The organism is Streptomonospora arabica, assembly GCF_039531585.1.
Taxonomy (GTDB): Bacteria; Actinomycetota; Actinomycetes; order Streptosporangiales; family Streptosporangiaceae; genus Streptomonospora; species Streptomonospora halophila.
Map to the genome: position 1 here is coordinate 114142 of NZ_BAAAQI010000007.1, position 114201 is coordinate 228342.

At 72.5% G+C, this 114201-nt stretch carries 95 protein-coding genes, 2 tRNA genes and 3 pseudogenes (2 of these 100 cut by a window edge); 48 read left to right on the forward strand and 52 right to left on the reverse strand.

The genetic code is table 11. The annotated features are described in order from the left end of the window. The 5 genes from ABD284_RS13930 to ABD284_RS13950 all read right to left on the reverse strand — a co-directional run. Positions 1-694, reverse strand: the 5' portion of a protein-coding gene (locus ABD284_RS13930; RefSeq protein WP_344143377.1) for a MalY/PatB family protein. Its footprint begins 491 nt before the window's first position; 694 of the gene's 1185 nt are visible here — the first part of the coding sequence; the start codon lies at positions 692-694; its stop codon lies beyond the left edge, outside the window. A gap of 204 nt (positions 695-898) precedes the next feature. Next, positions 899-2101 (reverse strand): glycosyltransferase family 4 protein, encoded by a 1203-nt coding sequence (locus ABD284_RS13935; protein ID WP_344143378.1) that lies wholly within the window; start codon positions 2099-2101, stop codon positions 899-901. Then, complete coding sequence (locus ABD284_RS13940; protein ID WP_344143380.1) at positions 2098-2580, reverse strand: hypothetical protein; 483 nt, start codon at positions 2578-2580, stop codon at positions 2098-2100. Before ABD284_RS13940 ends, ABD284_RS13935 begins: the two co-directional genes overlap by 4 nt. Continuing rightward, on the reverse strand, positions 2577-3533 hold the full coding sequence (locus tag ABD284_RS13945; protein ID WP_344143382.1) for a sulfotransferase family protein: 957 nt from the start codon (positions 3531-3533) through the stop codon (positions 2577-2579). The genes ABD284_RS13940 and ABD284_RS13945 overlap by 4 nt, the downstream gene beginning before the upstream one ends. 724 nt (positions 3534-4257) lie before the next feature. Further along, on the reverse strand, positions 4258-5184 hold the full coding sequence (locus tag ABD284_RS13950; protein WP_344143383.1) for a LysR family transcriptional regulator: 927 nt from the start codon (positions 5182-5184) through the stop codon (positions 4258-4260). 126 nt (positions 5185-5310) lie between these two features. Here ABD284_RS13950 and ABD284_RS13955 point away from each other — a divergent pair, with 126 nt between their 5' ends. From ABD284_RS13955 to ABD284_RS13970, 4 genes are all read left to right on the forward strand, one after another. Continuing rightward, complete coding sequence (locus ABD284_RS13955) at positions 5311-6693, forward strand: CitMHS family transporter (protein WP_344143384.1); 1383 nt, start codon at positions 5311-5313, stop codon at positions 6691-6693. Positions 6694-6739: 46 nt separating this feature from the next. Beyond that, positions 6740-8071, forward strand: coding sequence for an acyclic terpene utilization AtuA family protein (locus ABD284_RS13960; RefSeq protein WP_344143386.1), 1332 nt, complete (start codon positions 6740-6742; stop codon positions 8069-8071). Then, the gene (locus ABD284_RS13965) at positions 8068-8388 is read left to right on the forward strand and encodes an AtuA-related protein (RefSeq protein WP_344143387.1); all 321 of its coding nucleotides are present in this window, start codon (positions 8068-8070) and stop codon (positions 8386-8388) included. The genes ABD284_RS13960 and ABD284_RS13965 overlap by 4 nt, the downstream gene beginning before the upstream one ends. A gap of 133 nt (positions 8389-8521) precedes the next feature. After that, positions 8522-9361, forward strand: coding sequence for an oxygenase MpaB family protein (locus ABD284_RS13970; protein ID WP_344143388.1), 840 nt, complete (start codon positions 8522-8524; stop codon positions 9359-9361). A gap of 64 nt (positions 9362-9425) precedes the next feature. On the opposite strand, the gene ABD284_RS13975 is transcribed toward ABD284_RS13970, so the two are convergent. Further along, positions 9426-10358, reverse strand: coding sequence for an oxygenase MpaB family protein (locus ABD284_RS13975; RefSeq protein ID WP_344143389.1), 933 nt, complete (start codon positions 10356-10358; stop codon positions 9426-9428). A gap of 620 nt (positions 10359-10978) precedes the next feature. Between ABD284_RS13975 and ABD284_RS13980 the strand changes: the two genes are divergently transcribed. Beyond that, a complete protein-coding gene (locus ABD284_RS13980; RefSeq protein WP_344143391.1) occupies positions 10979-12223 on the forward strand; it encodes a cytochrome P450 in 1245 nt (414 codons plus the stop codon). Positions 12224-12376: 153 nt separating this feature from the next. Here the strand turns inward: ABD284_RS13980 and ABD284_RS13985 are convergent, their stop codons facing one another. The 8 genes from ABD284_RS13985 to ABD284_RS14020 all read right to left on the reverse strand — a co-directional run bounded on the left by ABD284_RS13985 (position 12377) and on the right by ABD284_RS14020 (position 20268). Next, positions 12377-13663 carry a cytochrome P450 gene (locus tag ABD284_RS13985; protein WP_386699271.1) on the reverse strand — a complete coding sequence of 429 codons (1287 nt, stop codon included), beginning with the start codon at positions 13661-13663 and terminating at the stop codon, positions 12377-12379. Further along, the gene (locus ABD284_RS13990; RefSeq protein ID WP_344143392.1) at positions 13660-14283 is read right to left on the reverse strand and encodes a GTP-binding protein; all 624 of its coding nucleotides are present in this window, start codon (positions 14281-14283) and stop codon (positions 13660-13662) included. The genes ABD284_RS13985 and ABD284_RS13990 overlap by 4 nt, the downstream gene beginning before the upstream one ends. Then, positions 14264-14629: a DUF742 domain-containing protein gene (locus ABD284_RS13995; RefSeq protein ID WP_344143393.1), complete on the reverse strand. Its 366-nt coding sequence runs from the start codon at positions 14627-14629 to the stop codon at positions 14264-14266. The genes ABD284_RS13990 and ABD284_RS13995 overlap by 20 nt, the downstream gene beginning before the upstream one ends. Next, the gene (locus tag ABD284_RS14000) at positions 14626-15048 is read right to left on the reverse strand and encodes a roadblock/LC7 domain-containing protein (protein WP_344143394.1); all 423 of its coding nucleotides are present in this window, start codon (positions 15046-15048) and stop codon (positions 14626-14628) included. Before ABD284_RS14000 ends, ABD284_RS13995 begins: the two co-directional genes overlap by 4 nt. A 118-nt stretch (positions 15049-15166) precedes the next feature. Further along, positions 15167-16603 (reverse strand): sensor histidine kinase, encoded by a 1437-nt coding sequence (locus ABD284_RS14005; protein ID WP_344143395.1) that lies wholly within the window; start codon positions 16601-16603, stop codon positions 15167-15169. Between the two features lie 1961 nt (positions 16604-18564). Next, positions 18565-18954 carry a VOC family protein gene (locus ABD284_RS14010; protein ID WP_344143555.1) on the reverse strand — a complete coding sequence of 130 codons (390 nt, stop codon included), beginning with the start codon at positions 18952-18954 and terminating at the stop codon, positions 18565-18567. A 131-nt stretch (positions 18955-19085) separates the two neighbouring features. Then, a complete protein-coding gene (locus tag ABD284_RS14015; protein ID WP_344143396.1) occupies positions 19086-20015 on the reverse strand; it encodes an NAD(P)H-binding protein in 930 nt (309 codons plus the stop codon). An 82-nt stretch (positions 20016-20097) separates the two neighbouring features. Next, positions 20098-20268, reverse strand: a complete 171-nt coding sequence (locus ABD284_RS14020) for a hypothetical protein (protein WP_344143398.1) — start codon at positions 20266-20268, stop codon at positions 20098-20100. A gap of 325 nt (positions 20269-20593) precedes the next feature. Here ABD284_RS14020 and ABD284_RS14025 point away from each other — a divergent pair, with 325 nt between their 5' ends. Further along, positions 20594-21487, forward strand: a complete 894-nt coding sequence (locus ABD284_RS14025) for a LysR family transcriptional regulator (RefSeq protein ID WP_344143400.1) — start codon at positions 20594-20596, stop codon at positions 21485-21487. Between the two features lie 228 nt (positions 21488-21715). On the opposite strand, the gene ABD284_RS14030 is transcribed toward ABD284_RS14025, so the two are convergent. Beyond that, positions 21716-21967: a hypothetical protein gene (locus tag ABD284_RS14030; protein ID WP_344143402.1), complete on the reverse strand. Its 252-nt coding sequence runs from the start codon at positions 21965-21967 to the stop codon at positions 21716-21718. Positions 21968-22508: 541 nt separating this feature from the next. Here ABD284_RS14030 and ABD284_RS14035 point away from each other — a divergent pair. The 10 genes from ABD284_RS14035 (at position 22509) to ABD284_RS14080 (ending at position 35084) form a co-directional block, all read left to right on the forward strand. Then, positions 22509-23579, forward strand: a complete 1071-nt coding sequence (locus ABD284_RS14035; protein ID WP_344143403.1) for a tartrate dehydrogenase — start codon at positions 22509-22511, stop codon at positions 23577-23579. Positions 23580-23759: 180 nt separating this feature from the next. Next, the gene (locus tag ABD284_RS14040; RefSeq protein WP_344143556.1) at positions 23760-24845 is read left to right on the forward strand and encodes a tartrate dehydrogenase; all 1086 of its coding nucleotides are present in this window, start codon (positions 23760-23762) and stop codon (positions 24843-24845) included. A gap of 34 nt (positions 24846-24879) precedes the next feature. Further along, positions 24880-26046 (forward strand): enolase C-terminal domain-like protein, encoded by a 1167-nt coding sequence (locus ABD284_RS14045; protein ID WP_344143404.1) that lies wholly within the window; start codon positions 24880-24882, stop codon positions 26044-26046. Positions 26047-26197: 151 nt separating this feature from the next. Then, positions 26198-27199, forward strand: coding sequence for a Bug family tripartite tricarboxylate transporter substrate binding protein (locus tag ABD284_RS14050; protein ID WP_344143405.1), 1002 nt, complete (start codon positions 26198-26200; stop codon positions 27197-27199). A gap of 137 nt (positions 27200-27336) precedes the next feature. Continuing rightward, the gene (locus tag ABD284_RS14055; protein WP_344143406.1) at positions 27337-28920 is read left to right on the forward strand and encodes a tripartite tricarboxylate transporter permease; all 1584 of its coding nucleotides are present in this window, start codon (positions 27337-27339) and stop codon (positions 28918-28920) included. Further along, positions 28917-29606 (forward strand): tripartite tricarboxylate transporter TctB family protein, encoded by a 690-nt coding sequence (locus ABD284_RS14060; protein WP_344143407.1) that lies wholly within the window; start codon positions 28917-28919, stop codon positions 29604-29606. The genes ABD284_RS14055 and ABD284_RS14060 overlap by 4 nt, the downstream gene beginning before the upstream one ends. A gap of 1236 nt (positions 29607-30842) precedes the next feature. Continuing rightward, a complete protein-coding gene (locus ABD284_RS14065; protein ID WP_344143408.1) occupies positions 30843-32174 on the forward strand; it encodes a cytochrome P450 family protein in 1332 nt (443 codons plus the stop codon). Continuing rightward, positions 32147-33286 (forward strand): cytochrome P450, encoded by a 1140-nt coding sequence (locus ABD284_RS14070; RefSeq protein ID WP_344143409.1) that lies wholly within the window; start codon positions 32147-32149, stop codon positions 33284-33286. Before ABD284_RS14065 ends, ABD284_RS14070 begins: the two co-directional genes overlap by 28 nt. Before the next feature lie 153 nt (positions 33287-33439). Further along, positions 33440-33973 (forward strand): sugar O-acetyltransferase, encoded by a 534-nt coding sequence (locus ABD284_RS14075; protein WP_344143558.1) that lies wholly within the window; start codon positions 33440-33442, stop codon positions 33971-33973. 400 nt (positions 33974-34373) lie between these two features. Then, on the forward strand, positions 34374-35084 hold the full coding sequence (locus ABD284_RS14080) for a hypothetical protein (protein ID WP_344143410.1): 711 nt from the start codon (positions 34374-34376) through the stop codon (positions 35082-35084). A 30-nt stretch (positions 35085-35114) separates the two neighbouring features. Here the strand turns inward: ABD284_RS14080 and ABD284_RS25795 are convergent. The 3 genes and pseudogenes from ABD284_RS25795 to ABD284_RS14090 form a co-directional block, all read right to left on the reverse strand. Continuing rightward, positions 35115-35307, reverse strand: a pseudogene (locus tag ABD284_RS25795) (IS982 family transposase); the annotation flags it as partial. A 172-nt stretch (positions 35308-35479) separates the two neighbouring features. Then, entirely contained in the window at positions 35480-35932 is a 453-nt protein-coding gene (locus ABD284_RS14085; RefSeq protein WP_344143411.1) for a hypothetical protein, read from the reverse strand. A gap of 161 nt (positions 35933-36093) precedes the next feature. Then, entirely contained in the window at positions 36094-37239 is a 1146-nt protein-coding gene (locus tag ABD284_RS14090) for a UDP-N-acetylglucosamine--N-acetylmuramyl-(pentapeptide) pyrophosphoryl-undecaprenol N-acetylglucosamine transferase (protein WP_344143559.1), read from the reverse strand. Between the two features lie 443 nt (positions 37240-37682). Between ABD284_RS14090 and ABD284_RS14095 the strand changes: the two genes are divergently transcribed. The 3 genes from ABD284_RS14095 to ABD284_RS14105 all read left to right on the forward strand — a co-directional run bounded on the left by ABD284_RS14095 (position 37683) and on the right by ABD284_RS14105 (position 39314). Next, positions 37683-38321: a DUF6879 family protein gene (locus ABD284_RS14095; protein ID WP_344143412.1), complete on the forward strand. Its 639-nt coding sequence runs from the start codon at positions 37683-37685 to the stop codon at positions 38319-38321. 70 nt (positions 38322-38391) lie between these two features. After that, entirely contained in the window at positions 38392-38661 is a 270-nt protein-coding gene (locus tag ABD284_RS14100; RefSeq protein WP_386699278.1) for a hypothetical protein, read from the forward strand. Positions 38662-38849: 188 nt separating this feature from the next. After that, positions 38850-39314 carry a hypothetical protein gene (locus ABD284_RS14105; protein WP_344143415.1) on the forward strand — a complete coding sequence of 155 codons (465 nt, stop codon included), beginning with the start codon at positions 38850-38852 and terminating at the stop codon, positions 39312-39314. Positions 39315-39523: 209 nt separating this feature from the next. Here the strand turns inward: ABD284_RS14105 and ABD284_RS14110 are convergent. Beyond that, positions 39524-39669 (reverse strand): annotated as a pseudogene (locus ABD284_RS14110) (ABC transporter ATP-binding protein); the annotation flags it as partial. Positions 39670-40759: 1090 nt separating this feature from the next. Between ABD284_RS14110 and ABD284_RS14115 the strand changes: the two are divergent. Further along, a complete protein-coding gene (locus tag ABD284_RS14115; protein ID WP_344143416.1) occupies positions 40760-41344 on the forward strand; it encodes a GNAT family N-acetyltransferase in 585 nt (194 codons plus the stop codon). A gap of 872 nt (positions 41345-42216) precedes the next feature. On the opposite strand, the gene ABD284_RS14120 is transcribed toward ABD284_RS14115, so the two are convergent. Next, positions 42217-42579, reverse strand: coding sequence for a hypothetical protein (locus tag ABD284_RS14120; protein ID WP_344143418.1), 363 nt, complete (start codon positions 42577-42579; stop codon positions 42217-42219). A gap of 471 nt (positions 42580-43050) precedes the next feature. On the opposite strand from ABD284_RS14120, the gene ABD284_RS14125 reads away from it, so the two are divergent. The 9 genes from ABD284_RS14125 (at position 43051) to ABD284_RS14165 (ending at position 52715) form a co-directional block, all read left to right on the forward strand. Next, the gene (locus tag ABD284_RS14125; RefSeq protein ID WP_344143419.1) at positions 43051-44298 is read left to right on the forward strand and encodes an Nramp family divalent metal transporter; all 1248 of its coding nucleotides are present in this window, start codon (positions 43051-43053) and stop codon (positions 44296-44298) included. 334 nt (positions 44299-44632) lie between these two features. Continuing rightward, positions 44633-44857, forward strand: a complete 225-nt coding sequence (locus ABD284_RS14130) for a hypothetical protein (protein WP_344143420.1) — start codon at positions 44633-44635, stop codon at positions 44855-44857. 192 nt (positions 44858-45049) lie between these two features. Next, a complete protein-coding gene (locus tag ABD284_RS14135; protein WP_344143422.1) occupies positions 45050-45610 on the forward strand; it encodes a MauE/DoxX family redox-associated membrane protein in 561 nt (186 codons plus the stop codon). Between the two features lie 25 nt (positions 45611-45635). Continuing rightward, the gene (locus ABD284_RS14140; protein WP_344143423.1) at positions 45636-46178 is read left to right on the forward strand and encodes a TlpA family protein disulfide reductase; all 543 of its coding nucleotides are present in this window, start codon (positions 45636-45638) and stop codon (positions 46176-46178) included. Next, a complete protein-coding gene (locus ABD284_RS14145) occupies positions 46178-48088 on the forward strand; it encodes an ABC transporter ATP-binding protein (protein WP_344143424.1) in 1911 nt (636 codons plus the stop codon). Before ABD284_RS14140 ends, ABD284_RS14145 begins: the two co-directional genes overlap by 1 nt. 14 nt (positions 48089-48102) lie before the next feature. Beyond that, a complete protein-coding gene (locus tag ABD284_RS14150; RefSeq protein ID WP_344143425.1) occupies positions 48103-48648 on the forward strand; it encodes a S26 family signal peptidase in 546 nt (181 codons plus the stop codon). Positions 48649-48658: 10 nt separating this feature from the next. Continuing rightward, entirely contained in the window at positions 48659-50227 is a 1569-nt protein-coding gene (locus tag ABD284_RS14155; protein ID WP_344143426.1) for a helix-turn-helix domain-containing protein, read from the forward strand. Positions 50228-50750: 523 nt separating this feature from the next. Next, complete coding sequence (locus ABD284_RS14160) at positions 50751-51773, forward strand: GlxA family transcriptional regulator (protein WP_344143427.1); 1023 nt, start codon at positions 50751-50753, stop codon at positions 51771-51773. Between the two features lie 63 nt (positions 51774-51836). Then, complete coding sequence (locus ABD284_RS14165; RefSeq protein WP_344143429.1) at positions 51837-52715, forward strand: aldo/keto reductase; 879 nt, start codon at positions 51837-51839, stop codon at positions 52713-52715. 56 nt (positions 52716-52771) lie between these two features. Here the strand turns inward: ABD284_RS14165 and ABD284_RS14170 are convergent, their stop codons facing one another. The 3 genes from ABD284_RS14170 to ABD284_RS14180 all read right to left on the reverse strand — a co-directional run bounded on the left by ABD284_RS14170 (position 52772) and on the right by ABD284_RS14180 (position 54869). Next, a complete protein-coding gene (locus tag ABD284_RS14170; protein ID WP_344143430.1) occupies positions 52772-53149 on the reverse strand; it encodes a DUF2255 family protein in 378 nt (125 codons plus the stop codon). Positions 53150-53627: 478 nt separating this feature from the next. Continuing rightward, positions 53628-54458, reverse strand: coding sequence for a helix-turn-helix transcriptional regulator (locus ABD284_RS14175; protein ID WP_344143431.1), 831 nt, complete (start codon positions 54456-54458; stop codon positions 53628-53630). Between the two features lie 234 nt (positions 54459-54692). Beyond that, the gene (locus tag ABD284_RS14180; protein ID WP_344143432.1) at positions 54693-54869 is read right to left on the reverse strand and encodes a hypothetical protein; all 177 of its coding nucleotides are present in this window, start codon (positions 54867-54869) and stop codon (positions 54693-54695) included. Positions 54870-54929: 60 nt separating this feature from the next. Here ABD284_RS14180 and ABD284_RS14185 point away from each other — a divergent pair, with 60 nt between their 5' ends. After that, entirely contained in the window at positions 54930-55709 is a 780-nt protein-coding gene (locus ABD284_RS14185; RefSeq protein ID WP_344143433.1) for an SDR family NAD(P)-dependent oxidoreductase, read from the forward strand. 184 nt (positions 55710-55893) lie between these two features. Here the strand turns inward: ABD284_RS14185 and ABD284_RS14190 are convergent, their stop codons facing one another. After that, complete coding sequence (locus tag ABD284_RS14190) at positions 55894-56067, reverse strand: hypothetical protein (RefSeq protein WP_344143434.1); 174 nt, start codon at positions 56065-56067, stop codon at positions 55894-55896. A gap of 116 nt (positions 56068-56183) precedes the next feature. Here ABD284_RS14190 and ABD284_RS14195 point away from each other — a divergent pair, with 116 nt between their 5' ends. After that, positions 56184-56402 carry a hypothetical protein gene (locus ABD284_RS14195; RefSeq protein ID WP_344143435.1) on the forward strand — a complete coding sequence of 73 codons (219 nt, stop codon included), beginning with the start codon at positions 56184-56186 and terminating at the stop codon, positions 56400-56402. Continuing rightward, a complete protein-coding gene (locus tag ABD284_RS14200) occupies positions 56402-56626 on the forward strand; it encodes a hypothetical protein (RefSeq protein ID WP_344143436.1) in 225 nt (74 codons plus the stop codon). Before ABD284_RS14195 ends, ABD284_RS14200 begins: the two co-directional genes overlap by 1 nt. A 556-nt stretch (positions 56627-57182) precedes the next feature. Here the strand turns inward: ABD284_RS14200 and ABD284_RS14205 are convergent. Further along, positions 57183-58166 carry a LysR family transcriptional regulator gene (locus tag ABD284_RS14205; RefSeq protein WP_344143437.1) on the reverse strand — a complete coding sequence of 328 codons (984 nt, stop codon included), beginning with the start codon at positions 58164-58166 and terminating at the stop codon, positions 57183-57185. A gap of 100 nt (positions 58167-58266) precedes the next feature. On the opposite strand from ABD284_RS14205, the gene ABD284_RS14210 reads away from it, so the two are divergent. Then, positions 58267-59130 (forward strand): alpha/beta hydrolase, encoded by an 864-nt coding sequence (locus tag ABD284_RS14210; RefSeq protein ID WP_344143438.1) that lies wholly within the window; start codon positions 58267-58269, stop codon positions 59128-59130. Further along, on the forward strand, positions 59127-60572 hold the full coding sequence (locus ABD284_RS14215) for an MFS transporter (protein ID WP_344143440.1): 1446 nt from the start codon (positions 59127-59129) through the stop codon (positions 60570-60572). The genes ABD284_RS14210 and ABD284_RS14215 overlap by 4 nt, the downstream gene beginning before the upstream one ends. Before the next feature lie 440 nt (positions 60573-61012). Here the strand turns inward: ABD284_RS14215 and ABD284_RS14220 are convergent, their stop codons facing one another. Beyond that, positions 61013-62437: a non-reducing end alpha-L-arabinofuranosidase family hydrolase gene (locus tag ABD284_RS14220; protein WP_344143560.1), complete on the reverse strand. Its 1425-nt coding sequence runs from the start codon at positions 62435-62437 to the stop codon at positions 61013-61015. 1206 nt (positions 62438-63643) lie between these two features. On the opposite strand from ABD284_RS14220, the gene ABD284_RS14225 reads away from it, so the two are divergent. Continuing rightward, entirely contained in the window at positions 63644-64003 is a 360-nt protein-coding gene (locus tag ABD284_RS14225) for a hypothetical protein (RefSeq protein ID WP_344143441.1), read from the forward strand. Here ABD284_RS14225 and ABD284_RS14230 read toward each other — a convergent pair. The 10 genes from ABD284_RS14230 to ABD284_RS14275 all read right to left on the reverse strand — a co-directional run bounded on the left by ABD284_RS14230 (position 63978) and on the right by ABD284_RS14275 (position 78465). Next, positions 63978-64050: transfer RNA gene (locus ABD284_RS14230), tRNA-Lys, on the reverse strand. The genes ABD284_RS14225 and ABD284_RS14230 overlap by 26 nt on opposite strands. A 304-nt stretch (positions 64051-64354) precedes the next feature. Next, positions 64355-67534, reverse strand: coding sequence for an AfsR/SARP family transcriptional regulator (locus tag ABD284_RS14235; RefSeq protein ID WP_344143443.1), 3180 nt, complete (start codon positions 67532-67534; stop codon positions 64355-64357). Between the two features lie 1221 nt (positions 67535-68755). Further along, positions 68756-69553 (reverse strand): cupin domain-containing protein, encoded by a 798-nt coding sequence (locus ABD284_RS14240; protein ID WP_344143444.1) that lies wholly within the window; start codon positions 69551-69553, stop codon positions 68756-68758. Beyond that, positions 69550-70629, reverse strand: coding sequence for a DUF6807 domain-containing protein (locus ABD284_RS14245; protein ID WP_344143445.1), 1080 nt, complete (start codon positions 70627-70629; stop codon positions 69550-69552). The genes ABD284_RS14240 and ABD284_RS14245 overlap by 4 nt, the downstream gene beginning before the upstream one ends. Positions 70630-70778: 149 nt before the next feature. Next, positions 70779-72749, reverse strand: a complete 1971-nt coding sequence (locus ABD284_RS14250) for an ABC transporter substrate-binding protein (RefSeq protein WP_344143446.1) — start codon at positions 72747-72749, stop codon at positions 70779-70781. Positions 72750-72801: 52 nt separating this feature from the next. Continuing rightward, positions 72802-73881 (reverse strand): ABC transporter ATP-binding protein, encoded by a 1080-nt coding sequence (locus ABD284_RS14255; protein WP_344143447.1) that lies wholly within the window; start codon positions 73879-73881, stop codon positions 72802-72804. Next, on the reverse strand, positions 73865-74998 hold the full coding sequence (locus ABD284_RS14260; RefSeq protein WP_344143448.1) for an ABC transporter ATP-binding protein: 1134 nt from the start codon (positions 74996-74998) through the stop codon (positions 73865-73867). The genes ABD284_RS14255 and ABD284_RS14260 overlap by 17 nt, the downstream gene beginning before the upstream one ends. A 13-nt stretch (positions 74999-75011) precedes the next feature. After that, a complete protein-coding gene (locus tag ABD284_RS14265; protein WP_344143449.1) occupies positions 75012-76172 on the reverse strand; it encodes an ABC transporter permease in 1161 nt (386 codons plus the stop codon). Between the two features lie 3 nt (positions 76173-76175). Next, complete coding sequence (locus ABD284_RS14270) at positions 76176-77177, reverse strand: ABC transporter permease (protein WP_344143450.1); 1002 nt, start codon at positions 77175-77177, stop codon at positions 76176-76178. A gap of 169 nt (positions 77178-77346) precedes the next feature. Beyond that, the gene (locus tag ABD284_RS14275; RefSeq protein ID WP_344143452.1) at positions 77347-78465 is read right to left on the reverse strand and encodes a Gfo/Idh/MocA family protein; all 1119 of its coding nucleotides are present in this window, start codon (positions 78463-78465) and stop codon (positions 77347-77349) included. Between the two features lie 929 nt (positions 78466-79394). On the opposite strand from ABD284_RS14275, the pseudogene ABD284_RS14280 reads away from it, so the two are divergent. The 5 genes and pseudogenes from ABD284_RS14280 to ABD284_RS14300 all read left to right on the forward strand — a co-directional run. Further along, positions 79395-79706 (forward strand): annotated as a pseudogene (locus tag ABD284_RS14280) (transposase family protein); the annotation flags it as partial. Positions 79707-79975: 269 nt separating this feature from the next. Next, on the forward strand, positions 79976-80893 hold the full coding sequence (locus ABD284_RS14285) for an ABC transporter ATP-binding protein (RefSeq protein WP_344143453.1): 918 nt from the start codon (positions 79976-79978) through the stop codon (positions 80891-80893). A 55-nt stretch (positions 80894-80948) separates the two neighbouring features. Next, positions 80949-81650: an ABC transporter permease gene (locus ABD284_RS14290; RefSeq protein ID WP_344143454.1), complete on the forward strand. Its 702-nt coding sequence runs from the start codon at positions 80949-80951 to the stop codon at positions 81648-81650. Positions 81651-81652: 2 nt separating this feature from the next. After that, on the forward strand, positions 81653-83011 hold the full coding sequence (locus ABD284_RS14295; protein ID WP_344143455.1) for a sensor histidine kinase: 1359 nt from the start codon (positions 81653-81655) through the stop codon (positions 83009-83011). Beyond that, positions 83004-83645: a response regulator gene (locus tag ABD284_RS14300; protein WP_344143457.1), complete on the forward strand. Its 642-nt coding sequence runs from the start codon at positions 83004-83006 to the stop codon at positions 83643-83645. The genes ABD284_RS14295 and ABD284_RS14300 overlap by 8 nt, the downstream gene beginning before the upstream one ends. A 627-nt stretch (positions 83646-84272) precedes the next feature. On the opposite strand, the gene ABD284_RS14305 is transcribed toward ABD284_RS14300, so the two are convergent. From ABD284_RS14305 to ABD284_RS14315, 3 genes are all read right to left on the reverse strand, one after another. Then, positions 84273-84348: transfer RNA gene (locus ABD284_RS14305), tRNA-Lys, on the reverse strand. A 173-nt stretch (positions 84349-84521) separates the two neighbouring features. Next, positions 84522-84710, reverse strand: a complete 189-nt coding sequence (locus tag ABD284_RS14310; RefSeq protein ID WP_344143458.1) for a hypothetical protein — start codon at positions 84708-84710, stop codon at positions 84522-84524. Positions 84711-84848: 138 nt separating this feature from the next. Next, entirely contained in the window at positions 84849-85796 is a 948-nt protein-coding gene (locus tag ABD284_RS14315; RefSeq protein WP_344143459.1) for a BadF/BadG/BcrA/BcrD ATPase family protein, read from the reverse strand. Positions 85797-86593: 797 nt separating this feature from the next. Between ABD284_RS14315 and ABD284_RS14320 the strand changes: the two genes are divergently transcribed. From ABD284_RS14320 to ABD284_RS14330, 3 genes are all read left to right on the forward strand, one after another. Further along, the gene (locus tag ABD284_RS14320) at positions 86594-87652 is read left to right on the forward strand and encodes a MurR/RpiR family transcriptional regulator (protein WP_344143460.1); all 1059 of its coding nucleotides are present in this window, start codon (positions 86594-86596) and stop codon (positions 87650-87652) included. Further along, a complete protein-coding gene (locus ABD284_RS14325) occupies positions 87649-88617 on the forward strand; it encodes an N-acetylmuramic acid 6-phosphate etherase (protein WP_344143461.1) in 969 nt (322 codons plus the stop codon). Before ABD284_RS14320 ends, ABD284_RS14325 begins: the two co-directional genes overlap by 4 nt. A 173-nt stretch (positions 88618-88790) precedes the next feature. Further along, positions 88791-89624, forward strand: coding sequence for a SanA/YdcF family protein (locus tag ABD284_RS14330; protein WP_344143462.1), 834 nt, complete (start codon positions 88791-88793; stop codon positions 89622-89624). Between the two features lie 278 nt (positions 89625-89902). On the opposite strand, the gene ABD284_RS14335 is transcribed toward ABD284_RS14330, so the two are convergent. The 3 genes from ABD284_RS14335 to ABD284_RS14345 form a co-directional block, all read right to left on the reverse strand. Further along, positions 89903-91354, reverse strand: coding sequence for a hypothetical protein (locus tag ABD284_RS14335; RefSeq protein ID WP_344143463.1), 1452 nt, complete (start codon positions 91352-91354; stop codon positions 89903-89905). 78 nt (positions 91355-91432) lie between these two features. After that, a complete protein-coding gene (locus ABD284_RS14340) occupies positions 91433-92071 on the reverse strand; it encodes a SanA/YdcF family protein (protein WP_344143464.1) in 639 nt (212 codons plus the stop codon). 221 nt (positions 92072-92292) lie between these two features. Continuing rightward, positions 92293-96012, reverse strand: a complete 3720-nt coding sequence (locus ABD284_RS14345) for an NB-ARC domain-containing protein (RefSeq protein ID WP_344143465.1) — start codon at positions 96010-96012, stop codon at positions 92293-92295. Positions 96013-96431: 419 nt separating this feature from the next. On the opposite strand from ABD284_RS14345, the gene ABD284_RS14350 reads away from it, so the two are divergent. Continuing rightward, complete coding sequence (locus tag ABD284_RS14350; RefSeq protein WP_344143467.1) at positions 96432-98693, forward strand: UvrD-helicase domain-containing protein; 2262 nt, start codon at positions 96432-96434, stop codon at positions 98691-98693. Between the two features lie 128 nt (positions 98694-98821). Here ABD284_RS14350 and ABD284_RS14355 read toward each other — a convergent pair whose 3' ends face one another. Together ABD284_RS14355 and ABD284_RS14360 are read right to left on the reverse strand one after the other, a co-directional pair. Then, positions 98822-99778 (reverse strand): type IV toxin-antitoxin system AbiEi family antitoxin domain-containing protein, encoded by a 957-nt coding sequence (locus ABD284_RS14355; protein WP_344143468.1) that lies wholly within the window; start codon positions 99776-99778, stop codon positions 98822-98824. A gap of 424 nt (positions 99779-100202) precedes the next feature. Beyond that, entirely contained in the window at positions 100203-100799 is a 597-nt protein-coding gene (locus tag ABD284_RS14360; RefSeq protein ID WP_344143470.1) for a YdeI/OmpD-associated family protein, read from the reverse strand. 367 nt (positions 100800-101166) lie between these two features. Between ABD284_RS14360 and ABD284_RS14365 the strand changes: the two genes are divergently transcribed. The 3 genes from ABD284_RS14365 to ABD284_RS14375 all read left to right on the forward strand — a co-directional run bounded on the left by ABD284_RS14365 (position 101167) and on the right by ABD284_RS14375 (position 106176). After that, positions 101167-102933 carry a hypothetical protein gene (locus ABD284_RS14365; protein WP_344143471.1) on the forward strand — a complete coding sequence of 589 codons (1767 nt, stop codon included), beginning with the start codon at positions 101167-101169 and terminating at the stop codon, positions 102931-102933. Positions 102934-103554: 621 nt separating this feature from the next. After that, the gene (locus ABD284_RS14370; RefSeq protein WP_344143472.1) at positions 103555-104445 is read left to right on the forward strand and encodes an EI24 domain-containing protein; all 891 of its coding nucleotides are present in this window, start codon (positions 103555-103557) and stop codon (positions 104443-104445) included. Positions 104446-104862: 417 nt separating this feature from the next. Then, positions 104863-106176: a lytic polysaccharide monooxygenase gene (locus ABD284_RS14375; protein WP_344143473.1), complete on the forward strand. Its 1314-nt coding sequence runs from the start codon at positions 104863-104865 to the stop codon at positions 106174-106176. Between the two features lie 205 nt (positions 106177-106381). On the opposite strand, the gene ABD284_RS14380 is transcribed toward ABD284_RS14375, so the two are convergent. The 4 genes from ABD284_RS14380 to ABD284_RS14395 form a co-directional block, all read right to left on the reverse strand. Beyond that, entirely contained in the window at positions 106382-107494 is a 1113-nt protein-coding gene (locus tag ABD284_RS14380) for a D-alanine--D-alanine ligase family protein (protein ID WP_344143474.1), read from the reverse strand. A gap of 126 nt (positions 107495-107620) precedes the next feature. Beyond that, complete coding sequence (locus ABD284_RS14385) at positions 107621-108829, reverse strand: trans-sulfuration enzyme family protein (RefSeq protein WP_344143475.1); 1209 nt, start codon at positions 108827-108829, stop codon at positions 107621-107623. A 111-nt stretch (positions 108830-108940) separates the two neighbouring features. Continuing rightward, positions 108941-109951, reverse strand: coding sequence for an NAD(P)H-dependent glycerol-3-phosphate dehydrogenase (locus ABD284_RS14390; RefSeq protein WP_344143476.1), 1011 nt, complete (start codon positions 109949-109951; stop codon positions 108941-108943). A 31-nt stretch (positions 109952-109982) separates the two neighbouring features. Next, positions 109983-110882, reverse strand: coding sequence for a lysophospholipid acyltransferase family protein (locus tag ABD284_RS14395; protein WP_344143477.1), 900 nt, complete (start codon positions 110880-110882; stop codon positions 109983-109985). 294 nt (positions 110883-111176) lie between these two features. Between ABD284_RS14395 and cofC the strand changes: the two genes are divergently transcribed. Next, positions 111177-111824: a 2-phospho-L-lactate guanylyltransferase gene (gene cofC / locus ABD284_RS14400; protein ID WP_344143478.1), complete on the forward strand. Its 648-nt coding sequence runs from the start codon at positions 111177-111179 to the stop codon at positions 111822-111824. Positions 111825-111949: 125 nt separating this feature from the next. Here the strand turns inward: cofC and ABD284_RS14405 are convergent, their stop codons facing one another. From ABD284_RS14405 to leuC, 4 genes are all read right to left on the reverse strand, one after another. Continuing rightward, positions 111950-112228 carry an HU family DNA-binding protein gene (locus ABD284_RS14405; RefSeq protein ID WP_311544908.1) on the reverse strand — a complete coding sequence of 93 codons (279 nt, stop codon included), beginning with the start codon at positions 112226-112228 and terminating at the stop codon, positions 111950-111952. Positions 112229-112306: 78 nt separating this feature from the next. Then, complete coding sequence (locus tag ABD284_RS25870; RefSeq protein ID WP_465269421.1) at positions 112307-112546, reverse strand: SCO5555 family protein; 240 nt, start codon at positions 112544-112546, stop codon at positions 112307-112309. Continuing rightward, the gene (gene leuD, locus ABD284_RS14410; RefSeq protein ID WP_344143479.1) at positions 112525-113115 is read right to left on the reverse strand and encodes a 3-isopropylmalate dehydratase small subunit; all 591 of its coding nucleotides are present in this window, start codon (positions 113113-113115) and stop codon (positions 112525-112527) included. Before leuD ends, ABD284_RS25870 begins: the two co-directional genes overlap by 22 nt. Before the next feature lie 39 nt (positions 113116-113154). Continuing rightward, positions 113155-114201, reverse strand: the 3' portion of a protein-coding gene (gene leuC / locus ABD284_RS14415) for a 3-isopropylmalate dehydratase large subunit (RefSeq protein WP_344143480.1). It continues 351 nt past the right edge of the window; 1047 of the gene's 1398 nt are visible here — the last part of the coding sequence; its start codon lies off the right edge, out of view — the gene reads right to left on this strand; the stop codon is at positions 113155-113157.

Sequence of the window (114201 nt, forward strand, 5' to 3'; positions counted from 1 at the left end):
TCGCGGTCAGCGCGTGCCGGGCGGCCGCCGGCGAGACCGACGCGTAGGGCACGTGGCGGTGCCCGGGGTAGGTCAGCGGCGCGTGGATCTCGTCGGCGAAGACGCGGCCGCCGTGCCGTTCGACGACCTCGGCCACCTCCGCGAGCTCTTCGGCGGTGAAGACCCGGCCGAGGGGGTTGTAGGGGTTGCACAGGGTGAGCAGGTGGCCGCCCGCGCGGAAGGCGCGGTCGATCGCGTCGAGGTCGAAGACGTGGCGGCGGCCGTCATGGGCCATGGGGACCTCGATGATCTCGCGGCCCAGGCTCTGCGGAACGGTGAGGAACGGCATGTAGGCCGGGGTGGGCAGGATAACGGGGCTGCCCGGGCGGGAGAACCGCTCGACGGCGGTCTCGAAGCCCTTGACCACGTCGGCGGTCGGGTGCACGTCGGCGGGGTCGACGCTCCAGCCGTAGCGGTCGTGCTGCCAGTCGGCGCAGGCGGCGCGCATGGCCGCCACGGCGCGCGGCGGCAGGTAGCCGAACTCCATGCGCTCGACCGCGGCGTGCAGCGCCTCGGTGATCGGCGGCGCGGTGCCGAAGTCCATCTCGGCGATGAACGCGCCGAGCGTGTCCTCGCCGTACAGCGTCCACTTGATGCCGCCGCGGGAGCGGAGGCCGTCGACCGTCACCGCGTCGAACTCGCTCGCCAGGCTCACAAGGCGTCCTTTCCGGCCGGGGGCTGCCCGCGGACGCCGGGGGGCGGACCCGCGAGGAGGCGGACACGGCAGAGGGCGGCCCTCAACGAGTGCCGCCCGTCGCCTCGGCCCACTGTAGGCCGCCCCAACCGAGCCGTCGCGGGCCGGTCCCGTGCCGTCTGCGCCATCCCGGTTCAGCGCAGGCGGAGCGGAGCCGCTCCGCGGTCACGCCGCGGGTGTGGCGCCCTTCCCGGAGGTGCGCACCAGGTCGGTGAACAGCTCCTCCCACATCGTGTGCACCGACTCCGGCGCGTAGTTCTGCGCCGTCTTGAGCGCCTCGGCGCCCATGCTCGCCCGCAGGTCCCGGTCGTCCATCATCTTCGAGATCGCATCGGCCAGCGCGTCGACGTCCTTGGGCGGCACGAGGATGCCGTCCTTGCCGTCGGTGATGACGTCGGCGGGGCCGGTGGGGCAGTCGAAGCTGACGACCGGCAGCGCGTGGGTCATCGCCTCGATGACCACCATCGGCAGGCCCTCGAACCGCGAACTGAGGATGTAGAACGCCGACTTGGTGAGCTCGCCCTCCATGTCGTCGGTGTGCCCCATCAGCAGGACGTGGTTGTACAGGTGGTGCTCGTCGATGAGCTCCCGCAGCTCGGCCTTCTTCTTGCCCGTGCCGAAGATCCGCAGCTGCCAGTCGGGGTGGCGTTCGGTGACCTTCTTGAACGCCGGGATCAGCATGTCGAAGCCCTTCTGCGGCGCCAGGCGGCCCGCGGCGAGGGCGATCTTGTTGCTGTGGTCGGAGAGCTCCTGGTCCATCGAGTGCACCGCGTTGGGTATCCGCACGAGCCGGGTGCCCGGCATGAGCTTCTCGTAGTCCTCGCGGTCGCGGTGGGTGAGCACCGCGACGGCGTCGAAGCGCGGATAGTACTTCTTGATGGCCCGCTGCACGTCCTTGCGGTGCGTGGCCAGGTTCATGTGCTCCTGGGCGACGCGGATCAGGTTCGGGTCGGCGAACTGCGCGGAGAGAATGTTCAGCGCGGGCCGGGTGGTCACCAGAATGCCGTCGTGCACGCCCTTGATGTAGCGGACGATCTCGCGCTCGACGTAGCGGGTGAACGTGTCGGCGGCGAACTCGCCCGCGGGGACGTGCACCGCGCGGAGCCGCTTCAGGCGTTCGCGCTCCCATGCGCGAAAGCGCGCGACGGGGCCCGGCTTGGGCTCGTCCTCCTTCGCGGGGCGCTGGTCGATGATGGCGCTCAGCTTCACCCGCTCGTCGAGGTCGAAGTGCGGGTCGTCCCGGTGCCGGATGACACTGACGATCTCGACAGTGTGGCCCAGCCCGGCCATCGTCTTGGCCTGCGTGAACACGGTGCGGATGGTTCCGCCGGTGCCGTACGCGTTGAGCAGGAGGTACCGGATCCTCATGGGTTTTCCTTGTCGGAAGGGCCGGGCAGGCATTCGACCGAGAGATTGTTGTAGAGCGTGTAGAAGGGCCGCACCGACACCCCGGTCCCGCTTTCGGCGGACGTCTGGGCGGGAAAGACCATCACCTTCTTCTTGTCGGCGATGTCGTCGAGGTGGCGGCCGAGGCGCAGCCACTTCTCGGCCGCCTCCTCCAACCGGTCCTCGGGTGCGCAGTAGAGGTCCCACTTCACCCCTTCTTGGGGCAGACCGTCGCCGGCGTTACCGAACTCCTCCACGGGAACCGAGACGTCGAAGCGCCCGTCCTCCACGCGGAGCTCATAGGACCTGCGGGTGTCGGTGTCGCGCAGCACGGCCTGCAGGAACCAGCGTCCGGAACCGGGGGCGGCGCCTCCGAGGAGGTCGCCGACGATGCGGACGGCTCCGTCACGCGGCCAGATCTCGGCGACCTCCGCCTGGGGGGTCTCGGTCTTGGCGTTCACGAGGCGGCTACCCCTTCGCGCTCGTCGGTGCCCGACTCGTCGGCGCCGCCGGACTCGTCGAGGTATCCCCACTTCCGGGTGATCCCGAGCAGCGCCTCGGGGACCTCCGAGGCCTTGGGCAGCTCGCGGCCGCGCTGGACGCTGCCGGAGCGGACCTTGTCCTTCCAGTCGCCCAGGCCCTTGGTGAAGTCGCCCTGGACGCTGTCGCCGTACTCCAGCATCGCGGGCTCGTAGTCGATGCCCAGGTACTCGCAGATGCGGCCCAGCTCGCCGGCCGGGTCGGCGGTCAGCTCCTCGTAGCGCACGGTGTGGGTGTCGGACAGGCCCTCACGCGCCCGCTGGACCGCGTTCATGTAGCGCAGCGCGTCCTCGGCCGCCTCGTCGTAGGTGCGCTTGACCGGGTCGGCCTCGTGCCACGACTTGGCGATGGAGACGGGGTGGCGCAGCAGGCAGATGAATCGGGCGTCGGGCCAGCAGGCCGCGATGCGGTCCCACACGAAGGCGTTGCTCGGGGTCTTCTCGACGACGAAGTCCTTGCCGGAGCGGGCCAGCTCCCGATGGAGCACGCGGTCCCACAGCAGGTGCTCGATGTCGCCGCGCTCCAGGCCGCAGGCCTCCATCGCCCGCTCGGAGAGCTTGGTGCGGAAGTGCACCTCCAGGCGGCGGATGTGCAGCTCGTGGGGGGCGTGCAGGCGCGAGTGCGCGTTCAGCAGCAGGCGCAGCAGCGTCGATCCCGACCGCACCGGCGAGATGACGAACACCGGGCGGTCGAGCAGGCGGTCCAGCTCGGGGTTCTCCGGCGGCCGGAAGGGGACCTTCTCCTTGGGCTTCTTCGCGGCGGCGGGCTTGGGCGCGGGCTTGGCCGCCGCCGGCGCCTGCTTCTTGCGGGCCCTCCGGAGCTCGACACCCAGGGTCGCGCTGAGCGCCGAGTTGATTTTGCGTGGAAGATCCATGCTCATGGAACTTATGGCTCTTTTCGACTGGGAGCAAAGGAAACGGATAGTTGTCGTTCACACCGCGGCCGACCGCCGTCCACCGCGAAGCCGCCCGGTACCAGGAGGCTTCCCGGAGCGGTGCGCTCCGCGCCGACGACGCGGCGGCGAGGCCGCACACCCGAGGGGGACGCGCACGCCGATACCGCCCGGCGTCCGATCGCACGGCGACCGAAGCCGAGGAAGGACGCGTGTACCGGACCGGCGGGAAAGCGGGGCCGCGCCGTGTCCGGCCGTATCGGCGCCCGTCGGAATCCGCCGGGCCGTGAGGCCGATGACGCGGCCAATGCCACGATAACCGCCCCCGCATAGCCGTTCGCGCATGCGCGGGCTCCCGGGCCACCGGCGGATCGGCCGATGAAGAGCTTCGATCATGCACTCATATCAGACTCACATAGAACTCACAGGTTCGCACGCCTCATGCCCGGCGAGTCGCGCACTCGGGCACGGGCTACCGGCCGCGGAACGGGCCGATGCCGGTCATCAGGACAACCGAACCGGAGGACAAACGTCGCAATCAGCTCGTTCTCTGCCATACAGCCACCTGAATCCCCCCTGCCGAAGGGTGCGCCCCCGGCGCCCCTCGCGGCACGTGGGGCCGGAACGCACACCGCCGACGGGCGTGCCGCCATGAACGCATCGGCGCTCCGCCCCGCGGTCGACGACACGCCGGCGCCGCGCGGGCTCAGTCCACCCAGCGCACGTCCGCCGGAAGCGGATGACCCTCCTCGCGCAGGCCGCGCAGGCAGTCCAGGAAGCTGCGGGCCGGCGGGGGCACCCGGCGGTCGCGCGGCAGGACCACGCTCAGGCGCCGGTCCAGCGCCGGGCGCACCAGGGGCACGCGGGCGTAGTCGGCGAAGCTCATCAGCACCTCGACCAGCGCCGGCATCGCTGAGACGCCCAGCCCCGCGGCCAGCAGGCCGCCCACCGTGGACACGTTTCCCGCCTCCGTGACGCCCGCCGGGCGCACGGCCGCCTCGGCGAAGGCGCGGTCGGTGCCGGCCCGCACGCTGGAGTCGGCGCCGACGGCGATGAACTGCTCGCCGCTGAAGTCGCCCCAGCCCAGCGCGGCGGCCCCCGCCAGCGGATGGGCGGGCGGCAGCACCGCGAAGAAGCGGTCCTCGGCCAGCGGGTGGGCCCGCAGGCCGTCGGGCAGTCCATCGGCGGAGGTGATGGCCAGGTCGGCCGCGCCCGAGGCGAGCCGCTCCAGCGCGGCCTCGGACATCCCGTCGAGGATGCGCACCGCGGTCTGCGGCCGCTGCTCGCGGAAGCGCGCGATGACCGGCGGCAGCAGCGCCGCGGCCACCGAGGGCAGCGTCGCGATGGTCACCACGCCGCGCTCGCCCGCGAGGTAGCGCTGCAGACCGGCCATCTCCGCGCGGTGGGCGGCCAGGACGCGTTCAGCCGCCTCCAGCAGCTCCCGGCCCTCCGGTGTCCGGCGGATCCGCCGCGTGGTGCGGTCGAACAGGCGCACGCCCAGCTGCCGCTCCAGCTCCAGGACGGTGCGGCTGAGCGACGACTGCGCCACGTGCAGCTCCGCGGCGGCGGCGGTGAAGCTCTCCGCGCGGGCCACGGCCGCGTAGACGCGGAGCTGGCGCAAAGACAAGTCCATGCAATCGGAGCATAGATCCTTGCCCGATTGATGTTGGACGCGCAACCGCCCACCTTGCAAGCATGAGTGGCCAGCCCCACGTGAGGCACATCACTCCCCCGGTCGCCTTCGCAAAGGATCGTCGACATGCTCACAGCAATGGGTTTCGCGGCCATCGCGACCGTTCTGGCACTCCTGCTGTCCAACCGGGTCTCGGCCGTCGTCGCGCTCGTCGGTGCGCCGGTGGCGGCCGCCCTGATAGCCGGGTTCTCCCCCGCCGAGATCGGCGAGTTCGCCGGGACCGGGATCTCCGACGTGGCCGGCACCACGGCGATGTTCGTCTTCGCCATCCTCTACTTCGGCGTGATGCGCGACGCGGGGCTCTTCGACCCCGTCGTCCGGCGCGTGCTGGGATTCGCGGGCCGCAACCCGGTGACCATTGCGCTGGCCACCGTGGTGCTGGCCATGCTCACCCACCTCGACGGCGCCGGAGCGACCACCTTCCTGATCACGATCCCCGCGATGCTTCCCCTCTACGACGCCCTGGGGATGCGCCGACTGGTGCTGGCCGCCCTGACCGGGCTGGGCGCGGGGATCATGAACATGGTCCCCTGGGGCGGGCCCACCGCCCGCGCGGCATCGGCGACCGGGATCGACGCCAACGCCCTGTGGGCTCCGCTGATCCCGGCCCAGCTCGTGGGGATCGCCGCCTGCCTGGCCATCGCCTACCTGCTGGGGCGCCGCGAGAGGGTCCGCCTTGCCGCCGCCGCGCCCGCCGCCCGGACCGCGAAGGCGCCCGCCGGCGGCCCGGCCGGGGAGGCCGCCGAGGACCCCCGGGGCGCCGAGGGGCCGGCGCCCGCCGGCGACGGGGAACTCTCCGCCGAGGAGGCGGCTCTGCGGCGCCCGCGGCTGTTCTGGCTCAACGCCGCCCTCACCGCGGCCACGGTCGCCGTGCTGATCTCCGGCGTGCTCTCGCCCGAGCTCGTATTCATGGTCGCCCTGGTCGTCGCGCTGCCGCTGAACTACACGGGCCTCAAGGCCCAGACCGACCGCATCAACGCCCACGCGCAGGGCGCCGTGCTGATGGCCAGCACCTTGCTCGCCGCAGGGGTCTTCCTCGGCGTCATGAGCGAGAGCGGGATGATCGACGCCATGGCCGAGGCGCTCACCGGCGCCATGCCCGGCGCCGTCGGTCCGGCCCTGCCGCTGCTGGTGGGTGTGCTCGCCGTCCCGCTCAGCCTGCTGTTCGGCCCCGACGCCTATTACTTCGCGGTGATGCCGGTGCTCACGGCCGTCGGCGACACGTTCGGCGTGCCCGCGAGCGCCATCGCCCAGGCCTCGATCACGGGCGAGGAGACGGTCGGCTTCCCGATCAGCCCGCTCACCGGCTCCTTCTATCTCCTCACCGGCCTGGCGGGAGTCTCGATCGGCCGCCACATCCGCTTCCTGCTGCCCTGGGCGTGGCTGGTCGGCCTCGTCGTGCTGGCCGCCGCCGCTCTCACCGGCGCGATCCCGCTGTGGACGGGGTGACGCCGGCACCCGACCACCATTACGACCGACGGGGGATCAGAGACACGTGAGCAGCAACCACGCCCGGATCGGCTGCGGCGCGGGCTTCGCCGCCGACCGGATCGAACCGGCCGTCGACCTGGTCGAGAAGGGGGGACTGGACGTCGTGGCCCTGGAGTGCCTGGGCGAGCGCACCGTCTCGCTGGCCGCGCTGCGCAGGCTCGCGGACCCGCGGGCCGGCTACGACCCGATGCTGCGCAAGCGCATGGCCGCACTGCTGGGACCGCTCGCCCGGACGGGAACCCGGCTGGTGACCAACGCCGGCGCCGCGGACCCGGTCGGGGCCGCGCGCATGGTGCGGGACCTGGGCGCGGAATTGGGCGCGCCGACGACGGTGGCGGCGGTCACCGGCGACGACGTACTGGACCGCATCGACCTCTCGGCTCCGGCCTGGGAGGACGGCGCGCCGCTGGAGTCGCACGGGGAGATCGTCTCGGCCAACGCCTACATCGGCGCCGACGCACTGCTTCCGGCGCTGCGGGGGCCGGCGCCGGTGGTGATCGCCGGGCGGGCGGCGGACCCCTCCCTGTTCCTCGCGCCCCTGGCCCACCTGCTGGGCTGGGAGGCGGGGGACTGGGCGCGCATGGCCGCGGGCACGCTGGTCGGCCACCTGCTGGAGTGCGCCGGGCAGGTGACCGGCGGCTACTTCGCCGACCCGGCGCGCAAGCCGGTACCCGGCCTGGCCCGGCTGGGCTACCCGATCGCCGAGGTCGGCGCCGACGGCGACGCGGTGATCACCAAGCCGCCCGGCACCGGCGGCCGGGTCGACCGGCTGACCGTGGTCGAACAGCTCACCTACGAGGTCACCGACCCCCGCGCCTATCGGACGCCCGACGTCTCACTGGACATGTCCGGGGTGGACGTACGCGACCGCGGCGGCGACCGGGTGGCCGTGCGCGGCGCGCGCGGGCGCGCCCGCCCCGAGGAGCTGAAGGTCAGCGTCGGCTACCGGGCGGGGTTCCGCGGCGAAGGCGAGATCTCCTACGCCGGGCGCGGCGCGCTCGACCGGGCGCGGCTCGCCGCCGAGGTCGTGCGCGAGCGGCTCGCGGGCGCGCTGCCGCGGCTGCGGGCCGACGTCGTCGGGCACAGCGCGCTGCACGGCGAGGCGCTGGCCGCGGGGGCCGAGCCCTACGAGTGCCGGCTGCGGGTGGCTGGACTGGCCGGGACCCGGGAGGCGGCCGAGGCGGTGGGCGAGGAGGTCAGCGCCCTGTACACGTCCGGCCCGGCGGGGGGCGGGGGCCTGCGGGTGGGCACCTCCGAGGTCGTGGGCGTCCTGTCCACGACCGTCCCCCGCGAGCGGGTCGCGACCGAGGTCGTCGTCTTCGAGGGGGCCGAATGAGCATCCTGCTGTACGACATCGCCCACGCGCGCGCCGGGGACAAGGGCAACCTGATCACCGTCTCGGTGATCCCCTACGACCCCGCCCGGTACCCGCTGCTGTGCGCGGCGCTGACCCCGGAGCGGGTCGCCGAGCACCTGGCCGAGCGGGTCTCGGGCGACGTGGTGCGCCACCGCTTGGACAACCTGCCCGCGCTGATCTTCGTGTGCCCGCGTGCGGCCGACGACACGGTCACCACGTCGCTGTTCCTGGACTCCCACGGCAAGAGCCTGAGCTCGGCGCTGTTGGAGCTGGAGCTGGACGCGCCGGGCTCGTGAAGGCGACGCGTCGTCGCAGTCGCTCCGGCACCCGACGCTCCCTCTCGCGCTGCGCGAGGGAGCCCGCGAAGCACCGGCCGTGTCCCGGCTCGCCGCGGCGGGATCGGCCGCGAATCCGTCTAGCATGGTGACCGTGGGGGACAAGCGGCGCGCGCGGGCGGGGGCTCCGGCACAGCGGGTCTACCGCGAGGCCGTCGTGCTGGGCGCGGCCGCCTACGCGATCCTGCTGCAGATCGCCCATCCGGGAGTCGGGCAGGGCGTCGCCGACCACAGCGACTTCGCCCAGCGGCCGGTGGACCGGCTGCGCGGCACGCTCGTCTTCGTCTACGGGCTGGTGTACGGCACCGAGGAGGAGGCCGACCGCGTCGCGCGGATCGTGCGTGCGATCCACAAGCGCGTCACGGGGCCCGGCTACAGCGCCCGGGACCCGGAGCTGCAGGTGTGGGTCGCGGCCACGCTCTACGCCTGCAACATGCACGTCTACGAGCTGGTCTTCGGCCCGTTGGCGCCGGAGGACAAGGACGAGGTCTACCGGCACTCCGCGGTGTTCGCCACCTCGCTGGGCTGTCCGCCCGACCGCTGGCCCGCCACCCGCGCCGACTTCGACCGCTACTGGGCCGACATGATCGGTGCCATCGAGGTGAACGACACCGCGCGCGCCATCGCGCGCGACCTGTTCCACCCGGCCAACCCGGTGGTGCGGGCACTGGTGCGGGTGCAGCGCTTCCTGGCCTCCGGGCTGCTGCCCGAACACGTCCGCGCGGGTTTCGGTCTGGAATGGGGGCCGATCCACCAGCGCCGGTTCGACCGGCTCGTCGCCGCCGTGCGCACGGTCTACCCGCGTCTACCGCTGACCGTGCGCACCCTGCCGCGCGACTACTACCTGCACGACATGCGCAGGCGGGCCGCGCGCGGCGGCCGGGACCGCACCGAACGGCGCGGCCCCGGCCGGGTTCTGCCCGGACGCCGGTAGCGGGCGGACGACCCCGCTGACGGGCCTCCGCGGGCCCGCGACCCGGCGGGCCCGCGGAGGGCGGTCAGGCCGAACTCGTCGGCGCTCGCAGCCACGCCGGGTCGATTCCGGTCGGCTCCGGCGCACCCATATCCTCGACCGCATAGCCGTCGGGGTATCCGGGGTAGGTCCGGTTCCGCCGGTCCGCGGACAGCCGCGAGACGCGCCGCGGCGGCAGCTGGGTGACCACGCGCGCCCGCACCCGCAGCGCCGTACGCACGACCTTCCCCAGCCACCGCGGGGCGGGCGCGAAGCCGAACGCCTCCAGCATCGGATCGTCGAGCAGCGCCCGCACGCCCGCGTCGGCGGCGGGGCGCAGCGGGGCCGGGAACCATGCGCGGAAGATGTCCAGCGTGGCGCGGCCGACGCGGGCATTGGTGTCGGTGTAGCGGAAGTGCTCGCGCTCGTAGCCGGTCTTGAACTCGCGGAAGGAGTCGAGGTCGGCGGGGATGTCGCGGATGTTCATGCGCCGGCCCACCTCGGTGTAGTGGCGCAGCGCCGCCTCGCGCTCGGCGGCGGTCAGCGGCCGCCACCCGTAGCGGGCGATCCAGTCGATGGGCTCGAAGACGAAGGTCGACAGCACGTAGAGCATGTCGCCGTTGGAGATCGCGTACCGGTTGTGCATCCGGTTCACCGTGCGCAGACTCGCGCGGCCGCGGTCGGAGTCGACGCCGTGCTCGACCATCTCGCCCATCAGCAGCGACGTGTCGTCGTAGCGCTTCTGGCCGCGGCGGCCGAACTCGCCGGTGGCGTCCAGCAATGCCGAGATCGAGGGCACGCAGTAGGTGCGGTACAGCGCCAGCTCCAGCGCACGGGTGTAGTCCCACGGGAACTCGTAGCCCGCGGAGATGCGGTAGATCTCGTGGAAGTCGGTCTCGGGGTCCAGCTGCGCGATGCGGCGCAGCCAGTGGAGGCGGTCGCGGCGGGGTCCGGGCGGTGCCAAGGGCGGGCGGGGCATGGTGCTGCTCCTTCGCAGGGGGGACCGGTGGGCGGCCGGGAGGCCGCCGGGACGGCGCTTTCGCGGATCGGCGGCGGCCCGGCGGCCGCCTCGGTCGCGGTCGCGCCCGACTGTAGAACGGCGCCCGCCGAGCCGCCTATCCGCAGCCCGGCGATTCCGTCCGTTCGGCACGACCGAATATAGCGGAGCCGGCCGGCGTCCGAATTACACCAGCAGCGTGTCCGGAATTCGAGACGCACCTCGCGGCGCGCCCCCATTCGGCCCTGCCGCCGCGGGTCCGGAAAAACCCGCGTACCTGCGGTTCTGCCCGCCCGACCGGACGCTTTCGCCCCCGGACCCGCCGCGCTCCCGTGCGGGATGCGGGCGCCCGCATCGCCCACTGCGTCGGGGATCCGGCGCGCCGCACCGCCCGGGAGCATTCGGGATCCCGAGGTGCCCGAGCGCGCAGGCACCCAAACGCCGATTCATCGGATTCTACGCAGGATAAACCAGTGACGGATGTGAAGCCGATCCGTCCGGGTTTCCGACACTTCAGGGACGTTGCGCCTGGCCCGTCGCGAATGACTTCCCTAGTCTGGGACGAGTCGATCTTCGTCCCCCCTCATTAGTGAGGCGCAGACATGACCAAAGTCCCGGACACTCCCGGTATCCCCGATATCCTCTCCGCGGAGTTCAACGCCGATCCGTATTCCGCCTACCGGATCATGCGCAGCGAGGCGCCCCTCATCTGGCACGAGCCGATGCAGAGCTACATCGTCTCCCGCTACGAGGACGTCCAGCGGGCGTTCAAGGACGAAGTGTTCACCACCGCCAACTACGACTGGCAGCTGGAACCGGTGCACGGGCGCACGATCCTCCAGCTCAGCGGGCGGGAACACGCTGTTCGCCGCGCCCTGGTGGCACCCGCCTTCCGCGGCAGCGAGCTGCGCGACAAGTTCCGCCCCGTGATCGAGCGCAACGCGCGCGAGCTGATCGACGAGTTCCGCGGCGCCGGCTCGGTCGACCTGGTCTCGCAGTTCGCCACGCACTTCCCCATCAACGTCATCGTGGACATGCTGGGCCTGGACAAGGGCGACCACGACCGGTTCCACAAGTGGTACACGAGCATCATCGCGTTCCTGGGCAACCTCTCCCAGGACCCCGACATCGCCGCCGACGGCCTGCGCACCCGCGAGGAGTTCGCGGAGTACATGATCCCGATCATCCGCGAGCGCCGCGACAACCAGGGCGACGACCTGCTGTCGGTGCTGTGCCGGGCCGAGATCGACGGCACCTCGATGAGCGACGAGGACATCAAGGCCTTCTGCAGCCTGCTGCTGGCCGCGGGCGGGGAGACCACGGACAAGGCGATCGCCGCGATGTTCGCCAACCTGCTGGCCCACCCCGACCAGATGGAGGCGGTGCGCGAGGACCGCTCGATGATCCCCAAGGCCTTCGCCGAGACGCTGCGCTACACCCCGCCGGTGCACATGATCATGCGCCAGCCCGCCGAGGACGTCGTCTTCAGCGGCGGCGAGGTTCCGGCGGGCAGCACGGTGACCTGCCTGATCGGTGCCGCCAACCGCGACCCCGAGCGCTACGCCGACCCCGACTCGTTCAACGTCTTCCGCGACGAGCTGGACGCCTCCACGGCGTTCACCGCCGCCGCGGGCCACCTCGCGTTCGCGCTGGGTCGGCACTTCTGCGTCGGCGCGCTGCTGGCCGAGAACGAGGTGGAGATCGCCGCCAACATGCTGCTCGACGCGATGCCCGACGCCCGGCTGGCCGACGACTACGTGGCCGAGGACAAGGGCGTGTTCACCCGCGGCCCGGCCCGGGTACCGGTGGTGTTCACGCCGCGCACCACGGTCTCCGCCGGGGCCTGAGCGCGCCCCTCCCCCGCGGCCCCGGCCGCGCGTGCGGCCGGGACCGCGCGGGGTGCGGGACCGCGCGGGGTGCGGGACCGCGCGGGGTGCGGGACCGCGCGGGGTGCGGCCCGGCGGCAGGCGAAGGTCCTGCCACCGGGACCGGAAGGGCTCCTACAGGGCCCGCTCGTCGGTGGGGATCGCCGGTGTGAACTCCACCGGCAGCGCGTACAGTCCGCGCATCCACACCGACGGCCGCCACTCCAGCTTCTCGGCCGGCAGGCTCAGCTCGACGTCGGGCAGCCGGTCCAGCAGCACCTCGACGGCGTTGCGGGCGATGACCTCGGCCAGTTCCGGCGCGGGGAACGGGCATCCGTGCTCGCCGTGGCCGAAGGACATGTGCGCGCGGTTGGCGCCGGAGTCCAGCTGCTCCTCGGGCTGCACCCGCGGGTCGGCGTTGGCCGCCGCCAACCCCAGCACCAGCATGTCGCCGCGCTGGATGCGCCGACCGCCCAGCTCGCAGGCCTGCACGGCGAAGCGGCCGATGAAGTTCTGCGTCGGGGTGTCGCGCCACAGCACCTCGTTGAGCGCCTGCGCCGCACTGCTGCGCCCGCCCTGGAGGCTGACGGAGAAGCGGTCGTCGACGAACATGTGCCGCAGCGTGTTGGCGATCCAGTTGCCGGTCGGCGCCTGCGCGGCCGCCATGACGACGAGGAGGTCGATGACGATCTCGTCGTCGGTGAGCTTGGCGGGGTGCTCCAGCAGCCGCGTGGGCACGTCCTGGCCGGGGCGCGCGTGGGCGTCGGCGACCACCTGCTGCATGCGCTCCTGCACCCGCTGGTGGGCTTCGACGGCGTTGCCCTTGACGTCCAGGGAGTCGAGGATGTCGCGCACCAGCACGGGCACGTCGGCCGGCGGCAGCCCGAACAGCTCGGCGATGACCCGGGCCGGAATCTGGTGGGCGTACTGGGCCACGAGGTCGGCCTCGCCGTCGCCGCTGAACCCGTCGATCAGCTCGTCGGCGACGCGCTGGCAGATCAGCGCGAGCTCGGTGCGGTCCACGGCGTCGAGCGCGTCGCCCAGGGCGCCGGCGCGGCGCTGGTGCTCGTTCGCCTCGGCGAACATCACCGAAGGCGTCCAGCCCACGTAGGGCATCAGCGGCCAGTCCCCCGGGACGTGGTCCCACACGTTCCACCGGCGGCAGTCGCGCGCGAACCACTGCGGGTTGCTGGTGACGTAGTGGACCTCGCGGTATCCCATGACGAACCAGGCCGGGATGTCGCCGTCCAGCAGGATCGGTGCGACGGGGCCGTAGCGCCACCGCATGTCGCGGTAGAGGGTGCCGGGGTCCACGGCGATCTGCGGACCGTAGAAGCGCACCGCCTGGTCGTGGTCGGGGTAGCCGGCCAGCGGGGAGTCCGCCGCCGGCGCGAACCCTGCGGAGTGGTGGTCGTCGGTCACGGCGTGCCCTCCCGGGCGGGCGAGAGTGCGTACAGGTCGTTGAGGTGGCGGACGAGGGAGATCAGCACCGTCTTGCAGTCGTCCCTGCTCCGCGCGTCGCATTCGACGAGCGGTACCTCGTCGGGCAGCGAGAGCGCGTCGCGCAGGGCGGCGAGGCCCGGGCCCGGCTCGAACCGGTTGATCGCCACGACGAACGGCATGCCGTGGGCCTCCAGCCGGTCGACGGCGTACCAGGAGTCCTCCAGGCGCCGGGGGTCGACGAGCACGACGGCGCCCAGGCTGCCGGCGAAGAGCTGGTCCCACAGGAACCAGAACCGCTCCTGGCCGGGCGCGCCGAACAGGTAGAGGATCTTGTCGTCGGTGACGGTGATGCGGCCGAAGTCGAAGGCCGCGGTGGTCGTGGTCTTGCTGCGTACGGTCGACGGGTCGTCGATGCCGACCCCGGCTTCGGTCATGACCTCTTCGGTGCTGAGCGGCCGGATCTCGCTGACCGCTCCCACCATGGTCGTCTTGCCCACGCCGAACCCGCCGACGACGACGATCTTCAGCGCGTCCTGCGCGTCTGCGGACAGCGGGGCCGGGGTCTGGTACGCGGGGGCTTCAGAGGCGTTGGAGTGCATCGAGCACCTGCTTCAGGGTCTCGGAGGAGGGGGAGTGCGCGTTGGCGGCCGTGGACGCCGAGGACGGGTGGCGGACGGTGATCTGGCCGGTGTCCATCAGGTCGCGCAGCAGGATCTTCACCACGCTCACCGGCATCCCCAGGGCGGCCGAGAGCTCCACGACCGCCGTCGGCCGCTCGCACGTCCGCAGGATCCGCACGTGCTCGGACTGCATCCCCGCCTTGGGCTCGCACTCGGCGACGACGAGCGTGACGCTGTCGAAGGTGCTCTCCTCGGCGCGGCTGCGACCGCCGGTGACGGTGTAGAGGCGGTCCGGGTCCTCGCGGTCGATCCGCTTGGGGTTCATGGCGTCGGGTCACCGCTGTATTGGGGTGTCCTGGGGTCGGCGGTGAGGTAGGAGCCGAGCTGCTCGACGAGCTCGTTCATGTTGTGGCCCACGATGCCGACGTCGGTGTCCTCCTCGGCGAGCACAGCCAGGTGGGCGCCCGCACCGGCGGGCACGATCAGCAGAATCCCGCCGGCGAACTCCACCATCGCCTGGCCCGAGGTGATGCTGCCGTCGCCGAACTCGGCGGAGGCGCTCAGCGACAGGCTCTGGATGCCGGCGGCGATGGCGGCGAGCTGGTCGGCGCGGTCGCCGTCGAGCTGGGCGGAGAAGACCATCTTGAGCCCGTCCCTGGACAGGACCAGCGCGTGCTGGGCTCCGGGGGTCTTCGCGAGCAGGTTCTCAAGCAACCAGTCAAGGCCGCGGTCTGCGGTGCTCATGGGATCTGTGCCACTCCTCGTTCGAGTCATGCGGGCGGTGCGGTGCCCGGAGTATGCGCTGGGTGCCCGGCGACCGCCCGGGGCCCTGCAACGGGCAGGCGTCGACCGGCACCGGATCTCACCGGGTGGTGTCGTCCGAAGCGCCGTCGCGCCCGCGGGCGGTCTTGCGGAAGGCGGCGAAGCGGGTGCCCGGGTCGCCGAATTCGCGCTTGCGCTCGGTGCGCGGCTGGGAATGCTGGCTCTCGGCCTCGGCCAGGGTCTGGCCGCGGCGCCGCTTGGGCAGAGCGTGCTCGCCGGTCTCGCCTGCGCCGCCCCCGCCGATGGCCGGAGCGGGCGCCGAGGACGCGGCGACGGGGGCGGGCTCGGCGGTGCGCGGCGGCGGGGGCGGGGCGGCGGGCGCGTCGAGCGCCTGGCGCGGGCGGGTGATGAGGTGCTGCGGTACGAGGACGACGGCGCCGGTGCCGCCGCGCGAGGACGGCCGGAAGTTGACCGTCAGCCCGTACTTGGCGGCGACGCGGCCGACGACGGCCAGGCCCATGCGGCTGCCGGGCAGGTTCGTCAGGTCGTGGGGCTGGGACACCAGCTGGTCGGCGCGGCGCCGCTCGCGCGGGCGCATGCCCAGGCCGCTGTCCTCGATCGTGACCATGACGCCGGTGTCCTCCTCCTCCACGTAGACGTGCACCTCGGTGTTGTGCGCGGAGAAGTTGGCGGCGTTGTCCATCAGCTCGGCCAGGGCCTGCATCACGCCCTCGGCGGCGTAGCCGACGACGGCCGCGCTGCTGGTGGAGTGGATGCGCACGCGGCGGAAGGCGTAGATGCGCCCCATCGCGCCGCGGAGGATGCTCTCCATGACGATGGGCTTGGTCCAGCGGCGCCCGGAGCGGCCGCCGCTGAGCAGCGCGAAGCTGTCGGCGAGCCGGCCCATCTGCGAGACCTGGTGGTCGAGCTCCAGCAGGTCGCCGAACACGCCGTCCTGGTCGCCGTAGCGGTCCTCCAGCTCGCGCAGCTGGGCGAGGAGGTTGGTGACCTGCGCCTGCACACGCGCGGCGGCGCCGGCGCAGGCCGCCATGGCCGCGGCGCCGCGCCGCTCGGCCTGCCCGAGGGTCTGGCCCAGCTGGACGAGCAGCGTGCGCAGCGCCTCCTGGTTGGGCTGGGCGGACTCGGCGATGGCGGCGTCGGTGGTGGCCCCTTGACGGATGCGGCGGCGCAGGTCGGGGACCCCGTCGTGGGCGAACTGGCGCAGCTCCTGCTCCAGCCCGGCGGTCTTGTGCTCGGCTTGGGCGACGCGCTCCTCCGCCCGAGCGGCCCGCTCGCGGCTCATGGCGGCGGCGGCAGCGTGGTAGGTGGCGACGGCGATGGCGCCGGCCAGCAGCACACCCATGACCGAGCCGACCGTGATCATAAGCACACGCACGTCGCCGGGCACGGCCGAGACCACCCAGTACCAGGCCGCGGCCAGAACGACGCCCGCGGCGCAGAATGCGAGTACGGCTTGCAGGCCCGGCGAGTTCGGCGAGCGCTGCGACTGATTTCTTTCGGATACACGTGCTGACATCGATCAGGTCCTCGTCGGCGATTGGAAGCAGGCGGAACCCGGCCCGCGTCGGACCCTGATCCGTTGCACGGCTGCACGGCAGGACGATCGGGCCCGGAGACAGCCTGTGCGACGGCCAGTGGGGGTGATCCGGAACTTACCGTAGCCCACTCCAGACATGCGGGGTCAATCGAGCCTCAAATCCTCAATCGGCGCTGATTCCTTCGTTTTAAATCCGACAATCCTCGCCTTTGAGACATTGGATGCGGACATTCAGCACATCCGGGAGGTGTTGCGCTGGGCAAGGTTGCGGATCGAAAACCGGCCGAGCGGAATGCGGGTACGGGTGCCCGCGATCGCCCACGCGAGGCGCAGGACGGGGCAGCGCGGGGCAGTAAGGGGAGGGGCAGGACGGGGCAGCGCGGGGAGGGGCAGGACGGGGCAGCGCGGGGCAGTAAGGGGAGGGGCAGCAAGGGCGGCGAAGGCGACGAAGGTGGTGGGCGGTTGAGCCTACGGTGATCGGCCGAGGACCCTCTCGGTTGCGCATGCGGCGAAGCAGCAAGGGCACCGGGCGGTCGAGCCCGCGACCATCGGTCGAGGCGCCCGCCGGTTCCCCACGCAACGAAGCAGCGAAGGCGGCGGATGGTCGAGCCCGCGACCATCGGTCGAGGACCCTCTCGGTTGCGCATGCGGCGAAGCAGCAAGGGCACCGGGCGGTCGAGCCCGCGACCATCGGTCGAGGCGCCCGCCGGTTCCCCACGCAACGAAGCAGCAAGGACGGCGGGCGGTCAAGCCCACGACCAACGGTCCGGGCGCCCGCCGGCTGCCCACGCGACGAGGGCAGCGACGACCGCGGGCAGTCAAGACCGCGAACATCGGTCCGGGCGCCCGCCGGTTCCCCACGCGACCCAACCAAAGAGCACAGGAGCACGATTCGCACAAACCGGTCATATGAGACCTGGTCGTGGCCGAGAAGGGCGACGAATCCGCCGCGAGCCGCACCGCAGCATCCCGGCGATCCGCAGTGGCCCTCGATGCAAGGCGATTGATGCACGAATGCCCGTATTGCACCCCAATAAAGCAGACCTTCCAGGCGCCAGCGGCGACGAACCACTCCTAATGCACCTCTCAGGGGCCATTGAGCGCCGGTTTGGGCACTCTCGTCGCCACACGGCACCTCACAGCACCTTAGAAACACGGCAAATCGGTCAAATCACTTCGATAACCTCCGCATCGCGGAATTTTGAGGTGCCGTGGATGCCGCACCACTGGTTGAGCGCCACTCGTGGCCTTACCAACTCGATGGGCACGCCCAAATGCCCGAAATGTCGCCAGCGATGTGAGGCACGGCGCCGTCCTGAACCATGACACCGGCGCGCACCCGAACCGATCCGCGCAGGCTCAACCACCCGCCGCCCTCGCCGCCCCGCCGCGACAGCCACCGGCGAGCACCCGAACCGATGGGCTCGGGCCCGACCACCCACCGCCCTCGCCGCCCCGCCGCGACAGCCACCGGCGAACACCCGAACCGATCCGCGCGGGCTCAACCACCCACCGCCCTCGCCGCCCCACCGCAACGGCCACCGGCGCGCACCCGAACCGATGGGCTCGGGCCCGACCACCCGCCGCCCTCGCCGCCCCACCGCGACAGCCACCGGCGAGCACCCGAACCGATGGGCTCGGGCTCCGCCATCCCTCACTGCCCCCTGAGGCGCGACCAGCGACTACCCGAACCGGTGGGCCGGGGGCGACCGGGCGGCCGCATCCTCAATCCAGCCAACCCGGCCGCATCCTTCCGCCGACCGACCGGCCGACCGGCCCGACGCAGCCGGCCGACGGGGCGGCCGCATTCATATGAAGCGGTCGGACCCGTCAACCAGCTGGCCGATCAACCGGCCTCACCCTTCCTACGAGCCGGCCCCGTCAAGCGCCCCGTCCACCCGCCATCCCTCAATCCGTCCACCCGTCCACCCGTCCACCCGTCAACCCATGGCTTCGATGTCCATATACACGACCTCCCACAAATGCCCGTCGGGGTCCTGGAAACTCCGCCCGTACATTCCAGGCCCTTCCATGGGTTCGTTGGAGGCGCTCCCACCCGAGGCCAGGGCCTTGTCCACCAGGTCGTCGACATCCTCCCGGCTGTCGGCGGAGACGGCGATGATCGCCTCCGTGGACGCCCGGGCGTCGGTGATCTCCTTCTTGGTGAAACCCTGGAAGAATCCCTTGACCAGCAGCATCACGACGGCGTTCTCTCCGACGGTAATGGCGGTGGCGTTCTCGTCGGTGAACTTCGGGTCGAACTCGAAACCGAGTGCGGTGAAGAAGTCGACGGAGGTCTTCAGGTCGGCTACCGGCAGATTCACGAACATCATTCTCGACATGCTGTGAAGCTAGCAACGCCCGACGACAATTCGGCTCTAGCCGCGCCCGGGGCGCCTTCTTCCCCCTTTATCTCACCTTCCATACCGCTTGCCCGTGTTTCAGGCCCGTTTCCCGGTTTTCAACCCCGAGTCCGTGTATCCCGCCCCGGCGCCACCGCCCGCTCACCGGCCACCCGCTCGGCAACCGCCCGCTCAGCGGCCACCCGGTCGGCGGCCCATTGGCGGAAGGTGCGCGGGGGCGCGCCCGTCACGCGCTCCAGGGTGTCGGTCGCGGGCTCCGGATGCGCCACCATCCGGGCGTGCGCCTCCAGGATCTGCCGGGCCATCTCCTCCGGCAGCCCGCTCTCGGTCAGCTCGCGCACGGCCTCGTCGTCGGTCATGGCCTCGACCCGGACCGGCACCCCCAGCTCCTCGCCGATGATCCGTGCCTGCTCGGCCTGGGTGATGCCCGCGGGCCCGGTGATCTCGTAGGCCGCGCCGGCGTGCCCGCTCTCCGTCAGGGCGCGCACCGCGACCTCGGCGATGTCGGCCTCGTGGATCAGCGGGCGCGCGAGGTCCGGGTACGCCATGCGGATCACTCCCGTCTCGCGGATGCGCGGGATCCAGTCGCGCAGGTTCGCCGCGAACCCGCCGGCGCGCACGAAGGTCCAGCTCATCCCGGACTCCTTGATCAACCGCTCCAGCATCGCGTGCGAACCGAGAATCCCGCCCTCCCGCTCCGAGCGCTCGGGGTCGATGCCCATCGTCGACAGGTACGCGATCCGCTCGACGCCGGCGGCCATGGCCTGGACGGTCTCGGCCGCCGCCGCGTCGGCCTGGACGCTCGGCCACACGAGGAACGCGGTGTCGACGCCCTCCAGGGCAGGCCCCAGGCTCCCGGGATCGGCGAGGTCGCCCTGGACCGCCTCGACGCCGGCGGGCAGATCGGCCTTCGCCGGGTCGCGCGTCAGCGCGCGGACGGCACGCCCCTCGTCCGACAGTCGGCGCACCACGTGTCGACCGACGTTTCCGGTCGCTCCGGTGACCAGGATCGGGCTCTGCGCTGCCATAGGACGCCTCCGTAGTCGTCTCGCCTGCGGCGGGCACCGGCCGGCGCCCGTTCCGCACCCTCACGTCCACGACTCTGCAGCCTCAACCAAAGTTGAGGTCAACCGGCCCGGCAGGCGGTCTCGGCACGGCACCGAGGACGACACCGAGGTAGGGCTCCCGTCCGCCGGACGTGCGCACCCCGGTGACGACCAGGTCGGAGAAGCCGTCGCCGTCGCCGTCGAGCGGGGGTTCGGTTCCGGTGCCCGGCCGCATCGCCGGCGTCCAATGCCGCGGAGCAGGCGCCGCTCCGCCGCAGGCGCTGAGCCCAGCCGGTACGAGGGCCGCTGCTGCGGCGGCGGAGCGGCGGTAGGAGCCGGATCGGCGGTCGATGAGGGCCTCCTCCGTCGGTGGGACCCCGGAGCGACGTTCCCGGCTTCTCGTCGGCACGGACGTGCCGGAGCCGCCGACGACCTCCGCTCGGCTCGGCGGAGTTCGCCGCTCCGGCCGCCGCGACGGGGTGGGCCACCTCCGATAGGTTGAGGCTATCGACCGGCGGCTCCCACCGGCTCTGCTTGGAATACCGAACACGGGATGTCGTATGGACACGCGCCAACTCGAGTACTTCGTCGCCATCGTCGACCACAACGGGTTCAGCAAGGCGGCGGCGCGCATGCACGTCGCTCAGCCGTCGCTCTCCCAGGCGATCCAGCGCCTGGAGCGCGAGCTGGGCACGGCGCTGTTCCACCGCGTGGGGCGGCGCGTGCAGCTCACCGCGGCGGGCCGGGCGATGGTCGAGCCCGCGCGCCAGGTGCTGCGCGGCCTCGACACCACGCGGGCCAGCGTGGAGTCGATCAAGGGCATGCTCTCCGGCCGGGTCGACATCGCGGTGATGCCCTCCCAGGCCGTCGAGCCGCTGACCACGATCGTCACGCGGTTCGCCGAGCGCTTCCCCGGCGTCACGGTGAACGTGGCGGCGGTGTTCACGCCTCCCGAGGCGATCGAGAAGGTGCGGGAGGGCGCCTGCGAACTGGCCCTGGTGGGCTCGGGCGAGCCGCTGCGGCCGGTGGGCGTGCAGGAGCACCCGGTCGAAATGCAGAAGTTCATCCTGGTGGCACCGCCGGACCACCCCTTCGGCGACGCCACGCGCGCACACTGGTCCGACCTCGCCGGTCACCGGGTGATCACCTACCCGGCGGGCAGCCGCGGCCGCCACCTCGTCGACCGCATCCGCGCCGAGGGCGTGGACCTGCATATCGCCGTCGAAGCCGGCCACCGCGAGGCGATCCTGCCGCTGGTGCTCAACGGCGCCGGCGTCGCGGTCCTGACGGAGTCCTGGACCCGCACCGCCCGCAGCGGCGGCGCCCAGGTACTCGACCTGGACCCGCCCACCTGGATCCGGATCTCGCTGCTCAACCGCGACGCCCCGCTGACGCCCGCCGCGGGCGCGTTCCGCGAGATCGCCCTCTCCTCCGCGCACAACACCCACCGCTGACGGCACCCGGGCGGCTCCGGGCAGCCCGTCCCCGAACTGCGGCCCGTAAAGTTCTCGACCAGCGGTGCGGGGGCGCCGTGACCGGCGCGCCCGCACCGTTCACGACCGGCCCGGCAGGGTGCGGGCGCCGCGGCCCTCCCCCGCTCCGCCGCCCGCCGATGCCCCGGTAGAGCGCGGAGGCCGAGTGCTCCCTCGCCCGGTCCGCGCCGCCCGCGGAGCGGTCGATCCTCAGCGGGGCGGCGGCGCCGTCGCCGTCCTCGCCGCGCACGGCCCCGGTGAAGACGCGCCGTCCTCGCCCGCGCCCGGTACGGGCGGCTCCAGGTCGACCGTGGTCGTGCCGGCGGCGCACGCCGCCGAGTCCGAAGCGACCGTCACGCGCCACTCGTCCTCTCGCAGCTTGGGGCCGACGACCGCGTCGGCGTAGCCGTCGCCCTGTACATCGGCGGCCGCGACGAGGTCCCCGAAGCCGTCGTCGGCCATCGGCTCCGGCGAGCCCGGCCCGATTCGGGATGGGCGTTGACCTGCGCGGCCGGCGGGCTTGGCAGGCCCGGCACGCCGGCGGTCTACCGCCCGAGCGGTCCGCTGCGCCGCCTCCGGCCCGGTCCCGCCCGCGGCCCCTTCCTGCCCCGCCCTTTCCCCCGCACCCTTTTCCGCCCCTGCTGACCGGCCACGGCCCTGGCACCGGCCCCGCACCCGCACCCCCACCCGCATCGCCGAAGAATCCGCATCGCGGAATTGAATCCGCCGTATTCATCCCCGGGCATTCGGAAGGAGATTCCCCACCCGGTTTCACCTCGGAAGCACAACCGATAGGCGGAGCCTATAGGTCACATCGCCAATGACAGTTGGACTTTCGACGCATTCCTGGAATTAGATGTCCAGCGTGTGAACCACGGCATTTTGCGGGGATGCGGGGCCGGCACGGCCGGTCCGGCCGCAGGCCCGCAGCCGCCGCGCAGGCACGCCATCGTGGAATCTGTGCGCCCGGGCCCAGAGGTCCGCGGCGAGTAGGGGAGTCGGTGTGGAACACTTCGAAATCGCGGTCATTCCCGGTGACGGGATCGGCAACGAGGTGATGCCCGAGGCCCTGCGGGTCCTTGAGGCGGCCGGATCCCGCTACGGCGTCGAATTCGCCTTCCACGAGTTCGACTGGAGCTGCGAGCGCTACAAGCGGACGGGCCGGATGATGCCCGAGGACGGCATCGAGCAGCTGCGCGGCCACGATGCGATCCTGCTCGGCGCCGTGGGCTACCCCGGCGTGCCCGACCACGTCTCGCTGTGGGGCCTGCTGATCCCCATCCGCCGGGAGTTCGACCAGTACGTCAACCTGCGTCCGGTGCGCCTGCTGCCGGGCCTGACGCCGCCGGTCCGCGACGTCTCGCCCGGCGACATCGACTTCTGGGTGGTCCGCGAGAACAGCGAGGGCGAGTACTCCATGCTCGGCGGACGGCAGGGCGAGGGCACGCCCGGCGAGATGGTCATGCAGGCCTCCGTGTTCACCCGGCGCGGCACCGACCGCATCCTGCGCTACGCCTTCGAGTTCGCCCGCCGCAACCGGCGGTCGCTGGTCACCTCGGCGACCAAGTCCAACGGCATCTACCACTCGATGCCCTACTGGGACGAGCGTTTCCGCGCGATCGCCGAGGAGTACCCCGACCTCTCCGCCGAGCAGGAGCACATCGACATCCTCACCGCCAAGTTCGTGCTCCGGCCGCGGCACTTCGACGTCGTCGTGGGCAGCAACCTGTTCGGCGACATCCTCTCCGACCTGGGACCGGGCGTGACCGGCACGATCGGCGTGGCCCCCTCGGCCAACATCGACCCCGAGCGCCGCCACCCCTCCATGTTCGAGCCCGTGCACGGCTCGGCCCCCGACATCGCGGGCCGGGGCGTGGCCAACCCGGTCGGGCAGATCTGGTCGGCGGCGATGATGCTCGACCACCTGGGCGCCCCCGAGGCCGGCGCCGGCGTGCTCGCCGCCGTGGAATCGGTGCTCGCCTCTACCGACGCAGCGCTCACCCCCGATCTGGGCGGTACGGCCCGCACCGGGGACCTGGGCGGGGCGATCGCCGCCGCAGTGGCCGACGGGTAGCGCTCCGCCGCGCCGACCGCCCCCTCACCACCGCCCCGCACCACCGGCCCCCGCCCGCACCCTCTGCCCCTGCCTCCCCGCGCCCGAACCGCCCGGCACCCGCCACAGCGGTCCGACGCCGCCCGAGGCCGTCTCCAATCCGCCCGTGAACGCCGTGAGAACGCGAGAAGGAGTCCCGCCATCAGCGCCCAGCACCGCTTCACCATCGCCGCCGTCCCCGCCGACGGCGTGGGCACCGAGGTCGTCGACGCGACCCGCACCGCGCTGGCCGAGCTCGCCCGGCGCGGCCCCCAACCCTTCGAGATCACCTGGCGCGAGTTCGACTGGGGCTCGCACTACTACGCCGAGCACGGCCGCATGATGCCCGAGGACGGGCTGGACCGGCTGCGCGAGATGGACGCGATCTTCTTCGGCGCCGTCGGCTGGCCGACCGTGCCCGACCACGTCAGCCTCTGGGGCCTGCGCCTGGCCATCTGCCAGGGGTTCGACCAGTGGGCCAACATCCGCCCCGTGCGCTTCCTGCCCGGTGTGCGCAGCCCGCTGCGCGGCACCCAGGGCGCGCAGGGCCGGGCGCTGGACTGGGTGGTGATCCGGGAGAACAGCGAGGGCGAGTACGCCGGGCTGGGCGGGCGCAACCTCTCCGGGCGCGGGCCCGGCCACGAGGTCGCCGTGCAGTCGGCGCTGTTCACCGAGACCGGCTGCGAGCGGATCGCACGCTACGCGTTCGACCTCGCCCGCACGCGCGAACGCCCGAAGGTCACCGGCGTCACGAAGTCCAACGCCCAGCAGTACGGGATGGTGCTGTGGGACGAGGTCTTCGACCGGGTCGCCGAGGAGTACCCCGACGTCGAGGCCGAGCGGGTGCTGGTCGACGCGATGGCGGCGCGCTTCGTGCTCCAGCCGGAGAGCCTGTCCGTCGTGGTGGCCTCCAACCTGCACGCCGACATCCTCTCCGACCTCGGCAGCGCGCTCGCGGGCAGCCTGGGCGTGGCGGCCAGCGCCAATCTCAATCCCGAACGCCGCCACCCCTCCATGTTCGAGCCCGTGCACGGCTCGGCCCCCGACATCGCCGGGCAGGGCGTGGCCGACCCGATCGGGGCGTTCGGCAGCGCCGCGCTGATGCTGGAGCACCTCGGCCTGCCCGCGGCGGCGGCCGCGCTGGAGGCGGCCATCGCCGAGACCACCGGAGCGGGGGTGCTCACGCCCGACCTCGGCGGGAACGCGACCACCGACGAGGTGACCAAGGCCCTGGTCGACCGGCTCTGACCACGACTCCTCTTCGATCTGGACTGGACCACCAATGCGCATCACGAAGATCACGCACAGCGAGGCCCCGATCGCCTCGCGCATCAGCAACGCGGTCATCGACTTCTCCCGCATGACGGTGTCGGTCGTCGCGGTGCACACCGACGCCGTCGTCGACGGCGAGCCGGTGGTGGGCTACGGCTTCCACTCCAACGGCCGCTACGCCCAGACGGGCATCCTCGCCACCCGCGTCCTGCCGCGCGTGGAGGAGGCTCCGGCCGAGGCGATCACCGACCCCGCGACCGGGATCATCGACCCCGTCGCCGTGCACCGCGTGGCCATGGCCAACGAGAAGCCCGGCGGGCACGGGGACCGGGCGGTCGCGGTGGGCACGCTGGACATGGCCGTGTGGGACGCCGCCGCCAAGGCCGCGGGGCTTCCCCTGTTCCGGCTGCTGCACCGGCGCTTCGGCACCACGCCGGAACCGGAGACCGCGGTGTGGGTCTACGCCGCCGGCGGCTACTACCACCCCGACAAGCCCCTCGACGGCCTGCGCGCCGAGATCGGCGGCTACCTGGAGACCGGCTACCGCGACGTCAAGATCAAGATCGGCGGCGCGCCGCTGGCCGAGGACATGCGCCGCATCGAGACCGTGCTGGAACTGCTGCCCGAGGGCTCGCGGCTGGCCGTGGACGCCAACGGGCGCTTCGACCTGGCGACCGCGCTCGAGTACGCGCGGGCGCTGAGCGACTACGACCTGATGTGGTACGAGGAGCCGGTCGACCCGCTGGACTACCGCGCCCACGCGGTGCTCGCCGAGGAGTACGCGGGCCCGCTGGCCACCGGGGAGAACCTGTTCTCGGCGGCGGACGTGCGCAACCTGCGCCGCTACGGCGGTCTGCGGCCGCACCGGGACGTCCTGCAGATGGACCCCTCGCTCAGCTACGGCGTCGCCGAGTACGACGCGATGCTGCGCGACCTGGCCCTGGGCGGCTGGTCGCCGCGGAACTGCTGCCCGCACGGCGGCAACCAGATCAACCTCGCGCTCGCCGCCGCCTACGGCTTCGGCGGCTGCGAGTCCTATCCGCAGGTCTTCGAGCCCTTCGGCGGCTTCGCCGAGAACACGCCGATCACCGACGGCCGGGTGGCCCTGCCCGAGGCGCCGGGGATCGGCATCGAACTCAAGCCCGCGCTGCACAGCATGCTGCGCGAGCGGCTGTGACTCCCGGTCCGCGCCTGCGGGCGCGGGCCGGCGGCCACGGCCGCCATCTCGGCCGCGGCGGCGCCCCCGCCGCGGCCCGCGGGGCGGCGGTCGCCCGCCGCCCCTGGCCCCCCATCTCCTTTGTGCCCGCCGGGCACAGCGAGGAGGAGCGATGCACTACCCCTCACGCAGGGCCTTTCTGGGCGGTCTGACGGCGGCCGCCCTGCCCCTGCCCCTCGCGTCCTGCGCCACGCAGAGCGCGCCGGCCGGAGGCGACGTCTCCGACTACCCCTCCCGCAGCGTCACCTACACGCTGCCGTTCGATCCCGGCGGCGAGTCCGACGTCACCGCACGCCTCCAGCAGCAGCCGCTGGAGGACGCGCTGGGGGTGTCGGTGGTCGTCACCAACCGCCCGGGCGGCGGCGGGGCGGTCGGCTGGTCCGAACTGGTGCACCAGACCCGGTCCGACGGCTACACGTTCATGGGAGCGAACCTGCCGCACGTGATCCTCCAGCCGCTCGCCCGCGGACGGGCCGGCTACGAGACCGACCAGATCAACTGGGCCTACATCTTCCAGAGCACGCCCAACGCGCTGGTGGTCAGCGGGGAGAGCGAGTTCCGGACCGTCGACGACTTCATCGCCGCGGCCCAGGAGGAGAAGCTGAGTCTGGGAGGCAGCGGCTCCTACAGCGCCAACCACGTGGGGGCGCTCGCGCTGGCCGAGGAGTCGCGGGGACAGTTGACCTACGTTCCCTTCAGCGGCACGGCCGCGGCCTCGCCCGCGCTGCTCGGCGGCCAGGTCGACGGTCTGATGACCTACAACACCGAGGCGCTGCAACTGCAGGACAAGGGCATGCGGGTGCTGGCCATCGCCTCCGAGGAGCGCGTACCGGAGTTCCCCGACGTCCCGACGCTGCGGGAGAGCGGATTCGACATCGTCGAGGGCGCGTGGCGCGGCGTCGCCGTGCCGCCCGACACGCCCGACCGGGTGGTCAGCGTGCTCGCCGACGCGTTCGCTCAGGTCAACCAGGACCGCGAGTTCGTGAAGAAGGCCGAGAACCTCGGCTACCACATCCTCGACATGGGACCCGAGGAGTCCAGGGAGTTCACCCGCGAGCGGACGGCCCAGGCCGAGGACCTGCTGCGGCGATTCGAACTGCTGCACGGCCAATAGCGCCCCGGCGGCCCCGCGGCCGGGGCCTCGGCTTGCCGCGGGTGCTGCGAGCACCCGCCTGAGGGCGGACGGCGGAGGGGGAGGTCCCCCACACGCCGCACCGGCCCACTCGTGACCCCCCAACGCCAGGAGCAACCATGTTCCCAGGTATCGATGAGGCTTTGGCGCAGGTCGTATCACCGACCATGCTGGCGCTGTGCCTGGTCGGCGTCATCGCCGGGATGGCGGTCGGCGCCACACCGGGGCTCAGCGCCACCGTCGGCCTCGCGCTCCTCCTCCCCATCACGTTCACTCTCGACCCCGCCCGCGGACTCGTGCTGATGGGCGCGTTCTACTCGGGCGCCATCTACGGCGGCTCCTTCACCGCCATCCTGGTGAACTCGCCGGGCACCCCCTCGTCGATCGCCACGACGTTCGACGGCTACCCCATGACTCGCAAGGGCCGCAGCGAGGTGGCCATCATCGCGGTGACCACCGGTTCGGTCGTCGGCGGCCTGGTGGGGGTCGTCGGGCTGCTGCTGCTCGGCCCGGCGATCGCCGACGTCGTGCTGGCCTTCGGCCCCCAGGAGTACTTCTGGCTGGGGATCTTCGGCCTGACGATGATCGCCGGCCTGGCCGCGAAGTCGCTGGTGAAGGGCTTCGCAGCGGGGTTCATCGGACTGCTGATCTCCACGATCGGCATCGCGCCGGTGGGCGGCGACGTCCGGTTCACCTTCGGCTTCACGCAGATGCAGGCCGGTGTGCCGCTGATCGTGGCCCTGATCGGCTTCTTCACCATCCCGGCGATGATCGACCTGATGGTGGACCCGGGCTCGCGGGCGGCAGCCATGCGGCGCGAGGCGCGCCGGCGCGAACCGGGGCTGCTCATGCGCACGGTCCGCGACGTGCTCTCGCGCCCGGTCAACCTGGCGCGCTCGGCCGTGATCGGCACCTTCGTCGGCATGCTGCCGGGCGCCGGCGGCAACGTCGCCAACCTCATCGCCTACAACGAGGCCAAGCGGGCCTCGAAGACGCCCGAGGAGTTCGGCACCGGCAAGGTCGACGGCGTGGTCGCGCCCGAGACCGCCAACAACGCGGTGGTGGGCGGCGGGCTGATCCCCCTGCTGACGCTGGGCATCCCCGGCGCGCCCGCCGACGCGGTCATCTTCGGTGTGCTGATGCTGCACGGGCTGCGACCGGGCGCCGACCTGTTCACCGAGCAGGGCTCGCTGACCTTCACGTTCATCCTGGCCCTGGGGGTCTCGGCGCTGCTGCTGGCCCCGGTGGGGCTGATCGTGGGCCGCGGCCTGCAGCGGGCCGTGGTGCGGACACCGACCACCTACCTGGTGCCCGCGATCGCGCTGCTGACGATGATCGGCGCCTACGCGGTGCGCAACAACCCGCTGGACGTGGTGATCATGGTCGCGCTGGGCCTGCTCGGCTACGGCCTGCGCCACCTGGGGCTGCCGCCGCCGGCGGTGGTGCTGGGCGTGGTGCTGGGACCGATCATCGAGTCCGGCCTGGGCCAGGGGCTGCTGACGGCCAGCGGCGACGCCCAGCCGTGGCTGTCGTTCTTCACCCGACCGATCAGCGTCGGGATCATCGCCGTCGTGCTGATCGCCCTGCTGTGGCCGGTGTTGGGCCGGTGGCGCGCGCAGCGGGCGGCGCGTCCGGCGGGCCCGCCGGACGGTCCCGAGACCGGCCGCGGCGCCGAAGGCACGGAGCGGGAGGACGCCCGATGAGTAGAGACGTGATCCGCGACCTGGTCGCCGCGGGGCTGATCCTCGCGGTCGCCGCGCTCTTCTGGACCCGGCAGGACTTCGACACGCCCTCGGACGTGATCTTCCCGCGCTTCGTGCTGGTGGTGCTGATCATGCTGGCGACGGCCGTCGGCGGCGGGGCTCTGCTGCGCATGCGCAGGGGCGCTTCGCCGACCCGCTCCGGCACGCCGGATGCGGACGCCGCCGGGGAGCTTCCGCCGGAGGCGGCGCGGATGCGCGACCGCAACGAGAACCCGCCGACGGCGGCCGAGGGCGTCCCGGCCGGCACGGCTGCGGCCGCGGCCGAGGCGGCCGGTTCCCCGCACGCCTCCGGAGCGGCCGCAAGGACCGGCGCCGGCGCCGACGAGGCGGAGGACGGCGACGAGGAGGAGCCGGCCGACTCGCCGGGCGAGCGGCCGCGCTGGGCCCTGCCCGCCGCTGCGGCCCTCCTGCTCGCCTGGGGAGCGGCCTTCAGCCTGTTCGGCATCACGCTCAGCGGTGTGGTGGCCTTCGTCCTGGCTGCGGTGCTCATCCGCCGCGGACCGGGCGGCACGCGCCGTCTCCTGCTGGACGTGGCCGTGGCCCTGGTCGTGGTGCTGTTCTGCTGGGCGGTGTTCACGCGGCTGCTCTACGTTCCGCTACCGGTCTCCGTGATCCTCGGGGTCTGATCGGCGGCGGCGCGCGGATTCGCCGGGTACCGGCGCGGCGGCAGCGACCGAGGACGAGTCCGGCAACGGGTGCGCCGATCCCGGGGAGGAGCAACCGCACGAAGAAACGCGGGCGGTCGGCACCGGCGCGGATCGGCCGGGGCCGCCCGCCCGTCAGCGTTTACCGGGGTCAGCGGCCCATCGGGTCGTTCCAGATACCTTTGCCCCACGGCGAGGGCCAGCAGCCTTCGGTCGCCGACCGCGGCGACGGGCTGGACTTTCCGCGTTTCGTGGAGATCCGGATCGTCAGACCCTTCTTGGCCGAGCGGGGCCGCTTTCGCTTGGGAGAGATACCCCAGTTGTCCGGGTTCATCGTCAACCTCCTGGCCGGCCACCGACACGGACGACTCGGCGCATCTGGGAACTGTTCGGACTTGTCGCCCAAGGTAGCACTCGGATTCTTCCGGAGACCGGGAACGGAAGTCCCCCGCGGCGCCGCGTATCCGCCACCGCGCCCGTTCCCCGTGCTCGGCCCCGCTCCTGCGGTCCGACCCGGGCGGCAGGCGCGCCGGGCCCCCTCCGGGGCCGGCGGCCCGGCAGGCCGGAGCCCAGGCGGGCGCGACCGCCGGAGCGCACTCCACTACGCGACGCCGAATACGCAGCGCCTATCCCGGTAGGCAGCGCATCCCGGTCAACGGCGCACGGCATTCTTCGGCCGAGCGCGGCCTCCCCCTCGGCATTCCCGGTGGGCAGTCGACTCCGGGCCGCGCAGATCGCCTGCGCACCGGCTTCTCCGCAGATTCCATGAATCCGCGATCATCGGCAAGGCGGGGTAACCCGCCACCGTGGGCGGCCGTCTCCCGGCTCCGGCCGGGAACGGCCGAGGCCGCCCCCGAGTGCGGCGCACTCCCTCGTGCGCAGAGATCATGAATCCGAAGGGGCCGAACCGCCCACGCGGCGGGCCGCGGTCCCGGGATCAGCGGAAACCGCCGTACCGACACTCTTACTCAGCGCATTCATGCAGGTCGGCGGGGAATATGAATGGGAAGTCGCGGGGTTGCGCAATGGTCGCGGAATTCGACAGAATTCGCGGCGGCGCGCGAGGCGGCGATCGGCCGCCGCAGCGTGCCGGTGCCCCGTTGTCCGTTTCCGGCGCGTATTCCAGAAGTGGACGCCGCTCGCATGCCGGCCCCCGTGCGAGCGCGTCGCGGCCTGCGGCGCGCAGGTCCCCTCCCCTCCCCGCACGGAGCCGCACACATGACCTACCCGAGCCGGCATCCGACCGATGCCCTTCGCCTGCACGATCCGGAGGCGCTGGCCGACCCGCCGGAGGTGTGGGACCGGCTGCTGGAGCGCTATCCCGAGGGGCTCGCGCCCGTCTACCTCAGCGAGGGCGTGCCGGGCTGGCTCATGCTCACGCTGGACGTGCACCAGCAGGTCATGCAGGACCCGGACACCTTCGCCCGCGACGTCGACCACTGGCGCGACTTCCACAACGGCGTCGTGCCGGAGCGCTCCCCGATGCGGGCCATCTACACCAAGCGGCGCAATGTGTGGAACGAGGACGGCCCCGCCCACAAGCGCTACCGCGAGATCGTCGTGCAGGCGCTGTCGAACATCTCCCACAGGCGGATCGTCTCCCACGTCGAGGAGGTGGTCGACCGGGTCATCGACACCTTCTGCACCGACGGCCGGGCCGACCTCGTCACCCGGTACGCCAGCGTGGTGCCGCTGCTCGTGCTGTGCCGGCTGTACGGCATGGAGCCCCAGGAGGGCGTGGCGGTGTGCTCCGCGCAGCGGCGGGTCTGGGACGGCGCCGAGGACGCGCTGCACGTCCACGCCCAGCTGCAGCGGCGGATGACGGCGCTGGCCCGGCGCCGCCGCGAGGAGCCCGGCGCCGACCTCGTCTCGGAGTTCGTCGCCGCGGGGATGGACGACGAGGAGATCCGCGACCACCTCACGTTCATCACCGCCGCCGCCCACGAGCCGGCCGCGCACACCACCGCCCACGCCCTCTGGCTCCTGCTCGACCGCAAGAGCCAGGTGGTGCAGCTGCATTCGGGCAGCACGGTGCGCGAGGCGGTCAACAGCAGCCTGTGGCACGCGCCGCCGATGCACACTCTGATCGGGCGCTTCGCCACCCGTGACACCGAGGTCGGCGGCTTCACGGTGGCCGCCGGCGACTGCCTGGTGATGGGCTTCGGCCCGGCTCAGCAGCTGCTGAGGCGCGACGAGCGTCTGGACACCGAGACGAACCGCTCCTACATGACCTTCGGACTCGGGCCGCATTCCTGCCCCAGTTCCGGACGCGACCTCGCGCTGGCCATCGCCGAGACTGCCGTGCAGCGGCTCGACCGCCGGCTTCCGGACACGGTCCTGGTAGACGAGCAGTGGCAGGGGGTGGCCGCGGGCCGCCTCAGCGGCGTGGAGTCCCTGCGCGTCGCCTTCACCCCGACCGACCGCCTCTACGAAGGAGCGCCGTGGCAACTCACCGCATCGCCGTCGACCCCCGAGACCCCGACCGAGACGCCACCGCGCACGCTCTCTACGCGGCTGGGCCGGTGGCTGAGGTCGATGTGGCCGGAGTGAGGGCGCTGGCCGTCACCCGCCATGAGGAGCTGCGCAGTGTGGTGGCCGACCGCACCGGAACCTTCCTGCGGGGCGGTGCGCAGCAGAACTGGCGGGCGCTGCGCGAGGGCGAGGTCGATCCCGACAGCGCACTGGCGCGGCTGGTCGGCGGCTCCGTCGGCAGTCTGCTCACCCACAACGGCGCCGAGCACACCCGGCTGCGCAAACCGATGCAGACCCGGTTCACCCGGCGGCGGGTGGAGGCGCTGCGGCCGCGGGTGGAAGAGCTCGCCGAGGACCTGCTGGCGGATATGGACGGCGCGGAAAGCGTGGACGTCAAGGACCGGTTCGCCTGGCCGCTGACGGTAGGCGTGCTCGTGGGCCTGCTCGGCGTCGACGAAGAGGACGCCCCCGTCCTCGGCGACATCGCCCGCCGCGTGTTCGAGCTGACCGATCCCGGTGTCTACGCCGACGGGCAGCGGTTCCTGCGGGACCTGGTCGCCAAGCGGCGCGCTGACCCCGGCGACGACTTGGTGAGCGCGCTGGCCACCGCCGAGGAGGAGGAGCGCCTCACCGACGACCAGCTGATCGCCAACGTCTTCCTGCTGGTCATCGCGGGCTTCGAGACCACGATGGGCACTCTGGCCAACGGCGTCCGCGCGCTGCTGACCCATCCCGGCCAGCTGCGCCGCGTCACCGGCGGCGAGGTGGAGTGGCCGACCGCGGTCGAGGAGGTGCTGCGCCGCTACACGTCGGTGAGCCTGCTGCCGGCCGTGTTCGCGACCCGCGACACCGAGGTGGCGGGCGTGCCGGTGCCCGAGGGCGAGATGGTGCTGCTGGCCTATGCCGCCGCCGCGCTCGACCCCGCCGCGTGGGAGTCGCCCGACGAGTTCGACGTCGGGCGCGACTCCCGCGGCCACCTGGCTTTCGGGCACGGCCCCCACCTGTGCCTGGGCGCCCCGCTGGCGCGCCTGGAGCTCAACGTCGCCCTTCCCCGCCTGTTCCACCGCTTCCCGGACCTCGCCCTGGACACCGCCCGCGAAGCCGACGGCTCCGCGGCCCCGGTGGAAAGCTGGATGATGACCCACCCCCGACAGCTGTGGGTCCACCCCCATGGCACCGGCGCGCAGTGACGGCCGGGCCCGTCACGGCCGACGGCCGGTAGAGTCCGGGGGCGCAGCGCCCGGTCCCGCCCCGGCGGTGTCCTGCACAGCGGGCCACCGGGGCACCGCGACCCAGCAGGCGCCGATGTGAAGGAGGCCCGCGTGGCCGGTCAGAAGGACCGCATGCTCGCCGGCGAGCCCTACATCGCCGACGACCCGGAACTGGCCGCGGACCTCCGGCGCGCCGCGCTACTCAGCGAGCGGTTCAACACGGCTCCGGCGGACGACCCGACTGCCGGGCGCGCGGCCCTTAGCGAGCTCCTCGGCGAGCTGGGCGAAGGCGCGAAGATCCGGGCACCGCTGCGGGTGGACTACGGCTACCGGATCAGCATCGGCCCGCGGACGTTCGTCAACGTCAACGCGGTGCTGCTCGATGTCGCACCCATCGCGGTCGGTGCCGATGTGCAGATCGGCCCGAACGTCCAACTGCTGACGCCGACCCACCCGCTCGACGCGGAGCGCCGCCGGGCCAAGTGGGAGGCGGGCGAGCCCATCACCATCGGGGACAACGCCTGGCTGGGCGGCGGGGTGATCGTGTGCCCGGGCGTGGCGGTCGGCGAGAACACGGTGGTCGGCGCGGGTGCGGTCGTCACTCGTGACCTGCCCGCCGGGGTGCTGGCGGTCGGCAACCCCGCACGCGTCGTACGCGAGCTCTGACGCCCGGCCGCGGCGTCGCGCCAAGGGCACACGAGTCGCGCGGAAGGCGCAAAGCCGGATGCGGCGGGCTCCGGCACCCGTGCCGGCGACGGCCGGCCTCCTGTCGACGACGGCACAGCAGCGCAACTCCCGGTCGCCGAGCCGTGGCAGGGTGTCACGCACCGTTTCCGCCGCCGCTGACCGATTCCGGTCATCCGCGGGGGCGAGGACCGCGGATTCGGGCCTGTGCCCCCGTCCTTCGGACCGGGTCGCAGAAGGCCCGGGCTCCTCGGGTCCCCGCAGCGCCAGGAGGCTCCGGTTTCGGGCAACAATGTCCGCGGAGGGTCGTCCCCGTTGGGGGAACAATCCCCACAGCCGCCGCAGAATCGGTCATCGCCCAGTGGCAACGGAAGGCTTTGTGATGGACTCGGTACTCCCCTTCTTGGTCATGATCGCGGTCGTTGCCGTGATCGCGGTCTTCGCCCTTCTGGCGTTCGTTCTGCGGAGAATCCTGCGCAGCCGCAAAGCCGCGCAGTGGTCCGACTGGGCCCGCGAGAACGGGTGGGAATACGCCGAAGACCGGCCCGACATGATCGGGATCCTCGCCACCGCGCTCAACCCGCAGCGGTACAAGGTCCAGCACGTGCTCTCCCGGACCTATCGGGGGCGATGGGTGTTCACCTACGAGCATCTGGAGAGGGTCCCGCACCGGTCGGACGGCAGCCACGGGACCCGTTATCGCAGGGCCGTGGCCGTGACGCTGCCGGCTCCGGCGCCGAAGCTGGGCATCGGGCCCGAGACCGGCGCCATCTCCATGGAGGACGTGCTCGACCTCGCCGGCTCGTCGATCCTGGAAATGGGCCGTCCGAGCTTCGACGCCGCCTGCCGCGTGACAGCCGCCGACGAGGACTTCGCCCGCGCCGTGCTGACGCCCGAGGTGATGGACCGGCTGATCGCCCGGCACGAACACGGGCGACCGCCGGTGCGCTTCAACGGCCACTACCTCGCCGCGGCCGAGGAGGGCCGGCTGCAACCCGATGAGGCGCTCCGGGTGGCCGACGAGCTGATCGACCTGCTGGAGGCCGTCCCCGGCCAGGTCTGGCACGGCGGCGCGGCGAGGACCGACACCTAGTTCGTCGCCGGGTGTCGCTGGGGCCCGAGATCAATGGCCGTAAGCGGTCAGGGACCGCATGACCGGGGCGCCGATCAGCCGGTTGCGCCGGATCGCGGAACTGAGCGCAGATGCGCCGGCACACCCGTGCCCACAGGCGCTCGGTGGTGCGCGCGGCGTGGCGCTCCAGCCCGAGCCGGCTCTTCAGCGTCCAGATGATCCTCGATGCGCTGATGCGACCCCGGAACACCACAGCCGACCGGCGGCCCCGCGCTCCCGCCGACCGCGAGTCCGGCTGCGCGGGGGAAGCAGGCCGGGGCTCGCGGCGCCGTCCAGCGGGCTCGCTCAGCCGCTCGGCCGGGGTGCGGCCGCCGCGCGGAGGCGGCACCGCCCGGACCGGCGGCGGGCGCCGGGCCTCACCCCGGGCCCCGGCCGCGCCAGTACGCCCACCAGTGCTGAATGCGGGCCGCCTCCGCGAAGAACCGAGGAGCGTCCTTTTCCCGCAGCATGACCGGTGCGACCAGATTGCGCCTGCGGCCGTCCGCCATGACCACCTCCACCACGGTGTTGGCCCGCAAGCGCCTGGTGCGGATCCCGGCCACGTCGCGCCAGGGCAGCGTCCGCAGCCGGATTTCCCTGACCACGATGCCCTGAGGGGTCAGCTTCACGTACCCGTGGGCGAGGTACAGCTGGAGCATCAGCGCCATCAGCAGGAGCGTCTGCGACGACGCGAGGATCGCGGTGGTCGGACCGGGCAGTCCGGCCGCGGCGGTGACCGCGAGCAGGACGAGGAGCAGCCCCGACAGCACGGCGTAGACGGCCGTCAGGAGCCCCCGCCTGGGGTTCGCGAACTTCGGCTGGTCGTACATGGGGGCCGACTCTCGCACATCCGCCCCCGCCCCTCGCCACCCCCGAGGCTCCCGCGCCACGGCGCGGCCGCGACCATCGGCCCGGCCGCCCGGGTCCGCCCGGGCACCGCGCCCGGGTCCGGGCCCGCCTCCCCGTCAGCCCACGTCGTCTCCGCGTCGGCTCACGTCGCCTCCGCGCCGAGCACCACGTCGACCAGCCGGTCGGCGGCGTCGGGGCGGCCGTGTCCCTTCGCCCGCTCCGCGACGGCGGCGCGGCGATCCGGGTCGGTGAGCAGGGGCTCCAGCTTCTCCCGGAGCCGCTCGGCCGACACCTCGTCCAGCAGGGCGGACGCGGCTCCCGCCTCCTGGAGGTGACGGGCGTTGTGCCGCTGCTCGTCGCCCGCCGACGACGCCAGCGGAACGAACACGGCGGCCTTGCCGAGGGCGGTCAGCTCCGCAATGGTCCCGGCGCCGCTGCGCGAGATCACGACATCGGCCATCGCCAGCACGTCGGGCAACTCCGGGCCGACGAACGCGGTCACGTGGTGGCGGGCCGCCTGCGCGGCGTCGAGGTCGCGCGTCGCCTCGCGCAGGTCGCCGACGTTGGCCTCGCCGCACTGGTGCACCACGTTGGCCCGCTCCAGCAGCCACGGCAGCAGGGCGCGGACGGTGGAGTTGATCTGCACCGACCCCTGCGCTCCCCCGGTCACGTAGACCGTGGGCAGGTCCGGGTCGTGGCCCTCGAAGCCCAGGCCTTCCGCGCCCCGATCGGCCCTGCCCTCCAGCACCGCCGGGCGCACCGGGTTGCCGGTGACGACCGCGCTCCCGCGGGCCGAGCCGGGCAGCAGCTTCAGCGTGGACTCGGAGGTGACCGCCATGCGGGCGCCCGCACGCGCGAGGAGCCTGTTGGCCAGGCCAAGCAGCACCGTCTGCTCGTGCACGACCAGCGGGCGGCGCGCCATCCGGGCGGCCAGACCGACCGGCACGGCGACGTAGCCGCCGGTGGCCAGCACGACGTCGGGCCGGAAGTCGGATACGACCCGGCGGGACTGCAGGACTCCGCGGAACGCGCTGCCCATGTCGCGGATGTTCTCCGGCGACACGAGCCTGAGCGGGTTCTTCGCGCGCCGGACCTTGCCCGTGGCGACCGCCTGGAACGGGATCCCGTTCGCCTCGGCCACCCGCCCCTCCAGGCTGTCCTCGGCGCCCACCCACAGCACGTCCAGCGCCCGCCCCTGGGACTCCAGCCGCGCCCGCAGCGCGTTGACGGCGGTCAGCGCGGGATAGGTATGGCCTCCCGTTCCCCCGCCGGTGACGATCAGACGCATCGCGCGCGGGGATTCGGAGTCGTTCACAGTTGTCCTCTCTCAATGGCGGCGGCGCCCCATAGGACGCCGCGCAGCGGGCGCTGGTGCCCGGGACGACAGGGAGAGCCACATCACCCACCGGACCGCTCCGTGCCTCCCGACCCAGCGGCGGGACTCGACACGGGCGCAGAACCACACAGTCCGGGAGCTCTGCAGGCCGTGGCGAAGGGGCAGGGGCGCGCGAAGCACTGCGACCCGGCGCGCCGCCGAACGCAGGCCGCACCCTAGTACTGAAGCGCCCCCGGCACTCCGACGGGTCCCTTGCCGCGCACGCGACCGCCGCGGATTCGCGGAATCAGACCGCATCGCCGAGCACCCTGTGCGATGCTCACGGCGCGGTCGGTGGCCTGCGCCGACTCCGCGTGCGGTATTCCCCGTCCCTTCGAACCATCCGGACGCACTCTATGAGCGAGAGCATCTTCGATCGAATCCGCGCGGCCGAGGGCACCGTGCTGGACCGTCCGACCTTCCATGCCGACAGCGATCGGGAGGAGGAAAAGCTCGACGGAGGAGTGATCTGGAAACTCGAACGGGCCCAGTTCTTCAACGAGCTCGACGACCCTGCATGGGACGCCTTCATCGAGGGGGACTGGACGCGGGTCCTGGAGATTTTCACAGGCGAACGCGAATGGATACGCGGCGAGGTCGCGCGGTACGCCAGGCGCGGACTCCGGTTCCGACGGCTGCGGATCGTCGAGGACCCTCCGACGCCCTACCTCCAGTGGGAGTCCCACAGCCACCGGATCTTCGTCGAGTGCGGCCACGACATCCGCGCACTCGACGCCGCGGAGGTGGCCGGCCTCGAACGCGCGGCCGCGCTGCCCGAGCTGATGGTCTACGGCGATCGCGTCCTCTACCAGGTCCGCTACGACGAGGGGTGGACGCCGATCGGCGCGAAGCGTGTCGACGACCGCGACCTGGTGACCGAGGCGGCAGCGGCCGTCGCCGCACTCTGGAAGCGCAGCGAGCCCTTCCCGGACTACTTCCGCCGGGTGATATCGCCACTGGCCACCCCGGACACACGCCGGGGCGACACTCGATAGGACCGTGTAACGATCTCTGTGGAGGGGGAGATTGCGTCTGGCCCGAATCACCCTCGTCAAGGAGATGCCTGTGGATCGTCCCTGGGATGTGGACCCTTCGGCCAGCTTCGCGAGACGGCTGGGCAAGACGGCCGCCGAAGTGGGCGCAAGCCGCGTCGGCAAGGACTGCCCCGAGTTCTGGGAACTGGACAACGGCGACGTCGCGGTCATCGGTCGCGACGCCACCGCAGCGCTCGGCGACCGCCTGCCGCCGGGCGTCGGCGTGGGCTCCGATGAGCGAATCGTGGTCGTTCCCGGTGAGCAGTTCCGCTCGACCATGCCGGACGTCGTGGCCGAGTAGCGCCCGCGGAAGCTCGACTCGCGCACATCCCCGCCGCCGTCGGAGGCGGGTGCGGGGCGGGTGGGCTTGGAGGGGGTTGTGGTTCGAAACCGGTGCTCACCCTGATTCGCGTGGCAGGCCGCCGCTGTAGCTTTTCTGGGACCGGCGGACGGCTGAGGCCGCTGTGAGACCAGGGTGGAGTGGTTCCGATGCGCGGCGCGGAGCGGGCGGTTGCGGCGGCGGCCGTTGTCGCGATGACCGCCGGCGTGGTGGCGGGCTGCGGCGGAGACGGCGGCGGCGCCGACACGCCGACGTCGAGTCCGCCCACCGCGGACGCGGGAGGCAGCACGGCGCCGTCGCCCGAGCAGGCGTCCGAAGGCGGGATGAACGGGGTCTGGGAGTCGGCCGACGACAGCGGCATACGAACTCTCACCGTAGTCGGCGAGATGGTGCGCACGGAAGGCGACCCGGCCTGCCCCGGCACGCTGACCCCCGCGCAGTCCGGCAGCACCGCGCGCATCGAACTCGACTGCGAGCCGCCCGATCCCGGCCACGAGGCGGGCACGGCCGCGCTGAACGCCGAGGACGACCACCTCATCGTCACCTGGGACGACGCGGACGGGATGCCCGAGGCCTTCACACGCACCGAGAAGAAGCCGGTCATCGAGGAGTGAGGCCGCTCGGCCGTCCCGCTTCCGGCCGCTCTCCGCCTGCCCCGCCCGCTGCACCCGCTGCACCCGCACGGAGATACGCCCGTCGCCGTCCAGCAGCACCGCCTCGCACGCACGGTCCCGGTCGCCGCCGACACCTTCAAAAGCGACCGGATTCGCACCTGCGCGGCGGCGGGGAACGGACGCCCGTCCTCAGGCAGCACGACGGCGTAGTCGGCGTAGACGACCTCGGGCACCGGCAGCATGGCATGGCGACGGCGACGCGCTGCTCACCGCCGGACAGCTTGGCGGGCAGGTGGTCCATCCGATCGGCGAGGCCGGTGACCTCGACGATGCGGTCGAAGCGCGCGCGGTCGGCGGCGCGGCCGCAGACGCCCTCAGCCACGGACTGCCCCCGCCCGGCGCGCGAGCTTTCGCGAACGGCTGGAGGACCCGGTCCTGCACAGGCCTGCCGGCACGATACGGCGCAGACACGACCGCACCGCTCACCGCAGCCTCGGGCCGGTCGCCGCGGCTGCACCGGGGAGACACCGCCTCCCTCGACGGACCCACCGGAGTCTTCCCCGCGAGTGAGGCGCAGAGCGGCGGAGCGTAGAGGTCGGGGCCCGGGAACGGGTGCGCGCATCGGGGGACGCATCGGATTCGGGTCCGCGGAGGTGGCAGCGCCCGGCGACGTTGATCCCCCTATGTCCGGATTGCACCCCAGGCAAGACGCCGCCCGTCAGTTCGGCAGCGACGAGACCCGCCAAATACGCGCCTGACAGTCCTCTGAGTGCGGATTCGGGCACTCTCGTCGCCACGCGGGCGCCCTTGACACGCCAAAAATTGGACAAATGAGGCATAGTTACCTCAGCTTTTCCGGATTACGGAATTCGTGGATGGCGTGCCATGCCGATCGCCGATCGGGCTGCGCTTGCGCGCCCAACGGGATCGCCTGACGCGCCGATATGCACGAAATGCCTTATCCGGGCGGTTTGGAAATGATCTCACCCGGATCAGGACACTCGCCCCCGTACCGCCCACTTCGAGGGAATCTTCGCCGAGGCGCGACGATCACCGGCAGCACCCGAACCGGCCACCGCAGGCCCCATCACCCACCGCCTTCGCCGCCCCCGCCGGACACGCAACCGAAGGCGGCCGAAGCGGTGACTGCCCGCTCAGCTCCCGCCGACCTCACTGCCCGCGGCTTGTTTCAATGGCGAGCACCCGAGCCGACAGCCGCAGGCCCCACCACCCGCAGCCCGTGCTGCCGGGTCGCCTCGATCGCGCGCGAGCACTCGAACCCCCACCCGCCGGCCGCATCCCATCCCGCATCCCCGGCCCGATTCGGTGGGTGCTCCTCGTCGACCTACCGTGGGACCGTGCCAGGATCGACCGCGCCCCCATCGACCGAATGGCCCGCCGCAGTCCCCCTCTCCACCGAACGACTCCGGTTGGAGCCTCTCCGCGTGGAGCACGCGCGGGAAGCGTTCCCGCTGTTCAATGACGAGCACCTCCACGCCTGGACCGGCGGTATGCCCGCCTCTCTCGACGAGCTCACCGCCCGCTATCGCCGCCAGGCGGTCGGCCGGTCCCCCGACGGGACGCAGGGGTGGCTCAACTGGATACTGCGCCGCGATTCCGACGGACTGCTCGTCGGCACCGTGCAGGCCACGCTTCACCGCTCACCCCTTCACGGCCCCCTCTACGAACGCCTCTTCGGCCGCCTCCGCCGAGCCCTCGACGATCGCCGCCCCGGCCGCCTCCTCGGTCCCCTCTCCGAGCCCTTCTCCGGACCCTTCGGCCCCCTCCGGCGGCCAAGGTTGGAGGCGGAACTCGCATGGATGGTCGGAACCGACCACCAAGGCCTCGGCTACGCACGCGAGGGTGCGCTCGCCATGGCGCGGTGGCTGGCGACACCCGGGGTCGTGCGCCTGACCGCGCACATCCGCCCGGGGCACAGGGCGTCGGAGGGTGTCGCGCGGTCATTGGGGCTGGCGGCGACTGATGCCGTGTCGGACGGCGAGACCGTGTGGGCGTCCGCTGCACCGTGAGGTGCCGACGGCGAACCCGAGGCCCGCCCCCGGCTACATAGCCCTTAAAGAAGCGCCATTGGGTATGCCTTGGAGATGACCGCGATCGCCATGATGCGGTGACCTGTATCAACGCTCCGGCCAGACGACATTGAACCGGCCCTGGCGTCTTCCGGGTGAAGCGGTAAGAGGAACCATCGCTGCTGGAGAGGGCACAGCGGCCTTCTTAACTGCGCTCGAACCGGTCCGCCGAGGAGTCGCCTCGGGTGCGATCCGGTAAAGAAAATGGCCCACAACGCGCGTTGCGACTCCAGTGCCGAGCACCTTCTACCACTGCGCAACCCACGCCCTTGGTGAACCGACGATGAATGCGAGTCGCCGATTTTTTCGCCGCAAGCACAGCGAACTGCCTGAGCGAATTGGAACTCAACCGGTTCGGACAATGCCGCATGACCGCTCTCATACAGAGCGATTCCCTCAGGTGCGGGGCGGGGCGCCAGCGTCCGACATGCTTGCATACCCTCAGCCCAAGGAGCCAAGGCGGAATCCCCAGGCCCGGTCAAGTGGGCCAGTCGGGAGGAAACAAGGTGTCTCACTGAATCATATGGCAGCAGATCTCGAACTCCCGGCATCATCCGACACCGGCCCGCATGGCTTTAAAGCACGAGGAAACCGAGCTCTTTTCGACAGACCGCGGGAACGACAGAGCCCCTCGGGCCGATACGCTGAGTTCCAACGGCCACCGCCGAGGGCTTCGTTGTCTTCGCAGACATCGACAATCAGGCGGTGGCCGTCTGCGTGTCCGGAGAAAATCCCAGGTCATGATCCTGTGGATCGGCCAGCCCCGACACAACGATCAGGGATCAGACGACCCGCACCTACAACCGGGCGCTTCAGCAGGCAGGAATCCCCGGGTAGGAGAGGTAATGGGCGCTGTACGTGTAATGCCAAGCCCCGGTGCGGTACCAGTAGTTGCCGTAGCTGTTTTGGAGTCGGCACTGAATGAAGATGGCGTTTCCGGCCTGGACGGTGCCGATCTTGTGGCTGCTCCCATAGGGCTTGGTGCGGAAGGGAGCATCCTCCGCCGCCACGATCTTAATGCTCGCCGCCTGCGCTTCCTCCGCGCCGGCTGCGGCCGAACCCGACAGTTCTCCCGTCGAAGGGGATACCGAGGCTGCCGCCGGAACCGCCGAAAGAGACAGCGCAGCAGCGAACGAAGCGATGAGCACGGACGACTTCAAGAATCCATCTTTCACAAAGCACTCCCAATAAATAGCCGTAACCACCGCACTGTGGCATCGACTCCGCGACGAATCTTCTCCCGATCGGGGAATCGAATACAACCAAGGCGCCCCCCGGGGAGTCAAGTGCAAAAACAACGAAACCCGAAAAATGAAATTTGAAAAAAATTATTCACATCCATTGGTGCAGAGGACGTAAAGCACGCAGCGGCGCCGCGTTTGCGCAGGCAGGCGACACGGAAGGCCACGACGCAGGCTTTCTGCACCGGATACGCCGAATGACAGTGCAAGAAGAAACTCGCGCTCCTCGCCACCGGATCCCTAACGTGTCCCGGGTAATTCCGGCGGAACCAGTGGTTGCCGAGAGACGAGAGCAGGGTGGAGCGGGACCCGTGATCCGGGCTCCGCCCCAGGCAGGAACGTCAGCGATCGGCAACCACCGGCACCGGACCGGTCTCACCCACAGACCAGTCCTAAGGGGCGCACTTGCTGCGAACTGAGCAACGCACGACCAGTTGGAAGCTCATCGGGCCCGGCATCGTCGTCGCCGCCACCGGCGTCGGGGCCGGCGACATGGTCGCCAGCCTCGTGGCAGGCGAGAAGTTCGGATACGCACTGCTCTGGGCGGTCGTACTCGGCTGCATCGTGAAGATCGCCCTGGCCGAGGCCGCGGGCCGCTGGCACCTCGCAACCGAGCAGACCATCTTCGACGGCTGGCGCAGCATGGGCGTCTGGACGTTCGCCTTCTTCGGCCCCTACATCGTCATCTGGGGGTTCGTCTACGGTGCCTCGGCGATGTCCGCGACGGCTCTGCCACTCGCCGCACTGTTCCCCTCGGTCCCGCTCTGGGTGTTCGCGATCCTCGCCGGAATCTCGGGACTGGTCTTCGTCTGGTTCAACCAGTACGCCGTGTTCGAGAAGGTCATGACCGCCCTTGTCGGCGTCATGTTCGTCACCGTCGTCGGCCTGGCGGTCTACATCGGGCCCGATTTCGGGGCGCTGGCCGCCGGGCTGGTGCCGTCCAGCCCGGACGAGTCGCTGTTCAACACCCTGGGCCTCATCGGCGGCGTCGGCGGAACCATCACCATGGCGGCCTACGGTTTCTGGGTCAACGCCAAGGGGTGGCGCAACGCGGCCTGGATCAGGATGATGCGCTTGGACAACCGGGTCGCCTACATCACCACCGGCGTCTTCGTCGTCGCGATGCTCATCGTGGGCGCGGAGATGCTCAGCGCCGGCCGGGTGGCCCTGGCCGAAGGGAGCGAGGGCCTGGTCAGCCTCGCCGATGTGCTGGAGGAGAGGTTCGGCCGGATCGTCTCGGTCGTGTTCCTCATCGGCTTCTTCTCCGCCGCCTATACCTCGATCATCGGCGTGTGGCACGGGGTGAGCCTGATGTTCGCCGACTTCGTGGGCAACATCCGCGGCAAGGCCAACCGGCCGGTGGAGGAGCGGGAGACCAGCTGGGAGTTCCGGGCCTACCTGCTCTGGCTGACCTTCCCGCCGATGCTGCTGCTGGCGGTCGGCAAGCCGGTCCAGCTGGTCATCGCCTACGGCGTCCTCGGCTCCGCGTTCATGCCCTTCCTCGCCTTCACCTTGATGTGGCTGCTGAACTCCCAGCGGACGCCGCAGGAGTGGCGCAACGGGATCGTCAGCAACGTCGGGCTCACCATCGCCGGAGGACTGTTCCTCGTCCTGTGCGCCAACGAGATCCTGGGCCGGCTCGGTGTCACCTGAACGCGGCAGCCGACCGCCGGCCTGAACGCGGCGGAGGGGGCACGGCCGCGGGGAAGCGCGCGCCCTCCGCCGTCCGGACGCTCCCAACGAGCCGGGGCCTCCGAGGGAGCCGAACCCGCGCGCGAGAAATGTGCTCCAGTGGGTTCCGATGCGGTCGAGCGGTTTTCGGATAAAACTGTTTCCGCCGCTCGAGCGCGTTTGATGCATGCCTTTATCGTCGTCCCATCAGGGCTTGCGGTGATTTGAAAAAAATTCCGCCAACACCTTGATCGTGGCCGCGGGCATGTTAATTTAATTGCGCACGCCCCACCGCAATAAGAAAGGAATGTTCTGCATGAAGATCATGGATTCCGTCTCCCGGATCGGTGACCGGATGCTCGCGAGCGTCGTCCCCGAGGCCACGGCTCAGGCCGACCAGTTCGAGTGCTCCTGGGAGCAGTCGTGCCGGCTCCCCTACTGCGGGAGCAACGTCTTCCTGACCCTGTACAACCGCAAGGTCTGCGCGGGCACCTGGGAGCCCAGCTACGGCCCCTGGGAGCGTGTCGGCTGCTACTGCTAGGCGCCGGCCGAGCCTGATCCCGCTGCCGCCGGGACCGTGAACCGGCCGTCCGTCCGGCGGCGGCGTCCTCCGGATTCGGGTTCCGCACCCCTCGGAACCCGAATCCGGTATTCGAGTCCGCGTGGCCCCCGGTCCCGCAAACGCATCGCATTCACCACCGCCGGTGCACGTGAGAAAGAACGAGGTCTGCGCATGCTGCCTTACGCGGCTCTGGCATTGCAGATGGCGGTCGCCGGAGTATTCCTGGTGTCAGCGGTGGCCAAATTCCGGCCGACCGCGAATGAGGAGACATGGTCGATTCTGGCGGGCCTGCTGCCGGTGCGGCGATTTCCGGTGCGGGCCGCGTCACGGGTACACGCCGCCGCCGAACTGGCCCTGGGGCTCACGCTCCTCGGCGGCCTCGCCGCGGGTACCGTCCTGCGCGCCGCGGCGCTGTCGGCGGCCGCCCTGCTGCTCTCGGCGTTCACCGCTCTGGCCGCCTACGCGGCCCGGTCGCAGACGGCGATCCCCTGCCCGTGCTTCGGACGTTCGAGCTCCCTGCTGGGGTGGTCCCACGTCTGGCGCAACCTCGTGCTCACCGGCGTGGCGCTGTCCGGCCTGGTCTGCACGGTCGTGGCCGACCCGGGGGCGCCGGTCCGGCCGGGAGGCGCCGCCATCGCCGCCGTCGTCGCACTCGTCGTCACGGCGCTGACCGTCTTCTATGACGACATCGTCGACCTGTTCGGCACCCCGGACCGGCTGCAGCGCGTCTAGACCCGACCTGAGAGTGGAAGGCACCATGGAGATCCTCGTTGGATTCGTCGTACTGATCGGCGCCGTCGCACTGGTCAACCTGCTGCTGACCTTGGCAGTGGTCCGCCGGCTCCGCCTGATGAGCGAGCAGCCCACCACTCGGTCGGCGGCGCCGCCGGAGCTGGACGAGCTCCCCGCCGGCCGCCCGGTTCCGCCCTTCCGCGGCCGCACGCTCACCGGCGAGCCGATCGCCGCGGACGACCTGCTCGGCCACGAGACGGTCTTCGCGTTCTTCGACACCGGGTGCTCGGTGTGCAAGACGACGATCCCCAAGCTGGTCGGCCACGCCGACGCGAACGGCCTCAAGCCGGGCCAGGTCGTGGTCGTCATCGGCGACGGGGGAGGCGAGCCCGATGAGTACGCGCGGGAGCTGGACGGCGCGGCGACGGTGATCGTGGAGCCGCGGCTGGGGCCGGTCGCCCAGGAGTTCGGGATCCAGGGGGTTCCGGCGTTCGTCCGGGCCGACGCCGAGGGCGTCGTCATGCGTTCGGGGACCTCCGTCGCCGCGCTGGCGCCGGTGAGCGCCTGATGGCGGTGGCGCAGACGGCCGGGTCCGGCGGCCGCGCGGGGCTCGGCGAGTCCGTGCGGCGGATGGGGCACGCGCTCGCTCTGGCCTGGCGGGCCGGCCCCTTCACGGCATCGCTGTATCTGGTCACGACCGTGGTCCTGGGACTGTTGCCGGCCGGAGTCGCCCTGCTGACCAAATGGCTGATCGACGCCCTGCAGTTCACCGGCACAGCGGCACCGGCCCCCACTCCGTCGGGACCCGGGATCTCCCCGATGGTGCTGGTCGTGCTCATCGGCCTGATGGGCCTGGTGCAGGCGGTCGGTTCCTACCTCTCGACCTACCTGACCTCGCGGATCAAGCGCGGCGTCACACTGGTGGTCCAGTATCGGCTCTACTCGGCGGTGAACCGCTTGAAGGGCGTGCGGAGGTTCGAGGACCCCGCCTTCCGGGACCGGCTGCGCCTGGCCCAGCAGGCGGCGAGCACTGCACCCGACGCGGTGATCCAGGCACTGTTCGGCGCTCTGCAACGACTTCTGACGATCACCGGTTTCCTGGGCGTCCTCGTGGCGATCAGCCCGGTCATCACCGTCATCACCATCATCGCGGCGCTCCCGGCCCTGTTCGTGCACCTGTCGATCAGCCGCCAGCAGGCGTCGATGATGTGGCGGATGAGTCCGCGTACCCGGCGCCGGCTGTTCTACCAGACCCTGATGCTCGACCTGGCCGCCATCAAGGAGACCCGGCTCTTCGGCGCGGGCGGCTTCCTCCTGGGGCGGATGCACGACGAGACGGTCAGCGTCAACAACGCGGAGGAGCGGCTGGACCGCAAGGTCCTGCTCACCCAGGGACCGCTGTCGGTGCTGAGCGCGCTCGTCGCCTCGGGCGGCCTGGTGTGGATGATCGCCGCGACCATGCGCGGCGAGTTCACCATCGGCGACGTCTCGGCGTTCATCGCGGCCGTCGCCGGTGTGCAGGGGGCCATGGCGATGATCGTCACCGACATCACCCGGGGGTACCAGTCCCTGCTGATGCTGGGCCACTACGTCGACGTGGTCCGGGTGGGGCCCGACCTTCCCGTCCCGGCGGATGCACGGCCCGTCGCACCGCTGCGCGGCGAGATCCGGCTCGACGACGTGTGGTTCCGCTACACCGACGACGGCCCCTGGGTGATCCGCGGCCTCTCGCTGACGATCCCGGCCGGTAGTACCCTCGCGGTCGTCGGCCTGAACGGCGCGGGCAAGAGCACCCTGGTCAAGCTCCTGTGCCGGATGTACGACCCGACCTACGGCAGCATCCGCTGGGACGGCGTGGATATCCGGGAACTGTGCGTGGACGGCCTGCGCTCCAGAATCAGCGCGGTCTTCCAGGACTACATGTCCTACGACCTCTCGGCCCGGGAGAACATCGGCATCAGCTCCCTGGAGCACATGGACGACTCCGACCGGATCGACGCGGCGGCGCGGGACGCGGGAGCCGCCGACTTCGCCGCGGCACTCCCCCGCGGTTACGACACCATGCTCTCCCGCATGTTCCATCAGGACGAGGGAGACGGATCCGACGGGGTGACGCTGTCCGGCGGGCAGTGGCAGCGGTTGGCGATCGCGCGGGCGCTGATGCGCCGGGGACGGGACCTGCTGTTCCTGGACGAGCCGATGTCCGGGTTGGACGCGGCGGCCGAGCAGGACCTCCACGACCGCCTGCGGGTGCTCCGCGCGGGCGCGACGACGGTGTTGACCTCGCATCGCCTCGGCACCCTGCGCTACGCGGACCGGATCGTCGTGGTGCAGGAGGGCCGGATCACGGAGGAGGGCGGGCACGACGCGCTGATGGCGGCCCGAGGGGAGTACGCCCGCCTCTTCTCCCTCCAGGCGGCCGACTACGCGGACGCCGACACGCCGGTGCGCGATGCGTCGAACGCGCTTGCAACGTAGGGATCGGGGTGGACATGGTGGTTGCCGCAACCGGAGCAGCGGTGGTGCTGGCGGCGCTCGCCGCGCTCTCGTGGGCGGGGCGCCGCTACGCTGCTATCACCGTCGAGGGGCACAGCATGCGGCCCGCGCTGGAATCGGGGGACCGGGTCCTCATCCGGCGCGGTGCCCGCCGCGCGGGCAGGGGCAGCATCGTGGTGGTGGTCCGCCCCCGGATCCAGTCCGGTTGGACGGAAAGCGGCCCCGTCGAGCGGAGGCTCGCCGGCGGCGAGTGGTCCATCAAGCGCGTGGTCGCCGTGGCCGGAGACCCCTACCCGGAGCCGATCGACCGCCCCGGGCTCGTTCCGGAGGGGCACATCGCCGTCCTCGGCGACGACCCGGTCAGCGTCGACTCCAAGCACCACGGGCCCTGCCCGCGTGACCGGGTCCTGGGCGTCGTGGTGCGGCGGCTCGGCTCCCGGGACGCCCGCCCTGCGGCGGCCGGCGCGGCCGCGCCGCACGGAACCGCCCCCAGCCGCGGAACCGAGCCCGACCGCGGCGGTATCCGACCGAAACACCAGTGAGCACGGGACGATGAGGACAGAGACGACGAGCGGCCCCGGTCGGCACGCCGAGGATGAGGCCGCGGACCTTCGGGAAATGCAGCGCGTGGTCAACGCGGCCGACGGCGTGCAGGGCCTTCTGCGCTGGCTGGCCCACCGGTTCGACGGCAAGGCCGCGGTCCTGGACGCCGGCGGACTGGTCAGGTGCTCCTTCCCCGCGGAAGCGGCGGGCGCCGCCTGGGCGGAGTTCGCGCCCGCCGCTCCCGGCGGAGACGCGCGCCGGCGGCCGGGGCAGGGCGTGCAACCGGTTCTGGAGCGCCGGACGCGTTCGGCGGTGCTCGACGTGGGCGTGCACGAGACCCATGTCATCGCCTTGGACGACGGCCGGCCCGGGCCGGCGCTCCTGGTGTCTGTGCCCGGTCGGCTCCCCTCCGGCGCGAGCGGCTTGCTGATCGATGCGGCCCGGCTCCTCGGCCTGCGATGGCGGTTGGACGAGGCGGAGCGGCAGCAGCGCGTTCTGGCGGTGGCCGGCAACCGCGCCAGGGAGGCGGTGGTCCAACTCCTCATCGTGGGCGCCACCGAGGAGGCGACCCGGGTGGCGGACGTCCTCACTCCCTCCCTGCCGGAGCGGGTCTGCGTCATGGTGGTGGACTCCCCGCCGGAATGCCGCAAGGACGTCGTCGACCGCTGCGTCGCCGCGTCGAAGGGCGCAGCGTGGGTGTTGCGCTGCCGGGTGTACAAGCGGCACACGATCGTGGTCGCCCCCAACGGCGCGGCCTCCGACGGCCGCCCGACCGCCGCCGCCCGCTTCGACGGGGTCCTGCGCGACCTGATCGACGACACCTCCGGGATCAGGATCGGTGAGAGCCCCGGCCTCGCGCTCGGCGACGTCGGGATCGGCTACGAGCGGGCGTTCCAAGCCGTGGCGGCGCAGCGGGAGGCGGAACGCCACGCGGTGTTCGATGGTCGTGGGGAGCTGCCCCGCGTCCTCGGCGAGGAGGCCCACGAGTGGGCGCGAGCGCTCCTGAGCCCGCTTCTCGACTATGTGCCCGAGCGGCGCCAGGACCCGGACGGTCGGGAGCTGCTGTTCACCCTGCGCGCCTGGCTCGACTTCCGCGGCGGCGCCGCGCGACAGCTCAACCTGCACCGCAACACCGTCAACAGCCGCCTGCGGCGCGTCGAGGCGCTGCTCGGAGTCACGCTGTCCGACCTGATGGCGTCGGCCCGGTTGCACCTCGCCCTCCGCGTCATCGCCGAGCACCGCATCCCTCCTCCGGAGACGGGCGCGACCGCCCCACCCGACCTGGCGCTTCTGCTCAGCACCGAACCGGTGCACCGATGGGCCGATGAGCTGCTGAAACCCATCCGCGACGGGCGGGACGACTGCCTGGAGCCCACCCTGCGCGCCTGGCTCGACTGCGACGCGAATCTGGAGAGCACCGCAGCCTCGCTCGGGGTATCGCCCACCGGCGTCCGCAAGAGGCTGGTCAAGCTCGAGAATGCACTCGGCCGGTCCTTGCTGAAGGGGCGGTCGGCGCGCTACGACCTCGCGATCGCAATGAGCGTCGCCGACAGCCATTGCAGGAGCGGCGGTCTCTGACGGCGCCCGGACGGAGCGTGTCGACCACCCGGTGCGCCTGCGTCGAAGTACGGCGCGGAGCGGTGGTTCGGAAATGGTGGCTCTTCCTTCGACTGATGCGCAGGTGATGTGCGCGGTGGCGACGCGGTGCCGGGCGTTATTGCGCTGACCGGCGCCGAAAACGGTCTGTGGACCGCGGACGCGCCTATCTTCATGGGCTACGCTAAAACGTTGACGTCGAACTCCACGCCCGCGCCCGTCCGACGTCGCCCCCTCGCTGACCAGGAACGCAAGGTGCAGGCCGACGACGTCGTAGGACCGCACGGCGGCACCCGCCTTCATGCGACAGATCGCCGACGGGTCCAGGCGCAGCGGTTCGCGGCCAGCGCTGCGGCGCCTGGAATCGTTCTGCGATCGGAGAACCCGAAGAGGCCTGGCTACCAGTCCTTTCCGGCCACTGAAGGCAGCGATCCAGAAGCAGCTCCCGGCTCCTTCGGGCGCCGGAACCCGCAGTTCTTGGCACCGATACCCCTAAGGACGTCCATTGGGCACCGACGACCATTGCCACTCGGGTCCGACAGTCCGCCACCGGGTCGCCGTGCTCGGCCTCGACGGAGTCGGCACGTTCGAGGTGGCGCTGGCCGTTCAGGTCTTCGCCGCCGCGAACGACCACGCCGGCGTTGAACTGTACGAGGTTGCCGTGGTCGGCCCGGACCGGCCAGTGGTCACGCGGACCGGATACGCCACCAGCTACGCCCTGCTCCCGAATCAGGCGCTGACATGGGCGGAATCCGCACACACCGTCGTCGTTCCCGCGGTTCCGGCCCTGCTGAGCCCCCCGCCCGAGATCGCCGCCACCATCCTGCGCGCGCACGCCGGCGGCGCCCGGATCGTGGCACTCTGCCTGGGCACTTTCCTGGTGGCCGATACCGGCTTGCTGGACGGTCTCCATGCGACCACCCACTGGCACTGGGCCGATCAGCTCGCCGCGTCCCATCCCCGGATCCGGGTCCACGCCAAGCGCCTTTTCGTCGAGAGCAGCGGAATCTTCTCCTCCGGGGGCGGCACCGCCGCGCTGGACCTGCTTCTGCACCTGGTCGAAAGGGACCAGGGATCCGCACTGGCGACGGAGATCTCGCGATTCATGGTCGCCCCGCTCCGCCGTGACGGCGACCATGCGCAGGACACAGGATGGAACGTCCCCGAGCGCCCCCGTTCCGTGGTGGACACCCTGCAGTGGGCGGAAGAGCACCTCGACGAGGGGCTCACCGTCGCCGGGCTCGCGCAGCACGCCGGAATGAGTGTCCGCACCTTCTCCCGGCAGTGCCGCAACGCCCTCGGTATTCCCCCGATCGAGTGGCTGCAGCGAGCTCGGGTGCGGCGCGCCCAAGAACTGCTGCAACGCACGAACTGGACCGTGAACCGCATCGCTGAAGCCAGCGGTTTCCGGTCCGAATCGGCGCTGCGCTACCACTTCACCAGACTCGCCGAGATGCCCCCGGGACAGTACCGGAGCCGGTTCGGTGCCGCCCGTGGCGAGCGGCCCACGACGGTCCGGCTGACCTGATGTTGAACGTTTGTGGCCGACATCCGGCAGCGCAGCGGACTTCGCTTGGCCGAAACTCGGGGCATGAGCGACACACGGACGACGACCGGCGCGGACACGGTCAAGATCGGAGACAAGACGGTCTCCCGGATAGCCTTCGGCGCCATGCGACTGGCGGATTCCGCGATCTGGGGTCCCCCGGGAGACCGCGACCACTCGATCCGGTTGGCCCGGAAAGCGGTGGAACTCGGCGTCGACCACATCGACACCGCAGACAGCTACGGCCTCGGCACCGTCGAGGAGATTCTGCGGGAGGCCCTGCATCCGTATCCTGACCACCTGCTCATCGCCACGAAAATCGGCCAGGTCCAGCCCCGGCCCGGCGAGTGGGTACCTGTCGGCCACCCCGCATTTCTGCGCCACCAGTGCGAGATGAGCCTGCGTCGGCTCGATGTGGACCGGATCGACCTCCTCTACCTGCACCGCGTCGACGCGAACGTGCCCTTCGCCGACCAGGTAGGCGCGATGAAGGAGTTGCAGGACGAAGGCAAGATCGCCCACTTCGGCCTGTCCGAGGTCGGACGCAAGCAGATCGAGGACGCCCGCGCCATCGTCGACGTCGCCGCGGTGCAGAACATTTACAACCTCTCGACTCGCCTGTGGGACGACGTCGTCGAGTACTGCACGCGCGAACGCGTTCCGTTCGTCCCGTGGTTTCCGATCATGAACGGTGAGCTTGCACAATCCGGCGGTGTTGTCGCCGAGATCGCGGCTGAGACGGGGGCGACGCCGGCGCAGATCGCATTGGCCTGGCTGCTGGCCCGTGCCGACATGATCTGTCCCATTCCCGGCACGTCTTCGATCGCGCACCTCAAGGAGAACGTCGACGCGTCTTCCCTGCGCCTGACCGATACTCAGATCAGCAGGCTCAGCGAGCCTTCCGCGGGCCTGTCGGGCCAATGACGGCACAGGGCGGGCGGTCATGCCGACGGTTTCCGCAGTCGTCGCTGCTTCCCGCGCTATCGGCGGTCGAGTCGCAGCGTGGCCGCCGCCGCCGTGGGCGTCACCATGGAACCAGCTCCCGCACGGCCGTACTTGGCACGGTAGGCGGCGTCGACGTCAGCGGTGACTTGGGGCGACCCATCACCGATGTCGTCGATAGCGACGTCGGCTTCCAGACGGGGAACGCGGATACGGGCCCGCCGTGAGCGCAGCGCATGCCCGAACCAGCCGGTGTCCCGCCTGTACCAGGTGCGTACGTAGGCCTGTCCGCCGGTGCACACAACCCATATCGGCACCCACCCCCGCAGGCTACCGTCGGAGCGTTCGACAGCGATCTCCAATTCGCCGACCGAATCCAGTCGACGCAGGTCTTCGGGAGACCATGAAGCAGTCATTGCCGCGCCCCTTCTCGGTAGTTGCCTGCCACCTGCCACGGTTGTCCCTGCTCACAATAAGTGGGACACGAAGAGGCCGCGGGCCTCCGAGGCGACATGGCGGATGACCTGGGGGAATCGACACGGTGGCGACATAAGAGAACTGACGCCGCCGATGACAGAAGAACTGGGCGCCGTATCGGAACACTGACGTATGCCGCCGCGATCGCCCGCTGAAAGCCCGCCGCTGCCGTCCTCTAGTGTTGTCAAGCAAAGACGCAGGTAGAGGAAAGCTCAGCGAGTTGAATCGGTAGTGGGGCCCGGTCGTCTTGTGGCCGGCCGTACAGGCCCTGAGCTCGCATAGCTACGGCGAACGAACACGTAGCTCAGAGTGATGACTGCAACGCTTGGTGATCAGACGACCGTGGCCGGCTCGCCTTTCGTCGTCGGTGGCGGTCTCGAATAGTCCACAGCTGCGGACGGTGCGGCCCTCGGTCGGTCATCCGGTGAGCAGCTGCGTCCCTATCACGGAAAGGAGCGCCAGGCGGTCGGCGCCTTCGGTGCCGGGCTGAGCTGTGTAGACCATGATGCGCAGGTCGCTGCCGGCGACGCTGAGGACGTCACAGTCCAGGGTGAGGGCGCCGACCTGAGGGTGGTCGATGGTCTTGCGGCCGGCTTCGTGCTCGCCGACGGCGGCGGATTCCCACAGATTGTCGAATTGGGTGCTGCGGCGGCGTAGTTCGGCGATGAGGGAATGCAGGTGCGGGTCGTCTGGGTAGAGGCCGGCGGTGCGGCGCAGGTCGGCGACCTGCGCCGCTTGGAGTGCACCCTTCGATTCGGTGGTGTGGCGTACGCGGTTGTGCGGGTTGAGGAAGTTGCGCCAGACCGCGTTGAGGTCGTTGCCGTGCCATTCCCCCATGAGTGCCGTGTAGAGGGGGTTGGCGAGCAGTTGGTTCCAGGCGGCGTCGAAGACGGCGACCGGTGTTCCGGTCAGCCGGTCCAGCATGCGGTGGACACCGGGGGTAATGTGCTGCGGGACCGTGCCGGGGCGCGGTGGGGCGAGGCCGGCCAGGCGGAAGAAATGGTCCCGTTCGTCCTGAGTGAGTCGCAGGGCGCAGGCGAGGGCTTCAACGATCTGGCGCGAGGGGTTGGTGGCGCGTCCCTGTTCCAGCCGGATGATGTAGTCGGCGGAGATGCCGGCCAGCTGGGACAGTTCCTCGCGGCGCAGCCCGGCGGTGCGCCTGCGTCCGCCCGCGGACAGGCCGACGGCCTGGGGCAAGACGTGGTCGCGCCAGTGACGCAGGGCCGCGCCGAGTTCTGTGGTCGCCATGCCCTCGATTGTGGCAAGAGAGACGTTCACCTGTCCTGGTACCGCCGTTCCCATGAAAATGGGTGTACTACCTAATCATCCGTTTCCTGCCGACCGTGGAAGCATGACAAACCACGACCGCAGGAACGGTCCGTCGTGGGGTTCATCGGGCCTGGTGACCCGGGCCTGCCCGTGGCCACCGCGATCGCATAAGCGGGGCTTCCCGTGCGCGCCTGGGCCCGGCACCCTGCCTCCCTAGACGGCCTCGGTCAGCTTCCCCACCAGCAGCACGACACGGTCGGTGAGCCGGCTGCCGACTGCGACATCGTCTGCCTGTGCGTGCGCACCGACGACGACGTTCTCCGTCGGCGACCACCACCTCGGTGACGACCAGCCCGAGGCCGTCGCCGAGCAGTACCGCGCCGAATACACCTGACTCCACCAGGGCCGCACCCCGGCCACTTCGGCCGACACCCGAAAGGAACAGCACGCATGAGCAAGCTCGCCCTCGTCACCGGCGCCACCTCCGGCATCGGCAAGGCATTCGCCGAACGCCTCGCCGCGGACGGTTACGAGCTGATCATCGTCGGCCGCAACAAGGAGCGCCTTGAGGAGTTCGCCGCCACCCACACCGGCGTCAAGGTCCGCACCGTCGCTGCCGACCTGTCCACCGACATCGGCGTCGACACCGTCGCCGAGCTCTGCGCCGGTGAGCCGCTGACCATGCTCGTCAACAACGCCGGCGTCGCCCACTACATGCCGCTCGCCGAGTTGCCTGCCGACAAGGCCCGCGAACTCGTCCATGTCAAGGTGGTCGCCCCCACCATGCTCACCCGCGCCGCCGTCGCGGGCATGCAGGAACGCGGCGAAGGAAAGATCATCAACGTGGCCGGGATGATCGCTTTCAGCGGTCCCGCCGGCAAGTCCGTCATGCCCCGTCGCGCCGTCTACGCCGGCTCCTTGGCCCATCTCGTCGCCATGTCCCAGACCCTCAGCGCCGAACTGGAGGACACCGGCGTCCAGGTCCAGGCGCTGTGCCCCGGCGTCGTCGCCACCGAATTCCACACGCGCCAGGGCCTGGACATGAGCGTGGTGCCCCGCATGTCCGCCGAGGACGTCGTCACCGCCGGCCTGCGCGGCCTCGAACTCGGCGAAGTGGTCTGCGTCCCGGGCGTCGAAGACGCCGGCCTCCTCGACGCCGTCTTCCAGGCCGACCTCGCTGCCTTCGGCGGACAGAGCCCGGAACTCGCCTCCCGCTACCGGATCAACTGAATCAGCCCACCACACAGCCCCGGTCGGCTGCGCTCCTCTATCAGGGGGTGATACTTGCTCGACGCGCGCGGGGACGCACTGAAGCCTGCATGGACGCCGTCGGCGACGTCGGCCGGGGCGGTTCGATCGGCGATCCGGTGCGGGCAAGGCGATGCCGGCGTGGCGCGGATCGTCCGATGGTGGATCAGTGCAGGTCACGTCTTGGCTGCGGCGTACCCGGACCACGCGGGCGAAGCGTCCCGGTCACGCACCCGGCAATGTCGATGCCGGCCAGCAGGCCGGCCACGGCATCGATCTCGCTGGCCTTGTCCTCGACGCGGACGTGGGCAGCCGTGTGGCCGGTCGGCAGCCGGTGCATGCAGGGCCGTAGTCCGTCGCGGCGGAATCGTTCGGGAACCGGTCGGGGCACGCGTACGTCCGCTCCCCTGGAAGCCAGTGTCACGCCCCGGACACCGACAAGGGACGGAGACTTCCGTGGACGAGTTCATGAGCGGACTGAGCGATCCGCTGACCATCTTCGCGCTGCTCTACATCGCCTGTGCGATCGCGTTGATGTTCACGCCGACGTGGCGCCTCCTTCGGTCCAGTATCTACAGTGGGACCGAACCCTCATCCGGGGCGATGTGGGTCCTGCGCCTCTCCCTGCTGTCGACCAGCCTGATGGTCGCCGTGTTCGCGGTGCTGTACCGGTGATGGCGGGGATCGTCGACGCCGTGCTCGACCCGATGCACCTGTTCGTGCTGGTCGGTGTGGTCGCGCAGATAGCGGTGCTGGTCAAACCGGAGAGCATCTGGCGGCAGCGGGGCCGGAACCGCCTCGACGCCCTGCCTCCCCGCCTGGCCACGGTGTTCGTTTGGACGACCCGAGGGGCGGCACTCATGGCCATCGTGGTGCTGGTCGCCTTCCTGTTCGTCTGACACCGGTGTGCGGGGGGGCGCGTGCCGAGCGCTCTTCGCACACCGACACATGCGGGCGCGGGCGGAAAGCAGCAGGAGAATCGGATCCCGGACGTGCCGGCTCGCCGGTGGGAGAGAGCCTCGCCGGGATCGGCCCCGCAGAGCGACGAGATCGGCCTACTCGTCGCGGAGCCGGTCGCCGGCGCCCGAGGTCCCCTCATCGGGAACGATCGCCGCCTTCGTGACCCCGCTCAGAGATGCCCGCCGGGGAGGGGAGCGTTGCCGCGGCCCCTGCTGATCGCGGGTGGTGCTGCCTCCTCCCCTCCGCGGCGAACGACGCTCAGCACCCGGCGAAGGGGCGCCGACGCCCGTGGGCCTTCGAGGCGCGGCCCGGGAGCGCGCGTGGTCGCAGCGCTCGCCGCCGCGCCGTACCGATGCGGCGTCCGCCGTCGACAGGCCGGTCGAGGAGACGCTCCAAGAGTCGGCGAACGGCCGGCCGCATCGGTGGCCGCACCCGAGCCGGTCGGGAAGGTGCGGATTCGGGCGGGGCGGCTCGATCGGGTGCGTGCAGCCGCGCTCAGCGATCCCGCCCGGGGCCGTCTCCGCGACGGGGCGGTTCGTGGTCGGAAGCAGTGCTGCGTTCCAGCCGCTGGTCGAGCGCGCGGCCGACGTCGGGGCAGTTGTCCCGAACCGTGTTCAAGAACGAATCCAGCACGCGGGAACGGTCGCCGGCGCGAAACGACAGGGTCAGGTCGGGCAGTTGTGTGCGCGGTGCCACGTCGCACAGCCAGACGTCCGGCCGCGCGTTCAGCCGCATCCGCGAGGGGCCCAGGCCGACTCCGACTCCGCACGCGGCCAAACCGGCGATGGTGTGCACGTCTCTGGCGACCGTTGCGGCCTCCAGCGTCCACGACTCGGGGCCGAGCAGCCGGCGCAACCCGACGGCGACGGCCGGCTCGTCCTCGCCCGGCGCGACGATGAGCTGTTGGCTGCGCAGCTGTTCCGACGTGATCGTCCGCTGTCCCGCGTAGGGGTGGGTGCGGGCCACCACGGCTACCAGACGGTCTCGGCCGATGGTGACCGAAACCAGCGACTCGGCGCCCGTTCCGCGCGGCGGCCCCAGTCCGACGGCCACATCCAATTCGCCCGCGACCAGTGCAGAGGTGCTCCGGCTCGTCGACATCTCGTGCAGAACCAGGCGCACGTCCGGCCGTTGCGCTCCGAACCGGCTCAGCACGACCGGCAGCGGGTCCAGCAGCGCGGAGGCGACGAACCCCAGGCTCAGCCGCCCCGTCTCCCCGCGGTCCGCCCGCGCGGCGTCGATCGCGGCGGCCGAGGCCTCGGCCAGCGATCGGCGCGCCCTGGTGAGGAACGCGTCACCCGCGGCCGTGGGGACGACGCCCCGTGCGGTCCGGTCGAACAGGCGGGCCCCGACCTCGCGTTCCAGGGCCGCGATCTGCTTGGACAACGGCGGCTGCGCGATCCCGACGGCCGCCGCGGCCCGGCGGAAACTCCCGTGGTCGGCGAGCGCCACGGCGTAGCGCAGGTGCCGCGCCTCCATACCGACTCCTCACGGGGCGAGTGATACCTCGTGGATATCTTGGGTTCCGCTGTCGACTATACGAGGACATGGCCGATGCCCACGCGTGTGGACTGAGGACATGACATTCACAGCCGCACCGACGGATACGCTGTTCGTACTCGTGCACGGAGCCTGGCACGGCGCCGCCCACTGGGGGCCCACGCAGCGTTCCCTCGCCGCCCTCGGCGCGTCCAGCGTCGCGCTCGACCTGCCCGGCCACGGGTTCGCCGCTCCGCTGCCCAGCGGCTACCTCGCGGCGAAGCAGCCCGGGCTGCGCACGGAGAAGTCGCGGTCGGCCGCGGTGACGATGGACGAGTGTGCCGACGCGGTGCTGGAGACCCTGCGCGAGGTGCGCGAGCACGCGCGCAATGTGGTCCTCGTCGCCCACAGCGCAGGCGGAGGTCCGGCTTCTCTGGCCGCGGAGCGCGCCCCCGCCCTGGTCGACCGCACCGTCTACCTGTCCGCGTTCGTCCCGGGCGGGCGTCCTCGCTTCTACGACTACCTGTCCGCCCCCGAGAACGCCGGCGCCCTCGGCGGCGGCCTGCCCGTCGCCGACCCCGACGAGGTCGGCGCACTGCGGATCAACCCCGTCTCCACCGACCCGGACTACGTCGAGGAGCTGCGCCGGACCCACTACCACGACACACCCGCCGACCGCTTCGACCGGTGGCGGACGGCCATGAGTCCCGACTTGCCGATGGCCGTGCCGTCGAGCCCGGTCGTCCTCACCCCGCAGGGCTGGGGCCGCCTCCCGCGCACATTCCTGCGCTGCGCCGACGACCGGTCACTGCCCGCCGCGGTCCAAGACCTGATGATTGCCGAGGCCGACGCCGCGTTCCCCGACAACCCGTTCACGGTCCGGACGCTGCCGGGCAGCCACAGCCCTTTCGCCGCGCGCCCCGGCGAGTTGGCCGCCGCGCTCACCTCCGTCCGGTCCTCATGAACGCCGCGAACCCGCCTGCTGCGACCGCGGCCACCGGTCCCGCCGAGTCGAAGCTCGTGCTGCCCGTGGTGCTCAGCGCCACCTTCGTGCAGCTGCTGAGCGTGACGATCGCGCAGGTGGCCGCGCCGGCGATCCAGCGCGGCCTGGCTGCGGGGCCGGGCGAGGTACAGCTCGTGCTCGCGGGCTACACCCTCACCTACGCGTGCCTGCTGATCACCGCGGCGCGGCTCGGTGACCGCTACGGCCACCGCCGCCTCTTCGCGATCGGCACGGCCCTCTTCGCGCTCGCCTCCGCAGCGTGCGCGTTCGCTCCAACCCCGGCCGTGCTGGTCGCGGCCCGCCTCGTGCAGGGCGCGGGCAGCGGGCTCGTCGCTCCCCAGGTTCTCTCGATCATCCAGACGTCCATGCCCGCCCACCGGCGGGCGCACGCGCTGGGACTGTACGGGGCGACGATGGGGGTGGCCTCACTCGCCGGACCGCTGCTGGGCGGGCTGCTGATCGGTGCGGATCTGCTGGGGTCGGGCTGGCGGCCGATCTTCCTGGTGACTGTTCCGGTGGCGCTGGCGGCCCTGGCGGGGGCGCGGGCGCTCCCGAGTTCGCGTCCTGCACCCGGGCAGGGGATCGACGCGGCCGGCGCGGTTCTCGCCACCGCCGGGTTCGGGATGCTGATCCTTCCTCTCGCCCTCGGGCCGGATGCGGGATGGCCGCCGTGGGCCCTGGGCAGTCTCGCTGGCGGCGCGGTCGTGCTGGTCTGCTTCGCCGCGACACAGCGCCGCGGCGCCAACCCGCTGGTTCATCCCGCCGCCCTGCGCGACCGGACCGCGCGATCCGGCATCCTGCTGGTGCTCGTCTTCAACGCCGGCGTGCCGTCGTTCACCTACCTGCTGTTCCTGCACCTGCAGCAGGCCGCGGGCTACTCCGCCCTGGGGGCCGCGGTGCTGTCGGCGCCGTTCGCAGCCGCTGCCGTCGTCGGCAGCCGGTGCGCCCCGCTCCTGGGCCGCCGCCACGGCCCGCGGCTGCTGACGGTGTCCGCGCTGGCGCTGGCCGCGGTGATGGCGGGGCTGGCCCCGCTGGCGGACAGTGCGCCGGATCCCTGGACGGTGACGCCGCTGCTGGCTGCGGGCGGCGCGGGGTTCGGGCTGTTCACCGCCTCGGTGTTCTCCCTGGTGCTGGCGCGCACGACCGCGGAGACCGCCGGCTCGCTTTCGGGGCTGCTGCCCACCGCCCAGCAGCTCGGCGGGTCCGTCGGCATCACGCTGGTGTCCCTCGCCTACTTCGCGCCCGCCGCGGGATCCGGCGAGGCGTTCTGGCACGCGATGCTCTACCAGACCGGGGTCTTCGCACTCACGGCCGCGATCAGCCTGCGGTTGGGCCGCGGGAGTTCCGCCCCGCCCGGCCCCGCGCACGCAGGAGTGGACCGGAGCTGCAGCAGGCGGCAATGACCGCTCACTGGAAGGTCCCGCGCACGGATGAGGGCGAGGGAGGGCCTCTGCCTTCGGAGAAGAAGCAGTGTGTTCGCGCGCTCCCTGCGCACGCGGGTGGTCCCGTGCGCCGCGACGGCGACGGGCACACTCGCTCGTGCCCCCGCCCGCGCCGCCGGACCGGGGGCCGGACCGATGGCGTTCGGTCCGGGCGTGTGGGCGCCCCCCGGCCCGGCGGGCCGGCTAAGCGGAGCTACCGCCTAGCGGTGTACGCGAGCGGCGGCGGCGCCGGTCGGACCGGCTGCCGGACGGCGGCTCCACCCGGGGGTGGAGCCGCCCGAGATCCTGCCTTCGCAGGGCGACGCTCCGGATTCGACCCACGCCACCGCACCCTCTCGTGTCAGGAGGCGCTCGACGCCGCCACCGGCGATGAGCCGGACCCCACAGTCCGACACCGCCTGTCAGCGCTGCAGTGTCAGCAGACCCGGCCGATACGGCAGTTGCCCGTAGTCGCCGCCAGAGTCGGGCGAGCGCCCTTGGTAAAGGAACTGCATGTTGCAGGGATCGACCGTCATGGTCTGATCGGCGTTACTGCGGATCAGTTCGCCGTGGCTGATGTCGTCGGTCCAGGTGGCGCCGCTGTTGGCCTGGCCGGCGAACGGGTTGCTTTCGGTGGTGGCCTGCGGTGTCCACGTGCCGTCCAGCCTGTCGGCTGTGAACGAGCGGAAGTAGCGGTCTCCTTGCGCGCCGATCGCTTCGACGATCATGAGGTACTGGTCCTGGCCCTCGACGTTGTAGACCTGGACCCCTTCGAACAGGTCGTTGGTGCTGTCGGACATGACGGTCGTCTCGGTCGAGCCGAAGCTGCCCGGGAAGTCGCCGATCGGCATACTGTCCCGGTAGATCCTGCCGTTGTCCCCGGCGAAGAACAGGTACATGTCCGTGCTGTCACCGATCAGCGCCTGATCGATGGGGCCTGTGGGGGAGTCGCCGATGCTTCCGTCGAAGAGGGTCTGCGCCTGCGACCAGCTGTTCACGTCGGTGGGATCGGTCGACGTCCGGTAGGAGAAGGCGGGTCCGCCCCACTGGTAGGCGAGCACCCAGACGTCCTCTGGGGCGAAGTAGAAGAGAGTCGGTGCGACGGCGGCGAAGGGCATCGGGTTCTGGGCGGCCGAGCCCATGCCGGCCCAGTCGTCGAAGAGGTCGAAGTTCATCGAGCCCCACGACGATCCCGTGTCGTGGTTCGTCGCGTAGACGAGATGCCGGCCGTTGTAGGGAGCGTGGGTGAAGTCCTTGAGCGAAACCCATCCCTGCCTCGGCTGCGCCAGCGGGCCGGTCGACGACCAGTTGTACGCCGAGGGAAGAGCGCACGTGTCGTCCGCCCCCTCGTCGTCGACCCGGACGAGTCGCCACTGCTGGTGGTCGCCACCCGAGTCGTCGGCCTGCACGATGTCGGCACCGTCGGCGTGCGATGCGCCCTGTACCTCCACGGCTTTGCCGCTGTGCCGGTTGATCAACCGGACGTAGCCGCCGGGCGAGTCTTCCAACCGGAACTGCTGGTTGGCCTGGTCGTAGTCGGTCCACTGGACGATATCGGCACCGTTGGCGGTCGACCAGTTGTAGACGTCGAGCACCTTGTCCGAAAGCCGTGATTGCAAACGGTAGTAACCGTCGCCGGATTCGACGAACCGCCACTGCTGCTGGTGCTGGTCGTTCCGGGCCCACTGGGTGATCCGCGCCCCGTTGTCGGTGGCCCGGTTGTACACATCCAACGCTTTGCCGCTCTCGCGGTTCACCAGCACGTATGACGCGTTCGTGTCGACCGTCGCGGCTGCGGCCGCTGTCGGTCCGACCAAGGTGCCGGCGCTGCCGACCAGCATGACCATCGCGCCGGCGATGACGGCTCGCAGAAGCCCTCGCAGTCGCAAGGGCGGCGCGATCGGAAACCTACTCAACGTAGACACGGTCCTTCCTCTCGAAGCCTGGGCTGCACGGTCCGCCCGGAGGGGCCGGTGCGAGTCCTAGGCCTGAATTGGGGGATGTTAGCGCTCACATTTCTCCGTGTGGTCTGACGCGTATCTGGACGTGACTCCGACGCGACAGACCCGCCCGGAAGGTCGGGGGCATCGCTGCCCTTGCCGCCGAATGTGAGCGATAACGCTCTCGACGTCAAGCAAGTTCCGGAAACATTCCGCAATATCCGATTCCGTGATTCGGAAGTTCGTCGTAACTCCTGATGGGGCGGGTCGCCGGTGCAGGGAGGTGATCCCGTGTCTCCTGAAGGCAGAGGAGTGCTGCTGAGAACAGCGCCCTCGGGAGGCGTGCTGCGTCGAGGATGGGGGTTCCCGCGTCGTCCGGCGGAGGGCGGCACGGCTGTTTCATAGTCGCGGCTGGCGGGCGGCAGCGCTGGTCACAGCGATCGCGGCCGGGAACCTCCCGGGCGCTGACCAGGAGCCCCGTGACCGGCGGGGACGGCGCCGCGATCGCCCGGTGGGCCGCCCACGCGCCCCAGCCCGCCCCGGCCCGGCTGGGCGCCCGCACCACCTGCGCGGCTCTGGGACTGCGCCAGGCTCCCAGCTCCGCCACCGTCCACCGCGTCATCACCGCCCTGGACCCGGCCGTACTCGGCCGGCTCAGCGCCGCCGAGCAGGCCACCATGCTGATCGTCGACGGCAAAGCCCTACGCGGCTCGCACACCGCTACCTCTCCGGCCGCCCAAATGCCGGCCGCAATGACCCCGGCCGGGCACATCCCCGCGCCCAGGTGCGGGTGGGCGACAAGACCAGCGAGATCCCCGCCTTGGCCGAGGTGCCGGCGCCCTTGGACACCGCGGGGTGGGTGGTCACGGCCGACGCGCTCCGCACCCAGAGGTCCCCCGCCCGCTACCTGGTCGCCCAGCGCGGGGCCGACTACCTCTTCACCGCGAAGGCCAACCAGCCCACGCCTTTCTCGCAGGTGAAGGCCCTTCCGTGGGCGCAGGCTCCGGTGCTGGAGGCCACCCGCGAGCGGGCGCACGGCCGCGAGGAGGTGCGCACGATCACAGTGCTCAGGGCGCCGCGCATCGCTTTTCCCACATCGCGCAGGTGGCGCGGGTGCGCCGGTGGGTGCGCGAGGTGGGCACCGGGAAGGTCGCCCGCGCCTTCGCCTACCTGGTCACTAGCCTGCCGGCCGAGCGCATCGGGGCTGCGGCGCTGGCGGGGCTGGCGCGGAGGCACTGGCGGATCGGGGCGCGCCACCACGTCCGCGACGTGAGCTTCGGCGAGGACGCCTCGCGAGCGCGCACCGGGCACGGTCCGCAGAACACGGCGATTCCGAAGGCCACGGGCTACGGACTCGGTCAGTCGATGGTGGTCGCGGGCCTGCTCGGCGCCCGCGGCATCGGGCGCCTCACGCTCCCAGAAGGGGCGATGACCTGCGAAGAAGGGGTGCGCCATCAAGGACTCGAACCTTGAACCCACTGATTAAGAGTCAGTTGCTCTGCCACTTGAGCTAATGGCGCTGAAGAGGCGGCGGAATCGCCGCCTGGCAGGAGATTCGTCCTCCCCCTGCGCCTTCCAGTTTACCGGATGTTCCCGGTGGCTCGGCCCCGAGGGGTGCAGTGTGCATCACATGCGGAACGGATGCGCCCGCTTCCGCGACCGCCGACTCGATGGGCGGACGCCCCGCTGCACCGCCGGCCCGCCGCACCCCGTGCACCCCGTCGCAACCAGGCACCCCCCGCGCCCAGACACCCCGCGCACCCCGCGCACCCCGCGCACCTCGCGCACCGCGCACACCGCCGAGCCGACCGCACCGCCTACTCGCTACTCGGCGCACGCCGCGCCCGCCGAACCCGTCGAGAGCTCGCCGGCCTCCTGCTCGGCCCGGGCTGCGGCATCGCGTTTCCCGGTGGCTTCGTAGGCGCGGGCGAGACTACGCAGGCTCTCGGCGAGGAACGCGAGCCAGCCGCGGGTGCGCCATACGGCCACGGACTCCTCCAGGGCCTGCACCGCCTCGTCCGCGCGCCCGGCCTCCAGCAGCGCGCGGCCGAGCAGCCCCAGGGCGTCGGCCAGGTGGTGGTTGATCCCGTAGCGGCGGCTCAGGTCCGCCGCCTCGGTGGCCGTGGCCAGCGCCTGCGGGTCGCCGATGGCCAGGTGCAGCCGTGTCAGGTAGAGCAGGGAGAACGCCTCCGCGTAGCGGTCGCTGAGCGCGCGTGTCATGGCCAGGGACGCTTCGAGGTTGGCCCTGCCCTGCTCCAGGTCCCCCGCCTCGCACTGCGCGGCGCCGAGGAACTGCAGCGCGGTGGCCTCGAACCGCGAGTTGCCCAGCAGCCGCGCCAGCTCCAGCGCCCGCTGGAGGTACTCGACCGCCTGCACGGGCCGCCCCATGCCGTGCGCGGCCACGGCCATCACCTGGTAGGAGCGAGCGCGGCCGCCGGTGTAGTCCTCCCCCTCCGCCAGCTCCAGCGCCGCCTCGGCCGTGCGCAGCGCCTGCTCGGGCGTGCCCCGCGAGACCTCCGCCCAGGTGCGCATGACCAGGGCGTCGGACATCCCGCGCCGGTCTCCCAACTGCTGGAAGAGGTCCCACACCTGCTCCGCCAGGCCCAGCAGCGTACCCATGGCGCCGCCGCCGCCCTCGCCGTCGCCTCCCGCCTCTCCGCTCTGCCAGGTGACCAGGTCGGCGAGGCCGCGGCGGAGTACGGCCTCGCCGCGCACGTCGCCCGCAGCCCGGCATGCCGCTATGGCCGGCTCGTGGGTGCGGCGCCAGTCGTCGAAGCGGCCGCGCACGTCGAAGTACTTCTCCATGCACCCGGCGAGGTCCCAGGCGACCTCGTGCCAGCCCAGGCCGCAGGCCTGCTCCACCGCCTTCACCATCGCCGCCGACTCCGCGTCGAACCAGGCCATGGGCTCGCTGAGCAGCAGCGTCGCCTCGGCTGCGGGCAGCGGCCAGCGCGGCGCCGGACCGTGCATCGTGGCGTAGCAGACACCGGGGATGTACTCGGTGGCCTGCTCCGCCAGCCACAGCCACGCGCCCAGTGCCCGCTGCACCGCCGCCTCGCGCTGCTCGGGGGCGTCCTCCTCCTCGCCGCGCTCGCGGGCGAACAGGCGGACCAGGTCGTGCATGCGGTAGCGCGGCTGCCCCGTGCCGTCGGTGCCGACCACCGACAGCAGCTGGGCGTCGACCAGGTTCTCGACGGCGGCCTCGCCCTCGTCCAGGCCGATGCCGGCCAGCGCGGCGGCGGTCCACGCGGCCACGTCCTCGGCCTCCAGGGCGCCCAGCAGCCGGAAGACGCGGCGGGTGCGGTCGTCCAGCCCCGCGTAGCTGAGTGCGAAGCTCGCCCGCACGCCGAGGTCGCCGACAGCGAGTTCGTCGAGCCTGCGCCGCTCGTCGCCCAGCAGCCGCACCATCCGCGCCAGCGGCCACTGCGGGCGGCCCTTCAGTCGCGCGCCGGCGATGCGCACGGCCAGCGGGCTCTGCCCGCACAGACTCGCGATCTCCGCCGCGGCCCCGGGTTCGGCGGCCACCCGCTGCTCGCCGGCGATGCGCGCGAGCAGTTCCACCGACTGCCCCGGCCGCAAAACGTCCAGGTCGACGAGGTCGGCCCCTTCCAACCCGGTCAGCCGGGCGCGGCTGGTCACCAGCACCGCGCAGCCCGGCGTGCCCGGCAGGAGCGGGCGGATCTGCCGTTCGCACTCCGCGTCGTCCAGGAGCACCAGCATGCGGCGTCCGGCCAGCATGCTCCGGAACAGCGCCGAGCGCTCCTCCAGCGGCTCCGGCAGCGCCGCGCCCTCCACGCCCACGGCATGCAGGAAGCCGGCGAGCACCTGAGCGGGGTCGGCGGGCGCCTCCTGGGCGCCGCGCAGGTCGGCGAAGAGCTGCCCGTCGGGGAAGTCGGCCGCGCCGGCATGGGCCACGCGCAGGGCCAGTGCGGTCTTGCCGATCCCGCCCATGCCGGAGACAGCCGAGACCGCGACGGGGCGGCGCACGTCCTCGGACCCGGCGGGCGCGCCCATGGCGGCGCGCAGCTGGGCGACCTGCTCGTCACGTCCGGTGAAGTCGGCGACGGCGGGCGGGAGCTGGGCCGGCACCGGTCGGGGTGCGGGCTCGGCGGCCGCCTCCCGCCGCGGCGCGGGCCCGTCCGGGGCGGCCTCCCCCTGCTGCCGCCGGGCGCCGGACGTGTCCGGACCGCGGTCGGCCGGTTCCTTGTCGGCGGCGGGAACGTCCGGAATCCAACGGGTGCCCGGGCTCCGCGCGCCGACCGGCTCGTCCAGCCCCGGATCGTTGCGCAGGATGGCCTGCTCCAGCGCAGCCAGCTCCCGGCCCGGTTCCATGCCCAACTCCTCGACGAGAAGCTCGCGCCCCTCGCGGAAGACCTCCAGCGCCTCGCTCGCGCGGCCCGTCCGGTAATAGGCGAGCATGAGCTGGGCGCGCAGCCGCTCGCGGAAGGGGTGCTCGGCCACGAGCGCGCTGAGCTCGGCCGCGATCGCACTGTGGCGGCCGAGCGCGAGCTCGGTGTCGAACCGCGTCTCGGCGACCCGCTGGCGCAGCTCGTCCAGGCGCGCCGCCTCCTCGCGGATCAACGGGAGCGTCTCGTGCCCGGCGAACGCGGTACCGCGCCACAGCCCCATCGCTTCGGCGAACATCCGGGCGGCCTCGCGCGACCGCCCGCTCTCCAGTTCGCGCTCGGCCTGCTCGGCCAGGTCCAGGAAGCGCAGCGCGTCGACACGCACGCGGTCCACCGCGAGCCGGTAGCCCGCACCCGCGCGCTCGATCACGGCCTCGTCGCCGAGCCCCTGGCGCAGATGGTGGATGTAGATCTGCAGGCTCTTGCCGGCCGAGCGCGGAGGGTTGTCGGGCCACAGGGCGTCGATCAGCCGGTCGTCGGCGACCACCACGCCAGGCCGGCTCAGCAGCGCGGCGAGCAGGGCGGCGGGTTTGGGCGGCAGACGCACGTATCCGCCGTCCACCCGGATCTGCAGCGGGCCGAGGACCTCGAAGTCCATGTCAACTCCTCGGAGGCGGTGCGGCCGCTGCGTGCGCGGCCCGCCCCGCCGGGGTCGGGTGGTCGCACGCCCCGCCGTGTGGCTGTCCCACCCGTCCGGGCCGGGTCCGAGAACCGCCTTCGGCATCCTGAGACCAGGCGACCGGCGACCTCAACCGCGTCCCAACCGTTTCGCAGCCGCCGACCGCCAGGCTGGTGGCAGTCAGCGCGGAGTCGGGCGTTCTTCGCGCGGCGGCTCCGGCCTCACGGTCGAGGAGCGAAAGGCGCAGACTGGGCACCGACCGGCGGTCCTCCCGCGAGGGGAGCCGCCGGGCCTTCCGAGGACGGCGGCCGGGCGAGAGTCCGGTCGGGAGGGCACAGGTGTCGGGACGGGCGGCCGTCTCATGATCACCGGGGCGTGAACATGATCATGAGGCGGCCAGCCCCCGGGTTCAGAGGTCGGCTCGCCGCCGCGGTCTGCCGCGGCCACCGCCCGGCTCGTCGGGGGCGCCGGGCGGTCGGGGCGCGGCGGCGGGCGGCGCATGCGCGGGAACCGCGGAGCGGTTCGGCAACGCGCAACAAGGGTTCACATCGGCTGCCTCCTCGGCTCCGAGCGCGTCTCGGCGCCGCCTCGCGAGAGGTTCCTCGGTCGCTGGCAACACTAGCGCCTCGGTCACCGTGGAGAGTCGCGCGGTTGGCCCAGTGTCATCTTTGCCGCACGCCCGAATCCCGCGTTCCGCGGGGATGCCGATGCCCAGCGGTGGAACGCGCCGTCCTGGTTCCGCGTTCCCGGTGGACCGGCCGCACGCCGACAGCACCGCCGCACGCGATAAGCCCGCCGGCCGACAGGCCACCGCACCGGCCCAAGAGAGCAGCCGGCTCCCTAAGCGAAGACTCGCGCAGCACCCGCCACCGGCGCCTGCGTTTCAGTGGATCACGCCCGCACGGCCGGATCCGGCACCCGCGGACCACGCGCGGCCCGAAATCCCGCCTGGGCGCGCGTCCGCAGGTCGCGGCGACGAGGGCGCTCCGCCGAGCCGCCCTCGCCGAACCCGCGGGCACCCCCGCCACGCTTGCTTCCCCCGTCCAGTCCTTCAACGACCGCGTCAGCGCCCGCTCCGGGGCACCCCGGCGACGGGGCACGGCGCTTCGTGCCCCCGTGCCCCGTCGCCGCATCCCTCGCGAGCGCCCGCTCCGGCCGGTCGGCCGGAGGCCTCTGCGGCGCGGTCCCGATCCGCGCCGGTCAGCCCACCGGGTGGGCTCCGTCGAGGTCCCACACCTTGAGCAGGCCGCACATGCCGGTACGGCGGGGCCCCGGCGGCGAGTCGGCGGTGTAGACGGCGGAGTCGCGCAGGTGCGCGCCGTCGCCTTCGGCGAGTCCGCCGATGTGGCGGCGGGTGGTCTCGGCCTGGAGGCGGGGGCCGCGCTCCCAGTGGTGGTGCCAGCCGGCCGCCTTGTCGCGCACCAGGTCCACCGCCGCCCCGTACAGCTCGTCCAGCGTGCCGGGGCCCTGCTTGCGCACCCGCTCGCGCAACCGCACGTACCCCTCGACGGCCAGGTCCCGGCGCTGCCGGGCGGCGGACGCCATGGCGGCGTGGGCCGAGGCCGCGTCGGCGAAGCCGGTCCAGGCGGGGATGGCCGTGGCGCGCGCGTAGGCGTCGGGGTCGGCGAGGACGTCGGGCGGGTAGGTCAGCACGGCGTCGCCGGCTTCGGGCAGCCCGGCGTTCTGCATGACCACCAGCAGTTCCAGCTCGCCGTCCACGTTGACGAGCCGGTGCACGGTGCCCGGCGTGAACCACAGCAGTGTGCCCGGCCCCAGCGGGGTGCGGGTGTAGCCGGCGCCGCTGAGGGTCTCCAGCACCCCCTCGCCGCGCACCACCACGTACCCCTCGGTGGAGGCGGTGTGCAGGTGCGGGGAACCCCCGGACAGGCCGTCGGGAGCGGGCCAGTCGTAGACGTGCAGGTGCGAGACCGCCGTACCGCCGGGGAACCCGGGTATCGCGCCGGCGTGCCCGGCGGCGGCCGCTTCCGGCGCCGTCATCGCGCGCCCGCCTCAGCCGCGCCGGCGGTCCCGGCGGCGGCGCCACCGCCTCCCGCGCCTTCGCCCGCCTCCGCGCGGGCGTGCAGCCCGGGCCGTCCGAGCTCGGCCAGGCCCAGCTCGGCCAGCTCCGCGCTGCCGCCGCGCTCGCGGTCGCCGTCGGCGATCACCACGGCGTAGCGGTAGGACAGCGGGACGCCGGGTGCCGCCTCGACCTCCTCGTCGAAGAACGGCGCCGGGCACACGGTCGCGAAGATCCCCGAGCGCACGAACCACTTCACCGGGTGGCCGGAGTTGTCGGGCGCGTCCACGAACACGAGGGTGGAGGCCCCGTCGTGCCCGTCGTGGCGTCCGGCGAAGCCCATCCACGGCGCGCGCACGCCCATCAGGTCGTCGCCGCCCTCCTGCTCGGGCGTGTAGACGCGCCCGCCGCTGAAGGAGCGGGGGCCGCGCCAGAACAGCCCGCCGTAGCCGGCGTTCTCGCGGCCCTGGGTGGTGGGGCTGCCGATCGGCACCGGCTCGCCCGTGAGGTTGGTGAACTCGGTCTCGAACACCAGGGTCCAGCTCGACCGCGCGGGGTCGGCGCTGACGCGGAAGCCGCGCCGCTCGGAGAACCAGGTCCGGCCCTGCTCGGTGACCCACTCCAGCCGCTCCCCCACGGCGATCTCACCGCCGGCGGTGCTGACCAGGTCGAACCCGGCGTGGCGCATCGAGCCGTCGTTGGGCAGCTGCTGGTAGCCGCGGTCGCGCACGTAGGTGGGCCCGCCCCAGAAGTTGGCGGGGCCGACGTTGGGCAGCGACCACGCCATGCCCTTGTGCCAGACGTGGTCGTGGGGCCGGTACAGGCTGACGGCGTCGCCGCCGAGGGTGCGGATGGGGTGGAAGTAGGGGCGCGGCGACTCGAACTGGGCGTCCCAGGGCTTGTAGACGTAGCGCACCAGCTCGGTCGGGCCGTAGGTCACGCGCAGGGAGCGGTCGTGCTCGTGCACCAGGCCCAGGCCGTGTGCGGGGGGCTCGGCCCCGCCCGCGGCCGCCTGCTGCGCCGGGGTCTGGGCGTCGTCGGGCTGCTCGGTGGTCATCGCGCCTCCTGGGGCGGTCCAAAACTCGTGGGCTGCGGTCGGGCCGCGGCGCGGGCGGGCCGGCTCCCGTGGGCGGTCCGCCCGCGCCGCGGCGCGCACGGGCGGGGCCTGCCGGGCCCGCCCGTGCGCGCGGAGGGGGTGGTGCGGGGCTATTCCTCGATGAAGAACTGCTCGGGGTTGGCCGGTGCGGGGGTGTTGTAGACGGAGGAGTACGGCAGGGAGTCGGGGACGTTGCGGAAGTTGTCCGCGACGATGCCGTAACCGGGCTGGGGCGTGCTGATCCCGAGCGCGTAGAACTGGTCCTGGGTCTCGGCCAGGAAGTCCTTCATCAGCTCGGTGCGCTTCTTGCTGTCGGTCTCGGCGATGACCTCGCGGTACATGTCGATGTGCGCCTTGACGTCCTTGGGCGGCTCCTGCGCGCGCGGGTCGGTGCCGTCGGAGGCGTACCACTGGGCCCACGGGATGGCGAAGTTGGACTCGCCGCTGTGCAGGGGCGCGTACCAGCGCGGGTCGTACATGGCGTCGAGCAGGCCCGAGTCGCCCGACCACACGTTGATCTGGTGCTCGTTGTTCTCACGGCGGTCCTGCCAGCGCGTGCGCTCCTCGACCTGCAGCTCGACGTCGACGTCGAGCTCCTTCCACATGTCGACCACCATCTCCATGGAGTCGATGATGTCGGGACGGAAGTCCCCCGGCGCGGAGAGCGTGAAACTCAGGGGCGTGCCGTTGGGGGCGACCCGGACGCCGTCCCCGTTGCGCTCGTCGTAGCCGGCCTCGTCGAGGAGCCGGTTGGCCTCGTCGACGTCGAACCCGGTGTACTGCTTGGCGAGCTCCTTGTTGAAGAACGGGGACTTCCGCAAAGGCGCGCCCTGCCACGGCTCACCCTGGCCCTGGTAGACGACGTCGATGATGTCCTTGCGGTTGATGCCCTGCGACATCGCGATCCGGAAGTCCTTGTCCCGGAAGATTTCCCTGATGTCCTCGTCCTTGTGGGTGAGGTTGAAGGAGATCATGTTGGTGTTCATCTCCGAGGGGCGCTGCTCCATGAAGTGGTAGCCGTTCGCCTCCCGGTTCTCGGCCAGCACCGGCCGGTTCTCGGGGGTGTTGAAGTGGCGGGAGTGGAAGTCGAACTCGCCGTTGAGAGCGCGGGTGAGCATGACCTCCTCGTCCTTGACGATGTCGAAGACGACGCGGTCGATGTAGGGCAGCTGGTTGCCCTCGGTGTCCACCTTCCAGTAATAGGGGTTGCGCTTGAGCACGATCCGGCCGGAGTCCGCCAGCGGCTGCTCGACCTTCCAGGCGTACATGGTCGGGATGTCGGGGTTCTGCCAGGTCAGGGCCGAGTCGTTGACACCGGCCTTGACCTCGAACAGCTCGGTCCAGCCGGAGTAGCCCTGCTCCTTGGCGAGCTTGTTGGCGTCCTCGTTGTACTTGATGTGGAACTTCTTGAGGTAGTGCTTGGGCTTGTTGACGATCTGGTACTGCAGCAGGTCGTGGGCGGCCCACAGCGCGTTGGGGTCGCTGAGCTTGATCGTGAACTCGGTGTCGCCGGCCACCTCGACCCGCCCGGGGTCGGTCGCGGCGACCGGGGTGAGGTCCTCGTTGTTGAAGACGTCGTTCAGCGCGAACTCGATGTCCTCGGAGGTGAAGTCGTCGCCGTCGGACCACTTCAGGCCCTTGCGCAGGGTGTAGGTGATCTCGGTGGCGTCGTCGTTGTACTCGACGCTCTCGGCGAGGTTGGGGATCGCCTTGGTCCACTCCGTGTTCCAGCGCATGAGGTTCTCATAGCCCACGGTGCGGCCCAGCCACGGCCAGTCGCCGATCCCCAGGGTGGCGCTGTTCCAGGTGCCGCCGTAGCTGCCGATCTCCTGGTGGGGCTCGACCACCATGGGTTCCTCGGGCAGGCGCTCCTCCAGCGGCGGCAGGTCGCCGGCCTCCACCTTCTCGGCGAGCTCGGGCGCCTGGCCGTTGGCCTTCGCCTGGCTCTCACCGCCCTCCTCGGGGTCGAGGCTGAAGAAGCCGCATCCGGTGAGGGTGAGGGCGAGCGCGAGGGCTGTGGCTGCGCTCGGCACGGCCAATGCGCGCCGGCGCGGTAGTCGCCGGTCGTCTCGTGCGTTCATATGGGGTTCTCCGTTTCTGTGCGGGGGGTAACCGGAGCGAGGCGCGGTTCGGTCAGCCGGCGCCCGAAAGCGTCAGCTCCTCGGCGTAGTGGCAGGCGGCCATGCGGCCGGGGGCGACCTCGCGCAGCGGGGGGGCCTCGCTCGCGCACCGATCGGTGGCATAGGCGCAGCGGGTGTGGAAGGGGCACCCGCCGGGGGCGTCCGCCGGGTCGGGCAGCTCGCCGCGCAGGCGGATGCGCTCGCGGCCGCCGCGCACCCGCGGGTCGGGGACCGGCACCGCGGAGATCAGCGCCTCGGTGTAGGGGTGGCGCGGGGCGGCGTAGAGCTCGGCGGTGCGGCCGAGCTCCACGATCCGGCCCAGGTACATCACCGCGACCCGGTCGCACACGTGCTCGACCACGGACAGGTCGTGGGAGACGAACAGGTAGGTCAGGCCCATCTCGTCCTGCAGGTCCTGCATCAGGTTGAGGATCTGGGAGCGCACCGACACGTCCAGCGCGCTCACGGCCTCGTCGGCGACCACCACCCGCGGCTGCGGAGCCAGAGCGCGGGCGATGCTCACGCGCTGGCGCTGGCCGCCGGAGAAGGCGTGGGGGTAGCGGTTGAGGTGCTCGCGCCGCAGCCCCACACGCTGCAGGAGGTCGGTGACGCGGTCCTCCAGCTCGGAACCGGTGACGCCGTGGAGGACCCGCAGCGGCTCGCCGACGATCTCCATGAGGGTCAGGCGCGGGTTGAGGGAGGCGAAGGGGTCCTGGAAGACCATGCGCACCTCGCGGCGGTAGGCCTTCGCGTCATCGCCCGCCAGGCGCGCGGCGTCGATCACCCGTCCCTCGGCCAGGCGGTAGCGGACCTCGCCCCGCGCCTCGGGGCGCAGCCCCAGCACCGCCGAGCCGAGCGTGGACTTGCCGCACCCCGACTCCCCCACGATTCCCAAGGTCTCGCCGGCGCCGACGGCGAGGTTCACGCCGTCGACGGCCTTCACCCAGGTCGTGGAGCGGCGCAGCCCCTTTGTGCGGCGCAGCGGGAAGTGCACTTTCAGGTCGCGGGTCTCCAGCAGGGGCGCGGTCGCGGCGCCGGCGGCGCCTCCGGCCGCGGCAGCGGCGGCCGGGTCGGCGTCAGTCGGCGTCGACATCGGCGGCCTCCTTTCGGGGGCGGGGATCGGGGTCGGCGCGGTCGGCGGCGCCGGCCCGCGGAGCGGTCGGAGCCTGCTCCGCGCCGCCGTACAGCAGGCAGCGCACCTGGCTGCCTCCGGTCTCGACGGTCGGCGGCTCGACGGTGTCGCACAGCCCCGGCATGAACGAGTCGCACCGGTCGCGGAAGACGCATCCGGAGGGGCGGTCGGCGGGGTCGGGGACCGACCCGCGGATGGCGGGCAGCCGATCGCGGCGTGGGCCGCCCATGCGCGGGACCGACTCCAGCAGCGCGCGCGTGTAGGGGTGCTTGGGCGCGTGGAAGACGTCGTCGACGCTGCCGCGCTCGACGACCTTGCCCAGGTACATCACCGCGACGTCGTCGGCGATCTCGGCGACCACGCCCATGTCGTGGGTGATGAACATGATCGCCATGCCGTGGTCGCGCTGCAGGCCGGCGAGCAGGTCGAGGATCTGGGCCTGGGTGGTGACGTCCAGCGCGGTGGTGGGCTCGTCGGCGATGAGCAGGCGCGGCTCGCAGGAGAGCGCCATGGCGATCATGACGCGCTGGCGCATGCCGCCGGAGAGCTGGAAGGGGTAGACGTCGACGAGCCGCTCGGGGTTGGGGATGCCGACCTGGCCGAGCAGCCGGACGGTGATGCGCCGGGCCTCCTTCTTGCTGACGGGGTTGTGTACGCGGATCGCCTCGCCGATCTGGTTGCCGACACGGTGCACCAGCGAGAGGGACGCCATCGGCTCCTGGAAGATCATGGAGACGTCGCGGCCGCGCACCCGCCGGATGTCCCTGCCCTTGGGGTCGAGCGCGGCCAGGTCCAGCGGCTCGGCGGACGGGGGCGCCGCTGCGGCGCCGGAGGAGCCTCCGGCGTGCAGCAGCACTTGACCGCCGGTGACGCGCCCGGGCGGTTCGACGAGCTGCAGGATCGAGCGCGCCGTGACGCTCTTGCCGCAGCCGGACTCGCCGACCACGCACAGCGTGCGTCCGCTGCGGATGGTCAGGTCCACCCCGTCGACGGCGGGGATCTCGCCCCCGTCGGTGCGGAACCGCGTGTGCAGCCCCCGCACCTCCAAGAGCACGTCCGGGTCAGTACCGGTCGCCATCTGTCGCACCTGCTTACTGGTAGGGATCGGCGGAGTCGCGGATACCGTCGCCGACGAAGTTCAGCACCAGCACGGCCACCGTCACGGCGACCCCGGGCAGCAGCGTCCAGGGGGCGCCGGCGATCGAGTGGATGTTCTGGGCCTCCTGCATCAGCACGCCCCAGCTGACGACCGGCGGCTGCAGCCCCAGTCCGAGGAAGGACAGCGCACTCTCGGCCAGGATCATCATCGGGATCGCCAGCGTGAGCGAGGCCACGATGTGGCTGGTGAAGGAGGGCAGCATGTGCCGGCGGATGATGCGAGAGCGGCCGCAGCCGTCCAGCCGGGCGGCCGTCACGAAGTCCTCCTCGCGCAGCGACAGGAAGCGGCCGCGCACCACCCGGGCCAGGTCGGTCCAGCCGATCAGGGAGAGGATCACCGTGATCGCGAAGTAGGTGGTCAGCGGCCCCCAGTCGCGCGGCACCGCGGCTGACAGGCCCATCCACAGCGGGATGGTGGGGATCGACATGGTGAACTCGATGACGCGCTGGATGCCGGTGTCGAGCCGGCCGCCGAAGTAGCCGGAGACGCCGCCGAGAACGACGCCCAGCACGAACGACAGGGCCACGCCGACCAGGCCGATCGACAGCGACACCCGGGTGCCGTAGACGATGCGCGAGAGCATGTCGCGGCCGTTGCGGTCGGCGCCGAGCAGGTAGACCCGCTCGTCGGGGTCGGTGGGCCCGAACAGGTGGGTGTCGGCCGGGATCACGCCCCACATCCGGTAGGGGGTGCCCTCGACGAAGAACCCGAGCTCGATCTTCTCGGACTCGTCGACGGTGTACTCGCGGGCGAGGGTCTCCTGGTTGCGCGTGGAGTCGTAGCCGTGGACGTAGAAGCCCAGGTCGACGCCGCCGCCGGAGGTGTCGACGACGTGCGGCCGCTGCGGCGGCGCGTAGGTGTGCTCGGCGCTGTACTCGCCGGTGGAGGTGGGCGCCACGAACTCGGCGAAGACGCCCACGAGGGCCATGAGGCACACGATGGCGAGGCTGAACATGGCCAGCCGGTGCCGGCGGAAGCGCCGGCCGATCAGCCGCCACTGCGACTCCGCGCCCGCGTCCGCCTTGGCGGAGGCGGCGGCGCCGGGCCCGCCGGTCGCGGCGGCGCGCCGCCGCTGGGGAAGGTTGAGTCCCATGGGTCAGGCCTCCTCGGCCTGTGCGTGGCGGATGCGCGGATCCCACCAGGCCAGGAGTAAGTCCGACAGCAGTGTCCCGACGAGCGTCAGCGCGCCGAGCACGAGGATGAACGCTCCGGCCAGGTACATGTCCTGGTTCTGCAGCGCCTGCATCAGCAGCGGACCGGTCGTGTCCAGGCTCAGCACGATGGAGACCATCACCTCGCCGCCGACGATCGTGGGCAGCACCCAGCCCACGGTGCTGATGAACGGGCTCAGCGACATGCGCACCGGGTACTTGAGCAGGACCCGCCACTCGGGCAGCCCCTTGGCCCGGGCGGTGGTGACGTAGGGCTTGCGCAGCTCGTCGAGCAGGTTGGCGCGCAGCACGCGGATCAGCGCCGCCGTCCCCGCGGTACCGATGATCAGCACCGGGATCCACAGGTTGGAGACCACGTCGAGGACCTTGCCGAGGTTCCACGCGGAGTCGGCGTACTCGGGCGAGATGATGCCTCCCATGCTTTCGCCGAAGTAGGCGAAGGCGATCCAGACGCAGAGCAGGGCGAGCATGAAGTTGGGGGTGGCCAGGCCGACGAACCCGATGAAGGTGAAGGCGTAGTCGCCCAGCGAGTGCTGGCGCACGGCCGAGTAGACGCCGATCGGGAAGGCCAGGACCCAGCTCAGCAGGATGGTGGCGACGGCCAGCGCGACGCTGATGCCGATGCGGTCCCAGATGAGTGAGGAGACGTCGCGCTGGTAGAGGAAGGACTGGCCGAAGTCGCCGTTCAGCAGGATTCCGCCGATCCAGCGGAAGTACTGCACGGCGAGGGGATCGTTGAGGCCGTAGCGCTCCTCCAGCGCCCGGATCTGGCTCTGGTCGACCGACTGGCCGCGTGCCGCCAGGTCGGCGATGTAGGTGGTGAGGAAGTTCCCCGGGGGCAACTGGATGATCATGAACGCCACCAGGGAGATGGCGAACAGGGTCGGCACCATGTAGAGGAGCCGGCGGATCACGAGTGCGCGCATGCCGCCTCCCTTCCGGGACGGGCGGCGCCGCTGAGGGCGGAGTGCGGCCGACACTCTTGGAGAGCGCTTACCGCACATGTGAGCGGAAATCCGCCGGTGTGTTGTGCCGCCCGCGCCCACAGGCAGGGCGCAGCGGTCCGCCGGGGGCGGCGACCAGCACGGATAGCGCTTACCATGGTGAGCCGCCTCCATGCATGCGTTCGTAGTACCGGGTCCCCCGGCGCAGTTCGCCGACGGTGACCGTCCGGTGCTGGGCCGCCGAGGCGTAGATGCCGGCGACCAGCCGCATGGTGCGCAGCGCGTCGGTGGCGGAGACCGGCGGAGCCTCCTTGGCCCGCAGCGCCGAGAGCACGTGGGCGACCTGGGCCGCGTGGCCGCTGTTCACCCCCGACTCGCCGGCCTCCCAGGCCGCCTTCACCCGCTCCTCGAACCCGGGAGCGGGGGTGATCGTCCAGTCGTCGTCGCCATAGCCGTAGAGGTGGCGCAGCTCGACGGTCGCCCGCTCGAAGTCGATGCGGATGTAGCTCTCCTCGCGCGGCGACAGCACACTGTTGACCACGGCCGCCACAGCGCCGTTGGCAAAGCAGATGTGGCCGATGGAGACGTCCTCGGTCTCCATCACCCTGGCCTGGCGCCGGGCGGTGGCCGACACCTCCGTCCAGTCGCCCAGCAGCGCCAGCAGCAGGTCCATCTGGTGGATGCCGTGGCCCATGGTCGGACCGCCGCCCTCGGTGTCCCAGCGGCCGCGCCAGGGCACGTCGAAGTAGGCCTGGTCGCGGAACCAGTGGGTGTGGCAGACGGCGACCAGCGGCCGCCCCAGCTCCCCGGACTCGGCCAGCGCGCGCACGCGCCGCGCGCCCGAGCCGAACCGGTGCTGGAACACCGTCGCGACCCAGGGACCCTGCCCGATCGGGCCTTCGGCGGCGGCCATCTCCTCCATCTCGGCGAGGCTGAGCGCCGGCGGCTTCTCCACCACCGCGCTCGCGCCGCTGCGGAGGCAGGCCAGGACCTGGCCGTGGTGCATTCCGGGGGGTGTGCACAGGTGGACCAGGTCGGGCCGGACCTCGCACAGCATCCGGTCCAGGTCGCCGTAGCGCTGCGGGATGCCGTAGCGGTCGGTGAACAACGCGAGGTTGTCCGGATCGACGTCGACGGCCGCCACGAGCGACGCCGACTCCGGCATCGACTGCAGCGCCTCGACATGGAACCGGGCGATGTTGCCCGTACCGACGACGGCCACGCGCAGGCGGTCGGGCGCCTCGGGGGCCGTCTGGTCGGGTTCGTGCATGGCTCTCCTCCAGGGTGGGGACCGAGGGGGAACGGTCCGCCGCTGCGGGTCACCGCGGCCGGCGGGGCGACCGGGGGGTTCGGCGGCTCATGAGGGCTCTGGACAGGGGGTCTGCGGCACGTCAGCGGAAAAACGCCGACCGAAACTATCGGACAGAATCTCGCAATCTCTGGCGGTCGAATTTACGCACGCGGTATGACTTGGTCAATACCCTGATGAGACCTGCCTCACGCCGGGACCTGCAAGTGAGCGCAAACATGCAGGTTCGTCCATTACTCACCGAAACCGGTCCGAACGGCAGGTCGGCCTCTCATTACCGGCCGACGCCAAGTAGTCCGAAACTATCGATACACAACGCGTAATCATGGGTGCAACCGCGCTGCGTGGGCCGGAACCGCGGTCCGCCCTCGGTATCGGCGGGAAGCCGCCGCGGATCGGACGTGCCCTCCCGCTCGCCGAGCGCGCGCGGCACGTCGGCATTCGAACACGCGGATCCGCGTGAAGGGTGTAGCGCGCGCAGCGAGCGAAGGCGCGGGCCGGAGGAAAAGGAGTCTCGCGGACCGGCGCCGGGCGCGCAAAAACGACCGACCGCTACTCAACGAGAGCACCACTGGTGCCCCCGTAGGACGGTCGGCCGTTACGAAACGTGAAGGGTGGTGCGCCATCAAGGACTCGAACCTTGAACCACTGATCAAGAGTATTCCTGAGCGTCCAGGTCACAGCCCCGTACCGGCCCTGCGAATCCGCTCCGGACACAAAGAAGTCCCTGTAAGTGACTTAACGACCAAGAAAGCCCGAACCGGGGACTCCGATGCTGTTCTACCGTGCCTGCCTGCCGTTGTCACACCGGTCGCTGAACCTCACCGCGTGCACCATCCGCACCCACCGCCGCGCCAACGGATCGCGATGGCGCCGACTGGACGCGGCCCAGCAGGCCCTCCTCCCGCGCCGCCCGCATCTGGCGCATCGGCGACCGTATCGCCGCCGCCGGCCTGCTCGGACTGGGCGACAAAGGCGACGCGGGCTACTCGCCTGCGGTGCTCACGCCGTTCAAGGGGCGGCACAAGCCGGAGTGGAAGAAGGAGGCCAACCGCACCCACGCGCGCCTGCGCAGTCCGGGCGAGCGCGCGATGGCCCGACTCAAGAACTGGCGGATCCTGCGCCGCCTGCGGTGCTGCCCGCACCGCGCAACCGAGATCGCCCGGGCGGTGCTGGTCCTTCAGCTACCCGAAGCACGATGAAAAGGGTTCACTACCTGGCGACGTCTACCCCATGCTCATCCGGCTTTCGGCGCGACTGGTGAACGGGCTGCCCGCCCGTTGAACCGACCGTCTGCGGTCGCCGGTCGGGTTAAAGACGGGCCGCCTCCGGGTCGGCGCATCGGCCGCCGATACGGAGGCGGCAGGGGCGGTATCCATCGTTCGGTGGATACCGGGGGTCGGCCGGATCCGCGGAGACCGAGGCCGGAAGGGCGATTCGCCGCAGGCAGCGACCGGCCAGGCTTGAGGCCATGGCAGTCATCGAGGTCCAGGAGATCAGTAAGAGGTACGGCGACCAGACGGCCCTGAGGCGGGTCTCCTTCTCCGTGGAGGAGGGGGAGGTCTTCGGAATCCTCGGTCCCAACGGGGCGGGCAAGACGACAGCGGTGGAATGTGTGGAGGGCCTGCGGCGTCCTGACTCCGGGGCGGTGCGGGTGCTCGGGTCCGATCCGCTCCGGCAGGGTTCAAAGCTGCGGGAGCACATCGGCGTCCAGCTGCAGAACACACAGCTGCCCGAGAACATCAAGGTGTGGGAGGCACTCGACCTCTACGCCTCGTTCTACGCCAGGCCCCGCGACTGGCGGGAGCTGCTGGAGCGGTGGGGACTCGCGGACAAGCGCGGCGCGCGGTTCGCGAAGCTGTCCGGGGGGCAGAAGCAGCGCCTGTTCATCGCTCTGGCCCTGGTCGGAAACCCGAAGGTCGCGTTCCTCGACGAGCTCACCACCGGGCTCGACCCCCAGGCCCGCCAGACCACCTGGGATCTGGTCAAGCGCGTACGCGCCGAGGGTGTGACCGTAATCCTGGTCAGCCACTTCATGGACGAGGTCGAAGAGCTGTGCGACCGGGCCGCGGTCCTCGACAAGGGCGCCGTCGTCGCCCTCGACACCCCTCAGGGACTGATCGAGGGCACAGACGCGGAGTACCGGATGAGCTTCCGGCTCGTCAACGGCAGCGCCGCCGAGCCGAGCCTCCCGCTGGAAAGCCTCGACGGCGTGACCTCGGTGTCCCGCACCGGCGACCTGGTCGTCGTGGCCGGGCGGGGCGACTTCGCCGCCCTCGTCACCGCCCACCTGGCCCGCGAACGCGTTCTCGTGCGCGACCTGCGCGTCGACAAGCGCACCCTGGACGACGCCTTCATCGCGCTGACCGGCCGCTCCAGCGACGCCTGACCGGCCCCGGCCCGGACCCGGACGCCCCTGCACACCCACGTACGGAAGAACCGCCGTGAAGATCCTCGCCAAGCTCACCGCCGTCGAGACCAAGCTGCTGGTACGCGAACCCGGAGCCGCGTTCACGCTGCTCATTCCGCTCTTCATCCTCGTGGTCTTCGGTGGTGAGATCACGGAGGGGGACGCCGTCCTCCTGCCGATGGCGGTCACCATTGCCATCGGCCTGGTCGGGTTGTACCTGCTGCCCACCACCCTGGCCACCTACCGGGAGAGGGGGATCCTGCGCAGGCTCTCGGTGACCCCGGTCCGCCCCGGCAACCTCCTCACCGTGCAACTCCTGCTCCAACTGGTGCTGACCGCGGCCGCGGTAGCCCTGCTGCTCTTCGTCGGCATCGGCGTCCTCGGTGCGCACGCCCCCGGACCCGCGGGGTTCCTGGCGGCCTCCGCGCTCGGCACGGCGGCGATGTTCTCCGTCGGCCTGCTCATCGCGGCGCTCGCCTCCAACGGGCGATCCGCCAACGGTTTCGGCGTCCTGCTCTATTTCCCGCTGGCCTACCTGGGCGGACTCATGCAGCCCGCCGACCGGATGCCCGATATCCTGGCCTCCATCGGCCGGTACACCCCGATGGGCGCTCTGCGGCAGAGTCTCCACGGCGTCTGGAGCGGCGGGGTCCTCGCTCCCCTGCCCCTGGTCACCATGGCCGTGTACGCCGTGGTCCTCAGCTTCGTCGCGGCCAGGTACTTCCGCTGGGAGTGAGCATGGAGACGACGCCGCAACGCGACCTCGACCTGCGGGAAGAGCGGGTGCGCAGCCTGGTGGGCGCCGTGCCCTACGTCCTCCTGGCGGCCTCCACCGTCCTGACCCTGGCCACCCATGACCTTCCCTGGGCGCGGATGCCGGTGACGCTGGGCCTCGTGGCCCTCACGGCGGCTCTCATCTGGACGATGACCGGCCTGAACCCCGACTGGACCGCCCGCCCGCGGGTGATGGCCGCCTTCGTCGCCACCCTGGTCGTGATGATCGCCGTGCTCAGCATCCGCTCCGTCTGGTTTGCGGGCTTCTTCGGCTTCACGGGCTACCTGTACTCCTGGCAGCTCCTCCAAGGCCGGTGGAGGTTCGTGGGAGTCACCGCCACCGCCGCCATCACCGTCACCGCCTACATGGGCGGGCTTCCCGCCCCCACCCCCTCGTCGGTCCTGCTGTACCTGTTCTTCGTCGCCGCTCTGGTCGCCCTGGTCGCGGTGTTCAGCCACCTCGGCGAGACCACCGCGGAGCGCAGCGACGAGCGCAGGCGGATGGTGGAGCGGCTGCGGGAGACCATCCGCGAGAACGACGGCCTCCACGCCCAACTGCTGGTCCAAGCGCGCGAAGCCGGGGCGCACGACGAGCGGGAGCGCATGGCTCGGGAGATCCACGACACCCTGGCACAAGGGCTCGTCGGCATCATCACCCAACTCCAGGCGGCCGAACGAGCCGCGGGGACCGCCACGGGAGCTTCGGCGGGCTCCGAAACCGCCGACGGCGCCGCCGATGTCGCTGAGGCGGCGGAGCGCAACCGTGCCGAGTGGCGGCTCAGGGTCGCCGACGCCATCCGGCTGGCCCGCGAGAACCTGGCCGAGGCACGCAGGTCCGTGCACGCCTTAGGACCGGCGCCCCTGGAGACCGCCCGACTGCCCGACGCCCTGGCCGACCTCACCGCCGAGTGGTCCCGGCTCAACGGGCCCCGCGTGGAATTCACGGCCACCGGACCGGTCCGCCCCTTGAACGCGGAGGTCGAGGCGGTCCTGCTCCGCGCCGTCCAGGAGGCCTTGGCCAACGTGGCCAGGCACGCCGGGGCCGGCCGCGTCGGGGTGACCCTGTCGTACATGGAGGACCTGGTCGTGCTGGACGTGCGCGACGACGGTATAGGCTTCGAGACGGCCGCGGGTCCGGAGGCGGTGCTCAGCCCCGCGAGCGCGCGCGGTGACGACGGCGCAACCGGCGGGTTCGGCCTGACGTCGATGAGGCAGCGGGTGACCCGGCTGGGAGGCACCCTCGACATCGAGTCCGAACCCGGTACCGGGACGGCGGTCTCCGCCGCCCTTCCGGCCGTTTCGAGGGAGACCGCCGGTGAATGAAGCTCCCGTCCGCGTGCTGATCGCCGACGATCACCCCGTCGTCCGGGACGGCATCCGAGGCATGTTCGCCGGTGACCCGGGTTTCGAAGTGGTGGGGGAGGCCGGTGACGGCGCCCGCGCCGTCGAGCTGGCGCGGACCTCGAAGCCCGACGTGGTCCTCATGGACCTGCGCATGCCGGGCACGGGAGGTGTGGACGCCATCCGCGATCTGGCCCGACTGGGGCTGCCCGCCCGCGTTCTGGTCCTGACCACCTACGCGACCGACAGCGACGTGGGCCCCGCCATCGAGGCCGGGGCCACCGGCTACCTCCTCAAGGACGCCCTGCCCGAAGACCTGGCGCGCGCCGTCCGGCTGGCCGCGCGCGGCGAGACCGTGCTCTCCCCGCTGGTTGCGAGTCGCCTCGTGGGCAGGGTCCGCGAGCCGGCCGTGTCACTGAGCGACCGGGAACTGGAGATCCTCCGGCTCATCGCCGCCGGCTCCACCAACCGAGAGGCCGCGGCCCGCCTGTTCATCAGCGAAGCCACGGTCAAGACCCACGTCCTGCACATCTACACCAAACTCGGCGTCAACGACCGAGCCGCCGCCGTCGCAGCGGGCTTCCGCCGCGGCCTCCTGGACGCGGGCGAGAGGTGATCCCGGCGCCTTGGCGCGACCCGGCGCGCAAGTCCGGGGCACCCGCACATCAGCCCCGCTTCTTGATGCCGTCCGCGCTATGCTGACCACTTCCCTCGCTGGGCGTCGCCCGCGCGGTTGTATGACTGAACTGCTGTGACCTCCGGTGAGCCTCCCCCGCGTGTGCGGACGCCGTCGGCGAGGTCAGCCGCGGGGGCCTGAGCGCGAGTCGGGCCCTTCGAAGACCCGCCCATGCAGGGTGCGTATGCGCAGCATCACTGGCGCCCCGACTCCCGCTGGGAAGCGCATTGGCGGGGACGGCCCGATCAGCACCCGGTGCGTCCACCGCGATAGGCGGCGCGGATCGACTCCGATGGTGGATCAAGGCAGGTCGGGGCTCGGCCGCGGCGTGCCCGGTCCAGCCGGGCAGGGCGCCGTGGATCGGAGGATCGGGACGGCTCTGCCGGAGCGTGCCGCGCGCTCCGGTTCACTCCAGTGGGGACGGCGCTGCCAACCGTCGTCAGGTGGCCGGATGGGCGCTGGCCTGGGGGATCGACACGGTGGCGACATAAGAGCACCCACGGAGCATCGGCGCCCACGACATCGGGCGTCTCATAGCCCCACAAGGGGCGATGACCTGCGGAGATGTGGTGCGCCATCAAGGACTCGAACCTTGAACCCACTGATTAAGAGTCAGTTGCTCTGCCACTTGAGCTAATGGCGCTTGTCGGAACGCCCGCGAGGCGCTGCTGCGCCGGTCCGGGCTCGCGACGCGTTAAACGATAGCAGCCTCCGGGATCGCCCGCGAACCGAATACGCCGCGCACGATCGCGCGGCCCCCACTCCGCCGCGCCCGGTGGGTGAGGGCCGCGGATCCGCTTTCCGCGGCCGCCCCGCTCAGGACCACGTGACGACCACGGCCACGATGATGCCGATGGCGAGGACCGCACCCACGCCCGCGAGGACGTAGGGGGTGATCGGCCGCTTCGGAGCCGCGTCGGGCTCGTTGTTGTCCGCCACGAAGCGGCGGAACATCATGGTCGAGCCGGCGGGGTCGCCCTGCTCTTTCTCGTTCTTGTCAGACATGCAGACGACGATAGCGACTCGCGGACCCCGATGACGCCCCCCGCGAACGATATTTCCCATTTTGAGCAGATCGAGTTTTACACCGGGTGATCGGGCCACCGCCCGCGAGTCAAGCGGGGCCCCAGGACCGGGCCCGCGCTAGCGGACGGGGTGGCGCAGCAGCGCCGCGTGCGCCTGCGGCGGCGACCCGCGGTCCCGCAGGGCCAGCCCTGCCGCGCCCAGCGCGCCGTCCGCCGCCCGCAGGGGCTCGGCGCAGCCGCGCTCACGCAGTCCGTCGCGGACGGCGTCGGCGACCGGCCCCTCCTCCAGTACACCGCCGGCCAGCACGACCGGTTCGCCGCCCACGCCGGGCTCGACCGCGGCGAGGGAGGCCAGCAGGTGCCGGGCGGCATCGGCGACGACCCGCACCGCGGCCGGGTCGCCCGCGGCCGCCGCCGCGCCGACCTCCGGAGCGAGCCCGCCCAGTTCGGCCGGGGCGCGGGCGTGCGCGGCGCGCACCAGCGCCGCCGGGTCGTGCGCGGGCACCTTCAGCCGCGCGGCCAGCCGCTCGCACAGCGACGTGGGGCCGCCGCGTCCGTCGAGTGCCGCCAGCGCCGCACGCAGGCCCGCGAGGGCCAGCCACACCGCTGAGCCCTCGTCGCCCAGCAGCCAGCCGTTGCCGTCGCTGCGGCGCACCACAGCGCCGCTGCGCACGCGCGCCGCGACCGCTCCGGTTCCCGCGATGAGTACGGCGCCGACGTCGGCTGCGCTGCCGGCGGCGAAGGCGACGGCGATGTCGTCGGTAACACGCGGCGCCCCCGGCAGGCCGAGGCCGTCCCAGGCTTCCTGCGCGACCTCGGCCGACCGCTCGCGCCCGGCCGTGGCGGCGCCCGCCAGGCCGAAGACGGCGTGGGAGACCTCGGCGCCGGGGATTCCCGACAGGGCGCCGCGCAGCGCCTGGGCGAGGGCGGCCGCCGGGTCGCCGCCGGAGAGGTTGTTGGCACCCGGCGCCCGTCCGTAGCCCAGGAGCCCGCCCTCGGGTGAGACCGCCGCGCACCGGGTGGAGGTGCCGCCGGCGTCGAGTCCGACCACGACTTGCTGCGCCATGCCGACGAGCCTATTCCGCGCGGGCCGACTGCGTGCGGCGGCCCGCTCGGCGCGGCGGGCGGAGCCGGAAGCGGCCGCACCACGGCCGCGACGCCGCGGCTTCCACGTGGCGCGCCGCGCCAGGGCGCGGTGGGGCCGCGGCGCGGCTGAAAGCGCACGGCACACGGGTGAAAGTGAATCGCCAGCGCGATGTAAGCCCGTGGCGCCAAGGTGGGATACCAGGCGGTCCCGGCTGGTACTTCCCCGCTGCCGGGTACACGCCGTCGATGCGGGCCGGGACCGCTGGGGGGCGTCTCGGCTCCCAGGGGCCGGAGGACGGCCGGCTCGTGGGGGAACGCGGCTCCCCGGAGCCGCGCCGTGCCTGGCGGGACGAACCGGGGAGGGTCAACCCCGCCAGGCACGCCCCGCACCCGGGACCGGCTCGATACGGCCTCTGAGCCCGGTCCCGGTGCGGGGACTCCCACAGCGGCCGTCCCGAACGGCGCCGGCATTCCCCGCGGCCCGGCTCGTGTCCCTTCCTTTCCTTCCCCCTCCGCCGCCTGCGTCCCGGCCCCGCCGCGCAGGCGGCGCGGCGTGCCCTGCGGCAGCGCCCCCGCCCCGTTTCGCGCACGTGATCGTCCACACCCGCGAGTGACCCCTGCCCACCCGGGCGCGCGTAAGCGATCATGGATACCAGCGGCCCGCACGGGTGACTCTCCGGGTGCCCGCTCGCACGTCGGGCGCACACGGCCGAGAGAGGCCGCGGGTATCCCGGCCCCGCATTGACTGCACATGCCGACCGAAAGAAACTTTCCAACATGGCGAAGACGGCGAAGCCGACCGGCCCGGGCGACGGCGGGGAACCGCGGGACGACACCCCCGCGGGGGCAGCGGCGCGCGGCGACTCCCCGGCGCCCACCACGGTGCTGCACATCCGCTCCCTCCTCCCCTCGCTCGCACCCGCCGAGCAGCGGGTCGCCCAGCGGATCGTCGACGACCCCGAGCGCGTCGCGGCGTCGTCCATCACCCAGCTGGCCAAGGACTGCGACACCTCCGAGGCCACGGTCATCCGGTTCTGCCGCACCATCGACTTCACCGGCTACCGCGAGCTCCGCCTCGCGCTCGCCACGGAGGCCGGGCAGGCGCGCGGCGCCGGAATCAGCGCGCGCGAGGTCGCCGGCGACATCAACCCCGACGATACGCTGGTGACCGTCGTCGAGAAGATCGCCTACACCGACGCCCGGGCCGTCGAGGACACCGCCGCCCAGCTGGACACCGAGGTGCTCCAGGCGGTCGTCGACCGCATGGCGGCGGCGCGCCGCATCGACATCTACGGCGTGGGGGCCAGCGCGTTCGTGGCCGCCGACCTCCAGCAGAAGCTGCACCGCATCGGCGTCACCTCCTTCGCCTGGTCCGACAACCACGTGATGCTCACCAGCGCCGCTCTGCTGAACGAGCACGACGTCGCCCTGGCGGTCTCGCACACCGGGACGACCATCGACACCATCAACGCCCTCGCCGAGGCCCGGCGCCGCGGTGCCGCCACCGTCGCCGTCACCAACTTCCCCCGCTCGCCCATCAGCGAGGCGGCCGACTACATCCTGACCACCGCGGCGCGCGAGACCACCTTCCGCTCGGGCGCCACGGCCAGCAGGCTGGCCCAGCTGACCGTGATCGACTGCTTGTTCGTAGGGCTCGCCCAGTCCCGCTACACCGACAGCCGCAGTGCCCTGGCCACCACCTACGACGCGGTGCGGGGCCTGCGCGTCGGCGAGCAGCGCAGGCGTCTGGGGCCGCGCGCCGACGAAGCCGCGACTGCGGACGCCCCGGCGACCGAGGATTCTGACCAGCGCGCGAACGGAGATGGAGCGGTATGACGCCGCAGCAGGACGCCGGCCGGGACGGCGCCACCGCCGCCGTCCCGGCACCCCTGGAGATCGTGCGGGTGCCCACCGAGCGCCGCAACCAGGCCACGTACGACATCGACCGGCTGACCACACTGGGCATTCTGCGCGAGATCAACGCAGAGGACGCCACAGTGCCGCGCGCCGTCGCCGCCGTCCTGCCCGACCTCGCCCGCGCGGTCGACCTGGGTGTCGAGGCGCTGCGGGGCGGGGGGCGCATCCACTACTTCGGCGCCGGCACGCCCGGGCGCATCGCCACCACCGACGCCGCCGAGCTTCCGCCCACCTTCGGCACCGCGCCCGAGACGGTCCTGGCCCACCACGCCGGAGGCGCCACGACACTGGAGCGGGCGGCCGAGGGGATCGAGGACGACGAGGACCTGGGCCGCGACGACGCCGGCGCCGTCGGCGCGGGCGACCTCGCGGTGGGCCTGACCGCCAGCGGGCGCACCCCCTACGTCGCGGGCGCCCTGCGCGCCGCGCGGCGAGCGGGGGCGGCGACCGTGCTGGTCACCGCGAACCCGGCGGCGCCGCTGGCCGACGCCGCCGACGTGCACGTGGGCGTCGACACCGGCGCCGAGGTGATCGCGGGCTCCACCCGGATGAAGGCGGGCACGGCCCAGAAGCTCGTGCTCAACGCGTTCTCCACGGCGGTGATGGTGCGCCTGGGCCGCACTTACTCCAACCTGATGGTCGGGGTCAACGCCACCAACGCCAAGCTGCGCGGCCGGGCGGTCACCATCCTCGCCGAGGCCAGCGGCATGGACGAGGACTCCTGCGCCACCGCCCTGACACAGGCCGACGGCGACACCCGCGTGGCGCTGGTGACCCTGCTCACCGGAGCGGGCACCGACCGCGCCGCCGCCGCACTCACCGCCTGCGGCGGCCGGGTGCGCGACGCTCTGCAGCACATCGAGGACGCGCCGGAGCCCCGGTAACACCCGCCCGCAACGGCGGCGCCCGCGCGCGGCGCGCCTGGCGCTCCCGGTGCGCACCCGCGCGCAAGCGGGCGGGCGCGACGCGAAGAGTCTCCGTGCGGCCGCGGTACGCCCGGCGAGACGTCGCCACCCGCGGGTCGGGCGGGAACCCGATCCGTCTCCGGATCGTCGGTGTGACTGTGAGCAACGAGCCCTCGGAGTACGCGGAGCCCTCCCGCCGCCCGGACGCCGCCGTCGCCCCTGAGGAGGCGCCCGTCCCGGACACGGGCTCCGACACCCCGACGGTGCCGACTGCAGGGCCGCCGCACCCGCCCGCAGCGGCGAGCCGCAGGCGTCCCGCCGGGCGGTGGCGCCCGCCGGGTGTGCGCGCCTGGTCGCTCCTGCTCCTGGTCGCGGCGGTGGCCGGGCTGGTGCCCTACGCGTGGCTGAACGCGACGACGGTGGACCAGCGGACGGGCGCGGCCGAGGCACGGCACAGGCCGGTGGCGATCGTGCTCGGCGCGGGCCTGCGCGACGACGGCACGCCGACCACGCTGCTGGCCCGCCGCCTCGACATCGCCGCCCGGCTGTACCGGGCCAAGCTCGTCGACGCCGTGCTGGTGAGCGGGGACAACAGCGTCGCCGCCTACAACGAGCCCGACGCCATGCGCGACTACCTCGCCGCCGCCGGGGTGCCGCGCCGCAAGGTGGCCGCCGACTACGCGGGATTCAGCACCTGGGAGACCTGCACGCGTGCGCGGCGGATCTTCGGGGTCGAGGCGGCGTCGGTCGTCACCCAGAACTTCCACCTGCCGCGCGCGGTGGCGCTGTGCTCCCGCGCCGGGATCGACACCCGGGGCGTCGGCGACTCCAGCTACTCCGTGCGGACCACGGCGACGGTCTACGGCTACGTGCGCGAGGTGCCGGCGGCGTTCCCGGCCCTCTACCAGGCCCTCCTCCGGCCGGACCCGCAGTTCCTCGGGCCCGGCGAACCCGACGTCCGCGAGGCGCTGGCGGCGCCCCGGTAGCCGTTCTCCTCCGTGAGGCTGGAAACGCGGGAGGCGGGTGGGCGCAGGGGCCGACCGTCCTCGACGCAGCGGGCCGGGGCCAGGCGGCCGGTGGTGTCCGGGTGGCGTTGGCGCGAGCGACGCGGGCCGTGGAAGGCCTCCCGGCTGCCGGTGCTGATCTCGGTCGATGCACGCCGATGTCGGAGGCCCCTTTCCGCTGTCACGACACGGCCGGGCGCGGACCCGCGCGCCGACAGGCCGGGGCGGGGCCCACCCGCCCCTCGGCCGCCCCGCGGGGCTCAGCGGCCTCCGCCGAAGAGCCGGCCGAGCAGCCCGCCCGGCTGCGGCGCCTGCCGGGGGCCCGCGGACCCCGGTGCGGCGGTCCCCTGCGCGCCCTCGGCGGCGTCGGTCCCGCCGTCGTCGCCGTCCTCGGAGCCGGAGCCGTCGACCCCGGCGAACGCGCGGAACTCCTCGCGGCGCTCGGGAAGACCCCAGGCGGCGACCGTCTCGCCGAGCCCGGCGCTCTCCCACGTCCGCTCCGGCAGCTCGGCCAGCTCCCACAGCACCTTGAGCGTGTCCTCGTCGAGGTCTACCGAGGGGTCGACGGCGTCCTCGACCGCGCTGCGCGGACCGAGGACCATTTCCAGTGCGGCACCGGCGACCGCCGCGAGCGTGGCGCCCTCCGCCTCGGCGAGCGCGGCGGGCAGCACACCGAGGCGCTCGCTGACGCCCCGGCCGCCCGCGCGCCCCAGCGCCAGGAAGCCGAGCGACTCGGGCGGGGTCTCGCCGCAGTGCGGCCAGGCGTCGCCGAAGAGGCCGCGGTAGCCCGGCCTGGCGCGGCGGCCGTTGGCGATGCGGGTGAAGCACTCCTGGGGCGCCTTCTCGCCGTGGATCTGCACCATGGCCACGGCCGCGGTGAAGGAGTTGTACAGGTGTCCCGCGGCCATCTCGTGTGCGAGCGCCACCGTGGCGGCGGGGTCGTCGGCCGGGGCGAGCATGCCCAGGGCGAACACCTCGGCGGAGACCGGGTCGTCCGAGGAGCCGGACGAGCCTCCGGAAAGGTCGGCGGGCCTGCCGATCCGCCGCAGCAGGGCGGGGTAGACCTCGGCCGCGGCGCCGGGCAGGAACGCGAGGACGTAGCAGGCCCACTCGGCCGGAGGGTCGATGCCGCGCCGGTTGTCGCGGCCGTCGAGGAGCGTCAGCAGGTCGGCGGCGCGGGCCAGCACGGTGTCGTAGACGGCCAGCTCGGCCTGGAGCAGCTCGGGCCCGCCGTCGCGGGCGGCGGTGTCGAGCCGGACGCGCATTCTTCGGTAGTGCTGCTCGTCGGGGGCCTCCTGCACCCACGTGCGGTACTGGTCGCGGACCTTGTCGACGTCGGAGCCCGCGGCCCATGCGGCCTCGTCGCGCCAGAGGGCGTCGTCGAGGCGCTGGGGCACCAGCGTGGTCGCGGCGGGAGCCAGCAGCTCCAGCAGCAGGCTCAGCGGGCGCGAGCGCCAGTCGGCGGGGGTGTCGGGGTGGCAGGCGATGGAGACGAGGAAGTCGGCGACCCGCGGCGCGGCCGTGTAAGCGGGAGCGGGGAAGCGGACGAGGTCGAACAGTGCGGCGACCGCATCGTCGACACCGCGCTCGGCGGTACCGCCCCCGGCGATGTCGCGCAGGAGGCCGGGGATCTCGCCTCCGCGCGGAGCGAGACCGCTCCAGTCGATGTCGTCCAGTCCGTGCAGGGGTCCGGAACCCGTCGTCGCGTCCATACCCCGCATTATCGCCGTGCCGACGCCCTCACCGCCAACCCGGCGCTTTCGGATGTGGACGGGCGCGGCGCGGGGGCGTCAGGACAGCGCGGTCCGCAGCTCGCCGCGCGGCGGCTCGACGACGGCGGGCGCGGGCTGCAGTACGGCGTCGCCCAGCGCCTTGGTGTTGGCGCCGATCTCGCGCAGGTAGCCCACCGCGGTCGAACGCGGCCGCCGCCGGAAGCTGGGGTCGCCGACACCGTAGGCGTCCACGCCCGCCGCCCGGCACAGGGCGACCGCGCGGGGCAGGTGGAAGACCTGGGTGACGACGATCGCCCGGTCCACGCCGTAGGTCTCGCGCGCCCGGACCGCGGTGTCCCACGTGCGGTAGCCGTGCGGATCGGCCACGACCGCGTCCTCGGGCACGCCGCGCTCGACCAGCTCGGCGGCCATGGTGTCGGTCTCGCGGTTGGCCACGGGCCGGTTGTCCCCGGACACGAGCACCGCCCGCACGGTGCCCTCGCGGAACAGCCGGGCGGCGATGTCGATGCGGCCCTCCAGCAGCGGGGAGGGGCCGGTCGGCCACACCGCCGCCCCGAGCACGATCGCGACCGGCCGGATGGGCACCCGCCCGAGCCGCGTACGGCGCCCGCCGCTGGCCAGGTAGCTCCACGCGGTGGGCCCCAGCGCCGCCGCCGCACCCGCCACGCCGGCGGCCGCCCACATTCCCGGTCTCATATGCTCTCCCGTCACCGCCGCCCCGCCCGGGGGCGCTGTGCGCCACGAACCGACTTCCGCCTCCCGCGTCGACCGCCTGCGTAGGGGGCACCGCGGGGCGGGAACACCCGACTGCCGTCCGGCCCGCCCGACCCTAGCGCTTCAGCGGGCCCGCAACGGCCAGGACCTCGCTCGCCGCGGGGACGAAGCGCGCAGGCGGTCGGCCGTGCGGGCGCCGGCGGTCACGGCGACGGCGGCGGGCAGCCCGGGCCCGAGCCGCTGTCGGCGCCGGATACGGCGTCGGGGGAGGAGCCCGCGGACGGTTCGCCGGCATCGGGCGCCTCCGCGGTGCTCCCGGGCCGGCGCTGACGCGGCGCGTGCAGCGCGCGCTCCGCCGAGTCCTCCCGGTCGTCCCCTGGACCCTGACCCTCCGCGCTCGGGTGCTCCGCCGCCTCCGCGTGCGGGGCCGACTCGGACACGCCCGCTCCCGGCGCATCGGGCCCGGCCGTCGCGGGTTCGGCCGCGGACGGCGGACCGCCCGCGTCGGAGGCGCCGCCTGCGGGGACGGAAAGGCCGTCCGCGCGCGGCTCCTCCGCATCCGCAGGGCCGTCCCGGCCTTCCGGCCCGGCGCCTCCGCCGGCCGGCGCGGCACCGCCCGGCTGCGCCTCTGCGGTGCCGACTCCCCAGCGGAACTGCTCGGGCGGCGCCGCAGGGCCGTTCTGGATGCGGGTGAGGCGGTGGTGGGCCTCGCGGTCGCGCCACTCCAGACCTACCGCGCGGGCCTCCTCACGGGCGGCGGTGAGGTGGCGGATCGCCGCCTCGGTGTTGCCGGTCTCGTCGAGCAGGCGGCCGAAGAGCTCCTCGGCGCCGATGCGGCCGACGCGGTCCCCCAGCCGCTGGAACGCCTCGTAGGCGTACTCCGCGTCGACCAGCGCGTGGCGGGAGCAGCCGGCGTCCGTCAGCGCCTCGGCCGCGGTGCGGTGGGCGCGGGCGTGCCAGAGCTGGTCGCCGAGCTCGGCGAAGCCCTCGGCGGCGGCGCGCATCGTGGCGGCGCACTCGTCGACGCTCACCTTAGCGGTCAGCCGCACGCTGCCCAGGGCCAGGTCCGTGCGGTGCCTGCCCCACGTGTCGCCCATCTCGGCCAGCGTCGCGGCGGCCTCCTCCAGCATCCGGATCCGCTGCTCGACCGACCACCGGCGCTGCTTCTCGGCCACGGCCCGCTGGCCCGCGCGCCCGGCCCGGGGCAGCCGGTCGAACCACTCCTGGGTCTGGTCGAAGTACTCGCCGAGGAACCCGCGCGCGGTGTTGCGCAGCTCGTTCTCGTAGTGCCGGTAGCTGCGCAGGTGCTCCTGCGTCGTCGCGAGCCGGAACCGGCGGCCCTCGCGGGCCACCTTGCCCTCGATGCGGTCGCGCTTGTACTCGGCCCGGGCGGGGTCGAGCGCCAGGCGGACCTCGCGCCACTGCTCGTCCAGGCGGCCGGTGTCCAGCTCGGCCATGGCGCGCTGGCAGCGGGCGGTGTACCAGCGCTCCTCGGCCCGCCGGTAGTACTCGCGCACCTCGTCGAGCATGAACCACGCGTTCAGCTCCCGCCCGCGGGCGGCCATGATCTCGGCGAGGGCGATCCGCGCGTTGCTGTGCTCGTCCCAGTCCTGCTCGTCGCGGAAGATGCGGCAGGCCGACTGGAGCAGTTTCTGCGCGCGGAGGTGCTCGGCGCCGTCGGCCGCGGAGCCCGACCGGTACTCGGCGTCGCGGCGCCTCCCCCGCTGGGCGTGCACCTCGGCGAGGTCGCACAGCACCCGGGCCCTCCACCAGTGGTCGCCCTCCTCGCCGAAGATCCGCTCGGCCGTGTTCAGGGCCTCAGCTCCGCCGTCCAGGTGTCCGCGGCGCTGGAGGTTGACGCCGAGGGAGCGCCGGGCGCGCGCCCGCCAGTGCGGGGATGCGGCGTCGGACGCTTCGCCGGACCGGGCGGCGCCCCGGTCGCCGGCCTGCTCGAAGACCCGCCGCGCCGTCTCGGCGTCGTCGATGCCGGCCTGGTAGTCGCCCATCTTGCCCGCGATCTCGGCGCGGTCCAGCCGCGCGAGCCCTCCGGCCAGGCGGTCGCCCAGCCGGTAGGCGGTGCGCAGCTGGACCAGGGTCGCCTGCTCCCAGTCGGCCCAGTACACCCGCCACACCTGGCACAGCGCCGCGAAGGCGTGCGCCAGCCGCCATCCCAGCTCCGGCAGGTCGTGGGTCTCGGCGAGCCGCATGCACATCAGCAGCGACTCCCGCTCCTGGGTGAGCCACTGCCGCGGGCTTCCGGTGGGCGCCAGCCGCAGTCCCGGCGCGGGGGTGATGTCGGTGCGCTCGCCCAGCACACCGGGGTCGTGGGTGCGGGTGACCTCGGCCGCGGCCTGTTCGACCAGCCAGGTGTAGGCCGAGACGAGGCGGCGGGCGGCGCCGCGGCCGCCGGCGCCCTCCCAGTTGTCGCGCTCCCACTGCGTGAGGCGCAACTCGCGGGCGTCGATCATCCGCAGCGTCTCGCGCACCAGGTCGTGGATGCGGAAGGTGTTCTCGCGGGTCTCGTTGCGCTCGGTGGCCAGGACGAGGTAGCGGCGGACCAGGCCGTCGATGAGCGCGCCCGCGGTGTCGCGGGGCACGTCCAGCAGCACCGCCGCCGACCAGTCGCTGAACTTGCGCAGGTCGGAGTCGGCGATGTGCTTGAGCAGCAGCCGCTCCTGGGGTTCGCACAGCTGGAGGCTGAACGCGAAGGAGGCGGCGAAGCCGTGCGGGCCGTCCAGCAGCGGGCTGCGCACGAAGTCGTCGAGCTCCTCCAGGACCTCGCGCGGGCTCGGGTCGGACTGCTCGACGAGCCGGCCGCCGCACAGCCGTATGGCCAGCGGCAGCCCGTGGCAGCGCCGCACGATCTCGGCGCGGTCGCGCCGGGCCCGGTCGAGCTCGTGCGAGCCCGGGCCCAGTTGCACCGGCGCGATGCGGTCGAGCAGCTCCTCGCCTTCGCGCTGGCCGAGCTCGTCCAGTTCGCAGGACTCGAACTCGAACTCGGCGTGGCCGAAGGCGCGCCGGGAGGTGATCAGCACGGCGCAGCGCGACCCGCTGGGCACCAGCGGCCACACCTGGTCGGCGTCCTTGGCGTTGTCCAGGACGACGAGCATCCGCCGGCTGTAGGTCAGCGCCCGCCAGGTGTTGGACAGCTTCTCGACGGTGGCGCCGGAGGGGATGCGGCCCTGCATCGACTGGACCAGCGCTTCCAGGACCTTCGCGGTCGAACGGGGCTCGCGCTGGGGCAGGGTGGGCCCGGGCACGTCGATGGTGAGGGTGTCGGAGTCGCGGCGCGCACCGCGGTCGAACATGCGCCGCATCCGCCGGCCGATGCCCCGGGTGAGGCCGCCACCGGAGTCCTCGCCGGTATCGGCCTCGTCGGGCTCCCGGTCGCCGGAGAGCTCCACCCACCGCACGCCGTCGGGGAAGCGGTCCAGCACCTCGTGCGCGATCTGGGTGGCGACCTGCGTCTTGCCCGTGCCCGGGGCTCCGCTGATCACGACCACGAGCGGGGATCGGCGGGAGTCGCGCAGCTTGGCCCGCAGGTCGAGGAAGCCGCGCACGCCCGCGCGGGGGAAGATGCGGAAGTGGCGGCGCAGCCGAGCCATCAGGCCCGCATGGCCGGTGAAGCGCTCGCTGTAGGGCGGCAGCTCGATCTGCGGCTGCCTGGGGGCGAGCGGCGGCGGCTTGGCCCCCGCATCCCGGTTCGAGTCGAAGCCCACGGTGACCGCGGCGGTGGCCACCGCGCCGGTGACGGAGAGCCCCCAGACGACGGTGCGGGGAAAGTCGTCGAGCAGGTCCGGGGCCATCTGCAGGAGCAGCGCGCAGGAGATGAAGGCGACGGGGGCGACCACTCCGCCGGTGAGTCTGCGCAGCAGCGGGCGACGGGCCGGCCCGCGCTGCTGGCTCGACCTCTCCTGCGGCATTGGCACGCCCACCTCTGCAGTTCTGCCGGCTGCGCCCTCTCGACCGCAAACTCCGGCCGACGGAGGATGTCCGAAGGCAACACGGTACCCCTCCGTCCCTTTCGCGGCCCGGGTTGTGTCCGGATTCCGCCGCGGCCGGCCGCGTATTCGCTGTCCGGCGATACCGCGGCGGCGGGCGCCCGATCGGGAGGCGGTATGAGCGGGCGACGCGGCCGGCGCGGGGACTCGGCCCCGCTGGTGAACCCCCCGTATGCGGCCGATCGCCGCCCGGAGCGGGGCCGGTGGACTGCGCGGCCGCGCATCGGGCGGAATATCGGCCAAATCCGGCCGTAATGTCATAAGCGTCGGATACAACAACAAGGGAATGGCAGTGAACGTGCGGGATTCACCGCGCTGATGCGCCCGCGAAAGGGAGGCCCATGCCGCAGTTGGCGATCGACGCGACGTGTCTTCCGCAGTACGACAAACTCGACAGGCCCACGCGCGAGCGCCTGCTCGCGGCCACGCGCAAATTCCGCGAACTCTCGCTCGACGCCCTGCTCGCCCACCCCGACCTGCGGATCCGCTCGCTTCCCAAAGGACAGGATCCGCGTATTCGCACTTTCCGCATCAGCGACTCCTGGACCGGGGTGATGCTGGCGCCGGAGTCCGGAGAGACCTTCCTCCTCGTCCATCTGCTCCCCCGCGACTCCGCCGCGGACTGGGCCGGCGACCAGCGCCACGACGTCAACCCCGTCATGGGCACGCTGGAACGCCGCGACGCCTCGGCCCTGGGACAGTCCGACACGGGTCCGGCCGGCCCCGCGGCCGCAGCGCCGCCGCGGCCCGAGGCCGCGCCGGCACCCGCCGCCGCGGCGCGCCCCACCGCCCGGGCCGACCCCGGCTCGGCGCCGCAGGCGGCACCCCCACCGCTCCCCGCCGCCTCCACCCCCTCCCCCGACGGCACCACCGGCCTCCTCTTCGACCGGATCACCGACCGCGACCTCCAGCGGCTCGGCATCGACCCCGAGATCCTCGACTTCTGCCGCAGCGTGGCCACCGCCGACGAACTGCACGGCTGGGCGCCCGCCCTGCCCCAGGACCAGTACGAGGTGCTGCGCGCCCTGGCCGAGGGCCACTCGGTGCAGCGGGTGCGCGACGAGGTCGTCGTGCCGCGCCGCCCCGCCGTCGGCGCCGTGGCGCCCGACGACTACGACACCGCCATCCGGCACACCCGCGAGCGGGTCATCGTCGTCAACGACAACCAGGAGATCGAGGACGTCCTCGCGGGCGAGTTCAACGCCTGGCGGATCTACCTGCACCCCATGCAGCGCGAACTGGCCTACCGCCCCCGGTTCAACGGACCCGCGAAGGTCTCGGGCGGCCCCGGAACCGGCAAGACCGTCGTCGCACTGCACCGGGTCAAACACCTGGCCGAGCACCTGCCGCTGGGCGGACGGGTGCTGCTGACCAGCTTCACCAACGCCCTGGTGGAGTCGCTCAAGCGCAACCTCGCGCTGCTGCTGCCGCCCGAGCTCGTCGAGGACGTCGACGTGGTCACCACCGACAAACTCGCGCTGGACGTGGTCAAGGAGGTCCACCCCGACGTCCGGCTGCGCACCGACACCCGCGGGATCTTCGCCAACTACACCCGGCAGCACCGCCTGCCCTGGCCGGTCGACTTCCTGTTCTCGGAGTACCGGCATGTGGTCACCGCGCACGGGATCACCACCCTGGAGGGCTACCTCGACCCCGACGCGCGGGTCGGGCGCACCACGCCGCTCGACGCCGACCAGCGCCGCGAGGTCTGGCACGCCATCAGCAGCGTCCGGGCGATGATGCGCACCAGCCGCCGGGTGCCCGCAGAGGACCTGCACGCCGAGGCCGCCCGCATCCTCGACGAGCGCTCCGAGCTGCCCTACACCAACCTGGTCGTCGACGAGGCCCAGGACCTGCACCCGGCGCAGTGGCGCACCCTGCGCGCCGCGGTCCCCCGCGGGCCCAACGACATGTTCATCGCCGGCGACAACCGGCAGCGCATCTACGACAACACCGTCTCCTTCCGCCGGCTCGGCATCGAGATCGTCGGCCGCTCCTTCCCGCTGCGGGTGAACTACCGCACCACCGAGCAGATTCTGACCTGGGCGGACGGCATCCTTCGCGGGCGGCCGGTGACCGAGCTGGGCGACTCCTCGGCCACCGAGCCCGGTGGGGCCGCACGCTGCGTTCTCAGCGGCCCCGAGCCCGAGCTGTTCGGTGCGCCCGACGAGCCCGCCGAGCTGGACGCGCTGGCCGAGCGGGTGCGGGCCTGGCTGGCCGAGGGGATCGCGCCCGCCGACGTCTGCGTGACAGCGCGCACCAACAAGCTGCGCGACTCGGTGGCGGCCCATCTGCGGGCGCGCTCCCTTCCGGCGGGGATATTCCATCCGCGCGAGCACTCGATCACCGACCCCGCGCACGGTGTGCGGGTGACCACCATGCACGGGGTCAAGGGGCTGGAGTTCCGGGCCGTCGCGGTGTTCGCCGCGACGGCCGACGCGCTGCCCCAGCTGGACCGGGTCACCAGCGCCGACCTCGACGAGAACCAGCACCGGGCCGATCTCGACGCGCAGCGCTCCCTGCTGTACGTGGCCTGCACGCGCGCACGGGAGCGCCTGTACGTGAGCTGGCACGGCACGCCGAGTCCGTTCCTGCCGCTCTGAGGCGCGGGCCCCGGGGGTATCGGGCCCGCGGGGGGCGGGCCGCACTCGGTGCGCACCGCTACCGGCGCGCCGCCGGCACGCGCGACTCGGGGCCGGGCGCGGGCGGTGCCCCGGACGGATGCACGACGTCATCCGCGTCCTCTGTCGGAGGTGCGGCAGGCGTCACGGACGGCCGCTGCGATCTCGTCCGGGCGCTGGAGGTCGCGCCAGGTGAACCTGAGCATGACCAGGCGCTCCGGTGTGCTGACCATGCTGTTCTGCCGCCGGCGGTCGACGTAGAGGGCCTCGGGCAGGGCGTGGGGTCCCCGGCCGTCCGCCTCGGCGATCACGCCCCGGCTCGGCCACGCGAGGTCGGCGCGCCCCGCGAGCGTGCCGTCGGCCCGATAAACGGGGTACTGCAGGGTCTCGGGCGGCACTCCGGCGTCGTGGCACACGAGCCGGATCCGCGACTCCAGGCTGCTCTGCGCGCGCCCGTCGGCGAGCGACCACCACGCCCCGGTGCGGACCGCCCCGGGCCGGCCGGCGTTGGCGGTGCGCAGGCCGGGCAGCTGATCGGCGGCGACCGCGCCGCGCTGCACCGCGGAGTCGAGAATGCTGACGGCGGTGAGGCGGTCGGAGACGAGGACCGCGTCGCGCAGCGTGCGCCCGGGCGTGGTCAGCCGGATGCCGCCGCGCACCGCGACCTCTCCGACGGGCGGGCGCCAGGCGTACCGGCGCAGCGTACCCGCGGCCGAGGACGACCCGCCGCCGGGGACGGCGACGTGCACACGCTCGGGCGCGCCGCCGGGCGGCAGGCCGTGCAGGCCCCACAGCCGTACGGCGGTGGGGCCGACCGCGACCGCACTCGGGCCGAGCGCCAACTGCACGGCCATCACCCGGGCGGCGAGCGGCGGATCGCCTCCGCCGGAGGGGTGGACGAGATAGACGCCTGTATGCACCCGCTGCCACCTGCCCCGGCGCACCAGGCCGTCGATCCGGGCGCGCGAAAGCCCGCACGCCAGCGCCTGGGCCCGGGTCACCACCCCGTGCTGACCTGCGGCGAGCCCGCGGAGGCCGGGCAGGCGCGAGCGTTCGGATTCCGACATGACACCAGCACACCGGAGCGCGACCGGGCGCACAACACCGGCTTCGCCGCCTGTGGACAAGCGGGCCGGGAGGCGGTGCCGCCGTGGTGACGGGTGGTACCCCGCCGGCGGCCGTCGTTCTCGGCGCTGCGCCTGTCGCACCGCTTCGCGCCGGTGCGGTTGCGGGTGCGGATGTCGGTGGTTGCGGCCCGGCAGGCCGCGGCGTTGCTGTGGCCCTGCTGCACGCGCTGTGCGTCCGCCGCTCGTCAGCGGAACCCTGCCTTGCGCCGGGCGCCGCCCATCGTGATCTCGGCAGTGCGTCACGCGCCGTTGCACCGCGATGGCGGCGACGGCGGCCGACCGGTAGGGGCGGGAACGCGGTCGGCGGAGCCGCTCCGCGTACCCGCGGCCGTGCGCCGCGCCCTCGTGAGGACGGCCCGGAGCCCTATCGGGGCTTCCTGCGCTGAGGCGGACGCGGAGGGTCGCCGGCCGCCAGCCGCGCCACGTAGTCGGCCACTCGGCGCGCCCGGGTCTCGGGGCGCTTCGCCTCCTGCAGCGAGTACAGGATGGTGAACCTGCTGCTCCTGTTCAGGGCGGCGAAGGCCTCCGCTGCCGCCGGAACGGCGTCCAACGCCTCGCGCAGGTCGTCCGGTACCGACGCCGTGCTCGGCGGGTCGTAGGCGGCGTCCCACCGCCCGTCGGCCTTGGCGCGCTCGACCTCCTCCAGTCCGGCGGGCCGCATCCGGCCGGCGCGGATCAGCTCCTCGGCCTTCGCGCAGTTGATCTTCGACCACGGGCTGCGGGGCCTGCGCGGGGAGTACCGCTGCGCCCACCACCCCTCCGGGGTACCGGCCGAGCTCGCCTGGCCGTCGATCCAGCCGTAGCACAGCGCGAGGTCCAGAACCTCGGAACGGGTGAGGGCGCGTGCGTCCGTCCCCTTCTTCGGGAAGGCCACCCAGATGTGGCCGACGGTGCGATGGTGCTCTTCGAACCATTCCGCGAGCTGCTGCGCGGTGGCGAACACGAGCGGTTGATCGGCCATGGTGCCGGTGTTCCTTCCGGGAAATCCGAACGGTCTCGGATACCGCCGATTCTGCCGGACGGCGACGACATTCCGGCAGTCCCCACCTCCGGCGTTCCCGGTGGCCGGGGCGGCGAAAGGCTCCGGATTCCGGTGCGGCGAGCCGCGGTTCCGCAACCGCCGTAGGGAACCGGCTTTCGGCGATCCACGGGATATCGGCGACTTTCCCACCGCGCAGCGTCCTCGCTGCCACACTGTTGGTGAGGTGGCGGCGGACAGCGGGCGGGCCGCCGGAACCCGGGCGGAGCCGACTCCGCCGGCGCCGGCCGTCCGGCGCCCCGGTGCGGCCCGGCCCCCGGACGGCCCGGGCGAGAAACGTGGAGTGGCGATGCGCCTGGTTTTCAGCAACGCCGACGAGGAGACCCTCGACCGCTACCGCGACCTGCTGCCGCGCGCGGCGGCCTCCTGGGCGGCCGGGCAGCCCGTGCCCCCGGTCTCGCGGCGCGCTCTGGGCGCGGTGACCGGCTACAAGCTCGGCGAGCCCGGCTGCGGCGGCGACGGCCTGGTCGCGCGGTGGACGGCGGCCGACGTCTTCACCCTCCTGCGGCACTGGGTGCCCACCCGGGAGGCGCTGCCGGCCACCGACGTGCGGGCGGTCCCCGGCGCACTGCGCACCTGGTGGGCGTTCCTGGACCGGCACGGCTGGCTCGACCCGCGCTCGGCACGCCTGGCCAACCTCGAACAGGCCGTCGAGGACGCCGCGCCCCGCCTCTCCGGCGCGGACGGCACGGACGGGCGGGAACACGACGCCGCCCGACCGCACGCAGGAGCCTCCCCGGGCGCGGCGCCCCCGGCCGAGGACGCCGCGCCCGGGCTGGGCTTCGCCGCCTTCGCGGCGGCGGCGCGCGGCGAGGGGGACGGCGCGCTGCCGCCCCGCCCGCGGGGCGGGTGGGGCCGGCTGGGCTACTCGCTGCCACCCGCGGCTCTTCCGACGGCGGAGGAACTGGTCGCGGCGGTCGCAGCCGCTCCGGTGTGCGCCGACCCGCGCACGGCGAACGGGTCCCCGGCCGCCGGGGAGCTGCTGGAACGCTGGTGGTCCGGCTTCGCCGCGGTCCGCGGCGCCGCAGCGGAGCGGCTGCGCCGCGTCGGCGCGGCGGACGGCGCCGACCAGGACGCGGCGGACGCGCTGATCGGCGCCGTGCTGACCGCGCTGAGCCTGGGCAGGGAACGGGGAGCGCCGACGCCGCTGGCCCCGCGCATGGCAGCCGACCTGGCCGCCGACGCGCGGTTGAGCGGCGCTCCCGCGGCCGTGCGGCGGCCGACCGGCCCGTCCCACGGCCCGCCGGATGCGGCCGGCCCCGCCGAGGCCGCCGAACCGCTCCTGGTGGAGCTGGAGCACCTCGGCGCCGTCGCACACGAGGCCTCCGATACCGGCGGCGTCCGGCGAACCACCGCCGGCCGACACACGAGCACCGTGCTGACTCCGCTGGGCCGGTGGCTGTGGTTCGCCCTACTCGTGTGCAACGGGGTGCGCCCGCTCACCCGCGCCGAGCTGATGGCCGAGGACGCCGAGGTGCTGATCGACCGGGCCGCCTCCGGCGACCCCTTCGCCGAGCGGGAACTGCAGGAGTGGATCGCCGCGCGCGGCCCGGCGAGGGCGCTGCCCGAGCTGGTGGAGGTCTACCGGCGCAGCGACGACTGCGTGCACCGCTCCCTGGCCAACCGCCTGACGTCGGCATACGCGCTGCAGGCGCGCAGCTGCTACGAGCGCCTGCGCGGCGACCCCGACTTCGGCGGCCGGGCGCGCTGCTGGCTGTTCGACGCCGGGTTCGCCAAGCTCGACTCCCTGCAGCCGCACGACCACCTCGGTCCGCTGCTCGACGGACTCGCGGCGAGCCTGCGCACCGGAACCTACGGGCACGACGACGGCTCAGGCGGCATCGGCGCGTTCCCCGGTGTCAGCGACCCCGAACTGCCGACCGTCTTCGACTCCGCGGCCGGGTTCGGCCACCCCGAGGCGCGCTTCGTACTGCGCTGGTTCGCCCGCCACCACCCCGACCCCCGCATACGCGCGGCGGCGCGAGCGACCCTCGCCCGCACCGGCCCGGCCCCCGCCGGGAGACCGGCGGGCCCGCAGGGCCCGCGGCACCGCTGACCCCGCCGCCGCGACGGCCCGCACCCGCCCCCGCCGCACGGCCCCTCCCCCTCGACCCGCGGCCGCGGCTCCGGCCGGGCCTCCCACACCTCCGGGTGGCCTCCGGCGAAGGACCGCGCCCGCCCGCCCCGGGCAGCGGTCGGCAGCCCGAACCCGACCGCCCACAGCACGCACCGCACCCCGCCGGGCTCAGCGCGGTGAGTACGGCGCCGATCAGCACATCCGCCGCGTCCTGGCCGACGCCGTCCGCCGCGCCGACACGCCGACATGCCGCGCAGCCACGCCACTGCGGCGCCGCGGACCGCGGCGGAGGGGCTCTCCCCCACCGAGGTGCGGACGGTCCCGCTGCGCACCTGGTGGGCGTTTCTGGACCGGCACGGCTGCGCCCGCCCCGCCGGGAACCCGCGACACGCACACGCCCCTGGGAGCGCACAGGAGGCCCCAGAACCGACACGCGTGCGGTCGGCAGGCACCGCACTCCGCCCCCGGACGGACCGGGACCACGGCAGCGGCGCCGGCGAGCTGGCGGGGCGAGTGGACGTGCCGCCGAACCGGGGGCGGGTGGGCGCGGGGGCGGCTGAAGGTGCGGGGACGGGGGAGGACGCACTATCGTCGTCCGGCGTGAGCACTCCCCTCCGCGACTTCCTCTCCGGTGTCGGCGTCCTGTTCAAGGGCGCGGCCCTGGTCATCCGCAACCCCCGCCTGTTCATGCTGGGCATGATCCCGCCGTTGGCCACGTCGCTGCTGTTCGTGGCCGCCCTGGCGGCGCTGCTGCTCAACATCGACGACCTGACCGCGTGGCTGACCCCCTTCGCCGACGGCTGGTCGTCGGGGATGCAGACGACGCTGCGCGTCGCCGCCGGGGTGATGCTGGTGGCCGGCGCCGTGCTGATCATGGTCGTGGCCTTCACCGGTCTGACGCTCGCGCTGGGGTTCCCGCTCTACGACAAGATCGCCGAGATGGTCGACGACGACCTGGGCGACGCCCCTGCCGACTCCGACGAGCCGGTGGTGCGGTCGGTCATCCGGGCGGTCCGGCAGTCGCTGGGCCTGATCTCCGTCTCGGCACTGGTCGCGATCCCGCTGTTCGCGAGCGGGTTCATCCCGGTGGTCGGCCAGACGGTGGTCCCCGTCGTGGCCGCCTTCTTCGGCGGGTGGATGCTCACCATCGAGCTGCTCGGCGCGGCCTTCGACCGGCGCGGGATGCGCCGCATCAAGGACCGCCGCGGGGCGATGAAGCAGCGGCGGATGCTCGTGTTCGGCTTCGGCATCCCCAGCTACCTGCTGCTGGCCATCCCGTTCCTGGCCGTCGTGGTGTTCCCCGCCGCTACGGCTGGCGGCACGATCCTCGCGCGCCGCCTGCTGCCCTCAGCGCCCCCGCAGGCGCCGGCCGCGCCCGGTCAGCTCCCGCCCGACGCCGCACCGCCCGCCTTCCGGGGGCCGCCGCCTCCCGGCGCCGGCCCGGTGGCCGGCCCCCACCAGGGCCCGCCGCCTCCGCCGCCCGCGCGCTAGAACCCGCCCGCCGACCGCGCCCGAACGCCTCCGGTACCCGCCTGCGTACCGGCGCGTCCGGCGGCGGTCGGCGGGCCCGCGGCCGCCGCCGGACGCCTCGGGAGCGCTCGCGCGCCCTCCTCGCCGCAAACCGGACGTCCGCCACCTGCGACGCCGCCGAATCCGATGTGGCTTCGGAGTTACGTCTCTATTACCCGTGGTTGCGGAATCCTGTGATGCGGGACACGCTAGGAACGCCTCTGGGGTAGTTCGGCACAACCTGGGAGCGCTCCCAAAACTGGGAGCGCTCCCTGCTGCCGTGCTCCGCTGAGGTGCTCCCCATCCCGAACCCGTCCCCCGCTCCCATCCTCGGATCCCCCATCCATCTCCCGCTGACATCGCCCAGGTCACGGGAGTGCGACTCAGAGGAGTGCAACGGTGAACCTTGCACGCAGAATCACCCTCATCGGCGGCGCAGCGGTACTCGCCTCCGGATTCGCCGTGGCCCTGCCCGCCGAGCCGGCGGCCGCGCACGGCGGCTTCACCTTCCCCGCCACCCGCACCTACGCCTGCTACCAGGACGGCCTCGAAGGGGGCAACGGCGGCTCCCTGAACCCGCAGAACCCGATGTGCCAAGAGGCCCTCGAATACAGCTCCTACCCCTTCTGGAACTGGTTCGGGAACCTGATCAGCGACGCCGGCGACCGGCACCGCGAGATCATCCCCAACGGCAAGCTCTGCGGCCCCACCGAGGAGTTCGACGCCTTCAACCGCCCCGGCGACTGGCCCGCCACCCAGGTTCAGTCCGGGGACACGGTCACCTTCGAGCACAACGCGTGGGCGCGCCACCCCGGCACCTTCACGCAGTACATCACCAAGGACGGCTGGGACCCGAGCCAGCCACTGGGCTGGGACGACCTGGAGCCCGCCCCGTTCGACGAGGTCACCGACCCGCCGCTGCGCGAAGGCGGCGTCGAGGGCGCCGAGTACTACTGGCAGGCCACGCTGCCCGAGAAGAGCGGCCGCCACGTCATCTACTCGATCTGGGAGCGCTCGGACAGCCCCGAGGCCTTCTACAACTGCTCCGACGTGGTCTTCGACGGCAGCGGCGGTGGCGGCGGCGAGGACGACACGCAGGCGCCCACCGCGCCCGGCGCGCCGAGCGCCGGAGCCGTCACGGACGGCTCCGCCGAGCTGAGCTGGGGCGCCGCATCCGACGACGTGGGCGTGACCGGATACGAGGTCCACGACGCCGCGACCGGCGAGGTGGTGGCCACCACCTCCGGAGGCACGTCGGCGACCGTGAGCGGGCTGCAGGCCGAGACCTCCTACAGCTTCTACGTGGTCGCCCTGGACGCCGCGGGCAACGCGTCCTCGCCCTCGCCCGAGGTGTCGGTGACCACCGGCAGCGGCGGCAGCGGCGGCGGCCCGGCCGAGTGCACCGTGGACTACAGCATCGCCAACGAGTGGTCCGGCGGTTACACGGCCAACGTCTCGATGACCAACGAGGGCGACTCGGCGCTGCAGGACTGGTCGGTCGCCTGGGACTTCGCCGACGGATCGACCGTCACCAACGGCTGGTCGGCGCAGTTCGCACAGGAGGGCACACGCGTGACCGCCTCCAACACCGACTGGAACGGCGACGTCGCGGCCGGGGCGTCGGTGTCCTTCGGATTCAATGCCGAGAACGGCGGATCGGCCGCGGAGCCGACCGCGTTCGAGGTGAACGGCGAGACCTGCACGGCATCGTGAGGGACCGCCGGCGAACGGACCAACCCCGATAATCCCGCGGCCGGGGGCGGCAGGGCCCGGCCGCGGGGTTTGCGAGGGCGGGAGGCGGAATGCGTCGGGGCACCGCCTCCCGCCCTCCACATGCGCTGGGGCCGCGTCCCGGCCGGGCGGGCGGGACGCGGCCCCGGAAGGGTCGCCAAGAGGCGTGCTCGGCGGGCGGCGCGCGCTAGCGCAGGCCGGGCGCGCGGCGCAGGGCCGTCTGGATCATCCGGTCGACGAGGGACGTGTAGTCCAGCCCCGACTCGGCCCACATCTGCGGGAACGCCGAGGACGGAGTGAACCCGGGCATCGTGTTGATCTCGTTGACGTAGACGCGCCCGTCGTCGCCGTAGAAGAAGTCCACCCGGGCGAGCCCTTCACAGCCCAGCGCCTCGAAGGTGCGGGCGGCCTCGCGGCGGATCTCGGCGACGACCTCGGCGGGCAGCTCGGCCGGGATGGTCAGGCCGCTCGTGGACAGGTACTTCGCCTCGAAGTCGTAGAAGTCGAACCCGTCGGCCACGTGGATCTCGGCGGGCTGGGAGACGTCCGGCGCACCGCCGTCGAGCGACTCCAGCACACCGCACTCGACCTCGCGGCCCGGCACGGCCGCCTCGACGATGACCTTGGGGTCGTGCCGGCGCGCCGCCTCGACGGCCGCGGTGACGGCGTCGGTGTCCGAGGCGTCGGGCACCTTGCTGATGCCGACGCTGCTGCCGCCGCGCGCGGGTTTGACGAACACCGTCCCGCCCAGCTCGGCGATGTCGTCCAGGACGCGCTTGCGCTCGCCCCGCCACATCCGGTCGGGCACCGCGACGTAGTCGCCGGTGGGGATGCCGTGCCCGGTGAACAGGGCCTTCATGAAGACCTTGTCCATCGACGCGGCGCTGGCGAACACGCCTGCGCCCGCGTATCGGGCGTCCATCATCTCGAACAGGCCCTGGATGGTGCCGTCCTCGCCGAGCGGGCCGTGCAGCAGCGGCAGTACCGCGTCGAAGCCGCCCAGCCTGCGCGAGGAGTCGCCTTCGAGGACGATCAGGTCGGTGGCGCCGCTGAAGGGCACCGCCAGCTCGGGCCCGGACGTGAGGACCTCGGGCAGTCGGCCGTCGACGATCGCCAGCTGACCCGGGTCGGCCGAGTACAGCACCCAGGAGCCGTCGCGGGCGATGCCGATGGGCACGACCTCGTAGCGGTCGGTGTCGATCGCCGAGATCACCCCGCCCGCGGTGACGCAGGAGATCTCGTGCTCGGGACTGCGTCCGCCGAAGATCACGGCGACCCGGATTTTACGCTGCTCGGCCATGCTGCCCGACTCTATCCTCCGCTCGCCGGGCTCCGGAACCGATCCGCACCCGTTGCGCCCATTCGTTCTTCCGTCGTGTCCCCGCGGCCCGCGCCGCCGAAGCGCCGCCGGCCGCGGGCGCGCCGGTCACCGTCCGCCGCACGCCGCGTCCAGCGCGGCACGGGCGTCGGCCGCGAGGTCGTCCGCGTCCTCCAGGCCGATGGAGAACCGTACCGCCGCGGGCCCGATCCCGGCCTCGCGCAGCGCCGTGTCGCTCATCTGGCGGTGGGTGGTCGAGCCGACGTGGCCCGCCAGGGTGTGCGTGCCGCCCAGCGACGCGCCGATGGTGGCCGTGCGCAGGGCGTCGGCGAAGGCCATGCCCGCTTCCCGGCCGCCGCGCGGGGTCACGGTGACGACGGCGCCCCGGCGGCCGGCGTCGAACAGCCGCTCGGCGAGCCCGTGGCCGGGGTGGCCGGGCAGTCCCGGGTAGTCGACCCGCTCGACCGCGGGGTGCCCGGCCACCGCGGCGGCGAAGGCGGCCGCGCTCTCGCACTGGCGGGCGACGCGCAGCGGCAGCGTCTCCAGGCCTCGGTGCAGGAGGAACGCCTCGTCGGGGGCCAGGCAGGGACCGAGGTCGATGCGGGCCGCGCGCACCCGGGCCATGGGATCCGCGCCGCCGACCGCCACGCCCCCGGTGGCGTCGCTGTGCCCGCCGATGTACTTGGTCGCCGAGTGGAGGACGACGCCGGCGCCGTGCTCCAGCGGGCGGCACACGGCCGGCGTGGCGAAGGTGGAGTCGACGACCAGGACGGCGCCGGCCTCGTCGGCGATCCCGGCCAGGGCCGGCAGGTCGGAGACGGTCATGGTCGGGTTGGACAGGGTCTCGGTGAAGACCACCGCGGTCTCGGGCCGCACCGCGGCGCGCACGGCGGCCGTGTCCGTGATGTCGACGAAGTCGGTGTGCACGCCGAACCTGCGCAGCAGGCCGTCGAGCAGCGAATAGGTGTTGCCGTAGATGGACCGGGAGGCGACGACGTGCGCGCCGGCGCCGGTGAGCGCGAGCAGCGTGCTGCTCACCGCGCCCATCCCCGAGGCGAAGGCCTCACCGCGCACCTCGCGGTCGCAGCCGGCTCCCTCCATCGCGGCCACCGCCGCGGCGAAGGCGCTCGCGGTGGGGGTGTCGATGCGCGCGTAGGAGTAGCCGGGCGCCTCGCCGGCCAGGACGTCGGCGTACTCCCGGGAGGAGCCGAACGCGTAGGTGGTGCTGCGGTGGACCGGGGCCCGCAGCGGGCGCTGGGGCGGCGCGGGCGCTGCGGGCAGGCCCAGGGCGCGGGTGTTCTCCCCCTGCTGGTGCATGGTGCGGCGGATCTCCGTTGCTCGGTGGTAGTGGCGGGTCGGGGCGGGCCGGGCGTGCACGCGTCCGGCCCGCCCCGGCGCGGCGGCGCGCACGCGCGGCGCTGCGCCGGGTCAGAACCCGTAGCGCTCCGGCTTGGCCGTACGCGACATGAACGCCGCGAGGGCCTCGGCGGGCGAGAGGTCGTGGTGCATCATCGCCACGACCGCCTCGGTGATGGGCATCTCCACGCCCGTGCGGCGGGCCAGCTCCAGCACCGACTCCGAGGACTTCACGCCCTCGGCGGTCTGCGAGGTCGCGGCGACGACCTCCTCCAGCGTCATGCCGGAGCCGAGCTTCTCACCGAAGGTCCGGTTGCGCGAAAGCGGCGACCCGCAGGTGGCGACGAGGTCGCCGAGCCCGGCCAGGCCGGCCAGCGTGTGCTCGTCGGCGCCCAGCGAGACCGCCAAGCGCACCGTCTCGGCCAGGCCGCGGGTGATCAGCGAGGCCTTGGCGTTGTCGCCGAAGCCCATCCCCACGGCGACGCCGACGGCCAGGGCGATGACGTTCTTGACGGCTCCGCCCAGCTCAACGCCGACCACGTCGGTGACGGTGTAGGGCCGGAAGTACGCCGACTTGCAGATGTGCTGCAGCCGCACGGCAGTGGGCTCGTGGCGGCAGGCCATCACGGCGGTGGCGGGCTGGCGCTCGGCGATCTCGCGGGCCAGGTTGGGGCCCGAGACGACCGCGACCCGGTCCTCGGGCACGCCCGACACCTCGGTGGCGACCTCGCTCATCCGGCGGCAGGTGCCGAGCTCGATGCCCTTCATCAGGCTCACGAGGACGGCCTGCCCGCCGATGTGCTCGCGCCATGCGGAGAGGTTGCCGCGCAGCGTCTGCGAGGGCACGGCGAGGACGACGAAGTCCGCTTCGTGCAGCGCCTTGGCTGCGTCGGCGGTGGCGGTCAGGGCGGGGTTCAGCGCCATACCCGGGAAGTAGGCGGGGTTCTCGTGGCGCTGGTTGATCGCGTCGACGACCTCGGACCGCCGCCCGTGCACGACCACCTCGGCGGCGCCCGCGTCGGCGACCATGTTGGCGAACGCGGTCCCCCAGGAACCGCTGCCCATCACCGCGACCTTGGTCATGTGCTCCTCCCCCGTGCTCGCGCGCCGCCGCTCACCCGCGGGGCTTCCGCTCGCCGTCGGAGTCCTGCTCGCCGGCGCCGTTGGCGGCGGCCGGCGCCCGGCCTCCGTCGGCGCTCGCGGCCGGCTGCACGCCGGCGCCGCCCGCCGCGCCCGCCTCGGGGACCTCGGGAGCGGCCTCGGCGGCCTCCGGCGTCCCGGAGTCGCCGGAGGAGGCCTGGCGGACCCTCTTCATGGCGTAGGGCTCGGCCGGCGGCACCTCGCCGCGCAGATCCGCCTGCAGCTCGGTGATGCGCCGCATGATCTCGGCGGTGGCGTCGCGGAGCACGGTGGCCGTCATCGGCTTGCCGCGGTAGGCCGAGAGGTCCACCGGCGGCCCGGCGACGATCTGCACGCGCTTGCGCGGGAAGGGGCGCAGCTTGGCGGTGCCGTAGCGCAGCAGGTGCTGTTCGCCCCAGTGCGCCAGCGGGACGACGGGCGCGCCGGTGCTCAGCGCGAGCCGGGCGACACCGGTGCGCGCGGCCATCGGCCACAGGTCGGGGTCGCGGGTGCAGGTGCCCTCGGGGTAGAAGATCACCGAGGAGCCGTCGCGGGTGAGGGCGGCCTCGGCCTCCTTGAGCGCCTTGATGGCGTCGGTGCTGCCGCGCTTCACGGGGATCTGGCCGGTGCTGCGGGCCACCGCGCCGACCAGGGGGATGCGGAAGACGCCCTCCTTGGCGGTGAAGGTGGGCCAGCGCCGCCCGGCGACGTAGAGGTAGTGCGAGATGGTCAGTGGGTCGGCCATCGACAGGTGGTTGGCGGCGATGATCACGCCGCCCTCGCGCGGGACGTTCTCCTGCCCCCGCCACTCCGCCTTGGTGACGGCTCCCAGGACCGGGCGGACGATGGCGGCCACGACCGCCTTGACCCACCGCGATTCGCGTTGCTGTGCCACGGACTCCTCCGATTCGACCTGCCTCGCCGCTTGCGCGCCGGCCTTTCCGCGTCGCGGCCCGGCGGTGGCCGGCGGCCGCCTGCGGCCGGTCCAGTCTAGGCCGCCGGGAAGATCCCCCATGTCGCGCCCGTTGCAACCGGCGAGCGGACGGGGCGCGGTACGCCCCGCTCCACTCCGGCGGGGCGGTGCGCGCGGCGTGCCGTGCCGCCTGCGGTCGGCCGGGGGCGGCGCCCTAGCCTGCCGGCGCGGCCGCCCGGGGGCGCGGTGCGCCGATCAGCGAGTCGAGGAGGGGCGATGCCGCCGCAGGATCAGGACCGGCCCTGGTCGCTGGTGGTCCCGGTGAAAGGGCTGGAGCGCGCCAAGTCCCGGCTGTCGGGGGCGGCGGGCCTGCCGCGCGCCGACCTGGCGCTGGCGGTGGCCTGCGACACGGTGATGGCGGCCGTCGCCGCCGAGCGGGTGGGCGCGGTGTTCGCGGTCACGCAGGACGAGCGGGCCGCCGCGGCGCTGGAGGCGCTGGGAGCCGCCGTCGTGGGCGGCGAGCCGGGGACCGGCCTCAACCCCGCGCTGGAGCACGGAGCCGCCGCAGCCGGGCGCACACACCCGTTGTGGGGGCGCTGTGCGCTGTCGGCGGACCTCCCGGCGCTGCGTCCGGGCGAACTGGACGATGTGCTCGCGCAGGCGCGGGGCCACGAGCGCTCTTTCCTGGCCGATGCGCCGGGAGTCGGCACCACGCTGTACGCCGTGCGGGCGGGGGCCCGCTTCGCCCCGGCGTTCGAGGGCGGCTCGCGGCGCCGGCACCTGGCCGGCGGGGCCGCGGAGCTCGACGGCTCGCGGGCGCCGAGCGTGCGGCGCGACGTGGACACCGCGGCCGACCTCCGTGAGGCCGCCCGGCTGGGTGTGGGGCCGCATACGGCCAAGCTGCTGGCGCGCTTCGCGTGGTGAGGTGCGGCGCCGGCCGTGTCGGCGGTCCATGCCCCGGGGCGTGCCGCACGCGGGCGCGCATGAAGAACGCCCGGGCCCTCTCGGGGGACCCGGGCGCGCACTTCAGCCCTCGGCTTCGCCGGGGGTCACTTCTCGCCGTTCACCAGGGCCTTGAAGTCGGAGCCCGGGCGGAACTTCGGCACGTAGCTCGCCGGGACGTTGATAGTCGCCCCGGTAGCAGGGTTGCGGGCCTCACGAGCGGCCCGTTCGCCCCTCTCGAAGACGCCGAAGCCGGTCACGGCGACCTTTTCGCCGGAAGCGACGGCCGACTGGATGGTCTCCAGCACCGCGTTGACGGCTTCGGTGGCGGTCTTCTTGTCGCCCATACGGTCAGAGATCGCGTCGATCAGGTCACGCTTGTTCATTGGTTCCTCCGGTTCCCCCTTGCTCGCACGAAATTAGGGGACAGCATGCCCTGGACACAAACACAAACGCCCGTGAATTCAGCGTGTCGGAGGGTCTTCGACCTGCGGAGGGAGCGGGAGGAGCGTCAGATCGACCCGCTCGAAGGCACGAACGGGATCCCTTTTGACCGCTTCCGTGATGCCCAAAAGCCTACGTACGGCGGGAATCCGGGCATCCGGCGGCAGTGCGTTGGCGCGGCGGTGCGCCTCCCGCGGCCGCCGCGCCAAATCAAGGTAAAATTCCGGGGATTCGCCGTCTACTGGGTGACCGGAAGCCATGCGTGGCGCTGGTTCTCGAACGCGTCGACGTCATCGGTGTGACGCAGAGTGAGTGCGATGTCGTCCAGACCCTCCATCAGCCGCCAGCGCGTGTAGTCGTCGAGCTCGAACGGCTGGACGATGTCGGCCGCGCGCACCTCGCGCGCCTCCAGGTCGACCGTCACCTGCGTGGCGGGGTCGGCCTCCACGGCCGCCCACAGCCGCTCGATGACGTCGTAGGGCAGCACGACCGCCAGCAGCCCGCCCTTGAGCGCGTTGCCGCGGAAGATGTCGCCGAAGCGCGGCGCCAGCACCGCCTTGAACCCGTAGTCCTGCAGCGCCCACACCGCGTGCTCACGCGAGGAGCCGGTGCCGAAGTCGGTGCCGGAGACGAGGACGCTGCCGCCGGCGTACTCGGGCTTGTTCAGCACGAACTCGGGGGCGTTGGCGCGCCAGGCCGCGAACAGGCCGTCCTCGAAGCCGGTGCGGGCGACCCGCTTGAGGTAGACGGCGGGGATGATCTGGTCGGTGTCCACGTTGCTGTAGCGCAGCGGCACGGCGCTGCCGGTGTGAACGGTGAACTTCTCCATGTCGGTGTCAGCTCTTTCGTGCCTGTCGTGGGCGGTCGGCTACAGGTCGGCGGGCGAGGAGAGGGTGCCCCGCACCGCGGTCGCGGCGGCGACCAGCGGCGAGACGAGGTGGGTCCGGCCGCCCTTGCCCTGCCGCCCCTCGAAGTTGCGGTTGGACGTGGAGGCGCTGCGCTCGCCCGGCTTGAGCTGGTCGGGGTTCATGCCCAGGCACATCGAGCAGCCGGCCTCGCGCCACTCGGCACCCGCGGCGGTGAAGACCTCGCCCAGCCCCTCGGCGTTGGCCTGCTCCTTGACCCGCATGGAACCCGGTACGACCAGCATCCGCACGCCGTCGGCCACCGTGCGGCCCTTGATGATCTCCGCGGCGGCGCGCAGGTCCTCGATGCGCCCGTTGGTGCAGGAGCCCAGGAAGACGGTGTCGACCCGGACGTCGCGCAGCGGGGTGCCCGCGGTGAGGTCCATGTAGTCCAGGGCCTTCTCGGCGGCGGCGCGCTCGGCGGGGTCCTCGTAGCCCTCGGGGTCGGGCACCGCGCTGTCCAGCGGCGCGCCCTGGCCGGGATTGGTGCCCCAGGTGACGAACGGGCTGAGCTGCGCGGCGTCGAGGACGACCTCGCGGTCGAAGGCCGCGCCGTCGTCGGTGCGCAGGCTCTTCCAGTGCTCGACGGCGGCGTCCCAGTCGGCGCCCTGCGGCGCGTGCGGGCGGCCCCGGACGTAGTCGAAGGTGGTCTCGTCGGGGGCGATCATCCCCGCGCGGGCGCCCGCCTCGATGGACATGTTGCAGATGGTCATCCGGGCCTCCATGGACAGCTCCCGGACGGCCTGGCCGCGGTACTCGATGACGTAGCCCTGGCCGCCGCCGGTGCCGATCTCGGCGATGACGGCGAGGATGATGTCCTTGGCGGTCACCCCGGGCGGCAGCGAGCCCTCGACGGTGACGGCCATGGTCTTGAACGGAGCCATCGGCAGGGTCTGGGTGGCCAGCACGTGCTCGACCTGGCTGGTGCCGATGCCGAAGGCCAGCGCACCGAAGGCGCCGTGGGTGCTGGTGTGGCTGTCGCCGCAGACCACGGTCATACCCGGCTGGGT

What these genes read in the sequence shown, in the direction of transcription:
- ABD284_RS13935 (WP_344143378.1), bottom strand. Translation starts at nt 2,101, where the DNA reads ATGAGGATCCGGTACCTCCTGCTCAACGCGTACGGCACCGGCGGAACC.
- ABD284_RS13945 (WP_344143382.1), bottom strand. Translation starts at nt 3,533, where the DNA reads ATGGATCTTCCACGCAAAATCAACTCGGCGCTCAGCGCGACCCTGGGT.
- ABD284_RS13950 (WP_344143383.1), bottom strand. Translation starts at nt 5,184, where the DNA reads ATGGACTTGTCTTTGCGCCAGCTCCGCGTCTACGCGGCCGTGGCCCGC.
- ABD284_RS13955 (WP_344143384.1), top strand. Translation starts at nt 5,311, where the DNA reads ATGCTCACAGCAATGGGTTTCGCGGCCATCGCGACCGTTCTGGCACTC.
- ABD284_RS13965 (WP_344143387.1), top strand. Translation starts at nt 8,068, where the DNA reads ATGAGCATCCTGCTGTACGACATCGCCCACGCGCGCGCCGGGGACAAG.
- ABD284_RS13975 (WP_344143389.1), bottom strand. Translation starts at nt 10,358, where the DNA reads ATGCCCCGCCCGCCCTTGGCACCGCCCGGACCCCGCCGCGACCGCCTC.
- ABD284_RS13980 (WP_344143391.1), top strand. Translation starts at nt 10,979, where the DNA reads ATGACCAAAGTCCCGGACACTCCCGGTATCCCCGATATCCTCTCCGCG.
- ABD284_RS13990 (WP_344143392.1), bottom strand. Translation starts at nt 14,283, where the DNA reads ATGCACTCCAACGCCTCTGAAGCCCCCGCGTACCAGACCCCGGCCCCG.
- ABD284_RS13995 (WP_344143393.1), bottom strand. Translation starts at nt 14,629, where the DNA reads ATGAACCCCAAGCGGATCGACCGCGAGGACCCGGACCGCCTCTACACC.
- ABD284_RS14000 (WP_344143394.1), bottom strand. Translation starts at nt 15,048, where the DNA reads ATGAGCACCGCAGACCGCGGCCTTGACTGGTTGCTTGAGAACCTGCTC.
- ABD284_RS14005 (WP_344143395.1), bottom strand. Translation starts at nt 16,603, where the DNA reads ATGTCAGCACGTGTATCCGAAAGAAATCAGTCGCAGCGCTCGCCGAAC.
- ABD284_RS14010 (WP_344143555.1), bottom strand. Translation starts at nt 18,954, where the DNA reads ATGTTCGTGAATCTGCCGGTAGCCGACCTGAAGACCTCCGTCGACTTC.
- ABD284_RS14015 (WP_344143396.1), bottom strand. Translation starts at nt 20,015, where the DNA reads ATGGCAGCGCAGAGCCCGATCCTGGTCACCGGAGCGACCGGAAACGTC.
- ABD284_RS14020 (WP_344143398.1), bottom strand. Translation starts at nt 20,268, where the DNA reads ATGCGGCCGGGCACCGGAACCGAACCCCCGCTCGACGGCGACGGCGAC.
- ABD284_RS14025 (WP_344143400.1), top strand. Translation starts at nt 20,594, where the DNA reads ATGGACACGCGCCAACTCGAGTACTTCGTCGCCATCGTCGACCACAAC.
- ABD284_RS14030 (WP_344143402.1), bottom strand. Translation starts at nt 21,967, where the DNA reads ATGGCCGACGACGGCTTCGGGGACCTCGTCGCGGCCGCCGATGTACAG.
- ABD284_RS14045 (WP_344143404.1), top strand. Translation starts at nt 24,880, where the DNA reads ATGCGCATCACGAAGATCACGCACAGCGAGGCCCCGATCGCCTCGCGC.
- ABD284_RS14050 (WP_344143405.1), top strand. Translation starts at nt 26,198, where the DNA reads ATGCACTACCCCTCACGCAGGGCCTTTCTGGGCGGTCTGACGGCGGCC.
- ABD284_RS14055 (WP_344143406.1), top strand. Translation starts at nt 27,337, where the DNA reads ATGTTCCCAGGTATCGATGAGGCTTTGGCGCAGGTCGTATCACCGACC.
- ABD284_RS14060 (WP_344143407.1), top strand. Translation starts at nt 28,917, where the DNA reads ATGAGTAGAGACGTGATCCGCGACCTGGTCGCCGCGGGGCTGATCCTC.
- ABD284_RS14065 (WP_344143408.1), top strand. Translation starts at nt 30,843, where the DNA reads ATGACCTACCCGAGCCGGCATCCGACCGATGCCCTTCGCCTGCACGAT.
- ABD284_RS14075 (WP_344143558.1), top strand. Translation starts at nt 33,440, where the DNA reads ATGCTCGCCGGCGAGCCCTACATCGCCGACGACCCGGAACTGGCCGCG.
- ABD284_RS14080 (WP_344143410.1), top strand. Translation starts at nt 34,374, where the DNA reads ATGGACTCGGTACTCCCCTTCTTGGTCATGATCGCGGTCGTTGCCGTG.
- ABD284_RS14085 (WP_344143411.1), bottom strand. Translation starts at nt 35,932, where the DNA reads ATGTACGACCAGCCGAAGTTCGCGAACCCCAGGCGGGGGCTCCTGACG.
- ABD284_RS14090 (WP_344143559.1), bottom strand. Translation starts at nt 37,239, where the DNA reads ATGCGTCTGATCGTCACCGGCGGGGGAACGGGAGGCCATACCTATCCC.
- ABD284_RS14095 (WP_344143412.1), top strand. Translation starts at nt 37,683, where the DNA reads ATGAGCGAGAGCATCTTCGATCGAATCCGCGCGGCCGAGGGCACCGTG.
- ABD284_RS14105 (WP_344143415.1), top strand. Translation starts at nt 38,850, where the DNA reads ATGCGCGGCGCGGAGCGGGCGGTTGCGGCGGCGGCCGTTGTCGCGATG.
- ABD284_RS14130 (WP_344143420.1), top strand. Translation starts at nt 44,633, where the DNA reads ATGAAGATCATGGATTCCGTCTCCCGGATCGGTGACCGGATGCTCGCG.
- ABD284_RS14135 (WP_344143422.1), top strand. Translation starts at nt 45,050, where the DNA reads ATGCTGCCTTACGCGGCTCTGGCATTGCAGATGGCGGTCGCCGGAGTA.
- ABD284_RS14140 (WP_344143423.1), top strand. Translation starts at nt 45,636, where the DNA reads ATGGAGATCCTCGTTGGATTCGTCGTACTGATCGGCGCCGTCGCACTG.
- ABD284_RS14145 (WP_344143424.1), top strand. Translation starts at nt 46,178, where the DNA reads ATGGCGGTGGCGCAGACGGCCGGGTCCGGCGGCCGCGCGGGGCTCGGC.
- ABD284_RS14150 (WP_344143425.1), top strand. Translation starts at nt 48,103, where the DNA reads ATGGTGGTTGCCGCAACCGGAGCAGCGGTGGTGCTGGCGGCGCTCGCC.
- ABD284_RS14155 (WP_344143426.1), top strand. Translation starts at nt 48,659, where the DNA reads ATGAGGACAGAGACGACGAGCGGCCCCGGTCGGCACGCCGAGGATGAG.
- ABD284_RS14165 (WP_344143429.1), top strand. Translation starts at nt 51,837, where the DNA reads ATGAGCGACACACGGACGACGACCGGCGCGGACACGGTCAAGATCGGA.
- ABD284_RS14170 (WP_344143430.1), bottom strand. Translation starts at nt 53,149, where the DNA reads ATGACTGCTTCATGGTCTCCCGAAGACCTGCGTCGACTGGATTCGGTC.
- ABD284_RS14175 (WP_344143431.1), bottom strand. Translation starts at nt 54,458, where the DNA reads ATGGCGACCACAGAACTCGGCGCGGCCCTGCGTCACTGGCGCGACCAC.
- ABD284_RS14185 (WP_344143433.1), top strand. Translation starts at nt 54,930, where the DNA reads ATGAGCAAGCTCGCCCTCGTCACCGGCGCCACCTCCGGCATCGGCAAG.
- ABD284_RS14190 (WP_344143434.1), bottom strand. Translation starts at nt 56,067, where the DNA reads ATGCACCGGCTGCCGACCGGCCACACGGCTGCCCACGTCCGCGTCGAG.
- ABD284_RS14200 (WP_344143436.1), top strand. Translation starts at nt 56,402, where the DNA reads ATGGCGGGGATCGTCGACGCCGTGCTCGACCCGATGCACCTGTTCGTG.
- ABD284_RS14205 (WP_344143437.1), bottom strand. Translation starts at nt 58,166, where the DNA reads ATGGAGGCGCGGCACCTGCGCTACGCCGTGGCGCTCGCCGACCACGGG.
- ABD284_RS14210 (WP_344143438.1), top strand. Translation starts at nt 58,267, where the DNA reads ATGACATTCACAGCCGCACCGACGGATACGCTGTTCGTACTCGTGCAC.
- ABD284_RS14215 (WP_344143440.1), top strand. Translation starts at nt 59,127, where the DNA reads ATGAACGCCGCGAACCCGCCTGCTGCGACCGCGGCCACCGGTCCCGCC.
- ABD284_RS14220 (WP_344143560.1), bottom strand. Translation starts at nt 62,437, where the DNA reads ATGGTCATGCTGGTCGGCAGCGCCGGCACCTTGGTCGGACCGACAGCG.
- ABD284_RS14235 (WP_344143443.1), bottom strand. Translation starts at nt 67,534, where the DNA reads ATGGACTTCGAGGTCCTCGGCCCGCTGCAGATCCGGGTGGACGGCGGA.
- ABD284_RS14240 (WP_344143444.1), bottom strand. Translation starts at nt 69,553, where the DNA reads ATGACGGCGCCGGAAGCGGCCGCCGCCGGGCACGCCGGCGCGATACCC.
- ABD284_RS14245 (WP_344143445.1), bottom strand. Translation starts at nt 70,629, where the DNA reads ATGACCACCGAGCAGCCCGACGACGCCCAGACCCCGGCGCAGCAGGCG.
- ABD284_RS14250 (WP_344143446.1), bottom strand. Translation starts at nt 72,749, where the DNA reads ATGAACGCACGAGACGACCGGCGACTACCGCGCCGGCGCGCATTGGCC.
- ABD284_RS14255 (WP_344143447.1), bottom strand. Translation starts at nt 73,881, where the DNA reads ATGTCGACGCCGACTGACGCCGACCCGGCCGCCGCTGCCGCGGCCGGA.
- ABD284_RS14260 (WP_344143448.1), bottom strand. Translation starts at nt 74,998, where the DNA reads ATGGCGACCGGTACTGACCCGGACGTGCTCTTGGAGGTGCGGGGGCTG.
- ABD284_RS14265 (WP_344143449.1), bottom strand. Translation starts at nt 76,172, where the DNA reads ATGGGACTCAACCTTCCCCAGCGGCGGCGCGCCGCCGCGACCGGCGGG.
- ABD284_RS14270 (WP_344143450.1), bottom strand. Translation starts at nt 77,177, where the DNA reads ATGCGCGCACTCGTGATCCGCCGGCTCCTCTACATGGTGCCGACCCTG.
- ABD284_RS14275 (WP_344143452.1), bottom strand. Translation starts at nt 78,465, where the DNA reads ATGCACGAACCCGACCAGACGGCCCCCGAGGCGCCCGACCGCCTGCGC.
- ABD284_RS14285 (WP_344143453.1), top strand. Translation starts at nt 79,976, where the DNA reads ATGGCAGTCATCGAGGTCCAGGAGATCAGTAAGAGGTACGGCGACCAG.
- ABD284_RS14295 (WP_344143455.1), top strand. Translation starts at nt 81,653, where the DNA reads ATGGAGACGACGCCGCAACGCGACCTCGACCTGCGGGAAGAGCGGGTG.
- ABD284_RS14310 (WP_344143458.1), bottom strand. Translation starts at nt 84,710, where the DNA reads ATGTCTGACAAGAACGAGAAAGAGCAGGGCGACCCCGCCGGCTCGACC.
- ABD284_RS14315 (WP_344143459.1), bottom strand. Translation starts at nt 85,796, where the DNA reads ATGGCGCAGCAAGTCGTGGTCGGACTCGACGCCGGCGGCACCTCCACC.
- ABD284_RS14320 (WP_344143460.1), top strand. Translation starts at nt 86,594, where the DNA reads ATGGCGAAGACGGCGAAGCCGACCGGCCCGGGCGACGGCGGGGAACCG.
- ABD284_RS14325 (WP_344143461.1), top strand. Translation starts at nt 87,649, where the DNA reads ATGACGCCGCAGCAGGACGCCGGCCGGGACGGCGCCACCGCCGCCGTC.
- ABD284_RS14335 (WP_344143463.1), bottom strand. Translation starts at nt 91,354, where the DNA reads ATGGACGCGACGACGGGTTCCGGACCCCTGCACGGACTGGACGACATC.
- ABD284_RS14340 (WP_344143464.1), bottom strand. Translation starts at nt 92,071, where the DNA reads ATGAGACCGGGAATGTGGGCGGCCGCCGGCGTGGCGGGTGCGGCGGCG.
- ABD284_RS14345 (WP_344143465.1), bottom strand. Translation starts at nt 96,012, where the DNA reads ATGCCGCAGGAGAGGTCGAGCCAGCAGCGCGGGCCGGCCCGTCGCCCG.
- ABD284_RS14350 (WP_344143467.1), top strand. Translation starts at nt 96,432, where the DNA reads ATGCCGCAGTTGGCGATCGACGCGACGTGTCTTCCGCAGTACGACAAA.
- ABD284_RS14355 (WP_344143468.1), bottom strand. Translation starts at nt 99,778, where the DNA reads ATGTCGGAATCCGAACGCTCGCGCCTGCCCGGCCTCCGCGGGCTCGCC.
- ABD284_RS14360 (WP_344143470.1), bottom strand. Translation starts at nt 100,799, where the DNA reads ATGGCCGATCAACCGCTCGTGTTCGCCACCGCGCAGCAGCTCGCGGAA.
- ABD284_RS14365 (WP_344143471.1), top strand. Translation starts at nt 101,167, where the DNA reads ATGCGCCTGGTTTTCAGCAACGCCGACGAGGAGACCCTCGACCGCTAC.
- ABD284_RS14380 (WP_344143474.1), bottom strand. Translation starts at nt 107,494, where the DNA reads ATGGCCGAGCAGCGTAAAATCCGGGTCGCCGTGATCTTCGGCGGACGC.
- ABD284_RS14385 (WP_344143475.1), bottom strand. Translation starts at nt 108,829, where the DNA reads ATGCACCAGCAGGGGGAGAACACCCGCGCCCTGGGCCTGCCCGCAGCG.
- ABD284_RS14390 (WP_344143476.1), bottom strand. Translation starts at nt 109,951, where the DNA reads ATGACCAAGGTCGCGGTGATGGGCAGCGGTTCCTGGGGGACCGCGTTC.
- cofC (WP_344143478.1), top strand. Translation starts at nt 111,177, where the DNA reads ATGCCGCCGCAGGATCAGGACCGGCCCTGGTCGCTGGTGGTCCCGGTG.
- ABD284_RS14405 (WP_311544908.1), bottom strand. Translation starts at nt 112,228, where the DNA reads ATGAACAAGCGTGACCTGATCGACGCGATCTCTGACCGTATGGGCGAC.
- ABD284_RS25870 (WP_465269421.1), bottom strand. Translation starts at nt 112,546, where the DNA reads ATGGCTTCCGGTCACCCAGTAGACGGCGAATCCCCGGAATTTTACCTT.
- leuD (WP_344143479.1), bottom strand. Translation starts at nt 113,115, where the DNA reads ATGGAGAAGTTCACCGTTCACACCGGCAGCGCCGTGCCGCTGCGCTAC.